This is a genomic window from Nocardioides sp. GY 10113, from assembly GCF_004919105.1.
Taxonomy (GTDB): Bacteria; Actinomycetota; Actinomycetes; order Propionibacteriales; family Nocardioidaceae; genus Nocardioides.
This window is the reverse complement of sequence record NZ_STGK01000009.1, coordinates 1-111,472: the sequence shown is the minus strand read 5'-3', so window position 1 is coordinate 111,472 and position 111,472 is coordinate 1. Positions and strand designations below refer to the sequence as shown.

General features: G+C 72.2%; 117 protein-coding genes, 1 tRNA gene and 1 riboswitch (1 of these 119 cut by a window edge). Of the genes, 85 read left to right on the top strand and 33 right to left on the bottom strand.

Annotation, left to right across the window (positions count from 1 at the left end; genetic code table 11):
• Nucleotides 1-347, top strand: partial view of a DNA polymerase domain-containing protein gene (locus E8D34_RS12310; protein WP_136594936.1) — the 3' end only. The gene continues 760 nt to the left of window position 1, outside the view; 347 of the gene's 1,107 nt are visible here — the last part of the coding sequence; its start codon lies off the left edge, out of view; the stop codon is at nt 345-347.
• Between the two features lie 22 nt (nt 348-369).
• Here E8D34_RS12310 and E8D34_RS12305 read toward each other — a convergent pair whose 3' ends face one another.
• From E8D34_RS12305 to E8D34_RS12295, 3 genes are all read right to left on the bottom strand, one after another.
• Nucleotides 370-2,154, bottom strand: a complete 1,785-nt coding sequence (locus E8D34_RS12305; RefSeq protein WP_136594935.1) for a long-chain fatty acid--CoA ligase — start codon at nt 2,152-2,154, stop codon at nt 370-372.
• Between the two features lie 199 nt (nt 2,155-2,353).
• Nucleotides 2,354-2,932, bottom strand: a complete 579-nt coding sequence (locus E8D34_RS12300; protein WP_136594934.1) for a hypothetical protein — start codon at nt 2,930-2,932, stop codon at nt 2,354-2,356.
• 50 nt (nt 2,933-2,982) lie between these two features.
• Nucleotides 2,983-4,092 carry an ATP-dependent DNA ligase gene (locus tag E8D34_RS12295; protein WP_168929417.1) on the bottom strand — a complete coding sequence of 370 codons (1,110 nt, stop codon included), beginning with the start codon at nt 4,090-4,092 and terminating at the stop codon, nt 2,983-2,985.
• Nucleotides 4,093-4,298: 206 nt separating this feature from the next.
• Here E8D34_RS12295 and E8D34_RS12290 point away from each other — a divergent pair.
• Nucleotides 4,299-4,371, top strand: a tRNA-Thr gene (locus E8D34_RS12290).
• 49 nt (nt 4,372-4,420) lie between these two features.
• On the opposite strand, the gene pdxY is transcribed toward E8D34_RS12290, so the two are convergent.
• On the bottom strand, nt 4,421-5,284 hold the full coding sequence (gene pdxY, locus E8D34_RS12285) for a pyridoxal kinase PdxY (RefSeq protein WP_136594933.1): 864 nt from the start codon (nt 5,282-5,284) through the stop codon (nt 4,421-4,423).
• Between the two features lie 187 nt (nt 5,285-5,471).
• Between pdxY and E8D34_RS12280 the strand changes: the two genes are divergently transcribed.
• A complete protein-coding gene (locus tag E8D34_RS12280) occupies nt 5,472-7,121 on the top strand; it encodes a GMC family oxidoreductase N-terminal domain-containing protein (RefSeq protein ID WP_136594932.1) in 1,650 nt (549 codons plus the stop codon).
• A 2-nt stretch (nt 7,122-7,123) separates the two neighbouring features.
• Nucleotides 7,124-8,707, top strand: a complete 1,584-nt coding sequence (locus tag E8D34_RS12275; protein WP_136594931.1) for a succinic semialdehyde dehydrogenase — start codon at nt 7,124-7,126, stop codon at nt 8,705-8,707.
• A 64-nt stretch (nt 8,708-8,771) separates the two neighbouring features.
• Here E8D34_RS12275 and E8D34_RS12270 read toward each other — a convergent pair whose 3' ends face one another.
• On the bottom strand, nt 8,772-9,215 hold the full coding sequence (locus tag E8D34_RS12270; protein WP_136594930.1) for an Hsp20/alpha crystallin family protein: 444 nt from the start codon (nt 9,213-9,215) through the stop codon (nt 8,772-8,774).
• A 119-nt stretch (nt 9,216-9,334) separates the two neighbouring features.
• Here E8D34_RS12270 and E8D34_RS12265 point away from each other — a divergent pair, with 119 nt between their 5' ends.
• Nucleotides 9,335-9,622 (top strand): MerR family transcriptional regulator, encoded by a 288-nt coding sequence (locus tag E8D34_RS12265; protein ID WP_136594929.1) that lies wholly within the window; start codon nt 9,335-9,337, stop codon nt 9,620-9,622.
• An 11-nt stretch (nt 9,623-9,633) separates the two neighbouring features.
• On the opposite strand, the gene E8D34_RS12260 is transcribed toward E8D34_RS12265, so the two are convergent.
• From E8D34_RS12260 to E8D34_RS12230, 7 genes are all read right to left on the bottom strand, one after another.
• Nucleotides 9,634-10,422, bottom strand: a complete 789-nt coding sequence (locus tag E8D34_RS12260) for a class III extradiol ring-cleavage dioxygenase (protein ID WP_136594928.1) — start codon at nt 10,420-10,422, stop codon at nt 9,634-9,636.
• A gap of 74 nt (nt 10,423-10,496) precedes the next feature.
• Complete coding sequence (locus E8D34_RS12255; protein ID WP_240771315.1) at nt 10,497-11,195, bottom strand: uracil-DNA glycosylase; 699 nt, start codon at nt 11,193-11,195, stop codon at nt 10,497-10,499.
• Between the two features lie 228 nt (nt 11,196-11,423).
• Nucleotides 11,424-12,878: an aminotransferase class V-fold PLP-dependent enzyme gene (locus E8D34_RS12250; protein WP_136594926.1), complete on the bottom strand. Its 1,455-nt coding sequence runs from the start codon at nt 12,876-12,878 to the stop codon at nt 11,424-11,426.
• Nucleotides 12,875-14,290, bottom strand: a complete 1,416-nt coding sequence (locus E8D34_RS12245; RefSeq protein ID WP_136594925.1) for an MFS transporter — start codon at nt 14,288-14,290, stop codon at nt 12,875-12,877. The genes E8D34_RS12250 and E8D34_RS12245 overlap by 4 nt, the downstream gene beginning before the upstream one ends.
• On the bottom strand, nt 14,287-15,435 hold the full coding sequence (locus E8D34_RS12240) for an alpha/beta hydrolase (protein WP_136594924.1): 1,149 nt from the start codon (nt 15,433-15,435) through the stop codon (nt 14,287-14,289). Before E8D34_RS12240 ends, E8D34_RS12245 begins: the two co-directional genes overlap by 4 nt.
• Nucleotides 15,436-15,514: 79 nt before the next feature.
• Complete coding sequence (locus E8D34_RS12235) at nt 15,515-16,909, bottom strand: trehalose-6-phosphate synthase (protein WP_136594923.1); 1,395 nt, start codon at nt 16,907-16,909, stop codon at nt 15,515-15,517.
• Between the two features lie 24 nt (nt 16,910-16,933).
• Nucleotides 16,934-17,953 (bottom strand): Gfo/Idh/MocA family oxidoreductase, encoded by a 1,020-nt coding sequence (locus tag E8D34_RS12230; RefSeq protein ID WP_136594922.1) that lies wholly within the window; start codon nt 17,951-17,953, stop codon nt 16,934-16,936.
• Nucleotides 17,954-18,080: 127 nt separating this feature from the next.
• Here E8D34_RS12230 and E8D34_RS12225 point away from each other — a divergent pair, with 127 nt between their 5' ends.
• From E8D34_RS12225 to E8D34_RS12205, 5 genes are all read left to right on the top strand, one after another.
• A complete protein-coding gene (locus E8D34_RS12225) occupies nt 18,081-18,389 on the top strand; it encodes a DUF3263 domain-containing protein (protein ID WP_136594921.1) in 309 nt (102 codons plus the stop codon).
• Between the two features lie 37 nt (nt 18,390-18,426).
• Entirely contained in the window at nt 18,427-19,059 is a 633-nt protein-coding gene (locus E8D34_RS12220; protein ID WP_240771313.1) for a LytR C-terminal domain-containing protein, read from the top strand.
• A gap of 97 nt (nt 19,060-19,156) precedes the next feature.
• Nucleotides 19,157-20,008 (top strand): trehalose-phosphatase, encoded by an 852-nt coding sequence (otsB, locus tag E8D34_RS12215; protein ID WP_136594920.1) that lies wholly within the window; start codon nt 19,157-19,159, stop codon nt 20,006-20,008.
• A gap of 126 nt (nt 20,009-20,134) precedes the next feature.
• A riboswitch (SAM riboswitch) is annotated at nt 20,135-20,277 on the top strand.
• 9 nt (nt 20,278-20,286) lie between these two features.
• Nucleotides 20,287-21,570, top strand: coding sequence for a threonine synthase (thrC, locus tag E8D34_RS12210; RefSeq protein ID WP_136594919.1), 1,284 nt, complete (start codon nt 20,287-20,289; stop codon nt 21,568-21,570).
• 44 nt (nt 21,571-21,614) lie between these two features.
• Entirely contained in the window at nt 21,615-21,893 is a 279-nt protein-coding gene (locus E8D34_RS12205; RefSeq protein WP_136594918.1) for a MoaD/ThiS family protein, read from the top strand.
• Between the two features lie 66 nt (nt 21,894-21,959).
• Here E8D34_RS12205 and E8D34_RS12200 read toward each other — a convergent pair whose 3' ends face one another.
• Nucleotides 21,960-23,570, bottom strand: a complete 1,611-nt coding sequence (locus E8D34_RS12200) for an AMP-binding protein (protein ID WP_136594917.1) — start codon at nt 23,568-23,570, stop codon at nt 21,960-21,962.
• Between the two features lie 90 nt (nt 23,571-23,660).
• On the opposite strand from E8D34_RS12200, the gene E8D34_RS12195 reads away from it, so the two are divergent.
• From E8D34_RS12195 to E8D34_RS11945, 51 genes are all read left to right on the top strand, one after another.
• Nucleotides 23,661-24,131 (top strand): OsmC family protein, encoded by a 471-nt coding sequence (locus tag E8D34_RS12195; protein ID WP_136594916.1) that lies wholly within the window; start codon nt 23,661-23,663, stop codon nt 24,129-24,131.
• A 528-nt stretch (nt 24,132-24,659) separates the two neighbouring features.
• Nucleotides 24,660-25,517 (top strand): SGNH/GDSL hydrolase family protein, encoded by an 858-nt coding sequence (locus E8D34_RS12190; protein WP_136594915.1) that lies wholly within the window; start codon nt 24,660-24,662, stop codon nt 25,515-25,517.
• 9 nt (nt 25,518-25,526) lie between these two features.
• Nucleotides 25,527-26,399, top strand: a complete 873-nt coding sequence (locus tag E8D34_RS12185; RefSeq protein WP_136594914.1) for a hypothetical protein — start codon at nt 25,527-25,529, stop codon at nt 26,397-26,399.
• 220 nt (nt 26,400-26,619) lie between these two features.
• On the top strand, nt 26,620-28,251 hold the full coding sequence (gene groL / locus E8D34_RS12180) for a chaperonin GroEL (protein ID WP_136594913.1): 1,632 nt from the start codon (nt 26,620-26,622) through the stop codon (nt 28,249-28,251).
• A gap of 115 nt (nt 28,252-28,366) precedes the next feature.
• Nucleotides 28,367-29,002 (top strand): nucleotidyltransferase family protein, encoded by a 636-nt coding sequence (locus E8D34_RS12175; protein WP_136594912.1) that lies wholly within the window; start codon nt 28,367-28,369, stop codon nt 29,000-29,002.
• 10 nt (nt 29,003-29,012) lie between these two features.
• Nucleotides 29,013-29,894: a MoxR family ATPase gene (locus E8D34_RS12170; protein ID WP_136594911.1), complete on the top strand. Its 882-nt coding sequence runs from the start codon at nt 29,013-29,015 to the stop codon at nt 29,892-29,894.
• The gene (locus tag E8D34_RS12165) at nt 29,891-31,039 is read left to right on the top strand and encodes a VWA domain-containing protein (RefSeq protein WP_136594910.1); all 1,149 of its coding nucleotides are present in this window, start codon (nt 29,891-29,893) and stop codon (nt 31,037-31,039) included. The genes E8D34_RS12170 and E8D34_RS12165 overlap by 4 nt, the downstream gene beginning before the upstream one ends.
• Entirely contained in the window at nt 31,032-32,186 is a 1,155-nt protein-coding gene (locus E8D34_RS12160; protein ID WP_136594909.1) for an XdhC/CoxI family protein, read from the top strand. Before E8D34_RS12165 ends, E8D34_RS12160 begins: the two co-directional genes overlap by 8 nt.
• 72 nt (nt 32,187-32,258) lie before the next feature.
• On the top strand, nt 32,259-33,500 hold the full coding sequence (locus E8D34_RS12155) for a transcriptional regulator (protein ID WP_136594908.1): 1,242 nt from the start codon (nt 32,259-32,261) through the stop codon (nt 33,498-33,500).
• Nucleotides 33,501-33,570: 70 nt separating this feature from the next.
• Nucleotides 33,571-34,074 carry a (2Fe-2S)-binding protein gene (locus E8D34_RS12150; protein ID WP_136594907.1) on the top strand — a complete coding sequence of 168 codons (504 nt, stop codon included), beginning with the start codon at nt 33,571-33,573 and terminating at the stop codon, nt 34,072-34,074.
• On the top strand, nt 34,071-36,509 hold the full coding sequence (locus E8D34_RS12145) for a xanthine dehydrogenase family protein molybdopterin-binding subunit (protein ID WP_136594906.1): 2,439 nt from the start codon (nt 34,071-34,073) through the stop codon (nt 36,507-36,509). Before E8D34_RS12150 ends, E8D34_RS12145 begins: the two co-directional genes overlap by 4 nt.
• Nucleotides 36,506-37,363 carry a xanthine dehydrogenase family protein subunit M gene (locus E8D34_RS12140; RefSeq protein ID WP_136594905.1) on the top strand — a complete coding sequence of 286 codons (858 nt, stop codon included), beginning with the start codon at nt 36,506-36,508 and terminating at the stop codon, nt 37,361-37,363. Before E8D34_RS12145 ends, E8D34_RS12140 begins: the two co-directional genes overlap by 4 nt.
• A gap of 10 nt (nt 37,364-37,373) precedes the next feature.
• Nucleotides 37,374-38,135, top strand: a complete 762-nt coding sequence (locus E8D34_RS21550; protein ID WP_136594904.1) for an SRPBCC family protein — start codon at nt 37,374-37,376, stop codon at nt 38,133-38,135.
• 33 nt (nt 38,136-38,168) lie between these two features.
• Nucleotides 38,169-38,564, top strand: a complete 396-nt coding sequence (locus tag E8D34_RS12130) for a RidA family protein (RefSeq protein ID WP_136594903.1) — start codon at nt 38,169-38,171, stop codon at nt 38,562-38,564.
• A gap of 25 nt (nt 38,565-38,589) precedes the next feature.
• Nucleotides 38,590-39,366 (top strand): M50 family metallopeptidase, encoded by a 777-nt coding sequence (locus E8D34_RS12125; protein ID WP_240771312.1) that lies wholly within the window; start codon nt 38,590-38,592, stop codon nt 39,364-39,366.
• A 441-nt stretch (nt 39,367-39,807) separates the two neighbouring features.
• Nucleotides 39,808-40,116, top strand: a complete 309-nt coding sequence (gene rpsJ / locus E8D34_RS12120; protein ID WP_007078637.1) for a 30S ribosomal protein S10 — start codon at nt 39,808-39,810, stop codon at nt 40,114-40,116.
• A gap of 17 nt (nt 40,117-40,133) precedes the next feature.
• On the top strand, nt 40,134-40,784 hold the full coding sequence (rplC, locus tag E8D34_RS12115) for a 50S ribosomal protein L3 (RefSeq protein WP_136594902.1): 651 nt from the start codon (nt 40,134-40,136) through the stop codon (nt 40,782-40,784).
• Nucleotides 40,785-40,789: 5 nt separating this feature from the next.
• On the top strand, nt 40,790-41,401 hold the full coding sequence (rplD, locus tag E8D34_RS12110; protein ID WP_136594901.1) for a 50S ribosomal protein L4: 612 nt from the start codon (nt 40,790-40,792) through the stop codon (nt 41,399-41,401).
• A complete protein-coding gene (gene rplW, locus E8D34_RS12105) occupies nt 41,398-41,703 on the top strand; it encodes a 50S ribosomal protein L23 (protein ID WP_136594900.1) in 306 nt (101 codons plus the stop codon). The genes rplD and rplW overlap by 4 nt, the downstream gene beginning before the upstream one ends.
• A gap of 27 nt (nt 41,704-41,730) precedes the next feature.
• Complete coding sequence (gene rplB, locus E8D34_RS12100) at nt 41,731-42,567, top strand: 50S ribosomal protein L2 (protein ID WP_136594899.1); 837 nt, start codon at nt 41,731-41,733, stop codon at nt 42,565-42,567.
• 6 nt (nt 42,568-42,573) lie between these two features.
• Complete coding sequence (gene rpsS, locus E8D34_RS12095) at nt 42,574-42,855, top strand: 30S ribosomal protein S19 (RefSeq protein ID WP_136594898.1); 282 nt, start codon at nt 42,574-42,576, stop codon at nt 42,853-42,855.
• Nucleotides 42,852-43,271: a 50S ribosomal protein L22 gene (gene rplV / locus E8D34_RS12090; protein ID WP_136594897.1), complete on the top strand. Its 420-nt coding sequence runs from the start codon at nt 42,852-42,854 to the stop codon at nt 43,269-43,271. Before rpsS ends, rplV begins: the two co-directional genes overlap by 4 nt.
• Complete coding sequence (gene rpsC / locus E8D34_RS12085; protein ID WP_136594896.1) at nt 43,271-44,095, top strand: 30S ribosomal protein S3; 825 nt, start codon at nt 43,271-43,273, stop codon at nt 44,093-44,095. Before rplV ends, rpsC begins: the two co-directional genes overlap by 1 nt.
• Nucleotides 44,096-44,098: 3 nt before the next feature.
• Nucleotides 44,099-44,518, top strand: a complete 420-nt coding sequence (gene rplP / locus E8D34_RS12080) for a 50S ribosomal protein L16 (protein ID WP_038681126.1) — start codon at nt 44,099-44,101, stop codon at nt 44,516-44,518.
• Nucleotides 44,518-44,757 (top strand): 50S ribosomal protein L29, encoded by a 240-nt coding sequence (gene rpmC, locus E8D34_RS12075; RefSeq protein WP_136594895.1) that lies wholly within the window; start codon nt 44,518-44,520, stop codon nt 44,755-44,757. The genes rplP and rpmC overlap by 1 nt, the downstream gene beginning before the upstream one ends.
• A complete protein-coding gene (gene rpsQ / locus E8D34_RS12070; RefSeq protein WP_136594894.1) occupies nt 44,757-45,038 on the top strand; it encodes a 30S ribosomal protein S17 in 282 nt (93 codons plus the stop codon). Before rpmC ends, rpsQ begins: the two co-directional genes overlap by 1 nt.
• Before the next feature lie 69 nt (nt 45,039-45,107).
• Entirely contained in the window at nt 45,108-45,476 is a 369-nt protein-coding gene (rplN, locus tag E8D34_RS12065) for a 50S ribosomal protein L14 (protein WP_136594893.1), read from the top strand.
• Nucleotides 45,476-45,841, top strand: coding sequence for a 50S ribosomal protein L24 (rplX, locus tag E8D34_RS12060; RefSeq protein ID WP_136594892.1), 366 nt, complete (start codon nt 45,476-45,478; stop codon nt 45,839-45,841). Before rplN ends, rplX begins: the two co-directional genes overlap by 1 nt.
• A 1-nt stretch (nt 45,842) precedes the next feature.
• Nucleotides 45,843-46,412 (top strand): 50S ribosomal protein L5, encoded by a 570-nt coding sequence (gene rplE / locus E8D34_RS12055; RefSeq protein ID WP_136594891.1) that lies wholly within the window; start codon nt 45,843-45,845, stop codon nt 46,410-46,412.
• 22 nt (nt 46,413-46,434) lie between these two features.
• Nucleotides 46,435-46,620 (top strand): type Z 30S ribosomal protein S14, encoded by a 186-nt coding sequence (locus tag E8D34_RS12050; RefSeq protein WP_011757321.1) that lies wholly within the window; start codon nt 46,435-46,437, stop codon nt 46,618-46,620.
• A 69-nt stretch (nt 46,621-46,689) separates the two neighbouring features.
• Nucleotides 46,690-47,094: a 30S ribosomal protein S8 gene (rpsH, locus tag E8D34_RS12045; RefSeq protein WP_136594890.1), complete on the top strand. Its 405-nt coding sequence runs from the start codon at nt 46,690-46,692 to the stop codon at nt 47,092-47,094.
• A 25-nt stretch (nt 47,095-47,119) separates the two neighbouring features.
• Nucleotides 47,120-47,659 (top strand): 50S ribosomal protein L6, encoded by a 540-nt coding sequence (rplF, locus tag E8D34_RS12040; RefSeq protein WP_136594889.1) that lies wholly within the window; start codon nt 47,120-47,122, stop codon nt 47,657-47,659.
• A gap of 2 nt (nt 47,660-47,661) precedes the next feature.
• Nucleotides 47,662-48,045, top strand: coding sequence for a 50S ribosomal protein L18 (rplR, locus tag E8D34_RS12035; RefSeq protein ID WP_136595029.1), 384 nt, complete (start codon nt 47,662-47,664; stop codon nt 48,043-48,045).
• 28 nt (nt 48,046-48,073) lie between these two features.
• Nucleotides 48,074-48,715: a 30S ribosomal protein S5 gene (gene rpsE, locus E8D34_RS12030; RefSeq protein ID WP_136594888.1), complete on the top strand. Its 642-nt coding sequence runs from the start codon at nt 48,074-48,076 to the stop codon at nt 48,713-48,715.
• Complete coding sequence (gene rpmD, locus E8D34_RS12025; protein ID WP_136594887.1) at nt 48,715-48,903, top strand: 50S ribosomal protein L30; 189 nt, start codon at nt 48,715-48,717, stop codon at nt 48,901-48,903. The genes rpsE and rpmD overlap by 1 nt, the downstream gene beginning before the upstream one ends.
• A 2-nt stretch (nt 48,904-48,905) precedes the next feature.
• Nucleotides 48,906-49,346 (top strand): 50S ribosomal protein L15, encoded by a 441-nt coding sequence (gene rplO / locus E8D34_RS12020; protein WP_136594886.1) that lies wholly within the window; start codon nt 48,906-48,908, stop codon nt 49,344-49,346.
• Nucleotides 49,347-49,601: 255 nt separating this feature from the next.
• Complete coding sequence (gene secY / locus E8D34_RS12015) at nt 49,602-50,906, top strand: preprotein translocase subunit SecY (RefSeq protein ID WP_136594885.1); 1,305 nt, start codon at nt 49,602-49,604, stop codon at nt 50,904-50,906.
• A gap of 2 nt (nt 50,907-50,908) precedes the next feature.
• On the top strand, nt 50,909-51,484 hold the full coding sequence (locus E8D34_RS12010) for an adenylate kinase (protein ID WP_136594884.1): 576 nt from the start codon (nt 50,909-50,911) through the stop codon (nt 51,482-51,484).
• 31 nt (nt 51,485-51,515) lie between these two features.
• Nucleotides 51,516-52,340, top strand: coding sequence for a type I methionyl aminopeptidase (gene map, locus E8D34_RS12005; protein ID WP_206056705.1), 825 nt, complete (start codon nt 51,516-51,518; stop codon nt 52,338-52,340).
• A 5-nt stretch (nt 52,341-52,345) separates the two neighbouring features.
• Entirely contained in the window at nt 52,346-53,473 is a 1,128-nt protein-coding gene (locus E8D34_RS12000) for an isochorismate synthase (RefSeq protein ID WP_136594882.1), read from the top strand.
• 232 nt (nt 53,474-53,705) lie between these two features.
• Complete coding sequence (locus E8D34_RS11995; protein ID WP_136594881.1) at nt 53,706-54,746, top strand: TerC family protein; 1,041 nt, start codon at nt 53,706-53,708, stop codon at nt 54,744-54,746.
• 214 nt (nt 54,747-54,960) lie between these two features.
• The gene (locus E8D34_RS11990; protein WP_136594880.1) at nt 54,961-56,007 is read left to right on the top strand and encodes an LLM class flavin-dependent oxidoreductase; all 1,047 of its coding nucleotides are present in this window, start codon (nt 54,961-54,963) and stop codon (nt 56,005-56,007) included.
• 273 nt (nt 56,008-56,280) lie between these two features.
• Complete coding sequence (gene infA, locus E8D34_RS11985; RefSeq protein WP_028656368.1) at nt 56,281-56,502, top strand: translation initiation factor IF-1; 222 nt, start codon at nt 56,281-56,283, stop codon at nt 56,500-56,502.
• 29 nt (nt 56,503-56,531) lie between these two features.
• Entirely contained in the window at nt 56,532-56,645 is a 114-nt protein-coding gene (gene rpmJ, locus E8D34_RS11980) for a 50S ribosomal protein L36 (protein WP_004008316.1), read from the top strand.
• Between the two features lie 195 nt (nt 56,646-56,840).
• Nucleotides 56,841-57,215 carry a 30S ribosomal protein S13 gene (gene rpsM, locus E8D34_RS11975; RefSeq protein WP_136594879.1) on the top strand — a complete coding sequence of 125 codons (375 nt, stop codon included), beginning with the start codon at nt 56,841-56,843 and terminating at the stop codon, nt 57,213-57,215.
• A 76-nt stretch (nt 57,216-57,291) separates the two neighbouring features.
• The gene (gene rpsK, locus E8D34_RS11970; RefSeq protein WP_134765348.1) at nt 57,292-57,693 is read left to right on the top strand and encodes a 30S ribosomal protein S11; all 402 of its coding nucleotides are present in this window, start codon (nt 57,292-57,294) and stop codon (nt 57,691-57,693) included.
• 29 nt (nt 57,694-57,722) lie between these two features.
• The gene (rpsD, locus tag E8D34_RS11965) at nt 57,723-58,331 is read left to right on the top strand and encodes a 30S ribosomal protein S4 (RefSeq protein ID WP_136594878.1); all 609 of its coding nucleotides are present in this window, start codon (nt 57,723-57,725) and stop codon (nt 58,329-58,331) included.
• 143 nt (nt 58,332-58,474) lie between these two features.
• Nucleotides 58,475-59,497, top strand: coding sequence for a DNA-directed RNA polymerase subunit alpha (locus tag E8D34_RS11960; RefSeq protein WP_136594877.1), 1,023 nt, complete (start codon nt 58,475-58,477; stop codon nt 59,495-59,497).
• A 105-nt stretch (nt 59,498-59,602) separates the two neighbouring features.
• The gene (rplQ, locus tag E8D34_RS11955) at nt 59,603-60,169 is read left to right on the top strand and encodes a 50S ribosomal protein L17 (protein WP_136594876.1); all 567 of its coding nucleotides are present in this window, start codon (nt 59,603-59,605) and stop codon (nt 60,167-60,169) included.
• Between the two features lie 93 nt (nt 60,170-60,262).
• Nucleotides 60,263-61,285 (top strand): 4-hydroxy-3-methylbut-2-enyl diphosphate reductase, encoded by a 1,023-nt coding sequence (locus E8D34_RS11950; RefSeq protein WP_136594875.1) that lies wholly within the window; start codon nt 60,263-60,265, stop codon nt 61,283-61,285.
• A gap of 13 nt (nt 61,286-61,298) precedes the next feature.
• Complete coding sequence (locus tag E8D34_RS11945) at nt 61,299-61,919, top strand: L-threonylcarbamoyladenylate synthase (RefSeq protein ID WP_136594874.1); 621 nt, start codon at nt 61,299-61,301, stop codon at nt 61,917-61,919.
• Nucleotides 61,920-61,926: 7 nt separating this feature from the next.
• Here the strand turns inward: E8D34_RS11945 and E8D34_RS11940 are convergent, their stop codons facing one another.
• From E8D34_RS11940 to ugpC, 4 genes are all read right to left on the bottom strand, one after another.
• Nucleotides 61,927-62,367: a DUF6542 domain-containing protein gene (locus E8D34_RS11940; protein ID WP_136594873.1), complete on the bottom strand. Its 441-nt coding sequence runs from the start codon at nt 62,365-62,367 to the stop codon at nt 61,927-61,929.
• Between the two features lie 10 nt (nt 62,368-62,377).
• Complete coding sequence (locus E8D34_RS11935) at nt 62,378-64,723, bottom strand: bifunctional diguanylate cyclase/phosphodiesterase (protein ID WP_136594872.1); 2,346 nt, start codon at nt 64,721-64,723, stop codon at nt 62,378-62,380.
• Nucleotides 64,724-64,866: 143 nt separating this feature from the next.
• Complete coding sequence (locus tag E8D34_RS11930) at nt 64,867-66,957, bottom strand: cellulose biosynthesis cyclic di-GMP-binding regulatory protein BcsB (RefSeq protein WP_136594871.1); 2,091 nt, start codon at nt 66,955-66,957, stop codon at nt 64,867-64,869.
• Nucleotides 66,958-67,056: 99 nt separating this feature from the next.
• Nucleotides 67,057-68,139: a sn-glycerol-3-phosphate ABC transporter ATP-binding protein UgpC gene (gene ugpC, locus E8D34_RS11925; RefSeq protein WP_136594870.1), complete on the bottom strand. Its 1,083-nt coding sequence runs from the start codon at nt 68,137-68,139 to the stop codon at nt 67,057-67,059.
• 106 nt (nt 68,140-68,245) lie between these two features.
• Between ugpC and E8D34_RS11920 the strand changes: the two genes are divergently transcribed.
• The 8 genes from E8D34_RS11920 (at nt 68,246) to nagB (ending at nt 76,996) form a co-directional block, all read left to right on the top strand.
• Complete coding sequence (locus tag E8D34_RS11920; protein WP_136594869.1) at nt 68,246-69,382, top strand: ROK family transcriptional regulator; 1,137 nt, start codon at nt 68,246-68,248, stop codon at nt 69,380-69,382.
• An 88-nt stretch (nt 69,383-69,470) separates the two neighbouring features.
• Nucleotides 69,471-70,733, top strand: coding sequence for an extracellular solute-binding protein (locus tag E8D34_RS11915; protein WP_136594868.1), 1,263 nt, complete (start codon nt 69,471-69,473; stop codon nt 70,731-70,733).
• Between the two features lie 163 nt (nt 70,734-70,896).
• Nucleotides 70,897-71,832, top strand: coding sequence for a sugar ABC transporter permease (locus tag E8D34_RS11910; protein WP_206056695.1), 936 nt, complete (start codon nt 70,897-70,899; stop codon nt 71,830-71,832).
• Nucleotides 71,832-72,674, top strand: a complete 843-nt coding sequence (locus E8D34_RS11905) for a carbohydrate ABC transporter permease (protein WP_136594867.1) — start codon at nt 71,832-71,834, stop codon at nt 72,672-72,674. Before E8D34_RS11910 ends, E8D34_RS11905 begins: the two co-directional genes overlap by 1 nt.
• A complete protein-coding gene (locus tag E8D34_RS11900) occupies nt 72,671-74,122 on the top strand; it encodes a glycoside hydrolase family 3 N-terminal domain-containing protein (RefSeq protein WP_136594866.1) in 1,452 nt (483 codons plus the stop codon). The genes E8D34_RS11905 and E8D34_RS11900 overlap by 4 nt, the downstream gene beginning before the upstream one ends.
• Nucleotides 74,119-75,072: an ROK family protein gene (locus E8D34_RS11895; RefSeq protein WP_240771311.1), complete on the top strand. Its 954-nt coding sequence runs from the start codon at nt 74,119-74,121 to the stop codon at nt 75,070-75,072. Before E8D34_RS11900 ends, E8D34_RS11895 begins: the two co-directional genes overlap by 4 nt.
• Nucleotides 75,069-76,211 (top strand): N-acetylglucosamine 6-phosphate deacetylase, encoded by a 1,143-nt coding sequence (locus tag E8D34_RS11890; protein ID WP_136594864.1) that lies wholly within the window; start codon nt 75,069-75,071, stop codon nt 76,209-76,211. Before E8D34_RS11895 ends, E8D34_RS11890 begins: the two co-directional genes overlap by 4 nt.
• Nucleotides 76,211-76,996: a glucosamine-6-phosphate deaminase gene (nagB, locus tag E8D34_RS11885; RefSeq protein WP_136594863.1), complete on the top strand. Its 786-nt coding sequence runs from the start codon at nt 76,211-76,213 to the stop codon at nt 76,994-76,996. The genes E8D34_RS11890 and nagB overlap by 1 nt, the downstream gene beginning before the upstream one ends.
• A 12-nt stretch (nt 76,997-77,008) precedes the next feature.
• On the opposite strand, the gene E8D34_RS11880 is transcribed toward nagB, so the two are convergent.
• From E8D34_RS11880 to E8D34_RS11870, 3 genes are all read right to left on the bottom strand, one after another.
• Entirely contained in the window at nt 77,009-77,332 is a 324-nt protein-coding gene (locus E8D34_RS11880; protein WP_136594862.1) for a hypothetical protein, read from the bottom strand.
• A gap of 95 nt (nt 77,333-77,427) precedes the next feature.
• On the bottom strand, nt 77,428-78,216 hold the full coding sequence (locus tag E8D34_RS11875; RefSeq protein WP_136594861.1) for an exodeoxyribonuclease III: 789 nt from the start codon (nt 78,214-78,216) through the stop codon (nt 77,428-77,430).
• 123 nt (nt 78,217-78,339) lie between these two features.
• Nucleotides 78,340-79,251, bottom strand: a complete 912-nt coding sequence (locus E8D34_RS11870; protein ID WP_240771310.1) for an Lrp/AsnC family transcriptional regulator — start codon at nt 79,249-79,251, stop codon at nt 78,340-78,342.
• Nucleotides 79,252-79,436: 185 nt separating this feature from the next.
• Between E8D34_RS11870 and E8D34_RS11865 the strand changes: the two genes are divergently transcribed.
• The 3 genes from E8D34_RS11865 to speB are packed head-to-tail and all read left to right on the top strand — an operon-like array spanning nt 79,437 to nt 82,499.
• Nucleotides 79,437-79,871: a nuclear transport factor 2 family protein gene (locus tag E8D34_RS11865; RefSeq protein ID WP_136594860.1), complete on the top strand. Its 435-nt coding sequence runs from the start codon at nt 79,437-79,439 to the stop codon at nt 79,869-79,871.
• Nucleotides 79,868-81,484, top strand: coding sequence for a cytosine permease (locus E8D34_RS11860; protein ID WP_136594859.1), 1,617 nt, complete (start codon nt 79,868-79,870; stop codon nt 81,482-81,484). Before E8D34_RS11865 ends, E8D34_RS11860 begins: the two co-directional genes overlap by 4 nt.
• Nucleotides 81,477-82,499, top strand: coding sequence for an agmatinase (gene speB, locus E8D34_RS11855; protein WP_240771309.1), 1,023 nt, complete (start codon nt 81,477-81,479; stop codon nt 82,497-82,499). Before E8D34_RS11860 ends, speB begins: the two co-directional genes overlap by 8 nt.
• A 90-nt stretch (nt 82,500-82,589) precedes the next feature.
• Here speB and ppk2 read toward each other — a convergent pair whose 3' ends face one another.
• Nucleotides 82,590-83,495, bottom strand: a complete 906-nt coding sequence (gene ppk2 / locus E8D34_RS11850) for a polyphosphate kinase 2 (protein ID WP_136594858.1) — start codon at nt 83,493-83,495, stop codon at nt 82,590-82,592.
• Between the two features lie 143 nt (nt 83,496-83,638).
• Between ppk2 and ychF the strand changes: the two genes are divergently transcribed.
• On the top strand, nt 83,639-84,712 hold the full coding sequence (gene ychF, locus E8D34_RS11845; RefSeq protein WP_136594857.1) for a redox-regulated ATPase YchF: 1,074 nt from the start codon (nt 83,639-83,641) through the stop codon (nt 84,710-84,712).
• A gap of 29 nt (nt 84,713-84,741) precedes the next feature.
• Here ychF and E8D34_RS11840 read toward each other — a convergent pair whose 3' ends face one another.
• The 3 genes from E8D34_RS11840 to E8D34_RS11830 form a co-directional block, all read right to left on the bottom strand.
• Nucleotides 84,742-85,629: a mechanosensitive ion channel family protein gene (locus E8D34_RS11840; protein WP_136594856.1), complete on the bottom strand. Its 888-nt coding sequence runs from the start codon at nt 85,627-85,629 to the stop codon at nt 84,742-84,744.
• 130 nt (nt 85,630-85,759) lie between these two features.
• On the bottom strand, nt 85,760-86,128 hold the full coding sequence (locus E8D34_RS11835) for a hypothetical protein (RefSeq protein WP_136594855.1): 369 nt from the start codon (nt 86,126-86,128) through the stop codon (nt 85,760-85,762).
• 137 nt (nt 86,129-86,265) lie between these two features.
• On the bottom strand, nt 86,266-87,153 hold the full coding sequence (locus E8D34_RS11830; protein ID WP_136594854.1) for an alpha/beta hydrolase: 888 nt from the start codon (nt 87,151-87,153) through the stop codon (nt 86,266-86,268).
• A gap of 107 nt (nt 87,154-87,260) precedes the next feature.
• Between E8D34_RS11830 and E8D34_RS11825 the strand changes: the two genes are divergently transcribed.
• Nucleotides 87,261-87,674 carry a VOC family protein gene (locus E8D34_RS11825; RefSeq protein WP_240771308.1) on the top strand — a complete coding sequence of 138 codons (414 nt, stop codon included), beginning with the start codon at nt 87,261-87,263 and terminating at the stop codon, nt 87,672-87,674.
• Nucleotides 87,671-88,333, top strand: coding sequence for a VOC family protein (locus tag E8D34_RS11820; protein ID WP_136594853.1), 663 nt, complete (start codon nt 87,671-87,673; stop codon nt 88,331-88,333). Before E8D34_RS11825 ends, E8D34_RS11820 begins: the two co-directional genes overlap by 4 nt.
• Here the strand turns inward: E8D34_RS11820 and E8D34_RS11815 are convergent.
• Complete coding sequence (locus E8D34_RS11815) at nt 88,322-88,993, bottom strand: hypothetical protein (RefSeq protein WP_136594852.1); 672 nt, start codon at nt 88,991-88,993, stop codon at nt 88,322-88,324. The genes E8D34_RS11820 and E8D34_RS11815 overlap by 12 nt on opposite strands.
• Nucleotides 88,994-89,289: 296 nt before the next feature.
• Here E8D34_RS11815 and E8D34_RS11810 point away from each other — a divergent pair, with 296 nt between their 5' ends.
• Complete coding sequence (locus tag E8D34_RS11810; RefSeq protein WP_136594851.1) at nt 89,290-89,547, top strand: hypothetical protein; 258 nt, start codon at nt 89,290-89,292, stop codon at nt 89,545-89,547.
• Nucleotides 89,548-89,556: 9 nt separating this feature from the next.
• On the opposite strand, the gene E8D34_RS11805 is transcribed toward E8D34_RS11810, so the two are convergent.
• The 5 genes from E8D34_RS11805 to E8D34_RS11785 all read right to left on the bottom strand — a co-directional run bounded on the left by E8D34_RS11805 (nt 89,557) and on the right by E8D34_RS11785 (nt 95,885).
• Nucleotides 89,557-90,630, bottom strand: a complete 1,074-nt coding sequence (locus E8D34_RS11805; protein WP_136594850.1) for an FUSC family protein — start codon at nt 90,628-90,630, stop codon at nt 89,557-89,559.
• On the bottom strand, nt 90,627-92,045 hold the full coding sequence (locus E8D34_RS11800) for a DUF2252 domain-containing protein (RefSeq protein WP_136594849.1): 1,419 nt from the start codon (nt 92,043-92,045) through the stop codon (nt 90,627-90,629). The genes E8D34_RS11805 and E8D34_RS11800 overlap by 4 nt, the downstream gene beginning before the upstream one ends.
• Nucleotides 92,046-92,178: 133 nt before the next feature.
• Nucleotides 92,179-92,739, bottom strand: coding sequence for a hypothetical protein (locus E8D34_RS11795; RefSeq protein WP_136594848.1), 561 nt, complete (start codon nt 92,737-92,739; stop codon nt 92,179-92,181).
• A 174-nt stretch (nt 92,740-92,913) separates the two neighbouring features.
• Entirely contained in the window at nt 92,914-94,125 is a 1,212-nt protein-coding gene (locus E8D34_RS11790; protein ID WP_136594847.1) for a trypsin-like peptidase domain-containing protein, read from the bottom strand.
• Nucleotides 94,126-94,268: 143 nt separating this feature from the next.
• Nucleotides 94,269-95,885, bottom strand: coding sequence for a long-chain-fatty-acid--CoA ligase (locus tag E8D34_RS11785; protein WP_206056694.1), 1,617 nt, complete (start codon nt 95,883-95,885; stop codon nt 94,269-94,271).
• Nucleotides 95,886-95,997: 112 nt separating this feature from the next.
• On the opposite strand from E8D34_RS11785, the gene E8D34_RS11780 reads away from it, so the two are divergent.
• Entirely contained in the window at nt 95,998-99,894 is a 3,897-nt protein-coding gene (locus E8D34_RS11780) for a Pls/PosA family non-ribosomal peptide synthetase (protein WP_136594845.1), read from the top strand.
• Nucleotides 99,894-101,222 carry a M1 family metallopeptidase gene (locus E8D34_RS11775; RefSeq protein ID WP_136594844.1) on the top strand — a complete coding sequence of 443 codons (1,329 nt, stop codon included), beginning with the start codon at nt 99,894-99,896 and terminating at the stop codon, nt 101,220-101,222. Before E8D34_RS11780 ends, E8D34_RS11775 begins: the two co-directional genes overlap by 1 nt.
• A 57-nt stretch (nt 101,223-101,279) precedes the next feature.
• Here the strand turns inward: E8D34_RS11775 and E8D34_RS11770 are convergent, their stop codons facing one another.
• Nucleotides 101,280-102,569 carry a citrate synthase gene (locus E8D34_RS11770; RefSeq protein WP_136594843.1) on the bottom strand — a complete coding sequence of 430 codons (1,290 nt, stop codon included), beginning with the start codon at nt 102,567-102,569 and terminating at the stop codon, nt 101,280-101,282.
• A 345-nt stretch (nt 102,570-102,914) separates the two neighbouring features.
• On the opposite strand from E8D34_RS11770, the gene rplM reads away from it, so the two are divergent.
• The 5 genes from rplM to E8D34_RS11745 all read left to right on the top strand — a co-directional run bounded on the left by rplM (nt 102,915) and on the right by E8D34_RS11745 (nt 107,184).
• The gene (gene rplM / locus E8D34_RS11765) at nt 102,915-103,358 is read left to right on the top strand and encodes a 50S ribosomal protein L13 (protein WP_136594842.1); all 444 of its coding nucleotides are present in this window, start codon (nt 102,915-102,917) and stop codon (nt 103,356-103,358) included.
• 34 nt (nt 103,359-103,392) lie between these two features.
• Nucleotides 103,393-103,899 carry a 30S ribosomal protein S9 gene (rpsI, locus tag E8D34_RS11760; protein ID WP_136594841.1) on the top strand — a complete coding sequence of 169 codons (507 nt, stop codon included), beginning with the start codon at nt 103,393-103,395 and terminating at the stop codon, nt 103,897-103,899.
• Nucleotides 103,900-104,042: 143 nt separating this feature from the next.
• Nucleotides 104,043-105,419 carry a phosphoglucosamine mutase gene (gene glmM / locus E8D34_RS11755; protein WP_136594840.1) on the top strand — a complete coding sequence of 459 codons (1,377 nt, stop codon included), beginning with the start codon at nt 104,043-104,045 and terminating at the stop codon, nt 105,417-105,419.
• Between the two features lie 77 nt (nt 105,420-105,496).
• The gene (locus E8D34_RS11750; RefSeq protein WP_136594839.1) at nt 105,497-106,390 is read left to right on the top strand and encodes an ATP-binding cassette domain-containing protein; all 894 of its coding nucleotides are present in this window, start codon (nt 105,497-105,499) and stop codon (nt 106,388-106,390) included.
• Nucleotides 106,387-107,184: an ABC transporter permease gene (locus E8D34_RS11745; protein WP_136594838.1), complete on the top strand. Its 798-nt coding sequence runs from the start codon at nt 106,387-106,389 to the stop codon at nt 107,182-107,184. The genes E8D34_RS11750 and E8D34_RS11745 overlap by 4 nt, the downstream gene beginning before the upstream one ends.
• A 57-nt stretch (nt 107,185-107,241) precedes the next feature.
• Here the strand turns inward: E8D34_RS11745 and E8D34_RS11740 are convergent, their stop codons facing one another.
• Both E8D34_RS11740 and coaA read right to left on the bottom strand, forming a co-directional pair.
• Nucleotides 107,242-107,874: a hypothetical protein gene (locus E8D34_RS11740; RefSeq protein ID WP_136594837.1), complete on the bottom strand. Its 633-nt coding sequence runs from the start codon at nt 107,872-107,874 to the stop codon at nt 107,242-107,244.
• A 48-nt stretch (nt 107,875-107,922) separates the two neighbouring features.
• The gene (coaA, locus tag E8D34_RS11735) at nt 107,923-108,945 is read right to left on the bottom strand and encodes a type I pantothenate kinase (protein ID WP_136594836.1); all 1,023 of its coding nucleotides are present in this window, start codon (nt 108,943-108,945) and stop codon (nt 107,923-107,925) included.
• Nucleotides 108,946-109,027: 82 nt separating this feature from the next.
• Between coaA and glmS the strand changes: the two genes are divergently transcribed.
• Both glmS and E8D34_RS11725 read left to right on the top strand, forming a co-directional pair.
• The gene (glmS, locus tag E8D34_RS11730; protein ID WP_136594835.1) at nt 109,028-110,872 is read left to right on the top strand and encodes a glutamine--fructose-6-phosphate transaminase (isomerizing); all 1,845 of its coding nucleotides are present in this window, start codon (nt 109,028-109,030) and stop codon (nt 110,870-110,872) included.
• The gene (locus E8D34_RS11725; RefSeq protein WP_136594834.1) at nt 110,869-111,219 is read left to right on the top strand and encodes a holo-ACP synthase; all 351 of its coding nucleotides are present in this window, start codon (nt 110,869-110,871) and stop codon (nt 111,217-111,219) included. The genes glmS and E8D34_RS11725 overlap by 4 nt, the downstream gene beginning before the upstream one ends.
• Nucleotides 111,220-111,472: the final 253 nt, after the last annotated feature.

Genomic DNA, 111,472 nt, shown 5'->3' with positions numbered 1-111,472 from the left:
ACCGCACGATCGCCTCGGCGTACTCGCTGCGGCCGAAGCCCGGCGCCCCGGTCTCGACGCCGCTGACCTGGGCCGAGCTGGCCGACCTGAAGGATCCCCGCGCGCTGAACCTGTTCACCGTCCCCGAGCGGGTGGCCGACGGCGACCCGTGGGCGGAGATCGACGCCGAGGCGTTCTCGCTGCAGCCGCTGCTGGACCTGTGGGAGGCGCAGGTCGAGGCCGGGGAGGGCGAGCTGAACTTCCCGCCGGACTATCCGAAGATGCCGGGCGAGCCGCCCCGGGTGCAGCCGTCGAAGAAGGTCGCCGAGCACTGGGACGAGGACGGCAACCGGGTCGAGGGCACCTGAGTGCCGGACCCGGCCGACCCCCTCAGGCGTAGAGCTCGTCGATCTCCGCGGCGTACTTCTCGGCGATCGGCCGCCGCTTGAGCTTCATCGTCGGGGTCAGCTCCTCCCCGCCGGGCTCCCAGACCGTCGGCAGGATCCGGAACCTCTTGATCTGCTCGACCCGGGAGAGCTTCTCGTTGGCCGCGTCGATGCCGGACTGCACGTAGGCGAGCACCGCCGGGTCGGTGGCCAGCGCCGACGGGGAGGCGTCGGCCAGGCCGGCCCTCTCGGCGAAGACGGCCGCCGCGTCGGGGTCGAGCGTCAGCAGCGCGGTGACGTAGGGGCGGTCGTCGCCGATCGCCACCACGCTCAGCACCAGCGGGCAGGCGACCTTGACCGCGCCCTCGATGTTCTGCGGCGACATGTTCTTGCCGGCGGAGCTGATGATCAGCTCCTTCTTGCGGTCGACGATGCGGACGTAGCCGTCCTCGTCGATGGTGGCGATGTCGCCGGTGTGCATCCAGCCGTCGCCGTCGATGGCCAGCTCGGTGCGCTTGCGGTCGTTGCGGTAGCCGCGCATCACCAGCGGCCCGCGGACGAGCAGCTCGCCGTCCTCGGCGAGCATGATCTCGGTGCCGCCCGGCACGACCTTCCCGACGGTGCCGATGCGGATCGCGCCGGGCGGGTTCATCGTCACCACGGCCGACGTCTCGGACATGCCCCACACCTCCAGCACCGGGATGCCGAGTCCGAGCATGAAGGCGAGGGCGTCGGGCGCGATCGCGGAGGCGCCGGTCGCGGCGACCCGGACCCGGTCCAGACCCATCCGCTCGCGCAGCTTGCTGAGCACGACGCGGTCGGCGACGGCGTGCTGCGCCCGGAGGGTGAGCGGGACCCGCTTGCCGTCGGACCTCAGCCACGCGACCCTCGTCCCGGTCGCCAGCGCCCAGGTCGCGATCCTGCGCTTGCGCTCGTCCGGCTCCGCGGCCACGGCGGCCTCGATGCCGGCCTTGATCTTGTACCAGACCGCGGGCACCGCGCCGAACGACGTCGGACGCACGGACGGCAGCGCGGCGATCAGCTGCTTGGGGTCGTCGACCGTGGTGATCTGGATGCCGTAGCGCAGGTTGCTGTAGTGCGCCCCCCAGCGGTTCGCGATGTGCGCGTCGGGCAGGTAGGAGACCAGCGAGTCGTCGAGGGTCAGCGGGAAGTAGTCCTCGAGGGCGTCCATCTCCGCCATCAGGTTCGCGTGGGTGAGCTCGACCCCCTTGGGCGGGCCGGTCGTGCCGGAGGTGTAGATGAGGGTCAGTACGTCGGAGGGCTGGACCGCCCGCCAGGACGCCTCGAAGTCGAAGTTCGGGCTGCCGGCCGCCTCCAGGTCGGCGAGGCTCATCGCGCCGTCGATCCCCCCGGCGTCCCCGCCGTCGACGACCACGAAGTGCTCCACCTGGCCGTTCGTGTTGGCCTGACGCAACCGCTCGAGGAACTGCAGCTCGGTCACGACGACCCGGTTGCCGGCGTTCTCGAAGAGGTAGGCGATCTGCTCGGTCGCCAGCGTGTTGTAGATCGAGAACGGCGTGGCGCCGGCGTGCAGCGCGCCCGTGTCGACGACGTGGAACTCCGGCCGGTTGGTCAGCATGATCCCGACGGCGTCGCCGTGACGGACGCCGAGGCCGGCCAGGCCGGCGGCGACGTCGCGGACCCGGGCGGCGTACTGCTCCCAGGTGATCTCGACGCCGCCGTCGGGCGTGCGCAGGGCCACGCCGGACGGGCGGAGGGACGCGGTGTGCTGGAAGGCCGTGCAGAGGGTGCGCTGGTCGGTCGACATGGGCGTCTCCTGGCGGTGGGGGCCACGGGCGGGCGCGGGCGTGTGACGCGAGTCACGTCCGACGCATCCTTGCACTGCGACGCGCGGATGGGCAGACGTATCCAGCGATCGTCGCCGACGAGCGTCGGACGCCGACGAGCGTCGGGCGCGGACGCCCGACCGGACCCGTCCAGGCCCGGCGGCGGGGAGCAGCGGCCGCCTAGAGGATCTCGATCCCCTCGCCGCCGCCCGCCTGCTCGTCGAACGTCTCGTGCTCGAGCAGGTGCAGCACCGGGACGCCGAGCTTGCGGCGGGCGCGGTGGGTCCAGTCGAGGTGGAAGAACTCGGCGACCAGGTGCTGGCGGGTGAGGATGATCGCCTCCCGGCCGTCGACCTTCTGCACCGTCTCGGTCAGGGCGTCGACCGGGGAGCCCTCGACGACGGTGGTGCTGCCGATCTTCGCGCCGGCCTTCGTCAGCGCCAGGATGCTGCTGGCCAGCTCGTGCTCGGCCTGCTCGTGGAACTCCTCCCGCAGTGCGGCGAGCTCCTCGGGGTCGGGCATCTGGGAGGGCGAGACCATGTCCACCGCTCCGATCGCGCCGAGCGAGGCCTCCACCGCTGCCGCGGCGTCGGTCATCGGGAGCAGCACGTGGTAGGTGACCTGGACGTCCAGGCCCTCGTGCAGCGACCGGACCTGCGCCGCGTCGGTGTCGGTCAGCCCCTGTTCCACCAGCAGCACGACGTCGTAGTCCTCGCCCGGGGCGGGGGTGGCGCCGGTGCTCTCCGTTCCGATCTCCATGTCTCCAGTCCTACACCCATCCGGGGCGGAGGGAACCCCAACCGGGGAGGTCAGCCCCCGAGGACGTCGGCGAGGTCGTAGCGCACGGGCTGCTCCAGCTGGTCGTAGCCGCAGGACGCGGGGTCGCGGTCGGGCCGCCAGCGCTTGAAGTGGGCGGTGTGGCGGAACCGCCGGCCCTCCATCGCGTCGTACTTGACCTCGAGCACGCGCTCGGGCCGCAGCGGCGTGAACGAGAGGTCCTTGCCCTGGCTCCAGCGGCTCTGGGTGCCCGGCTGGCGGCCGGGGTTGGCGATCAGGAACTCCTGCCAGCGGCCCCACGGGTGCTCCTCGATCGGCACCACGAGCTCCTGCAGCTCCTGCCAGAGCTCGGCCCGGCGAGCGGCGGTGAACGACGCCGAGACGCCGATGTGCTGCAGCTCGCCGTCGTCGTACAGGCCGAGCAGGAGGCTGCCGATCAGCGGCTTCTCCGGGGTGCTCGTCTTGTGCTCGCGGTAGCCGGCGAGCACCACGTCCGCGGTGCGCTCGTGCTTGATCTTGAGCATCGTCCGGGCGCCGGGGGCGTACGGCGCGCTCAGCGGCTTGGCGATCACGCCGTCGAGGCCGGCGCCCTCGAAGACGTGGAACCACTCCTCGGCCACGGCCGGGTCGGTGCTGGTCCGGGTCAGGTGGCAGGGGCCCGTCGCGTCCAGGTGGGCCAGCGCCGACTCCAGCGCCGCGCGGCGCTCCTGGAACGGGCGCTCGACGTAGGACTCGTCGCCCAGCGCCAGCAGGTCGAAGGCGACGAAGCTGGCCGGCGTCTGCTCGGCGAGCAGGCTGATCCGCGAGGCGGCCGGGTGGATCCGCTCCTGCAGCACCTCGAACTCCAGGCGACCCTTGCCGTCGCGGCGGTCCATCGCCACGAAGATCTCGCCGTCCAGCACGCAACGCGCGGGCAGCTGCTCGCACATCGCGGTCACCAGCTCGGGGAAGTACCGGGTCAGCGGCTTGGTGTTGCGGCTGGCCAGCTCGACCTCGTCGCCGTCCTTGAAGACCAGGCAGCGGAAGCCGTCCCACTTCGGCTCGAAGGAGAGGCCGACCGGGTCGACCTTGGCCGGGTCGGGGACGCCTTTCACCGCCTTGGCGAGCATCGGGTCGACGGGCGGCATCACGGGCAGGTCCACGGGGCCGAGGCTAGTCCCGACCCTCGACACCGGGCCCGCGCGGTGGGCCGGCGCCGCGCAGGTGGGCGGTGGGGAGGCGCAGGTGGCGCGCCACGCGGCGTACTCGCGGGTGAGATGCCGGCGGAGCTCGTTCCCGCTTGAGCCACCCTTCCGGCGGGGCGACGTCGGCGCGGCTCTAGGATGACCGGCGTCGGTACGCCGACAACGCCGGTGTAGCTCAGTTGGTAGAGCGCCTCTCTTGTAAAGAGGATGTCGCGGGTTCGACTCCTGTCACCGGCTCCCAGGACGCCGCGAGCCGGCAGACAGCTTCTGCCGACTCGTGCGCGTCTCAGCGGACCTGGGTGACCTCGAACCGCGCCGGCGGGTTCGCGATGACCTCCTGGGCCGCGATGATCTGCAGCTCGCGGTGGCCCGAGGCCAGCGTCTCCTCCAGTACGCCGAAGATCGACGCCGCGGTCTTGCCCAGCGCCTCGGCCGGCGAGCCGGTGGTGTGCAGGTGCGCGGTGAAGAGCGCGGCGGTCACGTCCCCGGAGCCGTTGACCTTCATCGGCAGCCGCGGGGTCCGCACCGACCAGGCGCCGTCGCCGGTGACGGCGATCATCTCGATCTCCTCGTCGGGGACCTCGGCGCGGTCGACGGAGGTGATCAGGACGGTCGAGGGGCCGAGTGCCCGGACCTCGTCGGCGGCGGCCAGGATCGACTCCAGCGCCGACGGCTCGCCCAACGAGTCGTGGCCGGTGATGAAGCCGAGCTCGAACTGGTTCGGGGTCACGATGTCGGCGGCGGGGACGACCTTCTCGCAGATGATCGGCGGGATCGCCGGGTTCACGAAGCAGCCGGACTTGGCGTTGCCCATCACCGGGTCGCAGGTGTAGGTCGCCGCCGGGTTGGCGGCCTTGACCCGGGCCACGGCGTCCAGGATCACGTCGGCGATCTCGGGGGAGCCCTGGTAGCCCGACAGCACCGCGTCGACGGTCGGGAACGCGCCGCGCTCCTCGATGCCGATCACGACCTCGCGCACGTCGGCGGGGTCGAGCAGCGGGCCCCGCCAGGCGCCGTACCCGGTGTGGTTGGAGAAGTGGACGGTGAAGACCGGCCAGACCTCGTGGCCGAGGCGCTGCAGCGGGAAGACCGCCGCGGAGTTGCCGACATGGCCGAAGGCGACCGAGGACTGCACCGACAGGATCTGCATGCGCGCATCATCCCACCCCGGCCTGCCGTGCCGCGCGCCGCGACCGCACCCGGCGCCCGCGCGGGCGACCACGATGCGAAAGCCTTTCGTGCGGAACTGACACATGTACGTCTAAAGTAGAACGCGTTACAGTGACGAGGCTCATAGTGAGCTCTCGGGGACCCGGTCGACGAGGATGGGACAGCACATGGCCAAGCGCGCGCCGTACAGCAACGAGGCCGACTACGTCGTGGTCGGCTCGGGCAGCTCCGGATCGATCATCGCGGGCCGCCTGGCCGAGTCCGGCGCGACGGTGATCCTGCTCGAGGCCGGCAAGTCCGACGACAAGGGCATGCACGGCTACTTCACCAAGAAGCCGGGCATGATCGGCCCGATGCACTCCGAGCCGAGCCTGGAGGCGAAGTTCGACTGGGGCTACCGCTCGGTCGCGCAGCCCGGTCTCGACGGCCGCCGGATGCCCGCCCCGCGCGGCAAGGTCGTCGGCGGCTCCTCGTCGGTCAACGGCATGGTCTACGTCCGCGGCAACCGCGCCAACTACGACTCCTGGGCCGCCGAGGGCAACGTCGGGTGGTCCGCCGACGACGTGAACCCGGCCTTCAAGCGCTTCGAGGACTTCGAGGACGGCGAGAACGAGTACCGCGGCGCCGGTGGTCCGATCAAGATCGGCCGCAAGAAGAGGCCGCAGGAGGCCACCCTCCAGTTCATCCAGTCGACCGCCGACACCCTCGGCGTGAAGATCCTCGACGACTACAACGCCGCCGAGCAGGAGGGCATCGCGCGGATGCAGCAGAACGCCGTCGGCGGCCTGCGCTACTCCTCGTCCCGTGGCTACGTGCACCACCTGAACCCGCCCACCCTCCAGCTGCAGACGGAGGTGCTGGCGACCCGGATCGTCATCGAGAACGGCCGCGCCACCGGCGTGGAGGTGCTCGACCAGGGCAAGAAGGGCGGCACGCGCCGGCTCATCCGCGCCGGCAAGGAGGTGATCCTCAGCGCCGGGTTCATCAACTCCCCGCAGCTGCTGATGGTCTCCGGCGTCGGTCCCGCCGACCACCTGGCCAGCCTCGGCATCGACGTGCTGGCCGACCTCCCTGTCGGCGAGAACCTGCACGACCACCTGTTCCACCCGATGTCGTACCACGTGCCGAGCGTCGAGTACCGCGGCAACCCGTGGACCTTCGCCAAGGGCGTCCTGCGGGACTGGACCATCGGCGGCTCGTTCCTCGACGACTCCGTCTTCGAGTCGGTCGGCTTCGTGCGCAGCTCGCTGGCCCAGGGCATCCCGGACATCCAGTTCCACGCGCTGCCGTGGACCTATCCCAGCCCGAACCAGGACGAGCCGATCCGGCACATGCCCGACCCGCGGCCGGGCCTGACGGTCTTCTCGACGCTGATCTACCCCAAGAGTCGCGGCACCATCCGGCTGGCCTCCTCCGACCCGACGGTCGCGCCGCTGATCGACTACGGCTACTTCACCCACCCCGACGACGTCGAGGTGCTCGCCCAGGGCACGGAGATGATCCGCGAGATCATGGCCGGCGCCGCGTTCGGCGGCGGTGTGAAGGCCGAGATCCACCCGGGCCCCGGGATCCCCAACGGCAAGGACCTCCGGATCGCGCTCAAGGAGCGGTCCACCTCGGTCTACCACGGCGTCGGCACCTGCCGGATGGGCGTGGACGAGCGGGCCGTCGTCGGCCCCGACCTCAAGGTCCGCGGCATCGAGGGGCTGCGGGTGGCGGACGCCTCGATCATGCCGTCGATCACCGGCGGCAACACCAACGCGCCCTGCTACATGATCGGCGAGCGCGCCGTCGACTTCATCCTGGGACGGGCCTGACCATGACCGACACCGCCGCGACCGCCGGAGCCCCGACCCGGCCGGCGAGCGTCACCGACGAGCTCCTCGAGCGCCTGGTCGCCCGCGTCCCGGGCTCGGGCGGCGCGACCTGGAAGCTGACCGAGGTCTACTCCGGGGAGGTGCTGGTCGAGCTCCCGCAGTCCACGCCCGAGGACATCGAGGAGGCCTTCGCCACGGCGCGGGCCGCGCAGCGGCTGTGGGCCCAGTGGCCGCTGGAGCGGCGTCTGGAGGTCTTCGACCGAGCCCACGCCCTGCTGGTCGACAACGCCCACGTCACCGCCGACCTGATCCAGGTCGAGAGCGGCAAGAACCGGCGGATGGCCATCGAGGAGACCTGCGACCCGCCGATGGTGATCAGCCACTACCTGCGGCGCGCCCCGAAGGTGCTGGCTCCGAAGAAGCGCGGCGGTCCGGTGCCGTTCGTCTCCACCTCCACCGAGGTGCACGTGCCCAAGGGCGTCGTCGGCATCATCGCGCCCTGGAACTTCCCGTTCGCCACGGGCCTCTCCGACGCCATCCCGGCGCTGATGGCCGGCAACGCGGTGGTGGTCAAGCCGGACAACAAGACCGCGCTCTCGCCGTTGTTCGGCATCTCGCTGCTGGAGCAGGCGGGGCTGCCGGAGGGCCTCTTCCAGGTGGTCTGCGGCGAGGGCCCCGACGTCGGCCCGACGCTGATCGACAACGCCGACTACATCATGTTCACCGGCTCCACGGCGACCGGTCGGGTGATCGGCGAGCGCGCGGGGCGCAACCTGATCGGCTGCTGCCTCGAGCTCGGCGGCAAGAACCCGATGATCGTCCTCGACGACGTGAACGTCGAGGAGTGGGTCGAGGGCACCGCGTTCGGCGTCTTCGGCAACACCGGCCAGATCTGCATGCACATCGAGCGGATCTACCTGCCGGAGAGCCGGTACGACGAGCTGCGGGACGCCTTCGTCGAGCGGGCCGCGAACCTGCGGATCGGGGCGGCGTACGACTTCGGTCCGGAGATCGGCTCGTTGGTCTCCACCGACCAGCGCGACCGGGTCGCCTCCCACGTCGAGGACGCGGTGGCCAAGGGCGCGACCGTGCTCACCGGTGGGCGGGCCCGCCCCGACATCGGCCCGGCGTTCTTCGAGCCGACGGTGCTCGAGGGCGTCACCACCGACATGGTCGCCGGCTGCACCGAGACCTTCGGTCCGGTGGTCGCGCTGCACCGCTATCGGACCGTCGACGAGGCGATCAAGCTCGCCAACGACACCGACTACGGCCTCAACGCCTCGGTCTGGGGCACCGACCTGGCCCGTGCCGAGGCGGTGGCCGCCCGGATCGAGTCCGGCAACGTCAACATCAACGACGCGCTCGCCACGGCGTACGCCTCGAAGGGGACGCCCTCGGGTGGCGTGAAGAACTCCGGCGTCGGCGCGCGCCACGGCGACCAGGGCCTGCTGAAGTACACCGACGTCAAGAACGTCGCGGTGCTGAAGAAGCAGGTGATGGGGCCGCGGCCGGGGCAGGGGTACGACGCGTACGTCAAGCAGATGCTGTCCAGCCTGAAGCTGATGAAGCGGCTCCGGGTGCGCTGAACGCGTCAGGGAAGCGACGAAGGGGGCGGCCCCGAGGCCGCCCCCTTGCGCGTTGCTCGCCCGGTCAGGACTCGATCGGCACCGGCTGCTCGGCGGGGGTGACGCCGGCGATCTCGATCTTGCGGGACTTCGCCCGCTCCGCGATCGGCACGACGAGGCGCAGCACGCCGTTGTCGTAGGAGGCCTCGATCCCCTCGAGGTCGAGGTTGTCGCCGAGCACGAGCTGGCGGGTGAACTGGCCGTGCGTGCGCTCGGCGGCCAGGTGCTGCCAGTCGCCGTTGCGGTTGGCGCGCTCGGCGCGGACGGTCAGCACGTTGCGCTCGACGTCGATGTCGATGCTCTCGGGGCTGACGCCCGGCAGGTCGAACTCGAGCACGAACCGCTCGCCCTCGCGCCATGCGTCCAGGGGCATGACGGCCGGGCGGTTGGTGGTGCCGGAAGCGCCGCTCAGGAGCTGGGCGGTGAGGCGGTCGAAGTCGCGGAACGGGTCGGTGGTGCGCAGCAGCATGGCGGTCCTCCTTGGTGGTCGTCAGAGTCAATATCTGTAACCACTGATATAGATCTTCTATTCCAGGCGTGTCAAGTAGGATGGCGCCCGGGCATGTCGCAGCGGGAGGAGGTCGATCCATGGAGGGCTCGCGCGCCGTCTTCGCGATCTCCGTCGCCGCGGAGATGGCCTCGCTGCAGATCCAGAACCTGCGCGTCTACGAGCGCCGCGGGCTGGTCACTCCCGCCCGCACCGCCGGCGGGACCCGCCTCTACAGCGCCGAGGACGTCGTGGTGCTCCGGCGGATCCGGGAGCTGCTGGGCGAGGGGCTCAACCTGGCGGGCGTGGCCCGGGTGCTCGAGCTGGAGGGCGAGCTGGCGCGGGCGCGGCGGGAGAACGAGGCGCTCCGCGCCCGTCTCCGAACCTGAGCGGCCGCTGCTCAGGCGACCTGCAGCGACCGCTTCGACAGCCCCATCCAGAACCCGTCGATCACCTGGATCCCGGGCGCCGCGGCGTCGGTGGCTGCGCCGAGGGTGACGAAGAGCGGGCTGTAGTGCTCGACCGTGGGGTGTGCGTAGGGCATCCCCGGGGCCTTCGACCGGTAGGCGGCCAGCGTGTCCACGTCGCCGCGGGCCAGCGCCTCGCCGGCCCAGGCGTCGAACTCGGTCGACCAGCCCGGCGCCGCGGCGTCGATCCGCCATTCCGTGAGGAACGGCAGGCCGTGGGTGAGGAAGCCGGAGCCGATGATGAGCACGCCCTCCTCGCGCAGCGGGCGCAGTCGCTCCCCGAGCCGGAGCAGGCGCTCGGGGTCGTGGGTGGGCAGTGACATCTGCAGTACCGGGATGTCCGCGTCGGGATACATGATCCGCAGCGGCACCCAGGCGCCGTGGTCCAGGCCGCGTGAGGTGTGCTGGTGGACCGGCTCGGTGTCCGGCATCATCGCCGCGATCCGGCCGGCCAGCGCGGTGGCATCCGGGGTGCGGTAGGTCATCCGGTAGTACTTCGGCGCGAATCCGCCGAAGTCGTAGACCAGGTCGGCGCCGCTCGCCGACAGCGAGACCGGCGCGGACTCCCAGTGTGCGCTGACGATCAGGATCGCCTTCGGTCGCGGAAGGTCGGCCGCCCAGGCCGCCAGCTGTCCCGACCAGATCGGGTCGTCGAGCAGTGGGGGAGCGCCGTGCCCGATGTACAGGGCGGGCATCGGGTCGCTGGTCGGCGTCGCATTCATGCCATCTCCAATGATTGAAGATTAAACATTATTCCGGGGGTGGCGTCGCCGCAAGGCTCGGCGTGGATCCGGGCTCAGGCCGGCAGCGACCAGTCCACCGGCTCGGCGCCCTGGGCGACCAGCAGCTCGTTGACCCGGCTGAACGGCCGGGACCCGAAGAACCCGCGGTACGCCGACAGCGGCGACGGGTGCGCCGACTCCACCGCCGGGATCGGGCCGAGGTGCTTGGCCAGGCCGCGTGCGTCGGAGCCCCACAGGATCGCCGCCATCGGCGCGCCCGCCTCGGCCCGGCGGACCAGCGCCTCGATGGCGCACGCGGTGACGTGCTCCCAGCCCTGGCCGCGGTGCGATCCGGAGTCGCCGGGGCGCACCGTCAGCACCCTGTTGAGCAGCATCACGCCCTGGTCCGTCCAGGCCGACAGGTCGCCGTGCTCGGGCGGGGTGACGCCGACGTCGGAGGCCAGCTCCTTGTAGATGTTGACCAGGCTGGGCGGCAGCGGCCGCACGTCGGCCTCGACGGCGAAGCAGAGCCCGATCGGGTGCCGAGGGTTCGGGTAGGGGTCCTGGCCGACGACGAGGACCCGCACCTGGGACAGCGGCCGGGCGAAGGCGCGGAAGACCCGGTCGCCGGCGGGCTGGTAGCCCCGACCCGCCGCCACCTCCGCGCGCAGGAAGTCGCCCAGCGCGACCACGCGATCCTCGACCGGTGCGAGCGCCTCGGCCCAGTCGGGTGCGATCAGTCCCTGTTCGGTCAGCTGCGCGAGTCCGCCCACGGCGTCGACCCTAGGGGGTGGCCGGCGCCGTGGGCGGTCTCGGTTCGTGGAGGTGGGCCGTTTCCCGCGGCACCGGCCTCGTCCTCCTCCCTCCGGAGGGCGTACGCCGGGGCCCGCGAGCCACCTCGTGATGAGCAATCTACGGCCGGCGGCCGTGTCGCGCATCCGGCGCCCGGACCGCCTTTCCTAGTCCGACCGGACTAGGAGGCCCCGCCGTCCGGGTGCGGCTCAGGCGCCGGCGCCGCGGACGGGTCGGGCCAGCCGGTCCAGGAACGCGACCAGCACCGCCTCGCGCAGCGTCGGCGGTGCCGCGTCGAGCAGCGCGTTGACCGGCGCCATCCGCTTCGGCAGTGCCGGGCCGCCCGCCGCGTCGTCGCCGCCGAGGCCGCCGGCCGCGAGCAGCCCGTCGAACTCCTCCTCGGTCAGCGTCGCCGGGTCGAGCGTCTGGAGCAGCTCCACGACGCCGGCATCGACCGCGACCGGTCCGGCCGCCCGGGCCGCGGCGACAGCGTCGGCCAGCGCGGCCAGGAACTCCTCGACCGAGTCCAGGGTCGCCGCGCACAGCGACAGGTGGAGCGACGGCGGCTGGCCGCGGTAGGCCATCTGCGGCTGGGTGAACCAGCCGCGCTCGGTCATCTCGTCCGCCACCGTGAACACGTCGAGGTCGTCGTCGGCGACCATCGCCACCAGCGTGGACTCGGGCTCGCCGACCACGGTCAGGCCGTCGATCCCAGCGACGCCGGCGATGATCCGGTCCGTGGCCTCCAGCGCCCGGCGCGTGAGGTCCAGGTAGCCGGTCACGCCGATCGCGCGGACGGTCGTCCAGGCGCCGGCCACCGGGCCGCCCGACCGGGTCGACTGCAGGGTCGAGTTGAGCATCGTGTAGCCCGGCCAGTCGGCGTGCGCGAAGTACTGCGGGCGGCGCAGCGCGGCGGAGCGGTGCAGCAGCACCGACGCGCCCTTCGGCGCGTAGCCGTACTTGTGCAGGTCCATCGAGATCGAGGTGACGCCCTCGACCGCGAAGGTCCACGGCGCCACGTCGCGGCCCAGCCGCGCCTTGAACGGCAGCACCCAGCCTCCGATGCAGGCGTCGACGTGGCAGCGGATGCCGCGCTCCGCCGCGGCGGCGGCGATCTCGGTGACCGGGTCGATCACGCCGTGCGCGTACGACGGAGCGCTGACCACGACCAGCACGGTGGTGTCGTCGCAGGCCGCTGCCGTCGCGGCGGGGTCCGCCCGGTGGTCCTCGCGGGTGGGGACCACCCGCACCTCCATGTCGAAGTAGTGCGCCGCCTTGTGGAACGCCGCGTGCACGGTGTCCGGCACCACGATCGAGGCGCGGGTCCCGGCGCGGGCGAGCTCTGGGAGGGCGTCGCGGGCGGCCTGGACGGCGAGCATGCAGGACTCGGTGCCGCCCGAGGTGAGCGTGCCGACGGCGGTCTCCGGGGCGTCGACCAGGTCCGCGGCGAAGCCGACCAGCTCGTTCTCCATCGACAGCAGGCTCGGGAACGCGGTCGGGTCCAGGCCGTTGCTGCCGGCGAACGCGGCGACCGCCTCGCGGGCCAGGGCGTCCACCTCGGCCAGGCCGGCGTCGTAGACGTAGGCCAGCGTGCGGCCGCCGTGGACCGGCAGGTCGCCGGCCTGCCACTCGTCGAGGCGGGCGCGGATCTCGGTCGGGTTCATCGGGTTCCTTCTTCGGAGGGGGTGGGGGTGAGAGCGAGGTCGCCGCCGGCGAGGGCGTCGACCGTGCGCTCGTCGAGGGTGTAGCGGCGCAGCCACCACAGGCTGGCCAGCACGAGCAGCATCGGCAGCAGCGAGAAGCCGAGGGTGATCGCGGTCAGCGCGCTGTCGGGCTGGACCACGTCGCCGCCGGCGGAGGAGCGGTAGCCGCCGAGCGCCAGCACCACCGCGAACAGCCCGGGGCCCAGGGCGAACCCGAGCGTCTCGCCCGCGGTCCACACGCCCGTGTAGACGCCGACCCGCGAGGAGCCGGTGCGCCGGGCGTCGACGGCCGCCGCGTCGGGCAGCATCGCCAGCGGGAAGACCTGGATGCCGGCGTACCCGAGGCCGACCACCCCGACCGCGGCGTAGACGCCGGCCGCCGGTACGCCGTCGACCAGGCCGGCGACGGCGGCGAGGGCGGCGCCCAGCGCCAGCACCAGCGAGGCGATCCGGTAGCCGCGGCGCTTGCCGACCCGGTGCCCGAGCGCGGCCCACGCGGGCGTGAGCAGCAGCGCCGGGCCGACGAAGCAGACGAAGAGGACCGTCGCGGCGCCGGCCGTGCCCAGCACGTCGCCGGCCAGGTAGTCGACGCCGGCCAGCATGCAGCCGGTGGCCAGGGCCTGGAGCACGAAGGTGGTCAGCAGCGCCCGGAAGTCGGGTGCGCCGGCCACGATCCGCAGCTGGTCGCGCAGCGTGCCGGAGCCCGCGGCGACCGCGCCGATCGGGGCGTTCCGGGTGCCGCGGTAGGAGAGCAGCACGCCGGTGAGGATCAGCAGCGCCATCGCCACGCCCATCACCCGGTAGCCGTCGCGGCCCCCGATCGCGTCGCGCAGCGCGGGAGCGCTGGCCCCGGCGAGCATGATCGTGAACGCCAGGATCGCGACCCGCCAGGTCATCAGCCGGGTCCGCTCCTCGGCGGTGCCGGCGATCTCGGCCGGCATCGACACGTAGGGCACCTGGAAGAAGGCGTAGGCGCTGGCGCAGGCCACGAACATCAGCAGCACCCAGGTCGCGTCCAGCGCGGGCGAGCCGAGGTCGGGTCCGGCGAAGAGCAGCGCGAAGCAGGCCGCGAGCACCACGCCGGCGCGCAGCAGCCAGGGGCGCCGCGGGCCGCGCGGGTCGGTGCTGCGGTCGCTGATCCGGCCGGCGATCGGGTTGAGCACCACGTCCCAGGCCTTGGGCAGCAGCACGATCGCGCCCGCCGCCAGCGCCGGCACGGCCAGCTCGTTGGTGAGGAACGGCAGCAGCATCAGCCCGGGAACCGTGCCGAACGCGCCCGTGGCCACCGAGCCCGCGCCGTACCCGATCCGGACCCGGCGGGGGAGCTCGTTCGTGCCCGGGCCGGCCACCCCCGGCGTCGTCGCCGCGCTCACCGCCCGAACGTCCGGGAGGAGGCCGACGAGTGCCGCCGGTGCGGGTCGGTGCCCAGGGTGGGGTGGCCGGTGGGCGAGGACCAGCGGTAGATCCACTCGTCGAGGGCCGGCCACGTCGACGTGCGGGCGCCGCGACCGGTGAGCAGGCCGAGGTGGCCGCCGGGAACGACCTCCAGCTGCGCCTCGGGCGCGCCGCTCAGCATCCCGACCACCGGGCGGACCGCGTCGATCGGGGCGATGGCGTCGCTCGCCCCGGCCACCACGAGCACGGGTACGTCGACCTCGGCCAGCGCGAGGGTGCGACCGCCGACCTCCATGCTGCCCGTGGCCAGCTGGTTCCCGGTGGCGAAGCGGTGGTAGAGCTGGCCGTAGGCGCGACCGGGGTACCCGGTCATGGCTGCGCCGAGCCGCTGGACGGCCTCGACCTGGGCCAGGAACTCCCGGTCGTCGGCGTGCGCGGCGAGCGCCAGGGGGCGGGTGACCAGGCGGTCGACCGCGGGCAGTCGGACCGCCCAGTCGACCAGCGGGTCCGGGGCGCCGCCGAGCAGGCGGTAGCCCCGGGTCACCGGAGCGGGCAGGTCGTCGCCGGTCAGCAGGGGCCGGACCGGCGCGACCATCGGCACCCGGCTGACGTCGACCGGCGAGCCGAGCACCGCCACCGAGGCGACCGGCAGCGCGCCGCCGGCCCGCGCGGCCATCGTGAGCAGGGCGAAGAGGCCGCCCAGGCTCCAGCCGACCAGGTGCACGGCACGGCCGCCGGAGTGCTGGAACGCGGCGTGGATCGCGGCCGGCAGCACGTCGTCGACCCACGGGTCGAGCCCGAGCTCGCGGTCGCGCAGGGAGACCTCGCCGTACTCGACCAGGTAGGTCGGCCGACCCTGCTCGAGGAAGTGCTCGACCAGGGAGCAGCCGCGCCTCAGGTCGTAGCAGAGCGCAGGGGCGGCCAGGGGCGCGACCAGCAGCACCGGGTCGCCGTTCTCGGGCACGCTGGCGCTCGGTCGGTAGTGGTAGACCTCCCGCCGAGGGCCGTCGTCGATGAGCGTGCGCGGCATCGGTCGCAGGTCGGCCAGGCCGCCGCGGAGCACCCGGTGCGCCACGTTGCCGACTGCCGCTGCGACCTGGGAGGGCTTCGGCACCAGGTCCATGCCCGAAAAGTATCCTGGGTCACATCGGGATGCGGCCGCCGGGTGCGGGTCGGTGCGTAAGTCCCGGTTCCGTGGCCGCTCAGTCGTGGCGCTCGTGCGCCAGCTCGGTCATGAAGCTGTCGGCCCAGGCCTTCACGTCGTGCTGGGAGATCTGCTTGCGCATCGCCCGCATCCGGCGGCCCAGCTCCTTGGGCTGCGCGCGGTAGGACTCCAGCAGTGCGGCCTTCATCCCGTTGATGTCGTAGGGGTTGACCAGCCAGGCCTGACGCAGCTCGTCGGCGGCGCCGGCGAACTCGCTCAGCACCAGCGCGCCGTCCTCCTCGATCCGGCAGGCGACGTACTCCTTGGCGACCAGGTTCATCCCGTCCCGGTACGGCGTGACCACCATGATGTCGGCGGCGCGGTAGAGCGCGGCCATCTCCTCGCGCGGGTAGGAGGAGTGCAGGTAGGAGATCGCCGGGCGCCCGATCCGCCCCAGGTCGCCGTTGAGCCGGCCGACGAGGCGGTCGATGTCGTCGCGAAGGATCCGGTACTGCTCGACCTGCTCCCGGGAGGGCACCGCGACCTGGACGAAGACCGCGTCCTCGACGCTGAGGTGCTCGTCGCGGATCAGCTCGCCGAACGCCCTCAGCCGGGCGTAGATCCCCTTGGTGTAGTCGAGGCGGTCGATGCCCAGGAAGATCTTGCGGGGGTTGCCCAGCGCCTCGCGGATCGCCTTGGCCCGCTCGGCGACCTCGGGCGAGCGGGCGAGCTCCTCGAAGCCGGCGGCGTCGATCGAGATCGGGAACGCCGCGGCGCGGACCTCGCGGCCGTCGGGGAGGTAGACGAGGTCGCGGTGCGTCCGGTGACCGACCCGCTGGCGGACCAGCCGCACGAAGTTCTGTGCGGCGCCGGGCAGCTGGAAGCCGACCAGATCGGCGCCGAGCAGCCCCTCGAGGATCTGGCGCCGCCAGGGCAGCTGCGCGAACAGCTCGGCCGGCGGGAACGGGATGTGCAGGTAGAAGCCGATCCGCAGGTCGGGGCGGAGCTCGCGGAGCATCTGCGGCACCAGCTGCAGCTGGTAGTCGTGCACCCAGACGGTGGCGCTCTCGGCGGCCAGCTCGGCGGCCTTCTCGGCGAACCGCCGGTTCACCTTCACGTAGCGGTCCCACCACTCGCGGTGGAACTCCGGCTTGGCCACCACGTCGTGGTAGAGCGGCCACAGCGTCGCGTTGGAGAAGCCCTCGTAGTGCTCCTCGATCTCCTCCTGCGTCATCGACAGGGGGACCAGGTGCAGCCCGTCGGCCTCGAACGGCTCCAGGTGCTGCTCGGTGCCGCCGGGCCAGCCGATCCAGACGCCGTCGCCGGCGCGCATCACCGGCTCGATGGCGGTCACCAGGCCACCGGGGGAGGGGCGCCAGGAGACCTCGCCGTCCTTGTCGGTCACTCGGTCGACGGGGAGGCGGTTGGCGACGATCACCAGGTCGTGGGCCACACCGACACCCTAGCCCCGGTCGCGTCAGGCGTCGGGGAAGGTCACGCCGACCTGCCGGCGCAGGTCGTCCATCTGCCCGAGGATCGCGAGGGTCTGGGCGTGCGGGACCAGGGGGCTCTCGCGCAGGCCCTCGCGCAGGCACCGGTTGACCTCGGCGATCTCGTTGCCGTAGCCCTGGCCGATCACCGGCTCGGTGCCGGTCAGGGTCACCGCCCGGTCCGGCTGCGGCCCCGCGCCCGGTTCGTACGGCGTGAACACGGCCCACGCGGGGTGGTGGAACTCGGGGCCGACGTCGATCCGACCCAGGTCGGTCGCGATCGCGGCGCGCCGCGAGGACCAGGAGGTCATCGAGGCGTTGAGCGCCGCGAGCGCGCCGCCGGGGTAGCGGCCGGCGATCGCGATGTCGAGGTCGATCCCGCGGTCGCTGAGCGCCGCCGTGGCGGTCAGCTCCTCGGCCGGGCCGAGCATCAGGTGGGCGAAGGTGAGCGGGTAGATCCCCATGTCCAGCAGCGCGCTGGCGCCCAGCGCGGGGTCGAGCATCCGGCTCTCCGGGCCGGCGTCGACGCGGAAGCCGAGCTCGGCCTGCACCTGGTGGGGTGCCCCGAACCGGCCGCTCGCGAGCTCGGCGCGCAGCTCGCGGACGACCGGGTGGCAGGCCATCCACATGGCCTCCATCAGGAAGCGGTCGTGCTCGCCGGCCAGCCGGACCATCTCCGCGGCGTCCGCCGTCGCAAGCGCCACCGGCTTCTCGCACAGCACGTGCTTGCCCGCCTCGAAGGCCGCGCGCGCGTTGTCGAGGTGGAAGGAGTGGGGGGTGGCGACGTAGACCACCTCCACCGCCGGGTCGGTCACCAGGTCCTCGTAGGTCCCGTGCGCACGGGTGTCGGCGTCGCCGTGCTCGGCCGCGAACGCACGGGCGGACCCCATGCTGCGCGAGCCGACGGCGGCCAGCCGGGCCCCGGGCACCAGGGCCAGGTCCCGGGCGAAGGTGCGGGCGATCTTGCCGGTGGCCAGGATCCCCCAGCCGATCTCGCGGTCGCTCATGGACAGAACGTACTCCGCCGCGACGCGTGTCCGTTCTGAATGACATCGTTGTCATTCGACGTCTACAGTGGGTACCCACAACCGGGTAGATGCGCGGCGGGCCCGCCGCGCGAGGTGGAGGACGCAGATGAACGCCGAACGGAGCAGCAGCCCCGAGACGGTCGACGCCGAGGGCGCGGCGCCCGCCGGGCTGAGCGAGCGGGACAGCGAGATCCTCGCGTTCGAGCGCCAGTGGTGGAAGTACGCCGGCGCCAAGGAGTCCGCGGTCCGCGAGAAGTTCGACATGAGCTCGACCCGCTACTACCAGGTCCTCAACGCGCTGATCGACCGCCCCGAGGCGCTGGCGGCCGACCCGCTGCTGGTGCGCCGGCTGCGCCGGCTGCGCTCGCAGCGCCAGCGCCAGCGCTCGGCGCGGCGCCTCGGCTTCGAGATCTGAACCACGAGCCCACCCCCTCCCAGGAAGGAGTGCGGCCATGACCTTCCCCACTTGGCCCACCCCGTTCGATCCCCGACGCTGTGCCCGGTTGAGCGACCGGCTGAGCGACCGGCTGCGCCGCCGCGACCAGCGGGGCGCCGTGCTGCCCTCGCCGGTGGTGCTGCTGACGATCCTCGCCGTCGTCGCCGCCGCCGTCGCGTTCATCACCACCCGCGACGTGACGTCGACCGAGCGCGAGATCACCGCGGTCGCCGACACCGGCTCCGTGCCCTCGGGCGCCGCTGAGGCCTCGGACGACGCCACCGGCGACCCGGCCCGCGGCAAGGCGGCGGAGCAGGCCACCGAGAAGCCCGAGGCCGAGCCGCCGAGGAAGCCGAAGCCCCAGGTCAAGCGGGGCGATGTCGGAGTGGTCGTGTTCAACAACTCCGGGATCACCGGGCTGGCCGGCGAGGTGGGCGCCAAGGTCGGCGCCATCGGCTGGAGCTTCGTCGCCGCCGACAACTGGTACGGCACCGTGCTCGCGACCACGGTCTACTACCCGCAGGGGATGAAGGCCGCCGCCCGCAAGCTCGCCCTCGACCTGGGGATCCAGCGGGTGATCGCGGCCGATGCCGACAGCGACATGAGCAGCACCAACCTCACGGTCATCCTGACCGGCCCGCTGGACTGAACCGCTCGGCCGGTCGGCAGGACCGGTGAGCGCCCCGACGGGGTGAGTTTCGCCTCCCGGACACCGCGGCCCTCCCCGTCCGTGGTGGGATGGGGACGTGCTGTTCTCGTCCATCGAGGGTGAACGTCGTTACGCCGGACTCGTGCGCGCTGCCGCAGGCGCGGTGATCGGGCTGGACTTCGACGGCACGCTCGCGCCGATCGTGGACGACCCGACGAAGGCGCACATCCACCCCGCGGCACGCGAGGTGCTGGTCGACCTCGCCTCCGAGGTGGCGGCGATCGCGGTGATCACCGGCCGGCCGGCGCGCCAGGCGCTCGACCTCGGCGGTCTGGAGGAGGTCGGCGACGCGATCAGCGAGGCCGGCAAGGAGCTCTACCTGTTCGGGCAGTACGGCAACGAGCGGTGGACCTCGCACCGACGCCGCATCGTCGGTCCGCGGCCGCCGCGCGGGCTGGCCACGTTCGAGCGCGAGCTGCCCCGGGTGCTGCGCCAGGCGGACGCCGCGGACGCCTACGTCGAGGACAAGGGCCTCGCGGTGGCGGTGCACACCCGCCGCCTGCCGGACCCGGTGGCCGCCTTCGACCGGCTGCTGCCGCCCCTGCGGTCGCTGGCGGGTGGGCACGGACTCATCGTCGAGCCGGGGCGCAACGTGATCGAGGTCCGCTCCGCCGGCGCCCACAAGGGCCTGGTCGTCGAGCGGCTCGCCGCGGAGCTGAACGCCGAGGGCTTCCTGTTCGCCGGCGACGACCTGGGTGACCTGGAGGCGTTCGAGGCCGTGGCCGCGCTGGAGAAGCAGGGGCTCGCCGCGCTCCGGGTGTGCTCGGCCTCGCGCGAGGAGAGCGCCCTGCTGGAGCAGTCCGACGTCGTGGTCCGCGGCCCGGAGGGCGTCCTCGACCTGCTGCGGACCTTCACCCGCGACGCGCGCGCCGCGCGCGGCGGTTCCTGAGACCTACCCCTCACCGGGTCGGCGTCCCAGGCGGCGCGCGGGCTCGCGGGTCTCACTATGTGGTCGACCATATCGAATGGTGGGATCTCGATTTCTTGCCCGCCGGACCTGCCCGTAGATTGATCCCGCTCATCCAGAGGGACTGAGGGAACGGCCCAGTGAAGTCCCGGCAACCGCCACGAACCCCCCGCCTGCACCCCGGTGCACGCGGTCGTGGAAAAGGTGCCAAATCCGACCTGACGCGAGGTACGCGCCGGGACAGATGAGAGGGAGGATCCATGAGCGCCCCTGTGATCGAAGCCGTCACCACCACGACCGCTTCCGGCCCCCGCGAGGGTGCCTTCGGCAATGCCGTCGCCCTCGCCTGCCGCGAGTGCGGCCACCGCACTGCCCTCGGTCCGTTCTACGCCTGTCCGGAGTGCTTCGGCCCGCTGGAGATCGCCTACGAGTTCCCCGCGGTCACCCGCGAGGAGATCGAGGCCGGCCCGCGCAACATCTGGCGCTACAAGGCGCTGCTGCCGGTGCCCGCCGACATCGAGACGAGCCCCAACACCGAGCCCGGCTTCACCCGCCTGCTGAAGGCCGAGAACCTGGCCCGCGAGCTCGGCATCGCCAACCTGTGGGTGAAGGACGACTCGACCAACCCGACCAACTCGTTCAAGGACCGCGTCGTCGCCTGCGCCCTCAGCGCCGCCCGCGAGCTCGACGCCAAGGTCTTCGCCTGCCCGTCCACCGGCAACCTGGCCAACGCCGTCGCCGCCGCGGGCGCCCGCGCCGGGATCAAGACCGTCGTCTTCATCCCCAGCAACCTCGAGCAGCCCAAGCAGGTCAACTCCGCGATCTACACCGAGAACCTGGTCGCCGTCGACGGCAACTACGACGACGTGAACAAGCTCGCCTCCGAGATCGCCGGCGAGGAGGAGGGCTGGGCGTTCGTCAACGTCAACGTCCGCCCGTACTACGCCGAGGGCTCGAAGACGCTCGGCTACGAGATCGCCGAGCAGCTCGGCTGGCGGCTGCCCGACCAGGTCGTGATCCCGGTCGCCTCCGGCTCCCAGCTGACCAAGGTCGACAAGGCCTTCCAGGAGCTCATCAAGCTCGGCCTGGTCGAGGACAAGCCGTACAAGATCTTCGGCGCCCAGGCGACCGGTTGCGGCCCTGTCGCCACCGCCTACAAGGCCGGCACCGACGCGATCCGCCCGGTCAAGCCGGACACGATCGCCAAGAGCCTGGCCATCGGCAACCCCGCCGACGGCATCTACGTCCTCGACATCACCCGCCGTACCGGTGGCGCGGTCGAGGAGGTCACCGACGAGGAGATCCGCGCCGGCATCGTGCTGCTCGCCCGCACCGAGGGCATCTTCACCGAGACCGCCGGCGGCACCACCACCGCGGTCACCAAGAAGCTCGTCGAGACCGGCCAGCTGGACCCGGAGCTCGAGACGGTGATCATCAACACCGGCCACGGCCTGAAGACGCTCGACGCGGTCTCCGGTCAGGTCGGCGCCGCAGCCACCATCGCCCCGACGTACCAGGCCTTCAAGGCCACCGGCATCGCCTGAGCGCGATCCGGCACAGAACTGCATCAGAGAGAGGTCTCCAGCCAGTGAGCGTCAGCGTCCGCATCCCGACCATCCTGCGCACCTACACCGGGGGTGACTCCGAGGTCACCGCCGAGGGCGCCAACCTCGCCGAGGTGCTCGACGACCTGGACGCCCGGTTCGCCGGGGTCAAGGGCCGGATCGTGGACGAGGACGGCAAGCTGCGCCGCTTCGTCAACGTCTACGTCGGCAACGACGACGTGCGCTTCCTCGACGACCTGGCCACGCCCACGCCCGACGGCGTCGAGATCTCGGTGATCCCGGCCGTCGCCGGCGGCTGCTGAGCCCGCCCCTCGCAACGACACCGCCCCCGGTCCGATCGGACCGGGGGCGGTGCGGTGGCTCCGGGCTCAGCCGAGCAGCTCGGCGGCGAGCGCCGCGCTGGCCGGGTAGTCGACCTTGCTCACCGGGGTGCGCGGCACCTCGTCGATGAACAGGACCTGCTTGGGTACCTTGTAGTTGGAGATCAGCGCCTTGCAGTGCGTGCGCACGGCCTCCGCGTCGATGGCGCTGCCCTCGCGCCGCTGGACGAGCGCGGTGACCTGCTGGCCCCAGCGCTCGTGCGGGGTGCCGACGACGACCGCGTCGAAGATGTCGTCGTGGCGGAGCAGGACGGCCTCCACCTCCTCGGGGTGGACCTTCTCGCCGCCGGTGTTGATGCAGACCGAGCCGCGGCCCAGGACGGTGACCCTGCCGTCCTCCTCGCGGCGGGCGAAGTCGCCGGGGATCGCCCAGCGCACGCCGTCGACCTCCTTGAAGGTCGCGGCGGTCTTGACCGGATCCTTGTAGTAGCCCAGCGGCACCGGACCGGACCGACCCAGCATGCCGTCCACCCCGACCGGGGCCGGCTTCATGTCCGGGGTGAACACCTCGACCTGGTCGCTGACGTCGAACTTCGGGGCGCCCACGGGGCCCTCGGAACCGTCGTCGACCCGCGAGCCGGCGGCCCCCGACTCCGAGGCGCCGTAGGAGTCCAGGATGAACCGGCCCGGAAGGGCCCTCCGGATCTCGGCCCGCACGCCCTCCGACAGCGGCGCGGCGCCGTTGGAGACGGCGGCGAGGCTGCTCAGGTCCCACCGGTCGGGCTCGGCCAGGATCGCCTCGGCGACCGGCCGCCCCATCGCGTCGCCCAGGAAGGTCAACGAGACGACCTTCGCGGCCTCGACCAGGTCCAGGATCTTCTCCGCGTCGAAGTGCGGCTCGACGTAGAGGGCCACGGTGTGGCCGGCGACGTGGCCGTTGCCCAGGATCCACTGGCTGCCGCCGTGCATCATCGGGCCGCAGGCCAGCAGCACCATCGGGTTCTCGACGGCCACGGCCTCCTCGACCAGCTGCTCGACGGAGTCCAGCGGGGCGCCGTACCGGGCGGCGTTGAGGGCGCCGCGCATCAGGTCCTCGATCCGCCAGACCACGCCCTTGGGGTTGCCGGTGGTGCCGCCGGTGTAGATGACGTAGTGGTCGTCGCCGGAGCGGCCGGTGATCCGGCGCTCGGGCGAGGCCGCCGCGAGCGCCGCGTCGTAGTCGGGGCCCAGCACGATCCGCGTGGCCAGGCTCGGCAGGTCCAGCGCGTCCACGGCGTCGACGTACTCCGGGGCGATGATCGCGGCCACGCAGTCGGCGTTGTCGTAGAGGTAGGCCAGCTCGTCGTGGAGGTACTTGTAGTTGATGTTGATCGGGACCGCGCGCGCCTTGAGGCACCCGTAGAAGGCGTCCACCCACTCGATCCGGTTCGGCGCGTGCACGGCGACGTGGTCGCCGGGCTTGATGCGGAGCTCGACCAGGTGGTTGGCGAGCCGCGTCGAGCGCTCGTCGATCTCGGCGAACGAGAAGGCGTGCGCCATCGTGAAGACGGCCGTCCGGTCGGGGATCCGGTCGGCCATCGCCTCGAGGACGTCGGCGAGGTTGAGCGGTCGCGGGCTGCTCGCGGCCGCTTCGTTGCGGGCGGATGTGGTCTCGGTCACAGGTCCAGCGTGCCAAGTGGAACGTGTTCTCGCCACCGATTCGCGGTGAGCGGTGCCGACGTGGCCGCCGGTTCCGGCAGGATCGGGTGCGTGGACCACCGCTACCGGCTCGACGTCACCTGGCAGGGCAACCGCGGCACCGGGACCAGCGGCTACCGCGACTACGGCCGCGACGTCCTGCTCTCTGCCGAGGGCAAGCCCGACCTCGCTGCCTCCGCCGACCCCACCTTCCGCGGCGACCGGACCCGCTGGAACCCCGAGGAGCTGCTGGTCGCCGCGCTGTCCCAGTGCCACCTGCTCTCCTACCTGCACTCGGCGGTCCGCCACGGCATCGTGGTCACCGCGTACGACGACGCGCCGGTCGGGACGATGAGCCAGTCCGGAGACGGCGGGCGCTTCACCGACGTGCTGCTCCGCCCGCGGGTCGCCATCGCCGACCCCGGGCTGGTCGGCCTGGCCCGGGAGATCCACGCCGAGGCGAGCAGGAACTGCTTCATCGCGGCCTCGGTCAACTTCCCCGTCCGTCACGACCCGGAGATCGTGGTCGCCGCCGCTGGTTGAGGTGCGAGGCTCGAGACCGAGGCGCCCCGGGTGGTGGTTTCGAGGCTCGCTTCGCTCGCACCTCAACCACCGCGAGGGCTCGCTTCGCTCGCACCTCAACCACCGCGAGGGCTCGCTTCGCTCGCACCTCAACCACCGCGAGGGCTCGCTTCGCTCGCACCTCAACCACCGCGAGGGCTCGCTTCGCTCGCACCTCAACCACCGCGAGGGCTCGCTTCGCTCGCACCTCAACCACCGCGAGGGCTCGCTTCGCTCGCACCTCAACCACCGCGAGGGCTCGCTTCGCTCGCACCTCAACCACCGCGAGGGCTCGCTTCGCTCGCACCTCAACCACCGCGAGGGCTCGCTTCGCTCGCACCTCAACCACCGCGAGGGCTCGCTTCGCTCGCACCTCAACCACCGCGAGGGCTCGCTTCGCTCGCACCTCAACCACCGCGAGGACTCGCTTCGCTCGCACCTCAACCACCGGCAGGCTGCGCGCCACCGGAGGGCAACGATCCGTTCAGCCGGGTCTGGCACAACGGAGACATGGTTCCCCGTCGTACCGCAGTGATGGCGGGAACCGCGCTCGCCGGCGCGGGCTTCGTCGCCGGTGCGGCGGCCGGCGGCGCCCGGGTGCTGCTCACCCGGCAGGCCTCGATCGCCCGCCGTGCCATCGGCAAGCCGCTGGGGGAGCGGGCGCCCGACGCCGACCGGGTCTGGAAGGGGTCCTACGGCGACCCGCTGGACCTGCTGCTGCTCGGCGACTCGATCGCCGCCGGCCTCGGTGCCGAGCGTCCCAAGGACACGCTGGGCGGCCGGTTGGCCCGCGGCCTGGCGAAGGAGCTGGGGCGAGCGGTGCGGCTGCGCACCGCCGCCGTGGTCGGCGCCGAGTCCTCGGCGCTGGCCGGCCAGATCGACGGGCTGCCCCACGGCTACGCGCCCGAACTCGCGGTGATCGTGGTCGGCGGCAACGACGTCACCCACCGGGTCCCGGTGCCGACCTCGGTGCGCCACCTCGAGGAGGCGATCGGCCTGCTCCGCGAGCGCGGCGCGCACGTCGTGGTCGGCACCTGCCCGGACCTCGGCGCACTGCGCCCGGTGCCGCAGCCGCTGCGCACCCTCGGCTCCCGCGCCTCGCGTCAGCTGGCCGCGGCGCAGGCGGCGACCTCGGTCCGCAGCGGCGCCCACGCGATCTCCCTGGCCCACGTGGTCGGGCCGTTCTTCATCAGCAACCCCGAGGAGATGTTCAGCACCGACCGCTTCCACCCCAGCGCGACCGGCTACAAGCGGACGGCGAAGGCGCTGCTGCCCTCGCTCCTCACCGCGCTCGGGGAGAACGACGCGGTGCCGTTCGGGCACCATCCGCCCGCCCCGGGTGAGGGGTCGGCGGGCGCCCCTTCCTAGGCTTCGGGCGTGCCCGACGTGCTGCTTGCCACCTTCGCCCTGATGCCCGACGGCGAGCCCGGCGGTGACCTCCTGCCGAAGGCCCTGGCCGACCGCGGGATCACCGCCGAGTGGGTCCGCTGGGACGACCCGGATGTCGACTGGGCCGCGGCCGACCTGGTCGCGGTCCGCTCCACCTGGGACTACCACCGGCGGCTGCCCGCCTTCCTCGACTGGGCCCGCCGCGTGGAGCGGCAGACCCTCTTGCTCAACGGCGCCGAGGTGTTCGCCTGGAACGCCGACAAGACCTACCTGGCCGAGCTCGCGGCCGCCAGCCCCGGCCTCCCGGTGATCCCGACGGCGCCGGTCGACGACGAGACGCTGGTCGACGGGCTGGGCGCCGCGTTCGCCCGGTGGGGGACGGTGGTGGTGAAGCCCCGCACCGGCGCCGGCGGCGTGGGTCTCGTGGTCGCCGATCGGCTCGACGACCCGCGGCTAGACGGCCTCACGCCGGCACCCTGGGTGGTGCAGCCGCTGGTCGCGGACATCCGGGTCCTCGGCGAGACGTCGGTCTACGTCCTCGACGGCCGCGCGGTCGCCCAGGTGGACAAGGCGGTCGCGGGCGAGGGTGCGCAGGACGAGGTCCGCGTGCACGAGCAGTACGGCGGCAGCAGCCGTGTCGTCGCGGCGGACCCGGAGCGGGCGCGGACGGCCGAGGCGGCCGTCGCCGCCGCCCGCGAGCTGCGGGGTGCCGACCTCGCCTACGCGCGGGTCGACCTGCTGCCGTACGACGGCGTCTGGGCGGTCAGCGAGCTGGAGCTGATCGAGCCGGGACTCTACCTCGACGTCGACCCCGCCAACGCCGACCGGTTCGCCGACCTCGTCGCCGCCCGGTTGCGCTAGCCCGGGCCGGTCCGGGCGGCGCCCTCTCCTTGCACTCGCCTAGGCCGAGTGCTAAACATGACGTTGGCACTCTCCGTCGGAGAGTGACAACCAGACCCCCGGTCCGGGGAGCTGAGGTCAGCAGCGTCGGTGGGAAGGGTCCATCGGAACGGCCTGGCCGTCCGTCGCGGGCAGCGAACCGGTCCACCACGACTCGAATGCGTGAGGAATCGCAAGAGTTATGCCGAAGCTGATTGCTTTCAACGAGGAGGCCCGGCGCGGCCTCGAGCGTGGCATGAACACGCTCGCTGACGCCGTCAAGGTGACCCTCGGCCCCAAGGGCCGCAACGTCGTCCTGGAGAAGAAGTGGGGCGCCCCCACGATCACCAACGACGGTGTCTCGATCGCCAAGGAGATCGAGCTCGAGGACCCCTACGAGAAGATCGGCGCCGAGCTGGTCAAGGAGGTCGCGAAGAAGACCGACGACGTCGCCGGTGACGGCACGACGACGGCCACCGTCCTCGCCCAGGCGCTGGTCCGCGAGGGCCTGCGCAACGTGGCCGCGGGCGCGAACCCGATGGGTCTGAAGCGCGGCATCGAGGCCGCCGTGGACGCTGTCTCCGAGCAGCTCCTGGGCATGGCCAAGGACGTGGAGACCAAGGACGAGATCGCCTCGACCGCCTCCATCTCCGCCGCTGACTCCACCGTCGGCGAGATCATCGCCGAGGCGATGGACAAGGTCGGCAAGGAGGGTGTGATCACCGTCGAGGAGTCGAACACCTTCGGCCTCGACCTGGAGCTCACCGAGGGTATGCGCTTCGACAAGGGCTACATCTCGGCGTACTTCGCCACCGACCTGGAGCGCATGGAGGCCGTCCTCGAGGACCCCTACATCCTCATCGCGAACTCCAAGATCTCGACCGTCAAGGACCTGCTCCCGCTGCTGGAGAAGGTCATGCAGTCGGGCAAGCCGCTGCTGATCATCGCCGAGGACGTCGACGGCGAGGCGCTGTCCACCCTGGTGGTCAACAAGATCAAGGGCACCTTCAAGTCCGTCGCCGTCAAGGCCCCGGGCTTCGGTGACCGCCGCAAGGCCATGCTGCAGGACATCGCGATCCTGACCGGCGGCCAGGTCATCTCCGAGGAGGTCGGCCTCAAGCTCGAGACCGCCGGTCTCGACCTGCTGGGCCAGGCCCGCAAGGTCGTCATCACCAAGGACGAGACCACCGTCGTCGAGGGTGCGGGCGACCAGGGTCAGATCGAGGGTCGGGTCAACCAGATCCGCGCCGAGATCGAGAAGTCGGACTCCGACTACGACCGCGAGAAGCTCCAGGAGCGCCTCGCCAAGCTGGCCGGCGGCGTGGCCGTCATCAAGGTCGGCGCGGCCACCGAGGTCGAGCTCAAGGAGCGCAAGCACCGCATCGAGGACGCCGTCCGCAACGCGAAGGCTGCCGTCGAGGAGGGCATCCTCCCCGGTGGTGGTGTCGCGCTGGTGCAGGCCGCCGCCGCCGCGTTCGAGAAGCTCGAGCTCACCGGCGACGAGGCCACCGGTGCCTCGATCGTCAAGGCCGCCGTCTCGGCGCCGCTGAAGCAGATCGCCGTCAACGCCGGCCTCGAGGGTGGCGTCGTCGCGGAGAAGGTCGCCTCGCTCCCCGCGGGCCAGGGCCTCAACGCCGCGACCGGCGAGTACGTCGACCTGCTGGCCAACGGCATCATCGACCCGGCCAAGGTCACCCGCTCGGCGCTGCAGAACGCCGCGTCGATCGCCGCGCTGTTCCTCACCACCGAGGCCGTCGTCGCCGACAAGCCGGAGAAGGCTCCGGCCATGCCCGGTGGCGGCGACATGGGCGGCATGGGCGGCATGGACTTCTGATCTGATCAGATCCACGTCGTTCGGCAGAACGCAACCACAGGGCCTCCGCTCCGGCGGGGGCCCTGTGGCCATTTCGTGGGGTCCAACCGCCGCGTTCCGTGGCATCGTCGGACCCATGGCCACAGGTCTGCTGCTCGCCGCCGGCGCCGGACGCCGGATGGGCACCCCCAAGGCGCTCATCCGCGACGGGGACGGCCGCCCCTGGCTGTGGCGGGCGATCGCGGCGCTGCGCCGCGGCGGCTGCGACGGGGTGACCGTGGTGCTCGGCGCCGCCGCCGAGGAGGCCGAGGCGGTGCTGGCCCCCGAGCACGGCGGACCGCCCGAGGTGGAGGTCGTGCACGCGGCCGACTGGGCCGCCGGGCTGGGCGCCTCGCTCTCCGCCGGGCTCCGCGCCCTGCTCGCCCGCCCGACCGGTCCGGGCTCACCCTCCGCGGCGATGGTGCTGCTGGTCGACCTCCCCGACGTCGGCCCCGACGTGGTCCGCCGGGTGCTCTCGGCCACCGGCGGCGGCAGCGCCTCGACGCTGGCGCGGGCGTCGTACCACGGGAAGCCCGGCCACCCGGTGCTGATCGGCCGCGACCACTGGCCGCACGTGCTGGAGACCGCGGTCGGCGACCACGGCGCGCGCGACTACCTGGCCGCCCACGAGGTGGTGCTGGTCGAGTGCGGCGACCTGGCCAGCGGCGAGGACGTGGACCGACCCCGCGACCCGCGCGCCGAGCCAACCGGCGACCAACGCCGCGCTCCCTAGCCTCGCCGTCATGGAACCCCGCGTCGCCGACCTCGCCGCGCGCCTCGAGGCGACCGGGTACCTCTGCGACGAGGACCTGGCCACGGTGCTCTTCCTCGCCCTGGAGATGGGGCGCCCGCTGCTGCTCGAGGGTGAGCCCGGCACCGGCAAGACGGCGCTGGCGGAGGCGATCGCCGAGGCGCTCGGGCAGCCGCTGATCCGGCTCCAGTGCTACGAGGGGATCGACGCGACCCAGGCGCTCTACGACTGGGACTTCCCGCGCCAGATCCTGCACCTGCGGGCTCTCGAGGCGCTCTCCCGGGACAGCGGGAACGAGACCGTCGAGGAGGCCGAGAAGAGCCTGTACGACGAGCGCTTCCTGCTCGCCCGGCCGGTGCTCGCCGCGCTGCAGCGCAGCCCGGCGGTCCTGCTCGTCGACGAGGTCGACCGGGCCGACGACGAGTTCGAGGCGTTCCTCCTGGAGGTGCTCTCGACCTTCCAGGTGACCATCCCCGAGCTCGGCACCATCCAGGCCGCCACCCCGCCGACGGTGGTGCTCACCTCGAACCGCACCCGCGAGCTGCACGACGCGCTGAAGCGGCGCTGCCTCTACCACTGGATCGACCACCCCGGGCTCGACCGGGAGGTCGCGATCGTCCGTTCCCGCGCGCCGGAGGTCTCCGCCGAGCTGGCCCGTCAGGTGGTCGGGGTGGTGCAGCGGCTGCGCGCCGAGGCCGACCTGCTGAAGCCGCCGGGCGTCGCCGAGACCCTGGACTGGGCGCGGGCCCTGCAGCACCTGGGCACCGTCGAGCTGGACGTCGCGTCGGCGGCCCGCACGCTCGGCGCCCTGGTGAAGTACCGCGACGACGCCGACCGGGTGAAGATGGCGCTGGACCGGATGCTGGCCGGATGAGCGCGGCGACCGAGGCGCCCGTCGCCCGCCAGCCCGACGAGGTGCTGCTCGGCTTCACCCGGGCGCTGCGCGCCGCCGGCGTCGCCGTCACGCAGGACCGGGCCCACTCCTACCTGGCCGCCGCCGCGCTGGTCGGCCTCGGCGACCCGGCCGCGCTCCGCACCGCCGGCCACGCCACCCTGTGCGCCTCCCCGGAGGACCTCGAGCGCCACGACCGGGTCTTCGAGGAGTGGTTCCGCCGCGACCTGCGCGGCCCGACCTCCCGGCCCCGCGACCCCCGCCGACCGCCGCCGACCACGCTCCTGCCGGAGCAGGACGGAGCCGAGGGTGCCGGCGAGGACGACCGGGGCGACCCGGTGCGCGCGGCGGCCAGCGAGGTGGAGGTGCTGCGGCACCGCGACATCGCGACCCTGGACGCCGCCGAGCGGGCCCGGCTGGCCCTGCTCTTCTCCGCCCTCCCCGTGGTGCTGCCCCGCCGGTCGGCGGTCCGTCGTACGCCGCACCGGCGCGGCGTCGTCGATGCCTCCCGGACCCTGCGCGCTAGCCTGCGCCGGATGGGGGAGCCGGCCCGGATCCACCGCCGGCGCCGATCGGTGCGGCACCGGCGGGTCGTGCTGCTGGTCGACGTCTCCGGGTCGATGAGCGGGTACGTCGAGGCGCTGCTGCGGCTGGCGCACCGGATGGTCGAGGCCGGCTCGGCGGCGCACGGGCGGGGCGCGGTCGAGGTCTTCAGCGTCGGCACCCGGCTCACCCGACTCACCCGCGCGCTGGAGCGGCGCGACCCGGACCGGGCGATCGCCGCCGCCGGCGAGGCCGTCCCGGACTGGTCCGGCGGCACCCGACTGGGGGAGACGCTGCGGGCGTTCAACGACCGCTGGGGCCGGCGTGGGCTGGCCCGCGGTGCGGTGGTGGTGGTCGTCAGTGACGGCTGGGAGCGCGGCGACCCGCGCCTGCTCGGCGAGCAGGTGGCCGCGCTGCGCCGGGTCGCGCACCGGGTGGTCTGGGTGAACCCGCACCGCGGGAAGCCGGGCTACGCTCCGGTGCAAGGGGGGATCGCCGCGGTGCTGCCGCACGTGGACGCGCTCCTGGCCGGGCACTCGTTGGCGACCTTCACCGAGCTGCTGGAGGTGGTGCGTGATGCGTGAGGTGATGCCGCAGCTGCTCGCCTGGTGGGAGGCCGGCGAGAGCGTCGGGGTCGGCACGGTGGTGGCGACCTTCCGCTCCGCTCCACGCCCGCCGGGCGCCTCGATGCTGGTCGGGCCGGACGGGTCCGCCGTCGGTTCCGTCTCCGGAGGCTGCGTCGAGGGGGCCGTCTACGAGCTGGCGCAGGAGGTGGTCGGCGCCGGCGAGCCGGTGCTGCGGCGCTACGGCGTCTCCGACGACGAGGCCTTCGAGGTCGGCCTGACCTGCGGGGGCATCCTCGACGTGTACGTCGAGAAGGTCGATCGCGAGACCTTCCCCGAGCTGGGTGCCATCGCCGCCGACCTGGAGGCCGGGCGGCCCGTCGCGGTGGCCACCGTCGTCGAGCACCCCGACCCGTCGTACGTCGGGCGGCGGCTGGTGATCCGCCCCGACGACCCGGCGCCGGCGGAGCAGGCCGCTGCCGTGCTCGGCAGCGCGCGCATCGACGACGCCGTCCGCGACGACGCGCTCGGCCTGCTCGCCGCGGGCCACAGCGCGACCCTGGGCTACGGCCCCGACGGCGAGCGCCGCGGCGAGGGGATGCGGGTCTTCGTCTGGGCCTTCGCCCCGCGGCCGCGGATGCTGGTCTTCGGCGCCATCGACTTCGCCGCCGCGGTGGCCCGGGTGGGCGCGTTCCTCGGCTACCACGTGACCGTCTGCGACGCCCGTCCGGTGTTCGCCACCACCAGCCGGTTCCCGCACGCCGACGACGTGGTGGTGGAGTGGCCGCACCGCTACCTGGCCGCCGAGCGCGACGCCGGGCGGATCGACGCCCGCACCGTGATCACGGTGCTGACCCACGACCCCAAGTTCGACGTGCCGCTGCTGGAGGTCGCGCTGCGCCTGCCGGCGGTCGGGTACGTCGGGGCGATGGGCTCGCGCCGTACGCACGAGGACCGGTTGGCCCGGCTGCGGGAGGCCGGCGTGACCGACGCCGAGGTGGCGCGGCTGTCCAGCCCGATCGGGCTCGACCTGGGCGCCCGCACCCCGGAGGAGACCGCGGTCAGCATCGCCGCGGAGATCGTGGCCCGGCGGTGGGGCGGGTCGGGGGAGCCGCTGGCGGCGCTCTCGGGCCGGATCCACGGCGAGGGGCGAGTCCCCACCCACTGACACTCGCGGAAGGGTGGCGCATCCCCCATCTAGACGAGTGATGGCCGTCACACTGCGGGCTAGATTGGCGGCATGAGGGAACTCGACCAGCGCCGGCGGGACACCCTGGCGGCCTGGGCGACCTTCGTCGAGGACGGCGACCGGGTGGCGTCGAGCGTGCGGCCCGAGATCCTCGCCAGCTGGGCGCGCTCGGGGCGCGCGGTGGCGCCCGACCTGATCGGGGCGCCGCTCGCCGACGAGCAGGAGACGAGCACCTACTGGAGCGGCTCGCCGCTGCAGGTCGCGGTCGAGCGGGTCGAGGCCGACCTGCGCCGCACTGCCGAGGACGGTGACCTGGTGATCGCGGTGACCGACCCGGACACCCGGCTGCTGTGGACCTACGGCGGGCGGGCGATGCGGCGCAAGGCCGAGACCGTCAACTTCGTCCCCGGTGGGCGCTGGGACGACCGGTCGGTCGGCACCAACGCGCTGGACCTGGCCAACCGGCTGGACCGGCCGGCGACCGTCTTCAGTGCCGAGCACTTCGCGCCGATCGTGCACAACTGGGTCTGCTGGGCTGCGCCGCTGCACGACCCCGCCACCGGCGCGCGGCTCGGGGTCATCGACATCTCCACCACCTGGGACCGCACCCACCCGATCGGGATGGCGACCGTCCGCGTGCTGGCGCGGATGCTGGAGCAGGCGATGCCGCTGAGCCGCATGCACCCGGCCGCCCCGGCCGCCGGCGCTGCCCGGGCCGACGAGCCCGGCCTGGTGCTGCGGCTGCTCGGCAGCACCGTGGTCCGGGTGGACGGTCAGCCCCTGCTGCTCAACCGCCGCCAGACCGAGATCCTCGCCCTGCTGGCGCTGCACCCCGACGGCCTCTCCCTGGAGCAGCTGCACGCGATGCTCTACGGCGACCACGCGGTGACCTTCTCCACGCTCAAGGCCGAGGTCTCGCACCTGCGCCACGCGCTGTCGGGCCAGCTCGCCTCCCGCCCCTACCGGCTGCCGATGCCGATCACCACCGACGTGGACCAGGTGCTGACCCTGCTCCGGTGCGGACGGGTCGCCGCCGCGGTCGACGCCTACGGCGGCGAGCTGCTGCCGGGCACCGAGAGCCCGGCGCTGATCGAGACCGGCGAGTACGTCGCCGTCGCGGTCCGCGAGGCGCTGCTGGCCGACCCCCAGCCCGATGCCGTGCTGCGGTTCAGCGAGCTGGCGCCGTACGACACCGCGGTGCTGGAGGCGTGCCTGGAACGACTCGACCGGGAGGGCCGCAGGCACCCTGTCGCCGCCCTGCTCAAGGCCCGCCTCGCGGTCGCGGGCCGCTGACCTACCGGGAACCAACCAGCCCTTCCTAGCGTGAGCCACGTCACAGGTCCCACGCGCTCAAGGGAGAGTCATGACCCGGATCAGTCTCACCGTCGACGGTCAGCAGGTCGCTGACGACGTCGAACCCCGGATGCTCCTCGTCCAGTACCTGCGGGAGAAGCTCGGGAAGACCGGCACCGTCGTCGGCTGCGACACCAGCAGCTGCGGCGCCTGCACCGTCCACCTCGACGGCACCAGCGTGAAGTCGTGCAACGTGCTGGCGGTCCAGGCCGACGGGGCCGAGGTGACCACCGTCGAGGGGCTGGCCGCCGCCGACGGCACCCTGCACCCGGTCCAGGAGGCGTTCCGCGAGTGCCACGGCCTGCAGTGCGGCTTCTGCACCCCGGGCATGATCATGCAGTCGATCGACCTGCTCAACGAGAACCCGGACCCCTCGGAGGAGGCGATCCGGCTCGGGCTCGAGGGCAACCTGTGCCGCTGCACCGGCTACCACAACATCGTCCGGGCCGTGCAGCACGCCGCGGCGGCCCAGTCCGCACCGTCCTCCGGCGCCGGCGAGGGGGTGACGGCATGACCGCCACCCAGGACTCCGCCGCCGCCGAGATCGGCCGCGAGCGGCGCCGCAAGGAGGACCAGCGTCTGATCACCGGCCGCACCCGGTGGACCGACAACATCGTGCTCCCCGGCATGCTGCACCTGGCGATGGTGCGCAGCCCGTTCGCCCACGCCACCATCGCCTCGATCGACACCGCGGCGGCCCAGGCCGCCCCCAACGTCACGGCCGTGCTGACCGGCTCGGACTTCGGCGAGGAGCTCGGCGTCTGCATCAACGCCTGGCCGGTCACCGAGGACCAGGTGGCCCCGACGCACTCGCCGATGCCCGCGGACCGGGTCACCTTCGCGGGCGAGGTGGTCGCCGTGGTCGTCGCCCGTTCGGCGGCCGCCGCTCGCGACGCGGCGGAGCTGGTCGAGGTCGAGTACGACGAGCTGCCGGCCGCGCTCGACCTCAAGGAGGCCGCCGAGGACCGGGTGCTGGCCCACCCGGACCTGGGCACCAACAGGTCGGCGTTCTGGGTCTTCGACTCCGGTGAGGCCGGCACGGGGGGCGACGTCGAGGAGGCGATCGCGCGGGCCCGCGAGGACGGGATCCTCATCGAGCGCGAATTCCGCCAGCAGCGACTCATCCCGGCGTTCATGGAGCCGCGGTCGGTGGTGGTCGACCCGACCGGTGAGCAGCTCACCATGTGGTCGGCCACGCAGATCCCGCACATCGTCCGGTTCGCGCTCGCGGCCACGACCGGGGTGCCGGAGTCGAAGATCCGGGTGATCGCGCCCGATGTCGGCGGCGGCTTCGGCGGCAAGCTGCAGGTCACGCCCGAGGAGTGGATCGCCTGGGCGGTGGCGCGGCGGCTGGGCAAGCCGGTCAAGTACACCGAGACCCGCTCGGAGTCGCTGCTCTCCGGGCACCACGGCCGTGACCAGTGGCAACGGCTCACGCTCGCCGCCGACAAGGACGGCAACGTGACCGGCTTCAAGGCCGACCTGCTCGCCGACCTCGGCTCCTACGTCTCCCTGCTCGGCACCGGCACTCCGGTGCTCGGTGCCTTCATGTACAACGCGATCTACAAGTTCGCCGCCTACCGCTTCCAGGTGCTCGGCGTGCTCACCAACAAGACGTGGACCGACGCCTACCGCGGCGCCGGTCGCCCGGAGGCCACCTTCGCGATCGAGCGGATGATGGACGAGCTGGCCGCCGAGGTCGGCGTCGACCCCCTGGAGATCCGCGAGCGGAACTGGATCAAGCACGACGAGTTCCCGTTCACCACCGTGGCCGGGCTGACCTACGACGGCGGCAACTACGAGGCGGCCACGGCGCGCGCCAAGGAGATGATCGGGTACGACGCGCTGCGGGCCGAGCAGGCCGAGCGCCGCGCCAACGGCGACCGGGTGCAGCTCGGCATCGGCGTCTCCACCTTCACCGAGATGTGCGGCCTGGCGCCCTCCCGGATCCTCGGCAGCCTCAACTACGGTGCCGGTGGCTGGGAGGCGGCGAGCGTCCGGATGACGCCGCTGGGCAAGGTCGAGGTGATCACCGGGGCGAGCGCCCACGGCCAGGGCCACGAGACGGCGTTCAGCCAGATCGTGGCCGACCGGCTCGGCGTGCCGTTCGAGGACGTCGAGGTCTACCACGGGGACACGCTGGTCGCGCCGCGCGGCATGGACACCTACGGGTCGCGCTCCCTGGTGGTCGGCGGAGAGGCGCTGGTCCGCGCGGCCGACAAGGTGATCGAGAAGGCCCGACCGCTGGCCGCGCACCTGCTCGAGGCCTCGGTCGACGACCTGGAGTTCGCGGGCGGCCGGTTCACGGTGCGCGGCACCGACCAGGGGATGGCCCTGGCGGAGCTCGCCACCGCGACCTTCGCCGGCCACGACTACCCGGAGGGGATGGAGCTGGGGCTGGACGCGGACGCGACGTTCGACCCGGTCGACTTCAACTACCCGCACGGCACCCACCTGTGCGCCGCGGAGGTCGACACCGAGACCGGGGCGGTGAAGCTGCGGGCCTACGCCTGCTGCGACGACATCGGCAACATCATCAACCCGCTCATCGTGGCCGGCCAGGTGCACGGCGGCCTGGTGCAAGGCATCTCGCAGGCGCTGTGGGAGGAGGCGGTCTACGACGAGAACGGGACGCTCGTCTCCGGCTCGTTCGTGGACTACCTGCTGCCCACCGCGGCCGACACCATCTCGTTCGACATCGACCACACCTACACGCCGTGCACCACCAACACGCTCGGCACCAAGGGGGTGGGCGAGGCCGGCGCGATCGCGTCCACCCCCGCGGTGGTCAACGCCGTGGTCGACGCCGTGCGCCACCTCGGGGTCAACGACATCCAGATGCCCTGCACGCCCGAGAGGGTCTGGCGGGCGATCCATCACGGCGCACCGGACGCGGAGACCACCGGGTCCGCCGTACCTCACTTCGACGAGACCGGAGGCCAGGCATGATCCCCGCAGCGTTCGAGTACGTCGCACCGACCACCGTCGACGAGGCGCTGGCTGCGCTGGCCGAGCACGGCGACGAGGCCAAGATCATCGCCGGCGGGCAGAGCCTGCTGCCGGTGCTCCGGATGCGGCTCAACGCCCCCGAGTGGGTGATCGACCTGGGCCGGATCCCGGAGCTCAGGGGCGTCTGCGACGGCGGCGACCACCTCGCCATCGGCGCGATGACCACCCACCACGAGGTGGGGCACAGCGCGCTGGTGCACGAGCACGCCCTGCTGATCAGCAAGGCGATCACCCACCTCGCCGACGCGCAGGTGCGCCACCGCGGCACCTTCGGCGGCGCGCTCGCCCACGCCGACCCGGCCGGCGACCTCGGTGCGCCGGCGCTCGCCCTGGACGCGACCTTCGTGATCCAGGGGGCCGGCGGCACCCGCACGGTGCCGGCCGCGGAGTTCTTCGTCGACCTCTTCGAGACCGACATCTCCGACGACGAGATCCTCACCGAGGTGCGGGTGCCCAAGCACGACGGCTGGGGGGCGGCGTACGAGAAGTTCGTGCGGATCGCGCACCAGTGGCCGATCGTCGCCGTCGCGGCGACGGTCCGGATGGAGGGCGACACCATCGCCGAGGCCCGGGTCGGTCTGACCAACATGGGCCCCACCCCGCTGCGCGCGAGCGCCACGGAGCAGGCGCTGGTCGGCAGTCAGGCCACCGAGGAGAGCGTCGCCGCCGCGGCCTCGCTCGCCGCCGAGGGCACCAACCCGCCGAGCGACCTCAACGGGGCCGCCGACTACCGGCGGCACCTGGCGACGGTGCTGACCCGACGCGCGGTGCTGGCCGCGGCCGGCGGGGCCTGAGGACGCCGGCGTGGACCTCACCCACTCCTTCACCGTCCCCACCGGCCTGGACGCCACCTGGGAGCACTTCGGCGACATCGGCGGTCTCGCCGAGTGCTTCCCCGGGGCGCAGATCACGTCGGTGGCGGAGAACGAGGCCGGAATGCCGACCTTCGCGGGCAGCGTCAAGGTCAAGCTCGGGCCGATCGCCCTGGTGTACGCCGGGGCCGGGTCGTTCGTCGAGCGGGACGCGGAGGCGCACCGGTTCGTGGTCGAGGCCAAGGGGCGCGACAAGCGTGGCAACGGCACCGCCGGGGCGACCGTCACGGTCGCGATGACCGCCGAGGGGGAGCAGGCCACCCACGTCGAGGTGGTCACCGACCTCGCCATCACCGGCAAGCCGGCCCAGTTCGGCCGGGGCGTGATGCAGGACGTCTCCGACAAGCTGCTCGGGCAGTTCATGACCTGCCTGGAGCAGCGGCTGGCGGCCGGCGAGCAACCCGCGGGCGAGGAGCGCGCGGACGGGCCGGCCGCGGAGGCAGCGGCCACCGACCGGTCGGAGGACCCGTCGGCCGGGGTCACCCCGGCGCAGGCCGCGGCGGCCGCGGCGGCCGGCGAACCGGGTGTGGCGGCCGCGCCGCCGGCGCCACCGGCCACCCCGCCCGCGGGCGACGCGCTCGACCTCGGCGCGACCGTCGTACCGGTGCTGGTGAAGTCGTACGGCAAGCAGGTCGCCATGGGCCTCCTGGGCCTGCTCCTGGTGGTGCTGGTGATCCGGCGGCTGCGCCGCTGACCGCGGCGGCCCCCGGCCTGGCACGCTGGCCCCATGACCGTGGAGCTGCTCCGGGCGCCGGGCCTGGCCGACGACGTCCCCTACGCCTACGCCAGCCGCGTCGGGGACCTGGTGTTCACCGCTGGCGCCTGCCCCCTCGACGAGCGCGGCCAGGTGGTGGCGCCCGGTGACGTGACCGCCCAGGCGACGCGGGTGATGGACAACCTGGTCGCCGCGCTCGCCGCCTCCGGCTGCGCGCTCACCGACGTCGCCCGGACGACGGTGTACGTCGCCTCGGCCGACCGCGCCGACCTGGTCGCCGCCTGGCGGCTGGTGCGCGCGCGATTCGGCGACCACGACTGCCCGAGCACGCTGGTCGGCGTCACGGTGCTCGGCTACCCCGACCAGCTCGTCGAGGTGGAGGCGATCGCCGCCCGGCCACGCGCCTGAGCCCGCCCGGCTAGGGTCCGTCCTCGTGGACGACGCAGCCGAGGTGGTACGACGGATCGCTGGCGACCTCGTCGCCGTCGACGCCGCGCCCGGGATCGGCGTGGTCTGGGGGACGCTGGCCCTCGCGCTGCTGCTGGTGGCCTGGGGGCCGGCCTGGCGGCGTACCCGGCACGTGGTGACGATCGCCCACGAGGGCGGCCACGCCGCCGCCGCGCTGCTGTCGGGCCGCCGGCTGACCGGGATCCGGCTGCATGCCGACACCTCGGGCGTGACCGTCTCCCGCGGCCGGCCGACCGGCCCGGGGATGGTGCTCACGGTGGCGGCGGGCTACCCGGCGCCGGCCCTCGTCGGCCTGGCCGCCGCGTCGATGCTGGCGGCCGGCCGCGCGGCCGGCGCGCTGTGGGTGACGGCGTTGCTGCTGGCCGCGATGCTGCTGATGATCCGCAACCTGTACGGCCTGCTGGTGCTGCTCCTCGCCGGCGCCGGCGTCGTCCTGCTGTCGTGGTGGGCCGACCCGGCCGTGCGCTCGACGGTGGCCCACGTGGTCGCCTGGGTGCTGCTGCTCGGTGCGCCGCGGGCGGTGCTGGAGCTGTGGTCGGAGCGGCGCCGCCAGCGGGGCGCCCCCGGCACCGGACGCTCGGACGCGGACCAGCTGGGCCGGCTGACCCCGCTGCCGGCCGGCCTGTGGACCGCGATCTTCCTCGCGGTCGTGCTGGCGGCCGGCGCTGCCGGGGCGCTGGCGCTGACCGGGTCGGCCCGACCGGAGTCGGTCGGCTTCCTGGCCGGCACCCTCGGACGGTGATCTAGGACACCTCGCGGGCGGAGGGCATGGGCCGGCCACGATCGGCTCCTCTTCGATTTGGCCGTCCCCGGGATCTCTGCGAAGATAGTCAAGTTGCTCCGGCGGGTCGCCGGGGTGCACCACACCTTGACTCCTGAATCGTGTCTCCCGCGCGGATCCTTCGCTGATCCGTGGTGAGCCTTCTTAGTTGTCGTCGTGTGTCGCATCCCGATCCCGACAGAGAAGCCCCGAGTCCTGGTTGCAGGACGAGGGGGAGACGCTCGGGGGAGACCCGATCAGTCCGACACCAGCTTCGTCGAGGAGTGGGTGTCGGGCGGCCCACAACACACGAGTTCCACCCACGACCAGTGCGGTCGCGCATGTTCCGAATACGCGACACGCCCGACCTCGGGGGTCGGGGCTGGCAGTTCCGGTTACGACACAGAAGGACGAGAGAGACCTATGGCGGGACAGAAGATCCGCATCAGGCTCAAGGCCTATGACCACGAGGTGATCGACACCTCGGCGCGCAAGATCGTGGACACGGTCACCCGCACGGGTGCCAAGGTCGCCGGCCCGGTGCCGCTGCCGACCGAGAAGAACGTCTTCTGCGTCATCCGCTCGCCGCACAAGTACAAGGACTCGCGCGAGCACTTCGAGATGCGCACCCACAAGCGCCTCATCGACATCATCGACCCGACCCCGAAGACGGTGGACAGCCTCATGCGGCTCGACCTCCCCGCCGGTGTCGACATCGAGATCAAGCTCTGACGCGAAGGCTGATTTCTATGACTTTCGAACGCAACGTCAAGGGGCTTGTCGGCACGAAGCTCGGCATGACCCAGCTCTGGGACGACAACAACCGGGTGATCCCGGTGACCGTCGTCGCCGCCTCCACCAACGTGGTGACCCAGGTCCGCCAGCCTGAGCCGGACGGCTACAACGCCATCCAGATCGGCTTCGGCGAGATCGAGGGCCGCAAGGTCAACAAGCCGCAGGCGGGTCACTTCGCCAAGGCCGGCACGACCCCGCGCCGCCACGTGATCGAGATCCGCACCGCCGACGCCGCCGACTACACCATCGGCCAGGAGCTGGCCGTCGACACCTTCGCCGCGGGCGAGGCCATCGACGTCACCGGCACCAGCAAGGGCAAGGGCTTCGCCGGTGTCATGAAGCGCCACGGCTTCGCCGGTGTGAGCGCCTCGCACGGTGCCCACCGCAACCACCGCAAGCCCGGCTCGATCGGCGCCTGCGCCACCCCGGGCCGCGTCTTCAAGGGCCTGCGGATGGCTGGTCGCATGGGTACCGACACCGTCACCACCCAGAACGTCACCGTCCACGCCGTTGACGTGGAGAAGGGCCTGATCCTGCTCAAGGGCGCCGTTCCCGGCCCCAAGGGTGGCGTCGTGGTCCTGCGCACGGCTGCGAAGAAGGGCTGAACACCATGGCCAAGACCGTTTCCGTCGAGTTCCCCGCCGAGATCTTCGGTGTCGAGCTCAACGTCCCCCTGATCCACCAGGTCGTCGTCGCCCAGCAGGCTGCTGCGCGCCAGGGCACCCACGCCACCAAGACCCGCGGCGCCGTCCGCGGCGGTGGCAAGAAGCCCTACAAGCAGAAGGGCACCGGCCGCGCCCGTCAGGGTTCGACCCGCGCCCCGCAGTTCGCCGGCGGTGGCACCGTCCACGGCCCGCAGCCGCGCGACTACAGCCAGCGCACCCCCAAGAAGATGAAGGCCGCCGCCCTGCGCGGTGCCCTCTCCGACCGGGCGCGCCACGACCGCATCCACGTGGTCGAGGCCCTGGTCGCCGGCGACAAGCCGTCGACCAAGACCGCCCTGACCGCTCTGTTCGAGCTGACCGACCGCCGCAAGTTCCTCGTGGTCCTGGACCGCACCGACACCATCACCTGGCTGTCGCTGCGCAACGCCCCCGAGGTGCACCTGGTGGCCGTCGACCAGCTCAACACCTACGACGTGCTCTCCAGCGACGACGTGGTGTTCAGCAAGGCCGCCTTCGACGCTCTCGTGGGCGCCGCCACCAAGGAGGACGACAAGTGAGCACGCTCCACAAGGACCACCGCGACATCCTGATCGCGCCGGTCGTCTCGGAGAAGAGCTACGGCCTGCTCGACGCCAACAAGTACACCTTCCTGGTGCACCCGGACGCCAACAAGACCGAGATCAAGATCGCGGTCGAGAAGGTGTTCAACGTCAAGGTCACGTCGGTCAACACCCTCAACCGTCCGGGCAAGACCCGTCGGACCCGCTACGGCATCGGCAAGCGCAAGGACACCAAGCGCGCGATCGTCAGCCTGGCCGAGGGCCACCGCATCGACATCTTCGGAGGTCCGGTCTCCTGACCGGGCGGGTAAAGGACTGAAGAGATAATGGCTATCCGTAAGTACAAGCCGACCACCCCGGGCCGTCGTGGCTCCTCGGTGGCCGACTTCGTCGAGATCACCCGGACCACGCCGGAGAAGTCGCTGACCCGTCCGCTGCCCAAGAAGGGCGGCCGCAACAACCAGGGCCGGATCACCACCCGGCACCAGGGTGGCGGTCACAAGCGGGCCTACCGGGTCATCGACTTCCGTCGCTACGACAAGGACGGCGTGCCGGCCAAGGTCGCTCACATCGAGTACGACCCCAACCGCACCGCTCGCATCGCGCTGCTGCACTACGCGGACGGCGAGAAGCGCTACATCGTTGCGCCGAAGGACCTGAAGCAGGGCATGACCGTCGAGGCCGGAGTCGGCGCCGACATCAAGCCGGGCAACAACCTGCCGCTGCGCAACATCCCGGTCGGTACCACGATCCACTGCATCGAGCTCCGCCCCGGCGGAGGCGCGAAGATGGCTCGCTCGGCCGGCAACAGCGCCCAGCTGGTCGCCCGTGAGGGCTCCCGCGCCACCCTGCGTCTGCCCTCGGGCGAGATGCGCTTCGTCGACGTGCGCTGCCGCGCCACCGTCGGCGAGGTGGGCAACGCCGAGCAGTCCAACATCAACTGGGGCAAGGCCGGCCGCATGCGCTGGAAGGGCAAGCGCCCGACCGTCCGCGGTGTCGTCATGAACCCGGTCGACCACCCGCACGGTGGTGGTGAGGGCAAGACCTCCGGTGGTCGCCACCCGGTCTCCCCCTGGGGCAAGCCCGAGGGCCGCACGCGCAAGCGCAAGGCCTCGGACGCCCAGATCATCCGTCGTCGTAAGTCCGGCAAGGGTAGGAAGTAACCAGCGATGCCTCGCAGCCTGAAGAAGGGTCCCTTCGTCGACGACCACCTCATGAAGAAGGTGGACGCCGAGAACGAGAAGGGTTCTCACAACGTCATCAAGACCTGGTCGCGCCGCTCGATGATCGTGCCGGCGATGATCGGTCACACGATCGCGGTCCACGACGGTCGCAAGCACGTGCCGGTCTTCATCTCTGACTCGATGGTCGGCCACAAGCTGGGCGAGTTCGCCCCGACCCGCACCTACCGCGGACACGTCAAGGAAGACCGGAAGGGACGCCGTCGATGAGCACCACCGAGCGTCACCGCACCAGCGCGCGGCGCGAGTCGCTGCTCGGCGACCAGCCGGGTGCGTTCGCCACCGCCCGCTTCGTGCGGATCACCCCCATGAAGGCGCGCCGCGTCGTCGACCTGGTCCGCGGTCTCCCCGTGGACGAGGCGCTGACCACGCTGCAGTTCCTGCCGCAGGCCGCCGCCGCCACCGTCTACAAGGTGCTCGAGAGCGCCGTCGCGAACGCTGAGACCACCGAGGGCCTGGCCGCCGCCGACCTCGTCGTCTCGGTCGCCCGCGTGGACGAGGGTCCGACGATGAAGCGCTGGCGCCCGCGTGCCCAGGGCCGGGCCACCCGCATCAACAAGCGGACCAGCCACATCACCCTGGCCGTGCAGCCGGCGGACGCCGTCAAGAAGGGGAGCACCAAGTAATGGGTCAGAAGATCAACCCGAACGGCTTCCGTCTCGGCATCTCGACCGACCACAAGTCGCGTTGGTACGCCGACAAGCTGTACAAGTCGTACGTCGGTGAGGACGTCGCGATCCGCAAGCTGCTCTCCAAGGGCATGGAGCGGGCCGGCATCGCCAAGGTCGAGATCGAGCGCACCCGCGACCGGGTCCGTGTGGACATCCACACCGCCCGCCCGGGCATCGTCATCGGTCGCCGTGGCGCCGAGGCCGACCGCATCCGCGGCGAGCTCGAGAAGCTGACCGGCAAGCAGGTCCAGCTGAACATCCTCGAGGTCAAGAACCCGGAGATCGACGCGCAGCTCGTCGCCCAGGGCGTCGCCGAGCAGCTCTCGGGCCGCGTTCAGTTCCGCCGCGCCATGCGCAAGGCGATGCAGACCGCGATGCGCTCCGGTGCCAAGGGCATCCGGATCCAGTGCTCGGGCCGCCTCAACGGCGCCGAGATGTCGCGCACCGAGTTCTACCGCGAGGGTCGCGTTCCGCTGCACACGCTGCGGGCCGACATCGACTACGGCTTCTACGAGGCCCGCACGACCTTCGGCCGCATCGGCGTCAAGGTCTGGATCTACAAGGGCGAGGTTGCCGGCACCCGTGCCGAGCGCCAGGCCCAGGCCGCTGCTCGCGCCGGTGTCCCCGGCCGCGGCGGTCGCCCCAACCGCGGTGGTGACCGTCCGACCCGTGGGTCGCGCGGGGACCGCCCGAGCCGCTCGGACCGTGAGGCCAGCACCGCTCCCGCGGAGGCTGCCGAGACCGTCGCCGCCGAGCCGACCACCGGAACGGAGTCCTGACACATGTTGATGCCGCGTCGCGTCAAGCACCGCAAGCAGCACCACCCCAAGCGTCGGGGCGCTGCCAAGGGCGGTACCTCGCTGGCGTTCGGTGACTTCGGTATCCAGGCGGTCGAGGGTCACTACGTGACCAACCGCCAGATCGAGTCCGCTCGTATCGCCATGACCCGCCACATCAAGCGTGGCGGCAAGGTCTGGATCAACATCTACCCGGACCGCCCGCTGACCAAGAAGCCGGCCGAGACCCGCATGGGTTCCGGTAAGGGTTCCCCGGAGTGGTGGGTCGCCAACGTCAAGCCCGGTCGCGTCATGTTCGAGCTGTCCGGTGTTCCGGAGGACGTCGCCCGCGAGGCGATGCGCCGGGCCATCCACAAGCTGCCCATGAAGTGCCGTTTCATTACTCGAGAGGCTGGTGAGTTCTGATGGCGAACGCAGTGCACGCCCACGAACTGGACGAGCTCAACGACATCGACCTCGAGGCCAAGCTCCGCGAGGCCAAGGAGGAGCTGTTCAACCTGCGCTTCCAGGCCGCCACCGGTCAGCTTGAGAGCCACGGTCGGCTTCGTACGGTCAAGAAGGACATCGCCCGGATCTACACCGTGGTGCGCGAGCGCGAGCTCGGCATCCGGACCGCGCCGGGTGCAGCTGAGGAGGAGAACTGATGGGCGAGAACGTTTCGGCCGAGGCCGTGGAGCGCAACTCGCGCAAGACCCGCGAGGGTCTCGTCGTCAGCGACAAGATGGACAAGACCGTCGTCGTCTCCGTGGAGGACCGGGTCAAGCACCCCCTCTACGGCAAGGTCATGCGCCGGTCCAGCCGGCTGAAGGCCCACGACGAGCAGAACGCCTGTGGCGTCGGCGACCGCGTCCTCATCATGGAGACCCGGCCGCTGTCGGCGACCAAGCGCTGGCGCGTCGTCGAGATCCTCGAGCGCGCCAAGTAATTCACCAGTTCGGCCAGGCTCGTCCCGCGTAGTGCGGACGAGAACCGGCACGACAATCAGGAGAAATCGATGATTCAGCAGGAGTCGCGACTGAAGGTCGCCGACAACACCGGTGCCAAGGAGATCCTGTGCATCCGGGTTCTCGGCGGTTCCGGTCGCCGCTACGCGGGGATCGGCGACACCATCGTCGCCACCGTCAAGGACGCCATCCCCGGCGGCAACGTGAAGAAGGGTGACGTCGTCAAGGCGGTCGTCGTGCGTACCGTCAAGGAGCGGCGCCGTCCCGACGGTTCCTACATCCGCTTCGACGAGAACGCTGCGGTGATCCTCAAGAACGACGGCGAGCCCCGTGGCACGCGCATCTTCGGCCCCGTCGGCCGTGAGCTGCGCGAGAAGAAGTTCATGAAGATCATCTCGCTCGCGCCGGAGGTGCTGTGATGAAGAAGCCCAACCTCCGCATCAAGAAGGGCGACACCGTCAAGGTGATCGCGGGCAAGGACAAGGGCGCCGAGGGCAAGGTCATCAAGGTGCTCCGCGAGGAGCAGCGCGTGATCGTCGAGGGCGTCAACCGCATCAAGAAGCACACCAAGGTCGTCGACCAGGGTGGCCGCGCCGGCAGCACCGGCGGCATCGTCACCACCGAGGCGCCGATCCACGTGTCCAACGTGATGCTGGTCGAGGGCGACGGTGTGACCCGCGTGGGTTACAAGCGCGTCGAGGTGACCAAGCGTCGCCCCGACGGCTCGGAGTACTCCTCCAGCCGCAGCGTCCGCATCTCCCGCAAGACCGGTAAGGAGATCTGAGATGACCGAGACCACCACCGAGAAGGTGACGCCTCGGCTCAAGACCCGCTACCGCGAGGAGATCCTCCCGGCGCTGCGGTCCGAGTTCGAGATCGAGAACGTCATGCAGGTCCCCGGCCTGGTCAAGATCGTGGTCAACATGGGTGTCGGCGAGGCTGCTCGCGACTCCAAGCTGATCGAGGGCGCCATCCGCGACCTCACCGCGATCACCGGCCAGAAGCCGGCCGTGACCAAGGCCCGCAAGTCCATCGCGCAGTTCAAGCTGCGTGAGGGCATGCCGATCGGCGCGCACGTCACGCTGCGCGGCGACCGGATGTGGGAGTTCCTGGACCGCCTGCTGAGCCTGGCTCTGCCGCGTATCCGTGACTTCCGCGGTCTGTCGCCGAAGCAGTTCGACGGCCGTGGCAACTACACCTTCGGTCTCACCGAGCAGGTCATGTTCCACGAGATCGACCAGGACAAGATCGACCGCAGCCGCGGTATGGACATCACGATCGTCACCACCGCCACGACCGACGACCAGGGCCGCGCGCTGCTCAAGCAGCTGGGCTTCCCGTTCGCCGAGCGCTGAGCAGGCAGAGGGAGAGACAGACATGGCGAAGACTGCGCTGAAGGTGAAGGCCGCGCGCAAGCCGAAGTTCGCGGTTCGTGGCTACACCCGCTGCCAGCGGTGTGGCCGTCCGAAGGCCGTCTACCGCAAGTTCGGCCTGTGCCGGATCTGCCTGCGGGAGATGGCGCACCGCGGCGAGCTGCCCGGCGTCACCAAGTCCAGCTGGTAATCAACTCACACACGTAGCAGGTCGCTGGGCCCCAGGCACCGGCGAAACCACTTCGAGAAAGAACGCATCATGACGATGACTGACCCGATCGCAGACATGCTCACGCGTCTGCGCAACGCCAACCAGGCGTACCACGACGCGGTGACCATGCCGTACAGCAAGCTCAAGCAGGGCGTGGCTGAGATCCTCAAGCAGGAGGGTTACATCACCTCCTTCGACGTCGCCGACAACGACAACGGCGTTGGCCAGGTGCTGACCATCACGCTGAAGTACGGCCGCAACCGCGAGCGTTCCATCGCTGGCGTGCGCCGGATCAGCAAGCCCGGTCTGCGGGTCTACGCCAAGCACACCAACCTGCCGAAGGTCCTCGGTGGCCTGGGCGTGGCGATCATCTCCACGAGCCAGGGCCTGCTGACCGACCGCCAGGCGAACCAGAAGGGCGTGGGTGGGGAAGTCCTCGCCTACGTCTGGTGACGAGACCAGGAAAGGAAGCAGAACAATGTCTCGCATTGGCAAGCTGCCCGTCCCGGTCCCGGCCGGTGTCGACGTTCAGATCGACGGCGCGACCGTCACGGTGAAGGGCCCCAAGGGTGCCCTGTCCCACACCGTCGCCGCGCCGATCACCGTCGAGAAGGGCGATGGCGTCCTGGACGTCAAGCGTCCCGACGACCAGCGTGAGAGCAAGGCCCTGCACGGCCTCTCGCGCACCCTGATCAACAACATGGTCGTGGGCGTCACCGAGGGTTACGAGAAGAAGCTCGAGATCGTCGGTGTCGGTTACCGGGTGCTCCCCAAGACCCCGACCCAGGTCGAGTTCCAGCTCGGCTACTCGCACCCGATCATCTTCGACGCGCCGGAGGGCATCACCTTCGCCGTCGAGGGTCCGACCAAGCTGGGCGTCGTGGGTATCGACAAGCAGCTCGTCGGAGAGGTCGCGGCGAACATTCGCAAGCTCCGCAAGCCCGAGCCGTACAAGGGCAAGGGCGTCCGGTACGCCGGCGAGCACATCCGTCGCAAGGTCGGAAAGGCTGGTAAGTGACCATGGCGATCACCCTCAAGCACCAGCGGAACCTCTCGAAGCGCGCCAGCTCCAAGCTGCGCCGCCAGATCCGGGGCCGCAAGAAGATCAACGGCACCGCCGAGCGTCCGCGCATGGTGGTCACCCGGTCGACCAAGCACATCTCGGTCCAGGTCGTCGACGACCTGGTCGGCAAGACCGTCGCCTCGGCGTCGACCATGGAGGGCGACCTGCGCGCCTTCGATGGCGACAAGACCGCGAAGGCCAAGAAGGTCGGCGAGCTCGTCGCCGCCCGTGCGAAGGACGCCGGTGTCGAGGCGGTCGTGTTCGACCGCGCCGGTAACAAGTACCACGGTCGCATCGCGGCCCTGGCTGATGGCGCCCGCGAGGGCGGCCTGAGCTTCTGACCGCGAGAAAGACAAGGGAGACAGACTCATGAGCGGAGCCCAGCGCGGACAGCGTTCGGGTGGCGACCGTGGCGGTCGCGGCGGTCGTGACGACCGTCGCGGTGGCGCGGACAAGAACCAGTACGTCGAGCGCGTCGTTGCGATCAACCGAGTTGCCAAGGTCGTGAAGGGCGGTCGTCGCTTCAGCTTCACCGCCCTGGTCGTCGTCGGCGACGGTGACGGTCTGGTCGGCGTCGGCTACGGCAAGGCCAAGGAAGTTCCCGCGGCGATCGCCAAGGGTGTCGAGGAGGCGAAGAAGAACTTCTTCCGCGTCCCCCGCATCCAGGGCACGATCCCGCACCCGGTGCAGGGCGAGAAGGCCGCTGGCGTGGTCTTCCTTCGTCCTGCCGCCCCCGGTACCGGTGTTATCGCCGGTGGCCCGGTGCGTGCGGTGCTGGAGTGCGCCGGCATCCACGACGTCCTCAGCAAGTCGCTGGGCTCGTCGAACCAGATCAACATCGTGCACGCCACGGTGGAGGCTCTGCGGATGCTCGAGCAGCCCGAGACCGTCGCGGCCCGTCGTGGCCTGCCGGTCGAGGACGTCGCCCCGGCGGCGCTGCTCAAGGCGAAGGCCGAGGGCGAGGCCGCTGCTGCGGCCGCGGCCAAGGCGCCGGAAGGTGTGAACGTCTGATGGCGCAGCTGAAGGTGCAGCAGACCAAGTCGACGATCGGCCGCAAGGCCAACCAGCGCGAGACCCTGCGCAGCCTCGGTCTCAAGCGGATCGGCGATGTCGTGATCAAGGAGGACCGTCCGGAGATCCGGGGCATGGTCCACACCGTCCGTCACCTCGTGACGGTCGAGGTTGTCGGAGGCGAGTGACAATGACTCTCAAGCTCCACCACCTCCGCCCGGCGGAGGGTGCGAAGAAGGCCAAGACCCGTGTGGGTCGCGGTGAGGGTTCGAAGGGTAAGACCGCGGGTCGCGGTACGAAGGGCACCAAGGCGCGCAACCAGGTTCCGGTTGCGTTCGAGGGTGGCCAGATGCCGATCCACATGCGGCTCCCGAAGCTCAAGGGCTTCAAGAACCCGTTCAAGGTGACCTACCAGGTCGTCAACCTGGACCGGATCAGCGAGCTGTTCCCCGAGGGTGGCGACGTCACCCCGGAGAGCCTCGTGGCGCGCGGCGCCGTCCGCAAGGGCGAGCCGGTCAAGGTTCTCGGTCAGGGCGACCTGACCGTCAAGGTGGCCGTGAGCGCGAACGCGTTCTCGACCTCCGCGAAGGACAAGATCGAGGGTGCTGGCGGGACCGTCACGGTCCTGTGACCTCGGCTGCGAAGGCGCGGCGAGGCGGCGTAGAGCCGCCCCGCCGCGCCTTTCGTGCATCCGGACCCCGGTCGCGCCGGTGCCCGCGGGCAGCGGCGCCGGGGTCGCTGCGCAGACCCGTTACCGATGGCGGGAGGGGCATGCGCCTACCCGCCTGTTAGGCTTCCCGCGGCCGCTCGCATGCGAGATCAGTGGTCGAGCAGAACCAGACCCGCAGCACCACCCGCGGCGGCCAGGAATAGAAAGAGGACCCGAGTGCTCAGCGCGTTCGTGAACGCCTTCCGTACCCCGGATCTGCGGCGCAAGCTGCTGTTCGTCCTGTTCATCATCGTGATCTTCAGGGCGGGCTCCCAGATCCCGGCGCCCGGGGTCGACGTGGCCAACGTCGAGAGGTGCATCAACCTGGTCCAGGAGGGCGAGAACGCCAGCCTGTACAGCCTGGTCAACCTGTTCTCCGGCGGCGCCCTGCTCCAGCTGACGGTCTTCGCGCTCGGCATCATGCCGTACATCACCGCGAGCATCATCCTGCAGCTGCTGGTGGTGGTGATCCCGCGGCTGGAGGCCCTCAAGAAGGAGGGCCAGGCCGGCCAGACCAAGATCACCCAGTACACCCGGTACCTGACGCTGGGCCTCGCTGTCCTCCAGGCGACCGGCATCGTCGCGCTGGCGCGCTCCGGCAACCTGCTGCAGGGCTGTGAGTACCCGCTGCTGCACAGCGACGACACCAAGACGTTCCTGATCCTGGTCGTCACCATGACCGCCGGTACCGCCGTGATCATGTGGCTGGGCGAGCTGATCACCGAGCGCGGCATCGGTAACGGCATGTCGATCCTGATCTTCACCCAGGTCGTGGCGACCTTCCCGGCCGGTCTGTGGGCCGTGCAGAAGAGCCAGGGCTGGTGGACCTTCGGCGTCGTGGTCCTGATCGGCCTGGCGATCGTCGCGGCGGTCATCTTCATCGAGCAGGCGCAGCGCCGGATCCCGGTCCAGTACGCGCGTCGGATGGTCGGGCGGAAGATGTTCGGCGGCAGCTCGACGTACATCCCGCTGAAGGTGAACCAGGCCGGCATCATCCCGGTCATCTTCGCCTCGTCGCTGCTGTACCTGCCCGCGATGCTCGTGCAGTTCAACCAGAACAGCGACTCCTGGTGGCTGGGCTGGGTCAACGACTACCTCGTGGACCAGGCCAGCCCGGTGCACATGGCGCTGTACTTCGCCATGATCATCTTCTTCACCTACTTCTACGTGTCGATCACCTTCAACCCCGAAGAGGTGTCCGACAACATGAAGAAGTACGGCGGCTTCATCCCCGGGATCCGGGCGGGCAAGCCGACCCAGGACTACCTGTCCTACGTCCTGTCCCGCATCACGCTGCCCGGCGCGCTCTACCTCGGTCTGATCGCCCTGGTCCCGATCATCGCGTTCGTGATGATCAATGCGGACTCCAACTTCCCGTTCGGCGGTACCTCCATCCTGATCATGGTGGGCGTCGCTCTCGACACGGTGAAGCAGATCGAGAGCCAGCTCCAGCAGCGCAACTACGAAGGATTCCTGCGGTAATCATGCGTCTTCTGATCATGGGCCCCCCGGGGGCCGGCAAGGGCACCCAGGCCCGGTTCATCGCCGAGCGGTTCGGCATCCCGGCGATCTCGACCGGCGACATCTTCCGCGCGAACGTCGGCCAGGGCACGCCGCTGGGTGTCGAGGCCAAGCGCTACATGGATGCCGGCGAGTACGTCCCGGACGAGATCACCAACAACATGGTCCGCAACCGGATCGCCGAGCCGGACGCCGAGGGCGGCTTCCTGCTCGACGGCTATCCCCGGACGCTGGCCCAGGTCGAGGAGCTCGACGGCATGCTCGCCGCCTCCGACCACAAGCTCGACGCGGTGGTCGTGCTCACCGCCGACTCCGACGAGCTGGTCGCGCGGCTGCTGCAGCGGGCCCAGATCGAGGGCCGCGCCGACGACACCGAGGACGTCATCCGTCGTCGCCAGGAGGTCTACCTGGCCGAGACCGAGCCGCTGATCGCGGTCTACGACGCCCGCGGCCTGGTGCGCGCCGTCGACGGGATGGGCGAGGTCGACGAGGTCACCCAGCGGATCGCCGCCGTCCTCGACGACGTGGCCGGGAACTGAGCAGGACGAGAAGGTCGGAGGCCCGCCGATGATGTTCGGAGATCGCCGGGTCGAGATCAAGACCCCGGACCAGGTGCGCTCGATGCGCGCCGCGGGGCTGGTGGTCGGTCGCACCCTGGAGCTGCTGCGCGACGCGGTGGCTCCGGGGGTGACGACCGCCGAGCTGGACCGGCTGGCCGAGGAGAGCATCCGATCCCACGGCGCCGAGCCGTCCTTCCTCGGCTACGGCGAGCCGCCGTTCCCGGCGAGCATCTGCGCGTCGGTGAACGAGGAGGTCGTGCACGGCATCCCCGGCGCGCGCCGCCTCGCCGAGGGCGACGTGATCTCGATCGACTGCGGCGCGATCGTGGACGGCTGGCACGGTGATGCGGCGATCACGGTCCCGGTCGGGGAGGTGCGCCCCGAGGTCGCCGAGCTCCTTCGCGTCACCGAGGAGTCGCTGTGGGCCGGCCTGGCCGCGGTGCGCAACGGCGGCCGGGTCACCGACATCGGGCACGCGGTCGAGACCTTCGTCCGCGGCGCCGGCGACTACGGCATCGTCGAGGACTACACGGGCCACGGCATCGGCACGTCGATGCACATGGCGCCCGACGTGCCCAACTACGGCCGCCCCGGTCGCGGCCCGCGGCTCAAGCCGGGCATCGCGCTGGCCGTCGAGCCGATGGTGGTGCTCGGGGACCAGGAGACCGGCGTGGCCGAGGACGAGTGGACCGTGGTCACGCTCGACGGCACGTGGGCGGCCCACTACGAGCACACCTTCGCGCTCACCCCGGACGGCGTCTGGGTGCTGACCGCGCTGGACGGCGGGCGCGAGCGGCTGACCGCGCTCGGCGCGCCGTACGGCGGGGAGGACTGACCGGGGTGGGCCAACACGAGGTCCTCACCCCGGCAGGCCTGGCAGCACGACCGCTGCTCTTCGCCTCCGGCGAGAACGCCTACATCGCCGATCGGGTGGTGCGGACGTGGATCAGCCCCGACGGCGCCGACGCCGCCTGGGCGGACCGGGTCGTCGCCGCGCTGGAGCCGGGCCAGCGCGCCGTCGGCGCGCTCTCGTTCGAGTCGGGTGCCCCGGGGATCCTGCACCAGGTCGAGGGGGAGGAGCGCGCTCTGGTGAGCCCGGGCACGGCGCCGGTCGACCGGGAGTGGCGGGTGCGGGAGTTCCCGACGGCCGCCGAGTACGCCGACATGGTCCGCTCCGCGCTGGAGCAGATCGAGGCGGGCAGCCTGCACAAGGTCGTGCTGGGGCGCTGCCTCGATGTGGTCAGCGAGCCGCCGCTGGACCCCGCCGACGTGATCGACCGCCTGCTGACCACGCGCCCCGGCCGCTACGTCTTCTCCGTCCCGCTCACCGAGGGTGACAGCCCAGGACCGCTGCTCGTCGGCGCCAGCCCCGAGCTGCTCGTCCGTCGGGCCGGCGAGGTGATCGAGTGCACGCCGCTGGCCGGCTCGGTGCCGCGCTCCGCGGACCCGGCTGAGGACGCTCAGCGCGGGGCCCGTCTGCTCTCCTCGGCCAAGGACCTGGCTGAGCACGCCTTCGTGGTCGACGCGATCGTGCACGCCCTCAAGGACGTCTGCGTCGACGTCGAGGCCCCGGCCTCACCCGAGCTGATGCGCACCGACACCGTCTGGCACCTGGCCTCCCCGGTCCGGGCCCGGCTCGCGGCCGGCGTGGAGGGTCCGAGCGCGCTGCGCCTGGCCCAGCTCCTGCACCCGACGCCGGCGGTCGGCGGCGTCCCGCTGGAGGCGGCGCAGGCGACGATCGCCGCGCTCGAGGGCGACCTGCGCAACTACTTCGCCGGGTGCGTCGGCTGGGTCGACGGCTCCGGCGACGGGGAGTTCGCCGTCACCATCCGCGCGGCGGTGATCGACGGCGAGCGGCTGCGGCTGTTCGCCGGTGCCGGGATCGTCGCCGGCTCGGACCCCGCCTCGGAGGTCCGCGAGACCGGCGCCAAGCTGGCGACGATGGCGCGGGTCACCGGCCTGCCCTGAGCGGTGCCGCGACCCGCCCGCGGGGTCGGCGCTCGGCGCCCGGGGAGTTGGCGGTTCCTTGCGGTGCCGTGGAAGGATGGCGCCACTGAGGGGAGTACTCCTTCGCTTCGGGGTCGTCATCACGACCGGCAGAGTGGTTGCCGGTCCGGGCCCGTCGGTCGTCACGGTGATCCTGGCGGCGGAAGAGACCTCGGGCGATGACTCGACCGCTCTCGCAGCACGAAGGACCCGTATGGACGTCTCTGCCCTCGAATGGACCATCACCCTCACGTTGACGATCGCGGTGCTCGCGTTCGACGTCTGGGTGATCTCTCGCGACCCGCACGAGCCCACGATGCGCGAGTGCACGATCTCGTTCATCATCTACATGGCCGCCGCCGCCGCGTTCGGCGTGTGGGTGATGGTCTTCCACGGCCACGACTACGGCGTCGAGTTCTTCACCGGGTTCCTGGTGGAGAAGAGCCTGTCGGTCGACAACCTCTTCGTCTTCCTGGTGCTGATGAGCGCGCTCAAGGTGCCGCTGAAGTACCAGCAGGAGGCGCTGATGGTCGGCATCATCCTCGCGCTGGTCTTCCGCGGAGTCTTCATCGCGATCGGCTACACCCTGGTGGAGAACTTCAGCTGGGTCTTCTACGTCTTCGGCGCGTTCCTGATCTACACCGCGGTCAAGCTGGTCAAGGCCTACAGCACGCACGAGGAGGAGCACCCCGAGGACAACGCCATCGTGACGTTCTCGCGACGGCACCTCAACGTCGGGACCGAGTACCGGGGCCTCACCCTGTGGTGGCGCGAGAACGGTGTGCGGGTCGTCTCGCCGATGCTGATCGTGATCATCGCGCTCGGCGTCACCGACGTCCTGTTCGCACTCGACTCGATCCCGGCGATCTTCGGCGTCACGCAGGAGCCGTACCTGGTCTTCACCGCGAACGTCTTCGCGCTGATGGGCCTGCGGCAGCTGTACTTCCTGCTCGGCGGGCTGCTCAAGAAGCTGGTCTACCTGTCGCTCGGGCTCGCGTTCATCCTCGCCTTCATCGGCGTGAAGCTGGTGCTGCACGCCCTGCACGAGAACGAGCTGTCGTTCATCAACGGCGGCGAGCACGTCTCGGTGCCGGAGATCTCCTCGCTGCTCAGCCTGGCGGTGATCATCGTGACCCTGGTCGTCACCGCGGTGGCGAGCCTGGTCAAGTCCGGCCGAGAGCCGGAGGTCGCGGTGGCCGGCGACGGTCCCGACCCGACCGACGTGGACGACACCCCGGGCCCCGACTGGCGCTGACCCCCCGACCCCGCGAGTGGGTGGCAAGCGCCGTCCGAGTGGGCGGTGAGCGCCGTCCGAATGGGTGGTGAGCGCCGTCCGAGTCGTGCGTCGGCGCCCGTCGGCGCGGACGCTCCTGCAGGCTCGGGCGGTGCTGGGGACCCACTCGGACGGTGCGCGGGACCCACTCGCGGTGCGGGAATGAATCGGGGCCGTCGCGCCTTGAACAGCATCGATGTCTCCGCAGCTCTCAGTTCTCGACCTGGTGCCCGTGCGCACCGACCAGACCACCGGCCAGGCGCTCCAGTCCTCCGTCGGCCTCGCCCGGGCGGCCGACCGTCTCGGCTACCGCCGCTACTGGGTGGCCGAGCACCACAACATGCCCGCCGTCGCCGCGACCAACCCGCCCGTGCTGATCGCGATGCTCGCGGCCCGCACCGAGAGGATCCGGGTGGGCTCGGGCGGCGTGATGCTGCCCAACCACGCGCCGCTGGTCGTCGCGGAGCAGTTCGCGCTGCTCGAGGCCGCGTTCCCGGGGCGGATCGACCTCGGCATCGGCCGGGCGCCGGGCACCGACCCGGTGACCAGCTGGGCGCTGCGCCACGGGGCGGGCGGCGTGGACGACCAGGCGGTCGCCCACTTTCCCGAGTACGTCGACAACGTGCTCGCGATGATGGAGCCGGCCGGCGTCGGCCTGGCGCTGCGGGAGCGCACCCACGTGCTGCGGGCCACCCCGCAGGCCACGTCGGTGCCGGCGATCTGGCTGCTCGGATCCTCCGACTACTCCGCGCGCCTGGCCGCGGAGAAGGGGATGCCCTACGTCTTCGCGCACCACTTCTCGGGTCAGGGCACCGCGGAGGCGCTCGAGCTGTACCGCTCGTCGTTCAAGGCCTCCGCCGAGCTCGCCGAGCCTCGTACGTTCCTGACGGTGAACGCCGTCGTCGCCGAGACCGCGGCCGAGGCGGAGCGGCTGGTGCTGCCCAACCTGCTGCAGATGCTGGCCCTGCGCACCGGTCAGGAGCTGACCCCGCAGCCGAGCGTCGAGGAGGCCGAGGCCCGGTTCGCCGCACTGCCGCCCGCGCACCGCGACCTGGCCCTGGCGATGCGCCAGCGCTGGGTGGTCGCCGACCCCGCCGCCGCGCGGGCCCAGGTGGCGGATCTCGCCGCGCAGTACGGCGTCGACGAGGTCATGGTGCAGCCCGTCGCGGGCAGCCCGGAGGGCACGGACCCGACCGCCTCCCCGGCGCGGGAGCGCACGCTCGAGCTGCTGGCCGACGCCTGAGCGTCGCCCGGACGGGATTCCGGGCGACTCGCCCCCCGACCTACCACACGAGGGGCGAGGGGTGTTCGATGATTAGGGATTCGCTGGACCGCCGCCCTAGACTGGCGTGTCGGCCCAACGTGGGTCTGTGTCGCGATGCTCGCGGCTGCCGGTCGGAACACCTCCGGCGGGGGCGCGTGACACGGCTCGACGAGGTCCACTGCACCACCCCGCGGGGTGGGGCGGAGGTTCCCGGGCCGGCCGGAAGACGATGTCGATCAGATGTGTGAGGACATGGCGAAAAAAGAAGGCGTCATCGAGATGGAGGGCTCCGTCGTGGAGGCCCTCCCGAACGCAATGTTCCGCGTTGAGCTGAGCAACGGCCACAAGGTCCTGGCTCACATCAGCGGGAAGATGCGCCAGCACTACATCCGGATCCTCCCGGAGGACCGGGTCGTGGTGGAGCTTTCGCCCTACGACCTCTCGCGCGGTCGGATCGTCTACCGCTACAAGTAGCCACCAGCCGCAAGAGAAAGGGCTGACACATGAAGGTCAACCCGAGCGTGAAGCCGATCTGTGACAAGTGCAAGGTGATCCGTCGCCACGGCCGCGTCATGGTGATCTGCGAGAACCCGCGCCACAAGCAGCGCCAGGGCTGAGCCCCGGTGCGACCGCCGGCCCTCGGGCCGGCGGACAACTGAACACAACCATGACGTGTGCGCTCAGCCGCTGACCATCAGCGGTGAACCACCCCCGGAACGGATGGCCGGGGCCCGGCACCACCTCGCGAGAGGGGCTGCGATCGGGATGCGCCACGACCACACCACCGTGCAGCACAAGGAGAACCGCCGAACATGGCACGACTCGTTGGTGTCGACCTCCCGCGTGACAAGCGCATCGAGGTCGCTCTCACCTACATCTACGGCATCGGCCGTACCCGCGCCCAGCAGCTGCTGGAGGCCACCGGTGTGAACCCGGACCTCCGCGTGCACCAGCTGGGTGACGAGGAGCTGGTCAAGCTCCGTGACGAGATCGAGGCGAACTTCAAGATCGAGGGTGACCTCCGTCGCGAGGTCCAGGCCGACATCCGTCGCAAGATCGAGATCGGCAGCTACCAGGGTCGCCGTCACCGCATGGGCCTTCCGGTCCGCGGTCAGCGCACCAAGACCAACGCTCGTACCCGCAAGGGCCCGAAGCGCACGGTTGCCGGCAAGAAGAAGGCCAAGTAAGGCCCACTGATCCTCGGTGGTGACGGGCGCAGCAGCCCGGCCACCGGAACTGACCAGCTTTCTACAGGAGAAACGAATGCCTCCCAAGGCTCGTGCGGCAGCGAAGAAGGTGCGCCGCAAGGAGAAGAAGAACGTCGCTCAGGGCGAAGCCCACATCAAGAGCACGTTCAACAACACCATCGTCACGATCACCGACCCGACCGGTGCGGTGATCTCGTGGGCCTCTGCCGGCACCGTCGGCTTCAAGGGCTCGCGCAAGTCCACCCCGTACGCCGCGCAGATGGCCGCCGAGGCCGCCGGTCGTCGGGCGATGGAGCACGGCATGAAGAAGATCGACGTCTTCGTCAAGGGCCCGGGCTCGGGTCGCGAGACGGCGATCCGCTCCCTGGGTGCGATCGGCCTCGAGGTCGGCACCATCCAGGACGTGACCCCCGCCCCGCACAACGGCTGCCGCCCGCCCAAGCGCCGGCGCGTCTGACCCACCGAGACTGAAGGAGAGCGAAGGAAATGGCCCGCTACACCGGTCCCATGACCAAGAAGTCGCGCCGTCTCGGTGTCGACCTGATCGGCGGCGACGCCGCGTTCGAGAAGCGCCCCTACCCGCCGGGCCAGCACGGCCGCGCGCGGATCAAGGAGAGCGAGTACCGCACCCAGCTGCAGGAGAAGCAGAAGGCTCGCTTCACCTACGGCGTCATGGAGAAGCAGTTCCACCGTTACTACGAGGAGGCCTCGCGCCGCCAGGGTAAGACCGGTGACAACCTGCTCCAGATGCTCGAGGCCCGCCTCGACAACGTGGTCTACCGTGCCGGCTTCGCCCGCACGCGCCGCCACGCTCGCCAGCTCGTGGTCCACGGCCACTTCCTGGTGAACGGCAAGAAGGTCGACATCCCGTCGTACCAGGTCAGCCAGTACGACATCATCGACGTGCGCGAGAAGTCGCTCGAGATGACCCCGTTCATCGTGGCTCGTGAGACCCACGGCGAGCGCGTCGTCCCGGCCTGGCTCGAGGCGCTCCCGAACCGGATGCGGATCCTGGTGCACCAGCTGCCGGTGCGCGAGCAGATCGACATCCCGGTCCAGGAGCAGCTCATCGTGGAGTACTACTCCAAGAAGTGACCACCGCCGAGCCCCCGGCCCATCGTCCTCGGACGGCGGGCCGGGGCTCGGAGGAGTTTTCGTCCGATATCAAAACCTGAGGACCATGTCCTCGTCGGTCTGGGTCGTCAAATAGCGGGTGGCCCGGAAAGGAAACGAAACCAGTGCTCATCGCACAGCGCCCCACCCTGTCGGAGGAGTCCGTCGACCAGTTCCGGTCGCGCTTCGTCATCGAGCCCCTGGAGCCGGGTTTCGGCTACACGCTCGGTAACTCCCTGCGTCGGACCCTCCTGTCCTCGATCCCGGGTGCCTCGGTCACGAGCATCAAGATCGACAGCGTGCTCCACGAGTTCTCGACGATCGACGGCGTCAAGGAAGACGTCACCGAGATCATCCTGAACCTGAAGGCCCTCGTGGTCTCCTCGGAGCACGACGAGCCCGTCACCATGTACCTGCGCAAGTCGGGTGCCGGTGACGTGACCGCCGCGGACATCGCGCCGCCGGCGGGTGTCGAGGTGCACAACCCCGACCTGAAGATCGCCACCCTGTCGGACAACGGCAAGCTCGAGATGGAGCTCGTCGTCGAGCGTGGCCGCGGCTACGTCTCGGCCGTCCAGAACAAGGGCGCGGACAACGAGATCGGCCGGATGCCGGTCGACTCGATCTACAGCCCGGTCCTCAAGGTGACCTACAAGGTCGAGGCCACCCGTGTCGAGCAGCGCACGGACTTCGACAAGCTGGTCATCGACATCGAGACCAAGCCCTCGATCCTGCCCCGCGACGCGATCGCGTCCGCCGGCAAGACCCTCGTCGAGCTCTTCGGCCTCGCCCGTGAGCTCAACGTCGAGGCCGAGGGCATCGACATCGGCCCGTCGCCCGTCGACGAGCAGCTGGCCGCCGACCTCGCCCTCCCGGTCGAGGACCTCCAGCTGACCGTCCGGTCCTACAACTGCCTCAAGCGCGAGGGCATCCACACCGTGGGTGAGCTCATCAGCCGCTCGGAGCAGGACCTGCTCGCCATCCGCAACTTCGGTGCGAAGTCGATCGACGAGGTCAAGGCCAAGCTGGTCGAGATGGGTCTCTCGCTCAAGGACAGCGCCCCGGGCTTCGACCCGCACGCCGCGCTGGCCTCCTACAGCGAGGACGACGACGAGGGCGAGTCCTTCGTCGAGGACGAGCAGTTCTGAGCTGACACCGCGCCGGCCTCGGCCGGCACGGATCAACCACTACCCGGTACCTGATACGGCCGGACCCCGGTACCTGACACGGCCGGGGAAGAAAGAGAAGAAGCAATGCCCAAGCCCAAGAAGGGCCCCCGCCTCGGCGGTAGCCCGGCTCACCAGCGGCTGATCCTGTCGAACCTGGCGACCCAGCTGTTCGAGCACGGCCGGATCACCACCACGGAGTCCCGGGCGCGCACCCTGCGCCCGTACGCCGAGAAGCTGATCACCAAGGCCAAGAAGGCTCACGCCGGCGAGAACCCGCTGCACCAGCGCCGCGAGGTCCTCAAGGTCATCCGCGACAAGGGTGTCGTGCACACCCTCTTCGCCGACCTGGCGCCGACCTTCGCGGAGCGCCCCGGTGGCTACACCCGGATCACCAAGATCGGCAACCGCGCGGGCGACAACGCCCCGATGGCTGTCATCGAGCTGGTGACCGAGGCCTACACCCCGGCCGCGCCGAAGGCCGCTCCGGCCGCTCCGGCCGAGCCCGTGGTCGAGGAGCCCGTGGCTGAGGAGGCCGCCGAGGTCGAGGCCGACGTGGCCGTCGAGGCCGAGGCGACCGAGGTGCTCGAGGAGGAGGGTGGCGCCGTCGAGGAGACCGGCGAGACCCCCGCCGAGGACGCCGAGAAGGCCTGAACCGCCTGATCGCTGTCGGACCGGTGCACCCCTCGGGGTGCACCGGTCCGCTGCTTTTCCGCGCGCGCAGCGGTGGTCCGTAGAATCGTCGCCATGAGCACCGACGTCGGGATGCCCCGTCTACTGCCCACCGACGACTCCGAGCGGCAGGTGCTGCTCGCGGCCCCGCGCGGCTACTGCGCCGGCGTGGACCGCGCGGTGGTGACCGTGGAGCAGGCCCTGGACCTCTACGGAGCTCCCGTCTACGTCCGCAAGCAGATCGTCCACAACAAGCACGTGGTGGCCAACCTCGAGGCCCGCGGGGCGATCTTCGTCGAGGAGCTCGACGAGGTGCCGGAGGGGGAGACGGTCGTCTTCTCCGCCCACGGCGTCTCCCCGGCGGTGGTCAGCCAGGCCGAGGCCCGCGACCTCAAGACGATCGACGCCACCTGTCCGCTGGTCACCAAGGTGCACCGTGAGGCGGTCCGCTTCGCGCGCGAGGGCTACACCATCCTGCTGATCGGCCACGCCGGGCACGAGGAGGTCGAGGGCACCGCCGGTGAGGCGCCCGAGCAGACCGTCCTGGTCGAGCACCCCGACGACGTCGCCGGCCTGCAGTTCCCGGCCGACGCCAAGCTCGCCTGGCTCTCCCAGACCACGCTCAGCGTCGACGAGACCATGGAGACCGTCCGGCGCCTCCGGGAGAAGTTCCCGCAGCTCGAGGACCCGCCGAGCGACGACATCTGCTACGCCACCCAGAACCGTCAGGTCGCCGTGAAGGAGATCGGCGCCGACGCCGACCTGGTGATCGTGGTCGGCTCCGCGAACTCCTCGAACTCGGTCCGCCTGGTCGAGGTGGCCCTCGAGGCCGGCGCCAAGGCGTCGTACCGGATCGACGACGTGAGCGAGCTGGACGAGGCCTGGCTGGACGGCGTCGCGACGGTGAGCGTGACCTCCGGGGCGTCGGTGCCCGACCACCTGGTCACCGAGGTGCTGGCGTTCCTCGCCGAGCGTGGCTACCCCGACGCGCGCGCCGTGCAGACGGCGGAGGAGACGCTCGCCTTCTCGCTGCCCAAGGAGCTGCACCGCGACCTGAAGGCTGCCGGGCGATCCACCAAGACCCCGGTACGGGTCTGAGCCGGACCGCACGATGGCGCGCTACCTCGACGTCCACCCCGACAACCCGCAGCCGCGGTTGCTCCAGCAGATCGTCGACGCACTCAACGACGACGCGCTGATCGCCTATCCGACCGACTCCGGCTACGCGCTCGGCTGCCGTGTGGGCAACCGGGCGGGTCGGGACCGGATCCTCGCCATCCGTGGCCTCGACGAGCGGCACCACTTCACCCTGCTCTGCCGCGACTTCTCCCAGCTCGGTCAGATGGTGCACGTGGACAACTCCGCGTTCCGGGCGATCCGCGCGGCGACGCCGGGTCCCTACACCTTCATCCTGCCCGCGATGCCGGAGGTGCCGCGCCGGCTGATGCACCCCAAGAAGCGCACGGTCGGCGTCCGGATCCCCGACCACCGGCTCGTGCATGACCTGCTGGACGCGCTGGGGGAGCCGCTGCTGTCCAGCTCGCTGATCCTGCCGGGAGAGACCGAGCCGCGGACGATGGGCTGGGAGATCAAGGAGGAGCTGGACCACCAGATCGACATCGTGGTCGAGGCGGGGGAGACCCCGGCCGAGCCGACCACGGTCGTGGACTACTCCTCCGGCGTACCCGAGCTGGTGCGACGCGGGGCAGGCGACCCGGACCGGTTCGCCTGAGCCCGGCTCATCCCCGCGGCGTGCGCTGGTCGGCCGCGTCCGTCGCGGCCAGCGCGCGCCGGACCCCCAGTGCGCCGAGGCAGAGGCCGTAGCCGCAGACCAGCGCGATGCTGTGGTGGGTCAGTCCGGAGAGGGTGGCCTGCACCGCGCCGTCGCGGGGATCGGCCACCGCGGCCGGCTCGGTGAGCGCGACCAGCGCCACCGCGGCGACCATCGCCAGCGGCGGCAGCGTGCCGATGGCGAAGAAGTCACGATGTCGCACGGCGAGCGCGGCGCCCAGGCAGATGGTGACGAACGCCAGGTCGAAGAAGATCCCCAGGACCTCGGAGAGCGCCAGGTCGATCACCAGGGCGGTGCCGATCAGGGCGACGCTGAGGCTCACCACGTCGCGCCCGGTCGCCCGGCCCTGCTCCCACTGCGGGCGGGCGCGGCGACGGACGGTGGTCACGGCGACCACGCTAGGTGCTGGCGGGGACGGTCGGCGTGCGGCGCGCCGGTCCCTCCCCGTCGGAGTCGCCGTCGGGATCCGGGCCGGAGCCGTCGACTGCGATCGAGAAGCGTGGTGCCGCCTCGATCGCCGCGAGCAGGGCCTCGGCGGTGAGCGGCGCGGAGATCCACCAGCCCTGCGCCCAGGCGACGCCGAGGTGGTCGACCAGCCGCATCTGCTCGCCGGTCTCGATGCCCTCCGCCACGACGGGAAGGCCGAGGTCGTCGAGCAGGCTGGTGACGTGGGTCAGCAGGCGCCGGTCGGCCGGGGCGTGGTCGGCGACCAGGGTGCGGTCGATCTTCACCATCTCCCACGGCCACTGGTTGAGCAGGGCGAACGTGGCGTACCCGGCGCCGAAGTCGTCGATGGCCAGCGAGACCCCGGCCGCGTGCAGGCGGTTCGCCAGCGCGGCGTGCTCGGCCGTCCAGCCGCTGAACGCACGCTCGGAGAGCTCCAGCACGATCCGCACGTCGTGCTCCCGGGCGACCTCGATGAGCGCCCCCATCAGCGGGTTGTCCTCGCGCAGCTGGCCGAACTCGAGGTTCAGGGTCAGGGCGACCGGCCCGCCGATGGTCGTGCTGGCCTGTGCCACGACGGGCGCGGCCCTGCGCAGGATCGCCTCGGTCAGCTGGTCGAGCAGGTCGTCGCGCAAGGCCGAGTCGACCACCAGCAGTGGTGAGAGCTGGCCGAACGTCTTGTCGGCGACGCGGAGGAGCGCCTCCACGGCGTACAGGTCGCCGGTCTGGACGGAGACCACCGGCTGGTAGACGACGGTGAACCCGTCGGGGCCCAGCAGGTCCCGCATGAGGTCGGCGCGCGCCTTGGTCCGGGGGCCGGTGCGGTCGCGCTTCGCGGTGCGCATCCGCAGCTCCGCCTGGCGCAGCGCGGTGTCCAGGCTCTCCTCGGCACGCCGGGAGGTGGCGACCCCGAGCGAGGCGCAGACCTGGACCAGCTGCTCGCCGACGGCGAGCGGCTGCTCGATGGCCGTGCGGATCCGGCCCACCAGGGACTGGACGGCGAGCTCGTCGCCGGCGCTGGTGCTGACGAAGACGAACTCGTCGCCGCCGAACCGGCAGCACTGGATGTCGGCGGGGAGCTGGCGCAGCCGCTGGCCGACGCCGGCCAGGACCCGGTCCGCCTCGAGGTGGCCGAGGCTGGAGTTCAGCTGCTTGAAGCCGTCGAGATCGGCGAAGACGAAGGTGACCGGGCGACCGGCGGCCCGCTCGGGGGCGAGGGCGTCGAGCCTGGTGCGGAAGTGGGCGAACGTCTTCAGGCCGGTGAGCTCGTCGGTGGTGGCCTGGTGGCGGAGCTGCTGCTCCTGCTGGCCATGGGTCCGGGAGGCGTCGGCCATCCGGGCCAGCGCGACGATCAGCCGCCGGTCGGCCTTGGTGAACGGGTGGTCGCCGCGGCTGCGGGTGACCACCAGGTACCCCAGGGCCGGCACCGCGACCGTCATCTGGTGCGGCGCGCCCGGTGCGTCGCTCAGCTCGACCCGCACGGCCCGTCCCGCGCCGTCGGCGTAGTCGAGGAGCATCTGCTCGACCTGGTCGGCGGGCCACGGCATCGCGGCCGCGGCGGTGCTCAGCACGCCGACCCCGCGGGCCTGGGCCTGCAGCCGGGTCAGCAGGATCTGAGCCATCACGAAGAGCAGCAGGCTGGCGCCGGCGGTGGACGCCGCGGTCACCCCCGAGGAGTCGCCGTAGGCCTGCCGCAGCAGCACCACCATCGTGGAGGCGAGCACGAACACCCCGAAGACCGCGGACACATCGCCGCCACGGACCCCGAGCAGCGTCCCGCGCAGGTCGACGGTCCCGACCCGGAGCATCTCCAGCGCGACGATCACGGCGGCGAAGACGGTGTTGGCGACCAGCACCTGGTCCACCGGCCACAGCGCGGTCTCGACGTGCTGGGCGGCGAGCAGCATCGCCAGCCCGCCCAGCACCTCGGCGCTGCCTCGGCCCACCCCGCGGCGGCCGAAGAAGGTCGCGCAACTGGTCAGCACCACCAGCGACCAGAGCAGGAAGTAGGTCGGCGGGCCGCTGATCGGGTAGGCGAAGAGCAGAGCCGGGGCGTAGCTGACCCGCAGGGTTCCGGCCGGGGTCTCGATCGCCATCCCGAAGCGGATCAGGACCGGGACGATCGCCAGCGCGATCGCGCCGATCGGGGTCCACTCGGGCAGCGCCCAGCCGTGGAGGACGATGGTCAGCAGCAGCGCGTTCAGGGCGAGCAGCAGGAGGAACCTGTCGAAGGAGCTGCGCACACCGCGCCGCTGCGGCGCGGTGCGGGTCTTCTCGGGCATGCTCGGGGCTCCAGTCATCCCCCGAGATGCTGTGCGTGATCGTCCCTCGTCCCGGCGCTGCGTCCCGGAGCGGGGCCACGCGCGCCGGCGCGAGGGGAACAGTAAACCGTCTGGACCAGTGGGCCGGGGCGATATTTCGGGGAAGCCCGGCCGTGGGTGAATCAGTCCGTCCGGCCCTCGGTGCTGGTCTCGGTGCTGGTCTCGGTGCTGGTCTCGGTGCTGGTCTCGGTGCTGGTCTCGGTGCTGGTCTCGGTGGCGGTGTCCGTGCTGGTGTCGGCGCCGGCCTCGGCGCCCGTTCCGGGGGTCCCCGGGGCGGGGCCCGGTGCGTCGCCGGTGTCCGCCTCGGGCGGCAGCGGCGGGTCGTCGGTCCGGCGCCGGGCGATCACCGCCCGCACCGCCACCAGCACGGTCAGCGCCACCAGCGCGAGCACCACCCACCACCAGCCGCGGCCGATGCCGTCGTCGCCCGGTTGCTGCGCGGCCACCGATGCGGAGTCGAGGGCGATCGGGTCCTCGTCGGGCGTCGTCACCAGCAGGTCGCCGGAGAGCGTGCTCCACTGCTCCTCGCCGACCGCGGCGGCGAGGCGGGCCGTCAGGTCCGGGGCGGTGCCCTCGCTCGACCAGGACCCGAGCAGCAGCACGTCGCGACCGTCGTCCTGGAAGGCCTCGAGCGCGGCGTAGGGGGTGTCGGTGCCGACCGTGAAGGTCTGCTCGCCGTCCGTCACCTCGCGGGTCTCCGAGAGCCGGAGCGGGGCCGACAGGGCGCGGCTGCTCTCCTCGTCGGCACCGACCAGGAGGCCGGGCCGGTCGTCGTCGAGGAACGCGTCGGTGCTGAGGGTCTCGACCACCAGCGGCTGGGAGGCCGCGCGCTGCAGCGAAATCAGGATCCGGGCCGCGTCGGAGGCCGCGTCGAGGGGCTCGGCGTCCGGCAGGCCGACGGCCAGGGTGCCGCCGAGCGCCTGCGGGAACGCCGCGAAGCCCGGTTCGGCCTCTCCCTGCTTCGCCTCGACCGTCGACTCGGCGCCGTCGATGGTCAGCTCGAACGGGAGCTGGAAGGCCGGCCCGTCGCAGTCGCCCGTCGGCGGCGCGGTGCTGAGCGCCAGGCGGACGGCGTTCTCGCCCCGCAGCAGGCCGGAGGGGATCTCTGCCTCCAGGTCGAGGGCGGGGTCCTCGGTCAGCGCCGCGGAGGTGACCAGGGTGTCGTTCACGTACACGTCGAGCTGCCCGCGGGCGTCGTCCGGGAGCGCGGTGTGGGCGCCGACCAGGTGCAGGTCGAGGCTGGAGACGGGCCCGCCGAACGCGTCCTGCCGCACCGACAGGAAGGCCTCCGACTGCCCCCAGCCGGCCAGGTCGAGCTCGGGGTAGCCGAGATCGTCCAGCGTCACCTCCGAGCGGGTGCCGGGCTCGCCGGCGCTCGCCGTCAGGCCGGTGGTCTCGGCGGCGTCGGCCAGGGCCAACGCCTCGTTGCCGAGCGCCCGGGACGCCCCGAGGAGGGCGTCCGGAGAGCCCTCGATGGTGAGCGTCGGCACGCCGTCGACACGGCCGATGCTGGTCACCGCGTCACCGCTGCCGGCGACCAGGTCGATCACGCGGTTGCCCGGCCCCATGGGGGTGGGGGTCGACTCGCCGCGCAGCCGCACCGTCGTCGCGTCGCTGGTCACCGCGCCGACGGAGGCGACCGCGGTCAGCCCCGCAGCCAGCAGGTCGGGGTCGGCGTCGTCGGCGACCTTCACGTCCACGGTGTCGGCGTAGACGGGAAGGAAGTCCGCGACCGTGTCCGGAACCTTCTCGTCGCCGGTGAAGGCGAGCTCGACGTCGTCGAGGGTGACCAGGCGGGTCGGCGTGTAGCAGGCGTCCGTGCGCTCCGCCGCCGCGGTGCGCGGCGCGATCTCGATCTCGATCGTGTGCTCGTCGGTCAGCGGCGCGCGGTCCAGCGGCACCCGCACGCGCTCGGGGCCGGGGACCCGGGCGGTGCTCAGCGGGCGTCCGTCGGCGGAGAAGGCGACCCGGCCCGACCAGTCGTCCGGCGCGCTGAGCCGCGCGGTCAGCGCGACCGGCTCGACGCCCGTCGGCACCGGGACGGAGAGCACCGTCGTCGCGTCGCTGACCGCGGACGCGGTCACCGGGAGCGCCACGCGGGGGTCGTCCGCCGCGGACGTCGCCCGGGATGCCGCGGCGGCCGGCGCACCGGCGGTCAGCAGGACGGCGGCGAGCGCGCCGCCCAGGAGGATCGTCGTACGACGAGGCGGCATCCGGACTCCCGCGGCAGGGTGCTGGGTCGGTGTCGCGGACCGCGCCCCCCGTGCGCCCGCGGCACGTACCCGGCAATGTACCCGCGCCTGCCGCCCCGGTCAGGCGTTGATCCGGCGACCGGAGACCGTGTCGAAGACGTGCGCGGCGCCGGGGGCCACCGCCAGGTTCAGCGCGTCGCCGGGGCGCCCGCGGTCCCGGGCGGGCAGCCGCACCGTCACCGGCACCTCGCCGTGCGGGCCGAGGTCCGCGGTGCCGTAGGCGAAGCTGTCCGCCCCGAGCTCCTCGACCAGGTCCACGCGGACCGGGATGCCCTCGCCCGCGGGGACGACCTGCCAGCCCTCCGCTCGGACCCCGACGGTGACCTCCGGGGTGAGCGCGGCCGAGGTGGCCGCGTCGACCGCGACCTCGACGGTCCCGAGCCGGAGCCGGCCGCCCTCGGTGCGGCCGGGCAGCAGGTTCATCGCCGGGGAGCCGATGAAGCCGGCGACGAACAGGTTCGCCGGGGCGTCGTAGAGCCGCAGCGGGGTGTCGACCTGCTGGATCTCGCCGGCGTTCATCACCACCACCCGGTCGCCCATGGTCATTGCCTCGACCTGGTCGTGGGTGACGTAGACCGTGGTCACGCCGAGCTCTCGCTGCAGCCGGGCGATGTCGCCGCGGGTCTGCACGCGCATCTTGGCGTCCAGGTTGGACAGGGGCTCGTCCATGCAGAACACCTGCGGCTGCCGGACGATCGCGCGCCCCATCGCGACCCGCTGCCGCTGCCCGCCCGAGAGCGCCTTGGGCTTGCGGTCGAGCAGCTCGTCGAGCCCGAGCATCGCGGCGACCTCGCCGACCCGCCGGTCCTGCTGCTCCTTGTCGACGCCGGACATCCGCAGCGGGAACGCGAGGTTGTCGCGCACCGACTTGTGCGGGTAGAGCGCGTAGTTCTGGAAGACCATCGCGATGTCGCGGTCCTTGGGGGCCGCGCGGGTCACGTCCCTCTCGCCGATCAGGATCCGGCCGCCGTCCACCTCCTCCAGTCCGGCGAGCATCCGTAGCGTGGTGGTCTTGCCGCAGCCGGACGGGCCGACCAGGACGAGGAACTCGCCGTCGCGCACCTCCAGGTCGATGCCGGGCACGGCGGGGGACTCCGCGCCGGCGTACCAGCGCTGGGCGCGGTCGAAGGTGATGCTCGCCATCACTGCCTCCTCGGGGGCCGCCACGCTCGGCGTGGCGAGGCTCTCATGTGATCCGGATCTCTGAAGTGCTTGCCACCGTATATGTAAGTGTGCTGAACTAACAAACATGTCCTGGAGAAGCCCCACCGAGCGTCCGCTGCGTGAGCGGACCAAGCTCGACCGTGCCGACTCGCGTCGTCACCACCAGTCGATGCTGCTCCAGCACCTGTTCAGCGCCGGGCCCGCGAGCCGCGCCGACCTGGCCCGCAGCACCGGCCTGACCCGGGTCACGGTCTCCGACCTGGTCGCCGGGCTGCTCGAGGAGGGCCTGGTCGTCGAGCTCGGCGCGCCGGCCGAGAGCCGGGTCGGCAAGCCCCCGACGCTGGTCGGTCTCGTCGCGGACGCCAAGCACGTGGTCGCCATCGACCTCTCCGTCGACGACCAGGTCGTCGGCGCGGTGCTCACGCTGACCGGCGAGGTCGTCGCCCGCGAGTCCCGGCCGCTCGAGGGCCGCCGCGGCGACGACGCGGTGGTCGCGGTGGAGGGCCTCGCGGCGCACCTGGTCGCGCAGAGCGACCGCCCGCTGCTCGGCATCGGCGTGGCCACCCCCGGTGTGGTCAGCCGCGACGGCGTCGTCGTCGACGCGCCGAACCTGGGCTGGCACGACGTCCCCCTGGCCGCCCGCCTGGGCGAGGCGCTGGGCCAGGCCGTCTACGTCGCGAACGACGCCAACACCGCGGTCGTGGGGGAGTACACGTTCGGCGGCGGCGACGAGGGCGGACTGATGCTGATGCGGTTGAGCACCGGCGTCGGTGCCGGCCTGGTGCTCGGCGGCACGGTGCTGCACGGCCACCACGGCGCGGCCGGCGAGATCGGCCACGTGGTGGTCGACCCCGACGGGGACGACTGTGCCTGTGGCCGCCGCGGCTGCCTGGAGACGTTCCTGGCCGTGCCGCGCCTGCGTCGCCGGATGGCTGCCGCCGCGGGGGCGCCCGCCGCCGGGGAGGTGCTGGCCGAAGCCGGCCGGATCCTCGGCGAGGCCGTCGCGCCGGTCGTGGCCTCGCTCAACCTCGGTGAGCTGGTGCTCAGCGGTCCGGCCGACCTGGTCGACCCGCTGGCACGGGTGGCCGGTGACACCGTGCGGGCACGGGTCATGCCGGTCACCGCAGAAGAGTTCGTGGTCCGGGCAGCCAAGCTCGGCGACGACGGAGTCCTCGTCGGCGCGACCGGTCTGGTCCTCGCCGGCGAGCTCGGGGTCTCGTGACCCCTCTCGGAGCCAACGACTCCACCGATCACGCGGTCCGCTCCCGGAGCCGCGTCCCGTCAAGGAAGCAGAGGAACACACGGTGCGCATGAAGAAGACCCTGGCCCTGGCGGCCGTCACCGCCCTGCTGGGCGCGACCGCGGCGTGCGGGTCGGACGACACCGAGGCCGACGGCGGTCCCGAGACCGCCGACCTCGTCGTCTGGCTCAACGGTGCGGACACCCCGCAGGAGGCTCGCGACTGGCTGAAGGAGACGTTCGAGGAGCAGAACCCCGGCTCCACCCTGACCATCCAGGAGCAGGAGTGGGACGGTCTCGTCGAGCGGCTCACCACCGCGCTGTCCTCGGAGGACCAGACCCCCGACATCGTCGAGGTCGGCAACACCCAGGCCCCGACCTTCACCACCGCCGGTGCGTTCAGCGACCTGACCGGTGACCTCGACGACCTCGGCGGCGACGACCTGCTCGGCGGCTTCGTCGACGGTGCGACCGTGGACGGCAAGACCTTCGCGGTGCCGTACTACGCGGGCTCGACGTACGTCTTCTACCGCAAGGACCTGTTCAAGAAGGCCGGCGTCGACGTGCCGACCACGATGGACGAGTTCGTCGACGCCGCGATCACCCTGAAGAAGGCCGACGGCGCCAAGGACTTCTCCGGCTACTGGCTGCCCGGCCAGGACTGGCGCGACGGCGCCGCGTTCCTGTGGGACGCCGGCGGCGACTTCGCCGCGCCGGAGGGCGACGGCTGGGCGGGCACCCTGTCCAGCGACGAGTCCCTCGCCGGCCTGGCCACCGTCCAGAAGCTCTTCACCGAGGCCTCCGGCGCCCCGGCCGACGCCAACGAGGCCGACCCGGTCACCCCGTTCTGCGCCGGCAAGGTCGCGATGATGTCCCGCCCGGGCTGGGTCTACGGCATGCTCGCCGACCCCGACAGCGGTTGCCCGAAGCTGGCCGACCAGATCGGCGTCTTCGCGCTGCCCGGCTCCGACGGCCAGCCCGCCCCGGTGCTGCTCGGCGGCTCCGACATCGCCGTGCCGGCCAAGTCCCCCAACCAGGACCTCGCCCGCGAGGCCCTCGCGCTGATGCTCAGCGACGAGTACCAGGGCCTGATGGCCGCTCAGGGCCTCACCCCGGCCCGGGAGTCGCTGGCCAGCCTGCTCGGCGACGACGAGTTCGCGCAGGCCACCATCGCGGCCGCGTCGAACGCCAAGCTCACCCCGGCCGCCGCGAACTGGGCGACCGTCGAGGGCACCCGGATCCTGGAGGACCTGTTCAGCGAGATCGCCCAGGGCGGCGACGTCACGACCCTCGCGGCCGAGGCCGACGAGCGGATCACCGACGAGCTGAACTGATCCGCTGAACTGATCGAGCTGGGCCGTGGCCCGGGCGGGAGATCCTCGCCCGGGCCGCGTCCCCTCACGGGAGCCGCACGTGACCACCACCAGTCCTGCCGGGACCTCCCGGCGCACCCGCACCCGGGGTCCGAGAGCGGACCGCGCCGACCAGGATGGCCCCGTGACCAGGAGCCCACGAGGGGGAAGAACCGCGTCGCGCGGGCGCGCCGCCCGACGTACGCCGCTGCCGATCGGGCTGGTGCTGCCGGCCACCGCGCTGCTGGTCCTCGCGCTCGGCTACCCGCTGGTGCGGCAGGTCGTCCTCTCCGTCCAGGAGTTCGGGCTGGCCCAGCAGTTCGGCCAGCCGCCCGAGTGGATCGGCCTGGGCAACTACCGCGCGCTGCTCACCGATCCCTACCTGTGGGCCGTCGTCGGGCGCACCGTCGCCTTCTGCTTCGTCAACGCCGGGCTGACGCTCGGCCTGGGCATGGGCATCGCCGTCCTGATGGCCCGGATGAGCGGCTGGGTCCGCGTCGCCGCCCAGGTCGGCCTGTTGCTGGCCTGGGCCACGCCGGTGGTCGCCGCGATGACGATCTGGCAGTTCCTCTTCGACACCGAGTACGGCTTGGTCAACTGGGTGCTGGTCGAGCTCGGCGGCGACTACGCCGGCCACTCCTGGCTGCTGCACCCGCTCTCGTTCTTCATGGTGGCCACCATCGTCGTGGTCTGGATGAGCGTGCCGTTCGTGGTCTTCACCCTCTACGCCGCACTCACCCAGGTCTCCGACGACGTGCTCGAGGCCGCCGAGATCGACGGCGCCGGGCCCTGGCAGCGGTTCCGCCACGTGGTGCTGCCCTCGATCCGGCCGGTGCTGCTCGTCGTCCTGCTGCTCCAGCTGATCTGGGACCTGCGGGTCTTCACCCAGATCTACACGCTGCAGAAGGCCGGCGGCATCACCCGCGACACCAACCTGCTGGGCACCTACATCTACTCGCTCGGCATCAAGGGCGGCGAGTTCGGCCTCGCCGCCGCCGCCGCGATGTTCATGCTCGTCCTGACGGTCGTGATCACCGCCCCCTACATCCGCATGATGCTCAAGCAGGAGGAGGACGACTGATGGCCCGTCGTACCCCGACCCCGGTCCGGTACGCCGCCAACGCGGTCGGCCTGATGGTGCTGGTGATCAGCGTCTTCCCGGTCTACTGGATGGTCTCCCGCTCCTTCCTGCCCCGCAACGAGATCCGCGGCACCGAGCAGGTCTGGTTCCCCACCGGGGGCAACCTGGACGCCTACCGGCGGGTGCTCGCCGGCGACGCGTTCCGCGACGCGCTGACCACGAGCCTGATGGTCACCCTGCTCACGGTCGGCGTCGCGCTGCTCTTCGCGTTCCTCGCCGCCGTCGCGGTCAGCCGGTTCCGGTTCCGCGGCCGCCGCTCCTTCATCATGACCCTGCTGCTGATCCAGATGATCCCCGCCGAGGGGCTGTTCATCAGCCAGTACAAGATGCTCGAGGGCTTCGGTCTGCTGAACTCGATCATCGGCCTGACGCTCGTCTACGTCGCCGCCGTGCTGCCGTTCACCGTGTGGACGCTGCGCGGGTTCGTGGACGGCGTGCCGCGTGAGCTCGAGGAGGCCGCGATGGTCGACGGCTGCTCCCGGGTGCGCGCCTTCTTCACGGTCACGCTGCCGCTGCTGGCGCCCGGCCTGGTCGCCACCGGCCTCTTCGGCTTCATCCAGGCCTGGAACGAGTTCACCCTCGCGCTGGTGGTGATGACCGACCCGGCCAAGGAGACGCTGCCGGTCTGGCTGATCGGGTTCTCCGAGTCCCGCAGCCGCGGCGTGGACTGGGCGGCGATCATGGCCGGCTCGACGCTGATCACGATCCCGGTCGTCATCTTCTTCATGATCGTCCAGCGCCGGATGGTCTCCGGGCTGACCGCCGGGGCGGTGAAGGGATGACCGCGCCCTCCGCGGAGGCGCTGGCCCTGCGCGTGCTGCTCGCCTCCTTCGCCGGGCCGACCCTGCCCGCCGAGTGGCGCGACCTGCTCGCCGACGGGCTCGGCGGCGTCTGCCTCTTCGGCTCGAACCTGACCGGAACGCGCGCCGAGACCGCCGCGCTGGTCGACGCCGTCCGCTCCGCCCGGCCCGGCGCGCTGGTCGCCGTCGACGAGGAGGGCGGCGACGTCACCCGGCTGCACACCGGCACCGCGAGCCCCGTGCTCGGCGCCGCCGTGCTCGGCGCGGTGGACGACGTGGACCTCACCGAGGCGACGGGTCGGGCCGTGGGTGACGACCTCGCCGCGCTCGGGATCGACCTCGACCTCGGCCCCGTCGCCGACGTCAACTCCCACCCCGACAACCCCGTGATCGGGACCCGCAGCTTCGGCGCGACCCCCGATCTCGTCGCCCGGCACGTGGCGGCCTGGGTGCGGGGCGTGCAGTCGGCCGGCGTCGCCGCCTGCGTCAAGCACTTCCCGGGCCACGGCGACACCGCGCAGGACAGCCACCTGACGCTGCCGGTCCTCGACGCCGACGCGGAGACGCTGGCCACGCGCGAGCTGCCGCCGTTCGCGGCCGCGATCGGGGCCGGCGCCGCCTCGGTGATGACCTCCCACCTGGTCGTGCCGGCGCTGGACCCCGACCGGCCGGCGACCTTCTCGGCGCCGATCCTGGACCGGCTCCGCGCGCTCGGCTTCGACGGCGCGATCGTCAGCGACGCGCTGGACATGGCGGGCGCCTCCGGCGAGGGCGCCGCCGGCCGGGGCATCGCCGAGGCGGCCGTGCTGGCGCTCGGCGCCGGTGCCGACCTGCTCTGCGTCGGCCCCGACAAGGACGCCGCGCTGATCCGCGAGATCCAGGCATCGATCGTGGCCGCCGTCGCCGACGGACGGCTCCCGCTGGCGCGGCTGAGGGACGCCGCGGGGCGCGTGGACCGGCTCCGCGTGGCCACGCCGGGTACGTCGCAGGCCGGCGCCACGATTCCCGCGGTCCCCGACCCCGGGCGGGTGCGCGCCGCCGCCCGCGGCGCGCTGATCGCCGAGGGGACGCTGCCCGACCTGCGGGGCGCGGTCGTGGTCAGCGTCGACACGCCGGCCAACATCGCCGTCGGCGCCGGCCGGTGGGGCGTCGAGCCCGACCTGGTCGTCGCCCCGGGCGAGCCGGTGCCGGACGGCCACGGCCCGCTGGTGGTCCAGGTGCGCGACGCGCACCGCCGGCCCGAGATCGGCGCGATGCTCGCGGCCGCCCGACCCGCGCTGGTCGTGGAGTGGGGCTGGCCGGGGCCGCGGACCGGCTGGTCGGACGAGGGGCCGGAGCGGCCGCCGGCGCGGATCTGCACCCGGGGCAACGCCGCTCCCGTGATCGCGGCGGTCGAGGAGCTCATGCGAGAGGCGGGGTGGGACCGGTGACGGCGCCGAGTGTCGTGAGGAGCGGTGGCGCGACCACCGGGGCCGCGGTCGGCCTGAGCGTCGGGATCGACATCGGCGCCACCAAGATGCTCGGCGTCGCCGCCGGCCCCGACGGCCGCGTGGTCGCCGAGGTCCGGGTGAGCACGCCGCGGGGCGGCGCGGACGTCGTCGCGGCCGCCGGTGCCGTCGTGGACGCCCTCCGGTCCCGGGCCGGCGCGCCGCTGATCGGCGCGGTCGGCGTCGGCGTACCGGGCCTGGTGGACGCGGAGGCCGGCACGCTGTCCCACGCCGTGAACCTCGGCATCGACGGCGACCGGTTCCCGCTGCGCGACCTGCTCGCCGACCGCCTCGGCACCGCCGTGGCCGTGGACAACGACGTGAACGCCGCAGCGCTCGGCGTCGCCGCGGTCACCGGCCGCCGGGATCTCGCCTACGTCAGCCTGGGCACCGGCTTGGCCGCCGCCTTCGTGCTGGACGGCCGGCTCCGCCGGGGCAGCGGCAACGCCGCCGGCGAGATCGGCCACATCCCCGTCGACCCGCAGAGGCTGCCCTGCGCCTGCGGTCAGCGGGGCTGCTTGGAGACCGCGGCCTCGGGCTCCGCGCTGGCCGCCGCCTGGCCCGGCGCGGCCGGCGTCCCGCCGGCGCAGGCGCTCTTCGATGCGGCGGCCGCCGGCGACGGCGCGGCGATCGCGGTCCGGGACGCCTTCGCGACCCGGGTCGCGGATGCCGTGCGCCTCGTCGCGCTCACCGTCGACGCGGAGTCGATCGTGCTCGGCGGCGGCGTCGCGCAGGTCGGCAGCCGGCTGCACGCGGCCGTCGCGTGGGCGCTGAACGACCAGGCCGCGGGCTCGGAGTTCCTGCGCTCGCTCGACCTGGCCGCCCGGCTCACCCTGGTGCCGCGCGACGTCCCGGTCGCCGCGCTGGGCGCCGCGCTCCTGGGGGCGCGATGACGGGCGACCTGGTGATCCGCGGCGGGAGCGCGGCCGACGGCGCCTCCTGCGACGTGACGATCGCGGCCGGGAGGATCGCCTCCCCGGCCGCGGCGGCGCCCGGGGCCGGCGTGCTCGACGCGACCGGCCTGACCGTGCTGCCGGGATGGCTGGACCTGCAGGTCAACGGCGTCGCGGGGATCGACCTCACCCTGGAGCCCGAACGGCTCTGGGAGGCGGCGGCCGCGCTGGCGACGTACGGCGTCACCGCGTTCCTGCCGACCGTGATCACCTCGGCGCCGCAGGCGCGCGAGCGTGCGCTGGCCGCGCTCCGTGACGGCCCGCCCGCCGGCTGGGCGGGCGCGATGCCACTCGGCCTGCACTTCGAGGGCCCGATGATCGCCGAGGAGCGCAAGGGCGCCCACCCCGCACGCTGGCTGCGCGCACCGGCGCCCGAGATCGTCGACGGCTGGAGACGGCAGGCGGGCGTCGCGATGGTGACCATCGCCCCCGAGCTCCCCGGCGCGCTGGAGGTCATCTCCGCGCTGGTCGCGGCAGGGGTGGTGGTCTCGATCGGGCACACCACGGCCGGTTCGGACCTGGTGCTGGCGGCGCTGGACCGCGGAGCCCGGATGGTCACCCACCTGGGCAACGCGATGCCGCCGGTGCTCGCGCGCGATCCGGGACCGGCCGGCGTCGCCCTGGGCGACGCGCGGGTGACCGCCGGGGTGATCGCCGACGGCCACCACCTGCACCGGGCGTCGCTGGCGGCGTACGCCTCCGCGCTGGGGCCCGAGCGGCTGCTCGCGGTCACCGACTGCACCGCGGCGCTGGGCCTGCCGGACGGCCCGGCGCGGCTGGGCGACCAGCACGTCGTGGTCGCCGGCGGCACGGTCCGGTTGGCCGACGGCACGTTGGCCGGCTCCGGCGCCGCGCTGGCGCAGTGCCTGCGCGAGCTGCGCGCGGCGACCGGCTGGTCGCTGAGCGACGTGGCCGCCACCTGCACCCGGACCGCCGCCGACCTGATCGACGACCGGGCGCGAGGGAGGCTGGAGGTGGGCGCGCGCGGCGACGTCACGCTGGTCGACGAGAAGCTGGACGTGGTGGCGACCGTGGTCGGTGGTCGCGTCGTGCACCACACCGATGGAGGGATGGGCTGATGGAGGTCGTGCCGCTCGCCGGTGCGCAGCAGGTGGCGACGCTCGCCGCCGACGTGGTCGAGGGTGTCGTCCGACGCCGGCCGGACGCCGTGCTGGGGCTGGCCACGGGGTCGACCCCGCTGCCGACGTACGCCGAGCTGATCCGGCGCCACCGAGACGGCACCGGACCCGGCTACGGGCGGGTCCGGTGCTTCAACCTCGACGAGTACGTCGGGCTGCCCGCCGGGCACCCGGAGTCCTACCGGGCGACCATCGCCCGCGAGCTGACCGACGCGCTGGGGATCCCGGCGTCACGCGTGCACGGTCCCGACCCCTCGCCGGATCGCCTGGCGACGGCGGGGGAGCGCTACGAGGCGGCCCTGCAGGAGGCGGGCGGCGTCGACGTGCAGATCCTCGGCATCGGCACCGACGGCCACCTCGCCTTCAACGAGCCGGGCTCGTCGCTGGCGTCCCTGACCCGGATCAAGACGCTGACCGAGCAGACGCGGGAGGACAACGCCCGGTTCTTCGGGTCGGTCGAGGAGGTGCCGCAGCACGTGCTGACGCAGGGGCTGGGCACCATCCTGCGCGCCCGGCACCTGCTGCTGATCGCCACCGGCGAGGGCAAGGCCGAGGCCCTCGCCGCCGCCGTCGAGGGGCCGCTGTCGGCCTCCTGCCCGGCATCGGTGCTGCAGCTGCACCCGCACGTGACGGTGCTCGCGGACGACGGCGCCGCGAAGCTGCTGGCGCGGCGCGACCACTACCGCGAGGTGTACGACGCCAAGCCGGCGTGGCAGGGGCTCTGAACGTGTCCGGGGCTACTCGGCCGGCGGCCGCACGGCGGCGCTCGCCGCGACGGCGGCGAGCACGACGATGACGCCGAGCGCGACCGACACCGCGATGACCGCGATCCCGAGCTCGGCCTTCGGGTGCGCGTAGCAGGTGAAGTCGGTGGTCCCCTCGGGGAAGTACTTCCCGTTCGGGCAGTCGGCGACGACTCGCTTCAGGGCCATCACGGCGCCGTCGATCAGGCCGACCACCGCGGCGATGATGCCGACCCAGGCTCCGATCCAGACCCGGTTCTCCGGTTCGCTGCGCCACACCGGGGGCTGGGGGTGGTACTTCTCGCTCGCGTCGCCCATGAGGCGAGAAGGTAGCGGCGCCGGCCGTGCCCGTCCCGGTGTTGTCGGCACCGTCCGGGCGGTCTGGACCAGTGGGCGCCGGCTTGGTCAGGTCGTCAGTCGAGGTCGACCACGACCGGCGCGTGGTCCGAGGGGGCGCCGGTGCCCTGCGCGGGGTCGCGCTCGTCGGTGTCGATGAAGGCACCCGTCACCCGGTCGGCGAAGGCGGGGGAGCCGAGCACGAAGTCGATCCGCAGGCCGCGGTTCCGCTCGAAGCGCTGCCGGTAGTAGTCCCAGTAGGTGTAGACGTCCGGGCCCGGGCAGTGCGGGCGGACCACGTCGGCGTACCCGTCGTCGAGGAAGGCCTGGAACGCGGCGCGCTCGGGCGGCGTGACGTGGGTCGACCTCGCGAACTGCTTGACGTCGAAGACGTCCTCGTCGGTCGGGCAGACGTTCCAGTCGCCGACCAGTGCGGTCTGGCCGTCGAGCCACGGGCTCGCCGCCTCGCGCAGCCGCGCCAGCCAGTCGAGCTTGTAGACGTAGTGCGGGTCGTCGGGCTTGCGACCGTTGGGGATGTAGAGGCTCCAGATCCGCACGCCGCCGCAGGTGGCGCCGATCGCGCGGGCCTCGACGGCGGACTCCTCACCGAAGCCCGGCATCCCGGGGAAGCCGACCTCGACGTCCTCGAGGCCGACCCGGCTCACCAACGCCACGCCGTTCCACTGGTTGTAGCCGACCGCCGCGACGTCGTACCCCTTGGCCTGCAGGCCCATCAGCGGCAACTGGTCCTCGCGGGCCTTGGTCTCCTGGATCGCCAGCACGTCGACGTCGTGCCGGTCGAGGAAGGCCTCGACGCGGTCGATCCGGGTGCGCAGGGAGTTCACGTTCCAGGTGGCGATCCGCATCGGGTCACCGTAACGGCCGGCGACGGAGCCACCGCGGGCAGGCCGGCGAGACGCGTCGTCACATCCCGATCGGTCGGGTTCTGGGCCGGAGCGCGACCAATCGGCATGTGACGACGCGAAACGTCAGAGCCGGACCGACGCGTAGGTCTCCTTCACCACCTCCAGGTGGCTCCAGGACTCGGCGCCGCGCACGCCGGGGTGCGCGCGGGCGGCGTCGAGGACGGCGGCCAGCTCGCCGGTGGTGGCGGCGTTGACGGTCAGCACGGCGTCGCAGCGCCCGACCGAGCGGGCCGCGAAGACGACGGGGGTGAGTGCGGCGAGGTCGGCGAGCACCTCGGGGTGGTCGCCGGCCAGCCGCAGGCCGATCCCCATCGCGCTGCGGCGGTCACTGCCGCTGTGGCGCCGTACGGCGGCGATCCGGACCGCCTGGCCCTCGACCAGCCGGACCACGCGTCGGCGCGCGCCGGCGGCGCTGAGCCCCACCTCCCCGCCGAGCCGGACGTAGGAGGCGCGGCCGTCCTCCTGGAGGACGCGCAGCAGGGCTCGGTCGGTGTCGTCGAGGTCCGCGGTCACCTCGCCGACCGGTCCGGCGACGTCGTGGAGGACCTCGGTGTAGAGGATCGTGTCGATCGCACCGACCCCCGGGAGGCCGCGCAGGTCGGTGAGCGCGGCCTCGATCTCGGCCTGGCCCGCGGTGCGGATCTCGGCCACGACGGCGTACCGCCCCGCGACCAGCGAGACGAACGCGGTGTCCTCCCGCTCGGCCGCCGCACGGGCGACGGCCGCGGCGGAGCCGTGCACGGCGATCGAGACGTGGGCCAGGGAGGGCCGGCCGAGGACGGCGGGGTGCGCCACGCCGCGCACGGCGACGTGGCCCTCGCCGATCAGGCGCTGGATCCTGGTCGCCGCGGCCGAGCGGGAGAGGTCGACCTGCTCGGCGATCTCGCGGTGGGTGAGCCGGCCGTCGAGCTCGAGGAGGGAGACGATCCGCTCGTCGATGGCGTCCAGGACCTCGGGCGCGAATTTGCCAGACAATCTTTCCACCCGTTTCCTAGTGCTGATCGGACATCGCGATCCTACTGGCGAACGCTGATATGCCGGAAAAGTAGCGCTGTGCCGTCGAATCGAAAGATTCGGGCGGCGTTATCCGATCGAAATGTTTGGCAGGTCACGGTGACGCTTCTTAGGGTGACCCGGACCACCCACGAGGAGAACCCCGGATGACTGATCTGCTGACGGCGCCGCTGAGCGCCGCACAGGTGCACGAGGCGGCCGACCGCCTGGTGGCCGCGTTCGCGGCCACCGACACGGCGGCGTACTTCGCCTGCTTCGACGAGGACGCGACCTTCGTCTTCCATCCCGAGCCCGCGCGGCTCGGCGATCGCGCGGCCTACGAGACCCTCTGGGCCGAGTGGCTGGCCGACGGATGGCGGGTCGAGTCCTGCGTCAGCAGCGACCGCCAGGTCCAGCTCCTCGGCGACGTCGCCGTGTTCACCCACGACGTCCGCACCACCACCTCTGTCCCCGGGGACCTCCCGGGCGACAGCGCCCGCTCCCAGGAGACCGTCACCGAGCGGGAGACGATCGTCTTCCGCCGCGTCGGCGACGCCCTCCTCGCTGTCCACGAACACCTCTCCCCGGCGGTGACCCGATGAACGCCCAGTCCACCCCCACCAGTGCCGTCGTGCACGCGGCGCCGCCGAAGGCGACCGAGGTCGAGACGCACGGCGTCGAGTCGATCCCGGACGCGGAGCGCAGCGCCACGCCGCTCGACCTCTTCCGGCTCGTCTTCGGCGGCGCGAACACCTTCGCGACCGTGGTGCTCGGCACCTTCCCGATCCTCTTCGGCCTCTCCTTCCGCGACTCGCTGCTGGCGACGCTGTCCGGCCTCCTGCTCGGCGCGGCGATCCTCGCCCCGCTGGCGCTCTTCGGTCCCCGCAACGGCACGAACAACGCCGTCTCCTCCTCCGCGCACCTCGGCGTGCACGGCCGGGTGGTCGGCTCGTTCCTCTCGCTGCTCACCGCGTTCGCGTTCTTCTCGATCTCGGTGTGGAGCTCGGGCGACGCGCTCGTCGGCGGCGCCAACCGCGCCGTCGGCCTGCCCGAGAACGACCTCACCCTCGGCCTGGCCTACGGCGTCTTCGCGGTGCTGGTGCTGATCGTCTGCATCTACGGCTTCCGGTTCATGCTGCTGGTCAACAAGGTGGCCGTGATCGCCGCGACCGCGCTGTTCATCCTCGGCGCCATCGCCTTCGGCGGCAGCTTCGACCCGGGGTACGCGGGCATCTTCGGTGACGGCGCCGACGCCGCCACCCAGGCGCTCTACTGGCCCTCGTTCATCGGCGCCGCGCTGATCGTGATGTCCAACCCGGTCTCCTTCGGCGCCTTCCTCGGCGACTGGTCGCGCTACATCCCCCGCGAGACCCCCGGCATCAAGGTGATGGCCGCCGCGTTCCTGGCCCAGGTCGCCACGCTGGTTCCGTTCCTCTTCGGCCTGGTCACGGCGACCATCGTGGCCACCGAGGTCCCCGGCTTCATGACCTACGAGACCGGCTACGTCACCGGCCTGCTCGCGGTGGCGCCCGGCTGGTACTTCCTGCCCGTGTGCCTGATCGCGCTGATCGGCGGCATGTCGACCGGCACCACCGCCCTCTACGGCACCGGCCTGGACTTCTCCAGCGTCTTCACCCGGTTCACCCGGGTCCAGTCGACGATCCTCATCGGCATCGTCGCGATCGGCTTCATCTTCGTCGGCCGCTTCGTCTTCGACGTGGTCACCTCGATCTCGACCTTCGCCGTGCTGATCATCAGCTGCACCGCGCCCTGGATGGTCGTCATGACCATCGGCTGGGTCGTCCGCCGCGGCTGGTACGACACCGACGCCCTGCAGGTCTTCAACCGCCGCCAGCGCGGCGGCCGGTACTGGTTCGCGCACGGCTGGAACTGGCGCGGCCTGAGCGCCTGGCTCGTCTCCGCCGCGATGAGCATCTGCTTCGTCAACCTGCCCGGCCAGTTCGTCGGTCCGCTGGGCGAGCTCGCCAACGGCATCGACCTCTCGATCCCGGTCGGCCTCGGCCTCGCCGCGATCCTCTACCCGGCGCTGCTGTGGATCTTCCCCGAGCCGCGCGACGCGTTCGGCCCCGAGGGTCCGCGCTTCGTCCCGGCCGGTCCGGCCGCGAACTGCGCGATCGTCTCCGAGGACGCCGAGGACGCCGCTGCCGTCCACGGCGAGACCGACGCGACCGAGGAGGTGCCCGCCGGTGTCTGAGCGACGGATCCCCCAGGAGGTGCGCGTCGGCGAGCGGAACGTCGGCCCGATCGACGCCTCGCTCACCCCGCGGTACGGCGGCGCCGCGACGTTCGCCAAGCTGCCCCGTATCGACCAGGTCGAGCGCGCGGACATCGTCGTGGCCGGCGTACCGTTCGACTCCGGCGTCTCCTACCGCCCGGGCGCCCGGTTCGGCCCGACCCACATCCGGGAGTCCTCGCGGCTGCTGCGGCCCTACCACCCGGGGCTGGAGGTCTCGCCGTTCGAGTCGGCGCAGGTCGTCGACGCCGGCGACATCGCGGTCAACCCGTTCAACATCAACGAGGCGATGGACACCGTCCAGGCCGCGGCGCTCGACCTGACCGCCGACGGCGGACGCCTGCTCACCATCGGCGGCGACCACACCATCGCCCTGCCGCTGCTGCGCGCCGCTGCCGAGCGGCACGGCCCGGTGGCGCTGGTCCACTTCGACGCCCACCTCGACACCTGGGACACCTACTTCGGTGCCGAGTACACCCACGGCACGCCGTTCCGGCGCGCGGTGGAGGAGGGGATCCTCGACACCGAGGCGCTCAGCCACGTCGGCACCCGGGGCCCGCTGTACGGCAAGAAGGACCTCGAGGACGACCGCCGGTTCGGCTTCGGCATCGTCACCTCCTCCGACGTCTACTACCAGGGCGTCCGCGAGGTCGTGGAGAAGCTCCGCGACCGCGTCGGGGACCGGCCGGTCTACCTGTCGATCGACATCGACGTGCTGGACCCCGCGCACGCGCCGGGCACCGGTACGCCGGAGGCCGGCGGCATGACCAGCCGGGAGCTGCTGGAGATCCTGCGCGGCTTCGCCGGCGCGAACGTGGTCGGCGCGGACGTGGTGGAGGTCAGCCCGGCCTACGACCACGCCGAGCTGACCGGCGTCGCGGCCGCGCACGTGGCCTACGACCTGGTCTCGCTGATGGCGCTGCGCCACGAGGCCGACCACGCCACGGCGCCCGCCGAGACGTCGGCGCTCGGCTGAGCCACCGCCGACCCCGGAGGCATCGAGCCCCCGTCGCCGACCCGGTCGGCGGCGGGGGCTCTCCCGTTCGTCCGCGGCCTTCGTCCGGGCCTACTCGTCCGCGGTCTCCTGCTTGCCGCGCATCACCAGCAGCGGGTCGGGCTTGCCGACCACCTCGTCGTCGCGGCCGTCGTAGTCGAACTGGCCGAGGAAGAAGCGCATCGCGTTGATCCGCGCCCGCTTCTTGTCGTTGGAGCGGACGATCGTCCACGCGGCGTGCCGCTTGTCGGTGCGGCGGAACATCTCCTCCTTCGCGGCCGTGTAGTCCTCCCACCGGTCCAGCGAGGCCAGGTCCATCGGCGAGAGCTTCCACTGCCGCACCGGGTCGAGCTGGCGGATCGCGAAGCGGGTGCGCTGCTCGGTCCGCGAGACCGAGAACCAGAACTTCGTGACGTGGATGCCGGAGTCGATCAGCATCCGCTCGAACTGCGGCGCCTGGTTCATGAACGCCTCGTACTCCTCGTCGGAGCAGAAGCCCATCACCCGCTCGACGCCTGCGCGGTTGTACCAGGACCGGTCGAACATGACGATCTCGCCGGCGGTGGGCAGGTGCTGGATGTAGCGCTGGAAGTACCACTGGCCGCGCTCGCGGTCGCTGGGCTTGTTCAGCGCGACCACCCGGGCGGTGCGGGGGTTGAGGTGCTCGGTGAACCGCTTGATCGTGCCGCCCTTGCCGGCCGCGTCCCGCCCCTCGAAGAGGACGATGGCCCGCCGGCCGTTGTCCTCCAGCCAGTACTGGAACTTCAGCAGCTCCACCTGGAGCCGGTACTTCTCGTGCTCGTAGGCGTCGCGATCGAGGCGCTCCGGGTAGGGGTAGCCCTCCTGCCAGGTGTAGACCGGGTTCCCGTGGGGGTCGATCAGGTCCGGATCCGGGGAGTGGCCGTCCCGCACCGAGTACCCGGCCTGGCGCAGCTCCTCGATGTACTCGCGCAGTCCCTGGCGTTGCTCCTCGTTCACCTGGTCCGTCCTCACCGCGGGCCTGACCCGCTCCGGGTTCGTCTCCGGGTTCGTCTCCGGACTCGTATTGTGGTCGTTCCGGCGGCGCAGCGGGAGGCCTCGGATTGGGGACGTGCCGTCGCGCGGCCGTAGAATCGCCCCTCGTGGCTCTTACCATCGGCATCGTCGGACTCCCGAACGCAGGCAAGTCGACGCTCTTCAACGCGCTGACCAAGAACGACGTGCTGGCGGCGAACTACCCGTTCGCCACGATCGAGCCCAACGTCGGCGTCGTCGGCGTCCCGGACCCGCGCCTCGAGCAGCTCGCCGGGATCTTCTCCTCCGAGCGGGTGCTGCCCGCCACCGTCGAGTTCGTCGACATCGCCGGCATCGTCCGCGGCGCCTCCCAGGGTGAGGGCCTGGGCAACAAGTTCCTCTCCCACATCCGTGAGTCGGCGGCGATCTGCCAGGTGACCCGGGTCTTCCGTGACGAGGACGTCACCCACGTCGACGGCGAGGTCAACCCCGCCAACGACATCTCCACCATCCAGACCGAGCTGATCCTCGCCGACCTGGAGACGGTCGAGAAGTCCGTCGTCCGGCTGGAGAAGGAGGTCCGCAAGGTCAAGGACCTCGCGCCGAACCTGGAGGCCGCGAAGGCCGCCAAGGAGGCGCTCGAGTCCGGTACGCCGATCATCGCCACCTCGATCGACCGCGACCTGCTGCGCGAGCTGTCGCTGCTGACCGCCAAGCCCTTCATCTACGTCTTCAACTGCGACCCCGACGAGCTCGCCGACGAGGCGCTCAAGGACAGGATGCGCGAGCTGGTCGCCCCCGCCGAGGCGATCTTCCTGGACGCCAAGTTCGAGTCCGAGCTGATCGAGCTCGACGACGAGGAGGCCGCCGAGTTCCTCGCCGAGGCCGGCATCGCCGAGCCCGGCCTGGAGGTGCTGGCCCGCGTCGGCTTCGACACCCTCGGCCTGCAGACCTACCTGACCGCCGGGCCCAAGGAGGCCCGCGCCTGGACGATCAAGAAGGGCTCGACCGCCCCCGAGGCCGCCGGTGTCATCCACACCGACTTCCAGAAGGGCTTCATCAAGGCCGAGATCGTCTCCTTCGAGGACCTGGTCGAGGCCGGCTCCATGGTGAAGGCCAAGGAGGCCGGCAAGGTCCGCATGGAGGGCAAGGACTACGTGATGGCCGACGGCGACGTGGTGGAGTTCCGCTTCAACGTCTGAGCCGACGGGTCCGCGCAGCGCGGACGCGGTCATCCTCCGTCCCGGTCCCGACCCTCCTGGCCGTCCCCTTCGGTCTCCGCCGCCGCTCGGTCCCCCGGGGCGGTGCGATCCGGCTCCAGCCGCAGCGTCGCGGAGCCAGCACCGAGCCACACGGTGCGCTGGGGGAAGGGGATCACCACCCCCGCTCGGTCGAACGCGGACTTCACCGCCATGGCGACCGCGTTGCGTGTGCGCCACCTGCTCGCGATGTCGGCGGCATGCCAGTAGCGAACAGCGATGTCGATCGACGACTCCCCGAACGACTCCACCCAGACCTCCGGCTCGGGGAACGCGTTGACCCCCTCGGCCCCTCCGCAGGCCTCGAGCAGGAGCTCCCGGACGCGCTCGAGGTCGGAGTCGTACGCGACGCCCACCGTGATCGAGGTCCTGTTCGACGAGGTCTTGGTGAAGTTGACGATCGGACTCTGCAGCACCTCGGCGTTGGGAAGATAGACCGTGAGCCCGTCGTAGGTCCTGATCCGCACGGTGCGCAGGTTGATGTCCACCACCCGTCCCTCGTAGTCCCCGCTGCCGATCTCGTCGCCGACCGTGAACGGACGACGAACCTGCAGCAGCACGCCGGCGATGAAGTTCGACAGCACGTCCTGGGCCGCGAACGCCAGTGCGATGCCGCCGATCCCCAGCGCGCCGAGCATCGGGCCGACGCGCACCCCGGCGATCTCGAGGGCGTACACGAGACCGCCGATGACGATCACCACCCCGAGCAGGCGCCCGATCATCCTGCCCGTGTGTCGCTCGGAGCCCTCCCGGTCGAGCGCCACCACCAGCACCCGACGCGCCACGACGGCCAGCATCAACGCCACGCCGAAGACGACGGCGCCCCACAGCACTCGCCCGGTGTCCACCTCGTCGATCATTGGCTCAGTCTGGGCCATGACCTCGCTCGCGGCCGGCAGCGCCGGCGCTCAGGCGCGTGCGGGCCGATGCCGATCGCGGGCGCGTCCCGGACCGATCCGCCGGGCCGCGCGCGCCGGTCGGTCGTCGGACCTAGTGATCCGCCAACCGGGCGTCGAGCAGTCGCTCGAACGCCGGCACGTCGCCCGCCACCTCGTCGAGCTCGTCGGCCGTCAGCACCGGCACCAGCGCCAGGTCCGGCGTGCGACCCACGACGGCTGGAGCGCCGATCTCCTCGATGAGCGTTGCGACATCGGCCGGCAGCTCGTTGAGGTGCAGCAGCGTGAACGGCACGGGCAGCCGGGCAGCGAGGTCGTCCCAGGCGGGTTTGCGGCGCCAGGGGGAGTGCGTGATGTCGCACAGGGCGCAATGGCGGGTGTGGCGGAGGCGGCCCCAGACGTAGGCGGCCTCACCGAGCAGGCCGCCGTTGGCGTTGTACACGCCGATGAGCTCACGGATCACCACCGCAGGATCCCACCACGAGACCCGGTTCGAGGCGGGTCGTGGCGGGTCGCTGCCGGAGGACCGCGGATCACGCCTCGACCCGACCCCACCGAGGCCGGCCACACCGAGCCCGGCGGGGGTGAGCCCGCTCTACGTCAGGTGGCGGTCGCGAGGAACCGCGCCGCGTGGTGGGCCACCTCGTCGATCGCGTCCCAGGCCGGCGCCAGGTGGGTCAGCGGGAGCCGGAGCACGGTGATGTGCGGGTTCTCCGCGCACAGCCCGTCCAGCTCGGTGTCGAGGACGGCGGGGGCGCCCGACTCGGTGCAGCGGACGATGAGGGCCGGGCCGCTGGTGTGGCGATACATCCGCAGGATGTCGGCGGCGCCGTCGTCGGCGAAGGCGTCGGCGAAGAGGTGCCGCGGGGGCCTTCTCCGGAAGGTGCCGTCCTGAGCGACGACGAAGTTGCGCGCGGCCATCGCCCGAGCGTTGGGCGCCGTGTAGCCGATCGCCGGGAAGAGCGCGCAGAGGGCGTCGACCTGGGCGTCGCGCCACGCGTCGTCGCCGCGGTCGGGTGGCGCGGTCATGGCGAAGAACTGCTCGCGCATCGAGGCCTGGAAGGCGCCGAACTCCGCGCGCTCCGCGTCGGAGCCGACGGTGACCGTGCCCGGCCCGAACCCGTCGATGCTCACGATCCGGCTCTCGGGGTGCCGGGTGCCGTAGAAGCCGCCGACGAAGCCGCCCATCGAGTGCCCGAGGACGTCGACCGGGCCGAGGGCGAGGTGGTCCACCACCGCGTCGAGGTCCTCCGCCGCCTCGGTCAGCGAGAAGTGGGCGACGTCGTCGGACTGGCCGCAGCAGCGCAGGTCGACCGCGACGCAGCGTCGGGTGGCGCGGAACCGGTCGGCCCACTGGTCCATCGACTCCAGGTTCGCCCCGCCGCCGTGCAGCAGGAGCAGTCCGGGGCCGTCGCCACCGTGGTCCCGGTAGGCGATGCGCGTGCCGTCGGGGGCGGTGACCCAACCGTCGCGCGGACCACGTGTCATCTCGGAAGCATGGTCCTCCGGCTCGACCAGTGCAATGGCGCCGAACGGCGGGCCGGGCGGGCGCGGTCCCGGCGGCCGCGGTCCGGGACCCGGCTAGAGTCGGCGCCGTGACGACGAGTGCCACCCCCTTCCTCATGTTCCAGGGCGGCGTCGCCCGCGAGGCCATGGAGCTCTACACCTCGCTGTTCGACGACGGCGAGATCGTCTCTGCGGACCTGTACGGCGCCGACGGGCCGGGGCCGGAGGGCACCGTGATGCGGGCGCACTTCCGGCTCGCCGGCCAGGACTTCTTCGCCTCCGACAGCTTCGTCGAGCACGGCTTCGACTTCACCCCGTCGCTCTCGATCTGGATCCAGGCCGAGACCCACGAGCAGCTCGACGGGCTGTTCGCGGCGCTCGTCGAGGGCGGCCAGGCGCTGATGCCGCTGGGGGACTACGGGTTCAGCACCCGCTTCGGCTGGGTCAACGACAAGTACGGCGTCTCGTGGCAGCTGAACCTGGGCGGGGTCGCCGCGTCGTGACCGTCACCGTCGCCGAGCTGGTCGTCGCCGACCCGCCGGAGGCGTGGGTGGCGGCGGGGTTCGCCGTCGACGAGGGGCCGGGCGGGCCGGTGTGCCGGGTCGGCTCGGTGCGGATCCGGCTGGCCGGGCCCGACGCGGGCCGCGGGATCGTCGGCTGGGCGCTGCGCGGGCTTCCCCCCGGCGTACCGGCGGAGGTGGACGGCGTCCCGACCGCGCTCTGCGACGAGCCGCCGGCCGCGGGCGCCGAGCACCCGAACGGGGTGACGCACGTCGACCACGTGGTGCTGCTCTCGCCCCACCTGGACCGCACCGTCGCCGCGCTCGCCGGCCTCGGGCTGGAGCCGCGTCGCGAGCGCGACGGCGACCTGGGCGGGCGGCCGGTGCGCCAGGTCTTCTACCGGCTCGGCGAGGTGATCCTGGAGGTCGTCGGCTCCCCGGGCGAGTCCTCCGACGAGCCTGCCCGCCTGTGGGGGCTGACCCACGTCGTCGAGGACCTCGACGCCGTCGTCGCGCTGCTCGGCGAGGCGGCCGGCACCCCGAAGGACGCGGTCCAGCCGGGTCGTCGGATCACCACGCTGCGGACCCGCGACCTGGGGATGTCGGTGCGGACCGCGCTGATCACGCCCCACGTGCCGGGTGCGGGGCAGTCAGCCGGCTGACCTCACCGTGTCCGGCGTGCGCGTCGTCGCGGCCACCCGCGCAGTGCCGGCGAGGGCGGCCAGGGGCATCAGCACCAGGGTGAGGAACAGCCCGTAGACGAAGACGTCGGAGATGTCGACGTCGAGCACCACGCCGGCCGCGAGCGAGCCGACGACCAGGAGGGCGTAGTCGGCCAGGCAGAGCCAGAACAGCGTGGGCCAGGTGGCCGCGAGGGCCCGGTCGGCCGGTCCCTGTGCCCGCCGGGCAGGTCCCCGCCGTGCCCGGTTCGCGGCGCCCGCGACGAGCGCGGCGAGCAGGCCCATCACCGGCGGGCCGACGCCGCCGCCGACCAGCAGCAGGGCCAGCGACAGCACGGCCAGCACCCGGCCGCCGTACCGGTGGTCGAGGTGGCCGGCCGACCACCAGACGACCGCGGCCGACGCCAGCAGCGTCAGCACACCGCTCACCAGCACGTCGGGTACGACGGTCAGCCCGGGCTCGCCGCCGAGGTTGCTCGCGATCCGGCCGGTGGCCCAGGAGTCGATGAAGAGGCCGTCGGGGCGGCCGCTGCCCTGCAGCACCTCGCCGACGCCGTGCACCGCGCCGCCGATGCCGGCCATCACGCCGCCCGCGGCGGCGAGCACCGCCATCGTGGTGACCCGTCCTCGCGCTCGGGTCATGACCGCCTCCTCCACGGCAGGGTCAGGTGCGAGTCCCTCACCTGCCAGTCCACTCCGCGGGGCCCGGGGCCGGCAGGGCCGATCGTCTTCTCGGCCCGTGGCGAAGTGCCCGGGCGGCGCTCCGCCCGGCGCTCCGGCGTCGTTCGCCCGGCGGCACGGTCGACCGGTGGCGTGTACTGTCGACAGCAGCCGTCGAGGACGCGCATCCGCTGCGCCCACGCCGTCGGTGGAGAGGCGCATCGCGTGAACGGTCGGGACGGGACCAACAGGGCGGGGTGTGGCGCGTGACGGTGCCGGTGGCGGGTTTCGCAGTGCGGCATAGTCGGCTCGCCCGGCTCTGGGATGACGTGGAGGCGGCCCGCTCCTCGGAGCGGACGCAGGCCGGCAAGACCCCGCTGCGCAGCGATGCCGCCCACGCGGCCCGCTCGGACACCCTGGACGCGCTGCTCGCCTACGCCGAGGCGATCGAGTCGCTCGCCTGGCCGGTGCCGCGCGGCATCCAGCTGGAGATCAGGCTGTACCGCTCGCTGTGCGGTCGCGCCTTCAGGTCCTAGCCGGACCCGTCACTCGGGGGTCGCGGTCGGCTCGGTGATCACCTCGGCGTCGTCGGGGCGGTCGCGGGGCCACAGCAGGTAGTTCGCCGCCAGGGCGATCCCGACCCCGATCAGGGTGTCGACCAGCCGGAGGGCGCCGGTGCCGGTCAGGTCGGCCGAGGGCGCGCCGACGAACACCACCGCGGCGAACGAGGTGGCGGCGCCGCCGAGGAGCGGCACGACCGGCTTGTAGGCCTGGCCGAGGAGGAAGGCGGCTCCGGCCGCCGCGAGCAGGGTGCCGAGCGGCAGCAGCTCACCCAGGACCGCCACCACGACGACCGCGAGGACGGTGGCGGCCACCTGGCCCAGCGACATCTCCCACGTGCTCTTCCCGGTCGGCAGCAGCACCGCCATCGCGGCGACGAGCACCCAGAGCGCGTCGTGGGAGCCCGACGCGGTGAACCAGACGACGCAGGCGGTCAGCGGGACGGCGCGGCGGATCCCGTCGCGGGCGTGCTCGTCGAGCGTGCGCAGCGACCGTGCGACGGCACGCCAGGGTGCCGGTGGTCGCTGGGCCCCCGCGGCCGCCGCGCGGTCGCCCCGGTGACGCAGGAGCGCGCCGGCCCCCGCGACCACGAAGCCGGTGAGCGCGGCCGCGACGGCCCAGACGGCGACGTCGAGGAGGCCCACCGCGCTCCGCGCGGAGACCTCGGTCGACACCACCAGCGCGAGGACGTAGGTCAGGGTGCTCATCATCCCGAGCACCATCCCGAGCGGGCCGACACCTGCCGCGGCCGAGGTGAACACCGCGACCGCCGCCATCGCCCCGCCGGCCAGCCACGGCCGGTCGCTGGCGAGGTAGCCCAGGCACACCACGACCACGGTCGTGTACGCCGCCCAGACCGCCAGCGGTACGGCGAACCGGGGCGGTCCGGCGGCGCCGGCGGCGCTCACCACGGCACACGTCAGGGCGGGCAGCAGCGCCAGCGGCCGGGCGCCCGCGACCAGCAGCCCCACGCCGAGGCCCGCGGCCACGCCCGCCAGCAGGAACCCGACCAGGGCCCACTGGGGAGGCTTCCCGGTGGTGCGCAGCAGTCGCGTCACCGGTCCTCCGGGTCGGCCGCCTCGACCCGACCGTCGGCCACCGCCCGCCGCAGCGCGTCGTAGTCGCGCTGGTTCTGGTCGGCGTACGACGCGGCGAACTCCTGCATCGCGCGGTCGAAGGACCGCCCGCTGCCGAGGTACCCGGCCAGCACGCGCCGGTCGCCGGTGCGGCAGTGGGCCCGAGCCAGCGTCCAGCCGCACATCGCGGCGTAGACCCCGAGCCCCTGGTGGTCCATCCCGTCGATGTCCGGCGAGGTCTTCCAGTCCCACATCTGCCGGACGTAGAACTCGCGCTCGACGCCGTCGATGCCGCGCACCGTCGTCCACCCCAGCAGCAGGTCGCTGGAGGCCTGCATCAGCCGTTGGCCCTCGACCACCCGCTGCCCGTGGTGCCCGTAGCGGCTGGGCTCGGTGGCCGCCTCGAGCACGGACGCGGTCGCCTCCTTGAGCTGCAGGACCAGGCCGTCGTCGTGGTCCTCCGCGTCCACGAAGACCGCGATGAAGCAGCGCATCCCGACCGATCCGACGCCGACCACCTTGCGGGCGGCGTCGACGGGCTCGAAGGTGCTCAGCAGCGCGCGCCGGTCATCGGCGAGGCTCTCGCGGTAGGTCTCGACGACGTCGTTCGCGGCCCGTCGTACCTCGTCTGCGGAGAGGCCGAAGAGGTCGCGCAGCGGCACCACGTCCGGCGGACGACTGATCACCCGCAGCCGGCCGTCCGGGGCGTGCTCGCAGTAGCGGGAGAGCGCCTTCGCGCTGGTCCGCCGCCGGCCCTTGTCGATCGCCCGGTGGAACGCCTGCACCCGTGATGCGGGCAGGTCGCCGGCCCACCGATCGAGGATGTCGTCGGCGCCGACCCGGGCGTACCAGACGGAGAGCCGTGGCCAGCCGGCGAACTCCCGGACGGCCTGCCGGTACGTGGCCGCGACCTGTCCGACGACCATGGCCCGTTGCGAGGCGGACAGGCCGTTGTTCTGCCCGGCGACCTCGAAGCTGGCCGCGAGGCGTTGGACGTCCCACTCGAACGGACCGGGCAGGGTCTCGTCGAAGTCGTTGAGGTCGAAGATCAGGGTCCGGTCGGCCGCGGCGAAGCCGCCGAAGTTGGCCAGGTGCGCGTCGCCGGCGAGCTGGACCTGCAGGCCGGTCCGTGGCCGCGGAGCGAGGTCGCCGGCCATGATCGCCGCGGCTCCGCGGTAGAACGCGAACGGCGAGGCGAGCATCCGCCGGTACCGGAGGGGGAGCAGCTCGGGCACCCGCCCGACCGCCTGGGCGGTCAGCGTCGCGACCGGGTCGGCGCGGTCGGGCGCCGGCTCCCACGCTCCGAGGGTCGAGCGCGGCACCCGCTTGCGGACCGCGCGGCCGTCCTCCCGGGCCCGGCTCGGGGTGCTCTCCGGCGGTGTTGAGGTGGTGGTCATCCTGGGCCTCCGTCGGCCTCCGTGGGTCCTCCGTGGACCCGACACGGATCTGGTAGGCACGCTACTCGCTGCGCCGAACCCCGCGGCCGACGCTGTCGCCGGCTGCGCGCAGGTGGTCCGGATCCCACCGGTCTCAAGCCTCGGCGACCCGCCACCACGCGTCCTCGGTCGAGGGCGTGCCGGTCGACGACGCCGGGTCCGCGACGGCGGCGTCCCGGGTCACTCCTTGCACGATCCGGTAGTCGATGGAGGTCGGTTCGCTGACCAGCGCGAGCACCCGCCACAGTGACCGTGCGTAGTGCTCGGCCAGGTCGGGGCCGTCCCACTCGTAGAGCCCCCGGTAGCGCCCGTTCCGGTCGTGGGCCAGCCAGAGCTTGGAGACGAACCCGGGGAAGCCGACGAAGAGCGGGGTGTTGAGCACGCTCTCGGCGCGGAACGCCGCGTGCGCCCGCGGTCCGCGGACGCCGCGCAGTCGGAAGGAGATGGCGAGGAAGCACGGCTCCGCGGGCCTCCGGTCGGTCACGGTCTCGCGGTAGACGACCGCGTCGGTGCCGTCGGCGAACCGGATCGACCGCCCCAGGTTGCCGCGCGGCAGGTGGACGCGGCGGCGCGCGAGCAGCCCCAGGCTGGCGACGACGCACGCCAGCACGGCGCGCCACGCGGTCGCGGGCGGAAGCGGACGCTGGCCGGCCATCGCGGTCCCTTCGCTCGGGTCACCACCAGCGTGGCCCCAGCCCCGAGCGGGGCCCAGTGTCGAAGGTCCCGCCCGCCGACCGGTCTGGACACGGTCGTGTGCCTGAGACCTGCCGATAGGGGGTTCTCAGGCACACGACCGCGGCTCCGGGACCCAGGCCGGCGTACCGGCGGCTCAGGAGGTCCCGGCGTCCGCGTCCGAGCCGAGGTCCAGGGTGGTGGTCCGCTCCTTGCCGCTGCGCTCGTAGGTGACGGTGACCCGGTCGCCGGGGCGGTAGGCGCGGATGGTGGCGATCAGGGAGTCGGCGCCGGAGACCTGGTGCTCGTCGATCCGGGTGATCACGTCGCCTGCCCGCAGCCCCGCCGCGCCGGCGGCGGAGCCGTCGCCGACGTTGCGGATCAGGGCGCCGTCGACCACCTGGGCCGCCGGTACGCCGGCCTGGGCCGGCACGTCGCTGACGCTGATCCCCAGCCGGGCGTGGGTCGGGGCCTCGCCGGCCTCGAGCTGCTCGACGATCGGGAGGATCTCGTCGACCGGGATCGCGAACCCGAGGCCGATCGAGCCGGCCTCGGTGTTCGCGGAGCCGGTGCTGCGGATGGAGGCGTTGATCCCGACCAGGTTGCCGTTCATGTCCACCAGCGCGCCTCCGGAGTTGCCGGGGTTGATCGCGGCGTCGGTCTGGATCGCCGGGTACGCCGTGATGTTGCCCTGCGCGTCCTGGCCGACGTCGACCGGCCGGTCGAGCGCGGAGACGATGCCGCTGGTCACGGTGGAGTCCAGGCCGAACGGCGAGCCGATGGCGACGACCTGCTCGCCCACGTCGAGGTTGCCGGACTTGCCGATGGTGATCGGCGCCAGGCCCGTGGCGCCGTCCACCTTCACCAGCGCGGTGTCGGTGAGCGGGTCGGTGCCGACGAGGCTGGCTGTGGACTTCGTGCCGTCGTTGAAGGAGACGGTGATGCTGGCCTGGCTGGGGTCGACGCTGCCGCCCAGGCTGACCACGTGGTCGTTGGTGAGGATCAGGCCGTCGGCGTCGAGGACGACGCCCGAGCCGCTGCCGCCGCCCTGCCCGCCGGAGACGTCCAGCTTGACCACCGACGGCAGCACCTTGGCTGCGACCTCCTCGACGCTGCCGGCGGCCGCGGGGGCGTCCGGGGTGTCGGCGACCGCGAGGGAGGAGCTCGGGGAGCCGGCGGTGTCGTCGGAGACGGTCGTCCACAGCGCGGCGCCGGCGAACCCGGCACTGCCCCCGACCAGCAGCGCGCCGCTGAGGACGGCGACCGCGAAGCCCGTGCGCTGGGGCCGGCGCGTCGCGTACGGGGATGTCGACGGCGCGGACGAGGGAGGCAGCGGGGGCGGGGGCATCGGGGGCAGTGCCTGGCTCATGTCCCTCACTCTCGTGCGCGTCTCTGTGAGATCTCTGAGACGCGGGTGAGGGTCTGCTCAAGAGTGGCCCGGCACATGCGACAGGCCCGCGGGGTGCACCCCCGCGGGCCTGTTCCGCCGGTCCGGGCCGTGGGCCCGTCGCCTCACACCTGGCGCTGCTGGCCCTCCCAGTACGGCGCCCGCAGGGACCGCTTGAGGATCTTGCCGGTCGGGTTGCGCGGCAGTGCCGGGATGATGTCGATCGACTTCGGCGCCTTGAAGTGCGCGAGCCGCTCCCGGCACCACTCGATCAGCTCGACCTCGGAGGCCTCGGTGCCCTCCTCGAGCGCGACGACGGCCTTGACCGCCTCGCCCCACTTCTCGTCCGGCACGCCGATCACGGCGACCTCGAGCACGGCCGGGTGCTCGGAGAGCACCCGCTCCACCTCGGGGGAGTACACGTTCTCCCCGCCGGTGATGATCATGTCCTTGAGCCGGTCGGAGACGTAGACGTAGCCGTCGGCGTCGATGTGGCCCATGTCGCCGGTGCGGAACCAGCCGTCGTCCGTGATCACCTCGGCGGTGGCCTCCGGCTTGTTCAGGAAGCCCTTCATCAGCTGGTCGGTGCGCAGCCAGATCTCGCCGTGCTCGCCGGTCGGCAGGTCGGTCAGCAGCGCGGGGTCGACGATCCGCACCTCGACGCCGGGGATCGGCTTGCCCGCCGACAGCAGCCGCTCGGGGTGCCCCTCGGCCGCTGCGGTGCGGTGATCCTCGGGCATCAGGTGGGTGGCCACGCCGCCGACCTCGGTCAGGCCGTAGACCTGGATGAAGTCGGTGTCGGGCCAGGCCGCCATCGCCGCCCGCAGCAGCGGCGGCGGCATCGGCGCGGCGCCGTACGTGTAGGTCTTGAGGTGGCTGAAGAGCTTGATCGCGTCCTCGCCGGAGTGCAGCACCTGGGCGAGGACCGCCGGCACCAGGAAGGTCCGGTTCGCGCCGGCCAGGATCGCGCCGGCCAGCGAAGCCCCGTCGGCCTCGCGGGTCATCACGCTCGGCACGCCGTCGTGGATGCCGAACAGGACGTACGACGACCCTCCGACGTGGAACAGCGGCATCGCCACCATCGACTTGTCGCCGGGGTCGAAGCCCCAGCCGTCGTGGGCGTTCACGGTGTGCGCCACCATGTTGCGGTGGGTCAGCTGGATGCCCTTGGGGCGGCCGGTGGTGCCTGAGGAGTACATGATCAGGCAGACGTCGTCCTCGAGCACGTCCGGGCCGTCGTCGACGGGGGTCGCGTCGGCCAGGAACTGCTCGTACTCGTCGCCCTCGTCGCCCTCGGGGGTGACGGTGATGATCCGCTCGACGTGCGGGAGGCGGTCGCGGATCTCCTCGATGGTCGGCATCAGCTCGGTGCCGACGAAGAGCACCTTGGCTCCCGAGTCGTTGACGGCGTAGTCGATCTCGTCGCCGGCCGAGCGCCAGTTGATGATCGCGTTCGCGGCGCCGATCGACCCGGCGGCGAGGCTGACCTCGACGCAGGCGGGGTGGTTCTTGTCGAGGAAGGAGACGACGTCGCCGCGGGCGACCCCGAGGTCGCGCAGCCCGCCGGCGGCGCGCTGCACGCGGTCGTACCACTGCGCCCAGGTCCAGGTGCGGCCCAGGTAGGTCATCGCCTCGGCATCGGGCGTCGCCGCTGCCCAGTGCTTGAGGCGGTCGTCGAGGTACGTCGGCGCCGGCGGGATCGCCGGTGGCCAGGAAATCGGAGCGTCGTCGGTCGCAGTCACGTCGCGATTGTGTCCGAGATCACAGGGTGGCTCAAGGAAAACGCCGACCTCCGCCACCTTCTGTTTACCTGGGGACGAGCGAGTGGTTACCTGCGGCCGTGAGGATCGATCGGTGACGCTGTCCCCGACGCCACTGCTCCGTGGCGCGCTCGCGCCCGCGCCGCGGACGCTGGTCGACATCGTGTGGGCGACCGCCCGGGCGCACCCCGACGCCACCGCGCTGGACAGCGGGGCCGACACCGTCACCTACGCCGAGTTCATCGAGGCCGCCGAGGCGCTGGCCGCCGAGCTGGCCGAGCTCGGCATCGGCCGCGGCGACCGGGTCGGCGTCCGCGCGCCCTCGGGGACCACCGACCTCTACGTCGCGATCATGGGCATCCTGTTCGCCGGCGCCGCCTACGTCCCGGTCGACGCCGAGGACCCCGACGACCGCGCCCGGCTGGTCTTCGGCGAGGCGGGGGTGGCCGCGGTGATCGGGGACGGCCTGGCGATCACACCGGTCGGGGAGCCCCGCGAGCCGCTCGCCGCGGTGGTGCCGCCGGGCGTCGACGACGACGCCTGGATCATCTTCACCTCCGGCTCCACCGGCACCCCCAAGGGCGTGGCCGTCTCGCACCGCAACGCCGCCGCTTTCGTCGACGCCGAGTCCCGGATGTTCCTCCAGGAGGAGCCGATCGGGCCGGCGGACCGGGTGATGGCCGGGCTGAGCGTCGCCTTCGACGCCAGCTGCGAGGAGATGTGGCTGGCCTGGCGCTACGGCGCGACGCTGGTGCCCGCGCCGCGCGCGCTGGTCCGCAGCGGCGTCGACGTCGGCGGCTGGCTGGCGGCCAACGAGATCACGGTGGTCTCGACCGTGCCCACGCTGATCAGCCTCTGGCCCGACGACTCGATCTCCCGGGTCCGGCTCTTGATCCTCGGCGGCGAGGCGCTGCCGCCCGAGCTGGCCGCCCGCCTGGTCCGCGACGGCCGGGAGGTGTGGAACACCTACGGACCCACCGAGGCCACCGTGGTCGCGTGCGGAGCCCAGGTCACCGCCGAGGGGCCGGTCCGGATCGGCCTCCCGTTGGACGGCTGGGACCTGGCGGTGGCCGACGCCGACGGCCGCCCGGTGGCCGAGGGGGAGCGCGGCGAGCTGATCATCGGGGGCGTCGGGCTGGCTCGCTACCTGGATCCCGCCAAGGACGCCGAGAAGTACGCGCCGATGCCGACCCTCGGCTGGGACCGTGCCTACCGCAGCGGCGACATCGTCGTGAACGACCCTGCCGGCCTGCTCTTCGCCGGCCGCGCCGACGACCAGATCAAGCTCGGCGGCCGGCGGATCGAGCTCGGGGAGATCGACTCCGCGCTGCTGGCGCTGCCGGGCGTCGCCGCGGCCGCGGCCGCCGTACGACGCTCGGCGACCGGCAACCAGCTGCTGGTCGGCTACGTCGCCCTGGACGTCGCCGTGGACGCCTTCGACGCCCACGCCGCCACCGCCCACCTGCGCGCGACCATGCCCGCGGCGCTGGTGCCGCGGCTGGCCGTGGTCGAGGAGATCCCGACCCGGACCTCGGGCAAGGTCGACCGCGACGCGCTGCCGTGGCCGCTGGTCGGCGGCGGCACGGCGGGGAAGCGGGAGGTCGCCGGCTTCACGCCCACGATGGCCCGGATCGCCGAGGTGTGGGAGCAGGTGATCGGAGCCGGCCCCGACGGCCCCGAGACCGACTTCTTCGACCTCGGCGGCGGCAGCCTGACCGCCGCGCAGGTGGTCACCATGCTCCGCGCCGAGCACCCCGAGGTCACCGTGGGCGACGTCTACGCCCACCCCACGCCCCGCGAGCTGGCCGCGTTCCTCGACGCGCTGGACAGCCAGGTGCTGACCCAGCAGAAGCGGAGGGTCGCCCCGATCCCGCGCAAGTCGCAGGTGGCCCAGGCGCTGGCGGTGCCGGCGCTGCGCCTGCTCGCGGTGCCCCGCTGGCTGGCCTGGACGGCGCTCGGGTCCCGGCTCGCCCACGACCTGTACGGCGTCGACGCGGTGCCCGCGCCGTCCTGGCCCTGGGTGCTGATCGGCCTGGCCCTCTTCGTCAGCCCGCCCGGGCGGATCCTGATCGCCGCCGGCGCCATCCGCGCCACGCTGGCCGGGATCCGCCCCGGCGACTACCCGCGCGGCGGGAAGGTCCACCTGCGGCTGTGGGCCGCGGAGCGGATCGGCGACCAGCTCGGCGCGGTCAGCCTCGCCGGCGCGCCGTGGCTGCCCTGGTACGCCCTGCTGCTCGGCGCCCGGATCGGGTTCAACGCCGACCTGCACACGCTGCCCCCGGTGACCGGCAACCTGCGGGTCGGCAAGGGCGCCTCGATCGAGCCCGAGGTCGACCTCTCCGGCTACTGGATCGACGGCAACACGCTGCACCTGGGGTCGGTGGTCGTCGGCAAGCGGGCCCGGATCGGCACCCGGACGATGCTCGGCCCCGGCGCCGTGATCGGCGACGACGCGGAGATCGCGCCCGGCTCCGCGGTCTTCGGCACCGTCCCCGAGGGCGAGTTCTGGAGCGGCGCCCCCGCGTCCCGGATGAGCCGCAGCGCCCGCGGGCCGTGGGACGAGCGCCCCCGCGCCAGCCGCGGCTGGTCCGCGGCGTACGGCGCGCTGGCGCTGCTGCTCGGCTCGCTGCCGCTGCTGGCGGCGGCGATCACAGTGGCCGTGCTGCTCCCGATCGCCGACCCCACGGGCTCCGAGCGGCCGATCGACCTGCTCTGGCTGGTGGTGCCCGGGACCCTGCTGGGGTGGCCGGTGCTCGCCGGCCTGGTGCTGCTGGTGGTCCGGGCGCTCGGCGCCGGCCTGGAGCCCGGCGCGCACCCGGTGCGCAGCCCCCAGGCGCTGCGGGTGTGGGGCACGATCCGGGTCCTCGACGAGGCCCGGACCTGGCTGTTCCCGCTCTACAGCTCCCAGCTCACGCCGCTGTGGCTGCGGCTGCTCGGCGCGCGGATCGGGAAGGACGTCGAGGCCTCGACCGTGTTGATGATCCCGTCGCTGTGCCACGTGAACGACCAGGCGTTCCTGGCCGACGACACGCTGATCGGCGGCTACGAGCTCGGCGGCGGCTGGCTGCGCGCGGAGCGGGTCAAGGTCGGCAAGCGGGCCTTCGTCGGCAACTCCGCGATGGCGGCCCCGGGGCGCAAGGTGCCCAAGCGGTCGCTGGTGGCGGTGCTCTCCGCGGCCCCGCGCCGCAAGGCGATGCAGGCCGGCGAGTCCTGGCTGGGCAGCCCGCCGGCGCCGCTGCGCCGCGCCGAGCAGGCGAGCAGCGACGAGCGCACGTATGCGCCGCCGACGCGGCTCAAGGTCGCCCGCGCCGCCTGGGAGGTGGCGCGCCTGCTGCCCGTGCTGCTCACCGTGACCCTCACCGCGCTGGTGGCGGTGGCCACGCTGGCGGCCTGGGACGCCGGCGGCGTGCTCGCCGCGGTGCTCGCCCTGGCCGGGGGACTGCTGGCCGCCGGGGCGCTGGCGGCGCTGGTGGCGGTGGCCGCCAAGTGGCTGCTGATCGGCCGGGTCGGCCGGGGCAGCCACCCGCTGTGGAGCTCCTTCGTGTGGCGCAACGAGCTCGCCGACACCTTCGTCGAGGTGCTCGCGGTGCCCTGGTTCGCCGGGTTGGCGACAGGGTCCCCGCTGCTCAACGCCTGGTTCCGGGCGATGGGCGCGCGGGTCGGGCGCGGCGTGTGGTGCGAGACGTACTGGCTGCCCGAGGCCGACCTCGTCACGCTCGGGGACGGCGCGACCGTCAACCAGGGCAGCGTCGTGCAGACGCACCTCTTCCACGACCGGCTGCTGGCCACCGACGGGGTGACGCTGCTCGCCGGCGCCACCCTCGGGTCCAACTCGGTCGTGCTGCCCGCCGCCGGCATTGGTCGGCACGCTACGGTCGGTCCGGTGTCGTTGGTGATGAGAGGCGAGACCGTGCCGCACAAGACCCGCTGGATCGGGAACCCGATCGGACCCTGGGTCGACGAGCAGGTCGACGAGCAGGTCGACCACTGATGCCGAACTCGCTGCCGACGGCCGACCCCTACCTGCCCGGGCACGGCGACCCCGCCTACCGGGTCCACCACTACGACCTCGAGATCGGCTACACCGTCGACGGGAACCGCCTGGACGGCACCGCGGTGCTCGACCTGGAGGTGCTCGAGCCGACCCGCCGGATCGTGCTCGACCTGATCGGCCTCTCCGTGGGCAAGGTCCGGCTGACCGGCGCCGCGCGGCTGCGCCGCTTCGACCACCGGGACGGACGCCTGGTGCTGACGCTGGCCGCGGAGGCCGCGCCCGGCGACCGGATGTCCGCGACGGTCCGCTACTCCGGCAAGCCCGCCCCGGTGATCGACCGCCACCACGGGGACGCCGGCTGGGAGGAGCTCACCGACGGGTCGATCGTGGCGGCCCAGCCGCACGGCGCGCCGACCTGGTTCCCGTGCAACGACCGGGCCGGCGACAAGGCGACGTACGCGATCGCCGTCACCGCGCCCGCGGGCTACCACGTGGTCGCCAACGGCGAGCTGGCCGAGCACCGCCGGCGGGGGAGCGCCGAGACCTGGTCCTACGTGATGGACCGGCCGATGTCGACGTACCTGGCCACCGTCCAGATCGGCCGCTACCGGGTCCGCGAGCACCGGGCCGCTCCCGGGACGCCGCCGATCCGCACCGTGGTCCCCGAGGCCCTGCCGGCGGGCCTGCTCGCGGGCTGCTTCGACCAGCAGCCGGCGATGATGGAGGCGTTCCAGCGCTGGTTCGGTCCCTACCCGTTCACCTCCTACGCCGCCGTGGTCACCGACGACGACCTGGAGATCCCGCTCGAGAGCCAGGGGCTGTCCACCTTCGGCCGCAACTTCTGCTCGACCGACTGGTCCCAGGTGCGGCTGATCGCCCACGAGCTGGCCCACCAGTGGTTCGGCAACGCGGTCACCCTGGCCCGCCAGCGCGACATCTGGCTGCACGAGGGCTTCGCCTGCTACAGCGAGTGGCTGTGGTCGGAGGAGAGCGGCGGCCCGCGCAGCTGCGACGGCTGGGCGCGCCACCACCACGCGCGGCTGGTCGAGGCGAGGCAGGACCTGCTGCTGGCCGACCCCGGCCCGGAGCTGATGTTCGACGACCGGGTCTACAAGCGCGGGGCGCTCGCCCTGCACGCGCTGCGACGGTCGGTCGGCGACGACGCGTTCTTCGCCGTGCTGCGCGGCTGGGTGGAGCGGTACGCCGGAGGCTCGGTCACCACCGAGGACTTCCTCGCCTTCGCCGGCGAGTCGACGGGTGCCGACGTCGCGGCCCTGCTCGACCCCTGGCTGAACCGCACCGCGCTGCCGCCGTACCCGGCCTGAGTGCGAACGACCCCGGCCACCAGGAGGTGACCGGGGTCGTCGTCGGCGTCGCGGGGCTCAGGCCCAGCGCTCCTCGCGCGGGACGAAGTCCAGCGTGCGCTCGCCGGTGTAGATCTGCTTCGGCCGGGCGATCTTCTGCTCCTTGTCCTGGACCAGTTCGAGCCACTGGGCCAGCCAGCCGGGGGTGCGGCCGATCGCGAAGAGCACGGTGAACATCTCCGGCGGGAACTGCAGCGCCTCGTAGATGAGACCGGAGTAGAAGTCCACGTTCGGGTAGAGCTTGCGCTTGACGAAGTACTCGTCCTCGAGCGCGATCTTCTCCAGCTCCTGGGCGACCTCGAGGAGCGGATTGACGCCGGTCACCTCGAAGACGTCGTCGCAGGCCTTCTTGATGATCTTGGCGCGCGGGTCGTAGTTCTTGTAGACCCGGTGGCCGAAGCCCATCAGCCGCTCGTTGCCGGCCTTGACGCCCTCGATGAAGGCGGGGATCTCGGACTTGTTGCCGATCCGGCGCAGCATCCGCAGCACCGCCTCGTTGGCGCCGCCGTGCAGCGGGCCGTAGAGCGCGCCGATGCCGGCCGAGACCGCGGAGTACGGGTCGACCTGCGAGGAGCCGACCGAGCGGACCGCGTTCGTCGAGCAGTTCTGCTCGTGGTCGGCGTGCAGGATGAAGAGGGTGTCCAGCGCCTTCGCGATGCGCGCGTCGGGCTCGTAGGTGACCTCGCTCATCTTGAACAGCATCGAGAGGAAGTTCTCGGCGTAGGAGAGGTCGTTGTCCGGGTAGACGTACGGCTTGCCCTGCGCGTGGCGGAACGCCCAGGCGCCCAGCGTCGGCATCTTCGCGATCATCCGCACGATCTGGATGTGGCGGTTGTCCGCGTCGGCGATGTTGCCGGACTCGGGGTAGAACGTCGACAGGGCCCCCACCGACGCCATCAGCATCCCCATCGGGTGCGCGTCGTACCGGAAGCCCTGCATGAAGCTCTTCACGTTCTCGTGCACGAACGTGTGGAAGGTGATCTCGTGCTCCCACGCCTCGTACTCCGCCTTCGTCGGGAGTGCGCCGTGGATCAGCAGGTAGGCGACCTCGAGGAAGCTCGAGTTCTCCGCCAGCTGCTCGATCGGGTAGCCCCGGTACTCCAGGATCCCCTTCTCCCCGTCGATGTAGGTGACGGAGCTGCGGCAGGAGGCGGTGTTGACGAAACCGGGGTCGTAGACGGCCAGGCCGGGCTGCTCCGCGTCGACCTTGATCTGTCCGAGGTCTGCGGCTTTGATGGTGCCGTCGAGGATCGGAATGTCATACTCCGCGCCGGTGCGGTTGTCGCGTACGGTGAGAGAGTCAGTCACTCCTGCACCGTAGCCCTACCGTGAGTACGCCGGTAACCCGGTGTCCGAATTCGGGGCAGTTGCGCGCTGCTGGCGGGCGCCCCGCGGTTTTGACCCACCGCCCGCGCCGCCCGTAATCTTGGAGGTCGCGTCCCCTGCCGCCTCATGTCCGCGTGCTCTGCATCGAAGAGCGTGTCGGACCGGGGCAGTCCCGGATCGCTCGTGGATCGCCGTGAGGTGAGCACGCGTGGGCCGGGCTGAGTTCGTCAGAGGACGCGGGTGCCGCGCCGCCGTACAGCGGTCGGCTCCAGCCGGTCCACGAATCGCGTGGGCTGGTCCACGAACGACCAGAGAGTGAACGTATCCATGCGTACGTACGCCCCGAAGCCCGGCGACGTCGAGCGCCAGTGGCTCGTGATCGACGCGACCGACATCGTGCTCGGCCGCCTCGCCGTGACCACCGCGAACCTGCTCCGCGGCAAGCACAAGCCGATCTTCGCCCCGAACGCTGACACCGGTGACTACGTCATCATCGTCAACGCCGAGAAGGTCGCCCTGAGCGGCAAGAAGCGCACCGACAAGCTCGTCTACCGCCACTCCGGTTTCCCGGGTGGTCTGACCGCCACCCCGATCGGTGAGGTCCTGGACAAGGACGCCCGCAAGGCCATCGAGAAGGCCGTCTGGGGCATGCTCCCCAAGAACCGCCTCGGTCGCCAGATGATCAAGAAGCTGAAGGTCTACAACGGCCCGGCTCACCCGCACCAGGCCCAGCAGGCCGTCCCGTTCGAGATCACCCAGATCTCCCAGTGACTCGTTGACCGAAGACAGGAACTAAGGACTCATCGTGGCTGAAACCACCAACACCGAGGTCGAGGAGACCTTCGACGTCGACGAGCAGGGTGTCGCCTACACCAGCGAGAGCACTGCCTCGGCCGCCGACGCCGCCGCCCGCCCCGCCACCATCGCCCCCGCCTCGGCCACCGGCCGTCGCAAGGAGGCCGTGGCCCGCGTCCGGATCGTCCCGGGCACCGGCGAGTGGAAGGTCAACGGTCGGACCCTCGACTCGTACTTCCCGAACAAGCTGCACCAGCAGGTCGTCAACGAGCCCTTCGTGGCCGCCGGCCTCGAGGGCCGCTTCGACGTCATCGCCCGCATCCACGGCGGTGGCATCACCGGTCAGGCCGGCGCCCTGCGCCTCGGCGTGGCCCGCGCCCTCAACGCCGTCGACGCCGAGGCGAACCGCCCGGTCCTGAAGAAGGCCGGTCTGCTCACCCGCGACGCGCGTGCGATCGAGCGCAAGAAGGCCGGTCTCAAGAAGGCCCGCAAGGCGCCGCAGTACAGCAAGCGCTGATCCGGGGCCGCGTGCCGGCGCCCGTGGAACCACACCACGAGCGTCCGGCGCCGCCCGGTACGACGGGACCATGCTCCGCTCTGGCGGAGCGTGGTCCCGTTGTCGTTTGATGGCAGGATTCACAAGGGTGTGAGAGGAGAGTCGTGGGCCGCATCTTCGGGACCGACGGTGTCCGCGGGCTGGCGAACGGTGAGCTGACCGCCGAGCTGGCGCTGGATCTGGGGGTCGCCGCGGCGCGGGTGCTGGCCGCCCACGCGGGGGACCGACCTCGACCCGCCGGGCGGGTGCGCCCGCTCGCCGTGGTCGGGCGCGACACCCGGATCTCGGGCCAGTTCCTGGAGCACGCGATCGTCGCGGGGCTGGCCTCGGCCGGCGTCGACGTGCTGCTGCTGCGGGTGCTGCCCACGCCGGGGGTGGCCTACCTGACCGACGCGCTCGAGGCGGACGCCGGGGTGGTGATCAGCGCCTCCCACAACCCGATGCCCGACAACGGGATCAAGTTCCTCGCGCGCGGCGGGGTGAAGCTGGACGACGCCATCGAGGCCGAGATCGAGGCGTTCCTCGGCCAGGAGTGGGACCGCCCGACCGGCGGCGACGTCGGCCGGGTCTCCGAGTACGGCCCGACGGTCGAGGAGTACGCCGCCCACCTGGTCGCCACGCTGCCGCAGACCGGCTCCGACGTGCTGCCGCTGGACGGGCTGCGCGTGGTCCTCGACTGCGCCCACGGCGCCGCGCACGCGGTCGGCCCCCAGGCGCTGCGCGCCGCCGGCGCCACCGTGATCGCGATCGGTGCGGAGCCCGACGGCCTCAACATCAACGCGGGCGTCGGCTCCACCCACCTGGACCACCTGCGCGCCGCCGTGCTGGCGCACGGCGCGGACGCCGGGTTCGCCGTCGACGGCGATGCGGACCGCTGCCTGGCGGTCGACCACACCGGTGCGGACGTCGACGGCGACCAGATCATGGCGATCATGGCGCTCGGCCTGCTCGACGACGGCCGGCTGGCCGACGACACCCTCGTGGCCACGGTGATGAGCAACCTCGGCCTGCTGAAGGCGATGGAGGCCGCGGGCATCCACGTGAAGCAGACCGCGGTCGGTGACCGCTACGTGCTCGAGGAGATGCGCAACGGCGGCTACAGCCTCGGCGGCGAGCAGTCCGGCCACGTCATCCTGCGCGACCACGCCACGACCGGCGACGGCGTGCTGACCGCCCTCCACGTGCTGCAGCGGATGGCCCGGACCGGCAAGTCGCTGGCCGAGCTGGCCGGCGTCGTCACGCGGCTGCCGCAGGTGCTGGTCAACGTCGACGGCGTGGACAAGGCGCGCGCCGCGACGGACGAGGCCCTGCTGGCCGCCGTCGCCGAGGCCGAGGACGGCCTGGCCGGCGACGGCCGGGTGCTGCTGCGCCCCTCGGGCACCGAGCCGCTGGTCCGGGTGATGGTCGAGGCCCCGACCGCCGCGCAGGCGCAGACGGTCGCCGACAGCCTCGCCGACGTCGTCCGGGAGCGGCTGGGCTGAGACTGAGACCGGCCGGCGGGCCGGTCCCGAAGAGCCCCCTGGCCCCCGGGCCGCAGGGGTCCGATAGAAAGTCCGGCATGGACGGACCCACGCTGGCGGTCGAGGACCTCGGCAAGAGCTTCGGGGCGGTGCGGGCCGTGGACGGCCTCAGCTTCACCGTGCGCCCTGGCGCCGTCACCGGCTTCCTCGGCCCCAACGGCGCGGGCAAGACCACCACGCTGCGGATGCTGCTCGGCCTCACCACGCCGACGCAGGGGCGCGCGCTGATCGGCGGACGCGCCTACGCCGAGCACCCGGTGCCGGCGCGGCTGGTCGGCGCCGCGCTGGAGGCCTCCGGCTTCCACCCCGGCCGATCCGGGCTGGCGCACCTGGAGGTCTACGCCGCGCAGGCCGGTGTCGGCCGGGCCAGGTGTCGCGAGCTGATCGAGATGGTCGGCCTCGGGGCCGCCGCCACGCGCCGCGTCGGCGGCTACTCGATGGGCATGCGGCAGCGGCTCGGGCTGGCCACGGCCCTGCTCGCCGACCCGCCGGCGATCGTCCTCGACGAGCCCACCAACGGGCTGGATCCCGAGGGGATCCGCTGGATGCGCGGGCTGCTGCGCACCTTCGCGGACGAGGGTCGCACCGTGCTCGTCTCCAGCCACCTGCTCTCGGAGGTGCAGCACACCGTCGACGACGTGGTGATCATCGCCCGCGGCCGCCTGGTGAGCGCCTCCTCGCTCGCCGACCTCAGCGCGCGGGCCGTGCCGTCGACGTACGTCGAGGCGCCGGACCGGGCCGCGCTCGACCGGCTCTGCGCCGACCGGGGCTGGACCGCCCGGTCCGATGGCGCGGGCCTGCTGCTCGAGGGGATCGGCGGCGCGGACGTCGGCGCCGCGGCGTACGGGTCCGGGGTCGAGCTGCACCAGCTCGTGACCCGCGGTGGCGACCTGGAGGACCTGTTCCTCCGGATGACGGGGGAGTCGCGATGAGGTTCGCGCTGGTCGCCGAGTACCGCAAGCTCGTCAGCACCCGCCTGTGGTGGCTGCTGCTGATCGTGCTCGCGGCCTACCTCGCGTTCATCGGGGGCGTGATGGCCGCCTCGATCGTCCTCGCGCCCGCCGACCAGGCGCTGCCGGTGGCGGGCGAGCAGGCCGCAGCCGGGGTCTACGGCCTGGTCAACGCCATCGGGTACGTCTTCCCGCTGGTGATCGGCAGCCTGCTGGTGACCTCGGAGTTCCGGCACCGGACGATCACCGAGTCGCTCCTGGTCGAGCCGCGCCGCGGCGTGCTGCTCGCCGGCAAGCTGCTCCTCGCGGTGCCGCTGGGCCTCCTGTACGGCGTCGTCGGCACGGCGGCGCTGGCCGGCACGGCCGGACCGCTGCTCGCGTGGCGCGGGGACGGCGCCTACCTGACCGACCCCGACGTCCTCGCGGTACTGGGGCTCGGCGTGGTGGTCACGGCGCTGTGGGCGGTGATCGGCGTCGCGTTCGGCGCGGTGGTGCCCAACCAGGTCGCCGCGATCGTCGGGCTGCTCGCGTTCACCCAGTTCGTCGAACCCGTCGCGCGGCTCGCGCTCGGAGCGTTCGAGGCCACCGCGTCGGTGGGCAGGTTCCTGCCCGGCGCCGCCGCCGACGGGCTGATCGGGGTGAGCCTGCTCGGCGAGATGGGCGGAGGCTCGGCGGACCTGCTGCCGCGGTGGGCCGCGCTGCTGGTCCTGGTCGGGTACGCCGCCGTGCTCGCGCTCGTGGGTCGGCTCACCACGCTGCGTCGCGACATCGGCTAGCCGATCGACATCGGCTGGCCGATCGACATCGGCTGGCCGCGACGCCCGCCGGGCCGCTCAGCGCCAGGTGACCGGGCTCCCCTCGGCGTTGCTGTAGGCGCCGGTCGGCGGCGCGTACTGCGCGGCCGCGACCGCCCGCGGCTCGCGGGCCAGGTAGGGCACGCAGCTGGAGATGCTGCGGCCGTCGCGGAAGCCCGACGGGAAGGTGACGGCCGTGCAGTGGTCCCAGTCGCCGATCACGTAGAGCGTCTGCGCCGCCGCTCCGTCGTCCAGCACGCCCCTGACCGACTCGTTGATCGAGCGGTCGGCCATCGTTCGGCTGCCGGCGACCCCGGTCACCGAGAATCGGACGTAGTAGGGCACGTACCCCTCGGCCTGCTCGCCGAGGTCGAGCTCGGTGAGGTCCTCGGGTGCGCCGCGCTCGATCTGGTCCACCGCGATCCGGACCCGTCCCTCGCCCGCCCCGGCGGCGTAGGAGACGACCGCCGACTGGCCCAGCCGGAGCCGGGACCCCGGCGGCGTCAGCCCCGTCCCGCTACCCGTGCCCGCGACCGTGGCTGTCCCGGTACCGGTGGGTCGCGGGGGCGCGTCCCCGGCGCGGCCGGGGTCGGCGGCACTGCAGGCGCCCAGGAACAGCGCGCCGGCGAGCGCCAGTGCGGGCAGGGCAGGGGAGCGCCTCCGAGACGACATGCCTGCGGTATGCCCGACAGCGGCGGCGCCAAACCGGTGCGCGTCGGTTCAGATCTTGCGCAGCCGCACGTAGCGCACCGAGTGGTCCGCGTCCTTGCGCAGCACCAGCGTGGCCCGGGACCGCGTCGGCAGCACGTTCTGCTCCAGGTTCGGGCCGTTGATGGTGTCCCAGATCCGGCGGGCCTCGTCCACCGCGCTGTCGTGGGTGAGCGCGGCGTACTTGGCGAAGTAGGAGTTGGGGTCGCGGAACGCGGTCTCGCGCAGACGCAGGAACCGATCGACGTACCACTCCCGGATGTGGCCGACCTTGGCGTCGATGAAGATCGAGAAGTCGAAGAAGTCCGACAGGCCCAGCCCGGTGCGGCCGTCGGCGCGCACGCGCGCGGGCTGCAGCACGTTGAGGCCCTCGATGATCACGATGTCGGGGCGCTTCACCACGACCTTCTCGTCGGGCACCACGTCGTAGACCAGGTGGGAGTAGACCGGCGCCTCGACCTCGTCCTTGCCGGACTTGATGTCGACCACGAACTTCATCAGCGCCCGCCGGTCGTAGGACTCCGGGAAGCCCTTGCGCTGCAGCAGCCCGCGGCGGACCAGCTCGGCGTTGGGGTAGAGGAATCCGTCGGTCGTGACCAGCTCCACGTTCGGGTGCTCGGGCCAGCGGGCCAGCAGCTGCTGGAGCACCCGCGCGCTGGTCGACTTGCCCACCGCGACCGACCCGGCCAGGCCGATCACGAACGGGGTGCGCGGCGGCGTGCCCGCGTGCAGGAACGCCTCCTGGGCGCGGTGCAGCTTGCCGGCGGACTCGACGTACAGACTGAGCAGTCGCGACAGCGGCAGGTAGACCTCGACGATCTCGCGCAGGTCGAGCTGGTCGCCCAGGCCGCGCAACCGGCTCACCTCGCCGGCGGTGAGGGGGCTCTCCGTCTCCGAGGCCAGGGCCGCCCACGTCGCGCGCTCGAGCTCGACGTACGGCGTCGCCTCGCGCTGGGAGTCGTGGTTCGCGTGGTGCGGGTGGTGCGAGGGGTCGACGGGATGGGTGCCGCCGTTGCCGGTGTCTCCCGTCGCCATGGCCGGGATTGTTCCAGCCCGCGCGCTTCCGTGTGCGAGTGCCTCCCGGACTGGGATGGGTGGGACCGTAGAGTTCTGCGCTATGTGCGGGATCGTCGGTTATGTCGGGCCCCAGCGCGCGCAGGACGTCGTGATCGACGGCCTGCGGCGTCTGGAGTACCGCGGATATGACTCAGCGGGCGTCGCCGTCGTCCACGACGACGCGCTGTGGATGGCCAAGCGCGCGGGCAAGCTGGAGAACCTGGAGAAGGTGCTGGCCGAGGAGCCGCTGCCCGCCGCCGGCGTCGGCATCGGGCACACCCGGTGGGCCACCCACGGTCCGCCGAACGACGCCAACGCCCACCCGCACGCGGGGGAGGCCCGCCGGGTCGCGGTGGTGCACAACGGGATCATCGAGAACTTCGCCGAGCTGCGGGACCGGATCGAGGCCGACGACCACGCGTTCCTCTCCGACACCGACACCGAGATCGCCGCCCACCTGATCGAGCTGCAGGTGCAGTCCGGGGTGGACCTGACCGAGGCGATGCGCCGGGTGTGCCAGCAGCTCGACGGCGCGTTCACGCTGGTCGCCGTCGACGCGCACGACCCGGAGCGGGTGGTGGCCGCGCGCCGCAACTCGCCGCTGGTGGTCGGCCTCGGCGAGGGCGAGAACTTCCTGGGCTCCGACGTCGCCGCGTTCATCGAGCACACCCGCGAGGCGCTGGAGCTGGGGCAGGACCAGATCGTGACGCTCACCCGCGACGCGGTGCAGGTCACCGACTTCTGGGGGCGCGCGGCCGAGGTGACCCGGTTCCACGTCGACTGGGACCTGTCGGCGGCCGAGAAGGACGGCCACGACTGGTTCATGCGCAAGGAGATCTTCGAGCAGCCCCGGGCGGTCGCGGACTCGCTGATCGGCCGGCGCGGCGCGGACGGCCTGCTGCAGCTGGACGAGATGCGGCTGGCCGACGAGGAGATCCGCGAGCTCGACAAGATCATCATCATCGCCTGCGGCACGTCGTTCTACGCCGGCATGGTCGCCAAGTACGCGATCGAGCACTGGACCCGGACGCCGGTCGAGGTCGAGCTCGCCTCCGAGTTCCGCTACCGCGACCCGATCCTGGACAGCACCACCCTGGTGGTCGCGATCAGCCAGTCCGGTGAGACCGCCGACACCCTCCAGGCGATCCGGCACGCCCGCGAGCAGCGCGCCCGGGTGCTGGCGATCTGCAACACCAACGGCTCCTCGATCCCGCGCGAGTCCGACGCGGTGATCTACACCCACGCCGGACCCGAGATCGGCGTCGCCTCCACCAAGGGCTTCCTGACCCAGCTGGTGGCCTGCTACCTGCTGGCGCTGTACGTCGCGCAGGTGAAGGGCACCCGGTACGGCGACGAGATCGACGAGATCGTGGCCCAGCTCGAGGCGATCCCGTCCCAGATCGAGTCGGTGCTGGAGCAGGCGGAGTCGATCTACGGGTTGGCGCGCGACCACGTCGGCGCCCGGTCGGTGCTCTTCCTGGGCCGGCACGCCGGCTACCCGGTGGCGCTCGAGGGGGCACTCAAGCTCAAGGAGCTCGCCTACCTGCACGCCGAGGGCTTCGCCGCCGGCGAGCTCAAGCACGGGCCGATCGCCCTCGTCGAGCAAGGGCTGCCGGTGCTCTGCGTCGTACCGCCCCGGGGTCGCGACCAGCTGCACGGAAAGATGATCAGCGGCATCCAGGAGGTCCGGGCCCGCGGCGCGCGCACCATCTGCCTCGCCGAGGAGGGCGACGCCGCCATCGAGCCGTACGCCGACGAGCTGATCCGGCTGCCCAAGGTGCCGGTGCTGCTCCAGCCGCTGGTGGCGATCATCCCGTTGCAGCTGTTCGCCTGCGAGCTGGCCACGCTGCTGGGCCACGATGTCGACCAGCCCCGCAACCTCGCGAAGTCGGTCACGGTCGAGTGATCATCGGCATCGGCACCGACGTCTGCGACATCGACCGCTTCGCGGCGTCGCTGGCGCGCTCGCCGGCGCTCGCCGCCCGGCTGTTCGTCGGGGGCGAGGTGGGGCTGCCGGTGCCGTCGCTGGCCGCGCGGTTCGCGGCGAAGGAGGCGCTGGCCAAGGCGCTCGGCGCGCCCCCGGGTCTGTCCTGGCACGACGCCGAGGTGGTGCGCGAGCCGTCCGGGCGGCCCGTCTTCCAGCTGCGGGGGACCGTGGCGCTGGAGGCGGAGCGGCACGGGGTGCGGGCGGTGCACCTGACGCTGAGCCACGACGCGGGCGTGGCGACCGCCGTGGTGGTGCTGGAGGGCTGAGGGCTCTCGGTCTGGTCGTGGGTCGTCTGCCTGGGGCTGGGTCGTGTGCCTGGCGTGGGTCGTGTGCCTGAGGCATCGGTATAGCGGGGTGTGGGGCACACGCGGCGGTTCGGCACGGGTGCCTGCGTGGGTCGTGTGCCTGAGGCATCGGTATAGCGGGGTGTGGGGCACACGCGGCGATCCGGCATGGGGGGTCTGCTGCACGGATAGGTGACATCTGATCTGCGTCGATGTGTGTCGACGCTGGAAGGAT

Bases quoted from the DNA above. Each gene is read 5' to 3' on its own strand.
- E8D34_RS12305 (WP_136594935.1), bottom strand. From the start codon at position 2,154: ATGTCGACCGACCAGCGCACCCTCTGCACGGCCTTCCAGCACACCGCG.
- glmS (WP_136594835.1), top strand. From the start codon at position 109,028: ATGTGCGGGATCGTCGGTTATGTCGGGCCCCAGCGCGCGCAGGACGTC.
- E8D34_RS11865 (WP_136594860.1), top strand. From the start codon at position 79,437: ATGACTGATCTGCTGACGGCGCCGCTGAGCGCCGCACAGGTGCACGAG.
- rplQ (WP_136594876.1), top strand. From the start codon at position 59,603: ATGCCCAAGCCCAAGAAGGGCCCCCGCCTCGGCGGTAGCCCGGCTCAC.
- E8D34_RS12265 (WP_136594929.1), top strand. From the start codon at position 9,335: ATGGAGGGCTCGCGCGCCGTCTTCGCGATCTCCGTCGCCGCGGAGATG.
- E8D34_RS11795 (WP_136594848.1), bottom strand. From the start codon at position 92,739: ATGGCCGGCCAGCGTCCGCTTCCGCCCGCGACCGCGTGGCGCGCCGTG.
- ugpC (WP_136594870.1), bottom strand. From the start codon at position 68,139: ATGGCGAGCATCACCTTCGACCGCGCCCAGCGCTGGTACGCCGGCGCG.
- E8D34_RS12010 (WP_136594884.1), top strand. From the start codon at position 50,909: ATGCGTCTTCTGATCATGGGCCCCCCGGGGGCCGGCAAGGGCACCCAG.
- E8D34_RS11800 (WP_136594849.1), bottom strand. From the start codon at position 92,045: ATGACCACCACCTCAACACCGCCGGAGAGCACCCCGAGCCGGGCCCGG.
- rpmC (WP_136594895.1), top strand. From the start codon at position 44,518: ATGGCGAACGCAGTGCACGCCCACGAACTGGACGAGCTCAACGACATC.
- E8D34_RS12270 (WP_136594930.1), bottom strand. From the start codon at position 9,215: ATGCTGCTGCGCACCACCGACCCGTTCCGCGACTTCGACCGCCTCACC.
- E8D34_RS12230 (WP_136594922.1), bottom strand. From the start codon at position 17,953: ATGAGCGACCGCGAGATCGGCTGGGGGATCCTGGCCACCGGCAAGATC.
- thrC (WP_136594919.1), top strand. From the start codon at position 20,287: ATGAGCGCCCCTGTGATCGAAGCCGTCACCACCACGACCGCTTCCGGC.
- E8D34_RS12140 (WP_136594905.1), top strand. From the start codon at position 36,506: ATGATCCCCGCAGCGTTCGAGTACGTCGCACCGACCACCGTCGACGAG.
- E8D34_RS11935 (WP_136594872.1), bottom strand. From the start codon at position 64,723: ATGACTGGAGCCCCGAGCATGCCCGAGAAGACCCGCACCGCGCCGCAG.
- E8D34_RS11890 (WP_136594864.1), top strand. From the start codon at position 75,069: ATGACGGGCGACCTGGTGATCCGCGGCGGGAGCGCGGCCGACGGCGCC.
- rplX (WP_136594892.1), top strand. From the start codon at position 45,476: ATGAAGAAGCCCAACCTCCGCATCAAGAAGGGCGACACCGTCAAGGTG.
- E8D34_RS12220 (WP_240771313.1), top strand. From the start codon at position 18,427: ATGACCTTCCCCACTTGGCCCACCCCGTTCGATCCCCGACGCTGTGCC.
- E8D34_RS11750 (WP_136594839.1), top strand. From the start codon at position 105,497: ATGGACGGACCCACGCTGGCGGTCGAGGACCTCGGCAAGAGCTTCGGG.
- E8D34_RS11745 (WP_136594838.1), top strand. From the start codon at position 106,387: ATGAGGTTCGCGCTGGTCGCCGAGTACCGCAAGCTCGTCAGCACCCGC.
- E8D34_RS11900 (WP_136594866.1), top strand. From the start codon at position 72,671: ATGACCGCGCCCTCCGCGGAGGCGCTGGCCCTGCGCGTGCTGCTCGCC.
- E8D34_RS11740 (WP_136594837.1), bottom strand. From the start codon at position 107,874: ATGTCGTCTCGGAGGCGCTCCCCTGCCCTGCCCGCACTGGCGCTCGCC.
- rpsK (WP_134765348.1), top strand. From the start codon at position 57,292: ATGCCTCCCAAGGCTCGTGCGGCAGCGAAGAAGGTGCGCCGCAAGGAG.
- rplE (WP_136594891.1), top strand. From the start codon at position 45,843: ATGACCGAGACCACCACCGAGAAGGTGACGCCTCGGCTCAAGACCCGC.
- E8D34_RS11905 (WP_136594867.1), top strand. From the start codon at position 71,832: ATGGCCCGTCGTACCCCGACCCCGGTCCGGTACGCCGCCAACGCGGTC.
- infA (WP_028656368.1), top strand. From the start codon at position 56,281: ATGGCGAAAAAAGAAGGCGTCATCGAGATGGAGGGCTCCGTCGTGGAG.
- E8D34_RS11815 (WP_136594852.1), bottom strand. From the start codon at position 88,993: ATGACCCGAGCGCGAGGACGGGTCACCACGATGGCGGTGCTCGCCGCC.
- groL (WP_136594913.1), top strand. From the start codon at position 26,620: ATGCCGAAGCTGATTGCTTTCAACGAGGAGGCCCGGCGCGGCCTCGAG.
- E8D34_RS12250 (WP_136594926.1), bottom strand. From the start codon at position 12,878: ATGAACCCGACCGAGATCCGCGCCCGCCTCGACGAGTGGCAGGCCGGC.
- rplN (WP_136594893.1), top strand. From the start codon at position 45,108: ATGATTCAGCAGGAGTCGCGACTGAAGGTCGCCGACAACACCGGTGCC.
- rpsM (WP_136594879.1), top strand. From the start codon at position 56,841: ATGGCACGACTCGTTGGTGTCGACCTCCCGCGTGACAAGCGCATCGAG.
- E8D34_RS11995 (WP_136594881.1), top strand. From the start codon at position 53,706: ATGGACGTCTCTGCCCTCGAATGGACCATCACCCTCACGTTGACGATC.
- rplD (WP_136594901.1), top strand. From the start codon at position 40,790: ATGGCCAAGACCGTTTCCGTCGAGTTCCCCGCCGAGATCTTCGGTGTC.
- E8D34_RS12155 (WP_136594908.1), top strand. From the start codon at position 32,259: ATGAGGGAACTCGACCAGCGCCGGCGGGACACCCTGGCGGCCTGGGCG.
- E8D34_RS12260 (WP_136594928.1), bottom strand. From the start codon at position 10,422: ATGAATGCGACGCCGACCAGCGACCCGATGCCCGCCCTGTACATCGGG.
- E8D34_RS12150 (WP_136594907.1), top strand. From the start codon at position 33,571: ATGACCCGGATCAGTCTCACCGTCGACGGTCAGCAGGTCGCTGACGAC.
- E8D34_RS12225 (WP_136594921.1), top strand. From the start codon at position 18,081: ATGAACGCCGAACGGAGCAGCAGCCCCGAGACGGTCGACGCCGAGGGC.
- rplR (WP_136595029.1), top strand. From the start codon at position 47,662: ATGGCGATCACCCTCAAGCACCAGCGGAACCTCTCGAAGCGCGCCAGC.
- rpsQ (WP_136594894.1), top strand. From the start codon at position 44,757: ATGGGCGAGAACGTTTCGGCCGAGGCCGTGGAGCGCAACTCGCGCAAG.
- rplP (WP_038681126.1), top strand. From the start codon at position 44,099: ATGTTGATGCCGCGTCGCGTCAAGCACCGCAAGCAGCACCACCCCAAG.
- rplB (WP_136594899.1), top strand. From the start codon at position 41,731: ATGGCTATCCGTAAGTACAAGCCGACCACCCCGGGCCGTCGTGGCTCC.
- E8D34_RS11950 (WP_136594875.1), top strand. From the start codon at position 60,263: ATGAGCACCGACGTCGGGATGCCCCGTCTACTGCCCACCGACGACTCC.
- rplF (WP_136594889.1), top strand. From the start codon at position 47,120: ATGTCTCGCATTGGCAAGCTGCCCGTCCCGGTCCCGGCCGGTGTCGAC.
- rpmD (WP_136594887.1), top strand. From the start codon at position 48,715: ATGGCGCAGCTGAAGGTGCAGCAGACCAAGTCGACGATCGGCCGCAAG.
- E8D34_RS11790 (WP_136594847.1), bottom strand. From the start codon at position 94,125: ATGAGCCAGGCACTGCCCCCGATGCCCCCGCCCCCGCTGCCTCCCTCG.
- E8D34_RS11875 (WP_136594861.1), bottom strand. From the start codon at position 78,216: ATGCGGATCGCCACCTGGAACGTGAACTCCCTGCGCACCCGGATCGAC.
- rplM (WP_136594842.1), top strand. From the start codon at position 102,915: ATGCGTACGTACGCCCCGAAGCCCGGCGACGTCGAGCGCCAGTGGCTC.
- map (WP_206056705.1), top strand. From the start codon at position 51,516: ATGTTCGGAGATCGCCGGGTCGAGATCAAGACCCCGGACCAGGTGCGC.
- rpsS (WP_136594898.1), top strand. From the start codon at position 42,574: ATGCCTCGCAGCCTGAAGAAGGGTCCCTTCGTCGACGACCACCTCATG.
- E8D34_RS12160 (WP_136594909.1), top strand. From the start codon at position 31,032: ATGCGTGAGGTGATGCCGCAGCTGCTCGCCTGGTGGGAGGCCGGCGAG.
- coaA (WP_136594836.1), bottom strand. From the start codon at position 108,945: ATGGCGACGGGAGACACCGGCAACGGCGGCACCCATCCCGTCGACCCC.
- rpsC (WP_136594896.1), top strand. From the start codon at position 43,271: ATGGGTCAGAAGATCAACCCGAACGGCTTCCGTCTCGGCATCTCGACC.
- rplC (WP_136594902.1), top strand. From the start codon at position 40,134: ATGACTTTCGAACGCAACGTCAAGGGGCTTGTCGGCACGAAGCTCGGC.
- E8D34_RS11775 (WP_136594844.1), top strand. From the start codon at position 99,894: ATGCCGAACTCGCTGCCGACGGCCGACCCCTACCTGCCCGGGCACGGC.
- E8D34_RS12275 (WP_136594931.1), top strand. From the start codon at position 7,124: ATGACCGACACCGCCGCGACCGCCGGAGCCCCGACCCGGCCGGCGAGC.
- E8D34_RS12190 (WP_136594915.1), top strand. From the start codon at position 24,660: ATGGTTCCCCGTCGTACCGCAGTGATGGCGGGAACCGCGCTCGCCGGC.
- E8D34_RS12145 (WP_136594906.1), top strand. From the start codon at position 34,071: ATGACCGCCACCCAGGACTCCGCCGCCGCCGAGATCGGCCGCGAGCGG.
- E8D34_RS12130 (WP_136594903.1), top strand. From the start codon at position 38,169: ATGACCGTGGAGCTGCTCCGGGCGCCGGGCCTGGCCGACGACGTCCCC.
- rpsH (WP_136594890.1), top strand. From the start codon at position 46,690: ATGACGATGACTGACCCGATCGCAGACATGCTCACGCGTCTGCGCAAC.
- E8D34_RS11920 (WP_136594869.1), top strand. From the start codon at position 68,246: ATGTCCTGGAGAAGCCCCACCGAGCGTCCGCTGCGTGAGCGGACCAAG.
- E8D34_RS12300 (WP_136594934.1), bottom strand. From the start codon at position 2,932: ATGGAGATCGGAACGGAGAGCACCGGCGCCACCCCCGCCCCGGGCGAG.
- rpmJ (WP_004008316.1), top strand. From the start codon at position 56,532: ATGAAGGTCAACCCGAGCGTGAAGCCGATCTGTGACAAGTGCAAGGTG.
- E8D34_RS11930 (WP_136594871.1), bottom strand. From the start codon at position 66,957: ATGCCGCCTCGTCGTACGACGATCCTCCTGGGCGGCGCGCTCGCCGCC.
- rplV (WP_136594897.1), top strand. From the start codon at position 42,852: ATGAGCACCACCGAGCGTCACCGCACCAGCGCGCGGCGCGAGTCGCTG.
- E8D34_RS11915 (WP_136594868.1), top strand. From the start codon at position 69,471: ATGAAGAAGACCCTGGCCCTGGCGGCCGTCACCGCCCTGCTGGGCGCG.
- E8D34_RS12240 (WP_136594924.1), bottom strand. From the start codon at position 15,435: ATGGACCTGGTGCCGAAGCCCTCCCAGGTCGCAGCGGCAGTCGGCAAC.
- nagB (WP_136594863.1), top strand. From the start codon at position 76,211: ATGGAGGTCGTGCCGCTCGCCGGTGCGCAGCAGGTGGCGACGCTCGCC.
- E8D34_RS12175 (WP_136594912.1), top strand. From the start codon at position 28,367: ATGGCCACAGGTCTGCTGCTCGCCGCCGGCGCCGGACGCCGGATGGGC.
- E8D34_RS11830 (WP_136594854.1), bottom strand. From the start codon at position 87,153: ATGACACGTGGTCCGCGCGACGGTTGGGTCACCGCCCCCGACGGCACG.
- E8D34_RS11880 (WP_136594862.1), bottom strand. From the start codon at position 77,332: ATGGGCGACGCGAGCGAGAAGTACCACCCCCAGCCCCCGGTGTGGCGC.
- rpsE (WP_136594888.1), top strand. From the start codon at position 48,074: ATGAGCGGAGCCCAGCGCGGACAGCGTTCGGGTGGCGACCGTGGCGGT.
- E8D34_RS12165 (WP_136594910.1), top strand. From the start codon at position 29,891: ATGAGCGCGGCGACCGAGGCGCCCGTCGCCCGCCAGCCCGACGAGGTG.
- E8D34_RS12280 (WP_136594932.1), top strand. From the start codon at position 5,472: ATGGCCAAGCGCGCGCCGTACAGCAACGAGGCCGACTACGTCGTGGTC.
- E8D34_RS11840 (WP_136594856.1), bottom strand. From the start codon at position 85,629: ATGATCGACGAGGTGGACACCGGGCGAGTGCTGTGGGGCGCCGTCGTC.
- E8D34_RS12050 (WP_011757321.1), top strand. From the start codon at position 46,435: ATGGCGAAGACTGCGCTGAAGGTGAAGGCCGCGCGCAAGCCGAAGTTC.
- E8D34_RS11945 (WP_136594874.1), top strand. From the start codon at position 61,299: ATGGCGCGCTACCTCGACGTCCACCCCGACAACCCGCAGCCGCGGTTG.
- rpsJ (WP_007078637.1), top strand. From the start codon at position 39,808: ATGGCGGGACAGAAGATCCGCATCAGGCTCAAGGCCTATGACCACGAG.
- E8D34_RS11860 (WP_136594859.1), top strand. From the start codon at position 79,868: ATGAACGCCCAGTCCACCCCCACCAGTGCCGTCGTGCACGCGGCGCCG.
- E8D34_RS12170 (WP_136594911.1), top strand. From the start codon at position 29,013: ATGGAACCCCGCGTCGCCGACCTCGCCGCGCGCCTCGAGGCGACCGGG.
- rplO (WP_136594886.1), top strand. From the start codon at position 48,906: ATGACTCTCAAGCTCCACCACCTCCGCCCGGCGGAGGGTGCGAAGAAG.
- pdxY (WP_136594933.1), bottom strand. From the start codon at position 5,284: ATGCAGATCCTGTCGGTGCAGTCCTCGGTCGCCTTCGGCCATGTCGGC.
- rpsD (WP_136594878.1), top strand. From the start codon at position 57,723: ATGGCCCGCTACACCGGTCCCATGACCAAGAAGTCGCGCCGTCTCGGT.
- E8D34_RS11990 (WP_136594880.1), top strand. From the start codon at position 54,961: ATGTCTCCGCAGCTCTCAGTTCTCGACCTGGTGCCCGTGCGCACCGAC.